This is a genomic window from Paenibacillus macerans (assembly GCF_900454495.1).
In the GTDB taxonomy this organism is placed as follows: Bacteria; Bacillota; Bacilli; order Paenibacillales; family Paenibacillaceae; genus Fontibacillus; species Fontibacillus macerans.
Genome location: NZ_UGSI01000001.1, coordinates 3,517,508 through 3,632,850, shown reverse-complemented (window position 1 = coordinate 3,632,850; position 115,343 = coordinate 3,517,508). Strand labels below are relative to the sequence as shown.

Annotated in this window: 90 protein-coding genes, 1 pseudogene and 3 riboswitches (2 of these 94 running past the window's edge); of the genes and pseudogenes, 75 read left to right on the top strand and 16 right to left on the bottom strand. The window is 56.0% G+C overall.

Annotated features, from left to right (window positions below; genetic code table 11):
• The 3 genes from DYE26_RS16375 to DYE26_RS16365 all read left to right on the top strand — a co-directional run.
• A protein-coding gene (locus DYE26_RS16375) for an Rrf2 family transcriptional regulator (protein WP_036625536.1) crosses the window boundary here: on the top strand, positions 1-204 show its end. It extends 210 nt beyond the left edge of the window; only the last 204 of its 414 coding nucleotides appear in the window; its start codon lies off the left edge, out of view; it ends in the stop codon at positions 202-204.
• A 91-nt stretch (positions 205-295) separates the two neighbouring features.
• Complete coding sequence (locus tag DYE26_RS16370; RefSeq protein ID WP_036625535.1) at positions 296-1,159, top strand: SDR family oxidoreductase; 864 nt, start codon at positions 296-298, stop codon at positions 1,157-1,159.
• A 206-nt stretch (positions 1,160-1,365) separates the two neighbouring features.
• Positions 1,366-1,575, top strand: a complete 210-nt coding sequence (locus DYE26_RS16365) for a hypothetical protein (protein ID WP_036625534.1) — start codon at positions 1,366-1,368, stop codon at positions 1,573-1,575.
• A gap of 125 nt (positions 1,576-1,700) precedes the next feature.
• Here DYE26_RS16365 and DYE26_RS16360 read toward each other — a convergent pair whose 3' ends face one another.
• The 5 genes from DYE26_RS16360 to DYE26_RS16345 form a co-directional block, all read right to left on the bottom strand.
• Entirely contained in the window at positions 1,701-2,723 is a 1,023-nt protein-coding gene (locus DYE26_RS16360; RefSeq protein WP_036625532.1) for a Gfo/Idh/MocA family protein, read from the bottom strand.
• Between the two features lie 19 nt (positions 2,724-2,742).
• Positions 2,743-3,798 (bottom strand): Gfo/Idh/MocA family protein, encoded by a 1,056-nt coding sequence (locus DYE26_RS16355; protein ID WP_036625530.1) that lies wholly within the window; start codon positions 3,796-3,798, stop codon positions 2,743-2,745.
• A 230-nt stretch (positions 3,799-4,028) separates the two neighbouring features.
• A complete protein-coding gene (locus DYE26_RS16350) occupies positions 4,029-4,877 on the bottom strand; it encodes a sugar phosphate isomerase/epimerase family protein (RefSeq protein ID WP_036625528.1) in 849 nt (282 codons plus the stop codon).
• A gap of 436 nt (positions 4,878-5,313) precedes the next feature.
• Positions 5,314-5,469, bottom strand: coding sequence for a hypothetical protein (locus tag DYE26_RS33480; protein ID WP_155619986.1), 156 nt, complete (start codon positions 5,467-5,469; stop codon positions 5,314-5,316).
• An 83-nt stretch (positions 5,470-5,552) separates the two neighbouring features.
• Positions 5,553-6,725: a Gfo/Idh/MocA family protein gene (locus tag DYE26_RS16345; RefSeq protein WP_036625526.1), complete on the bottom strand. Its 1,173-nt coding sequence runs from the start codon at positions 6,723-6,725 to the stop codon at positions 5,553-5,555.
• Between the two features lie 311 nt (positions 6,726-7,036).
• Between DYE26_RS16345 and DYE26_RS16340 the strand changes: the two genes are divergently transcribed.
• The 4 genes from DYE26_RS16340 (at position 7,037) to DYE26_RS16325 (ending at position 9,827) form a co-directional block, all read left to right on the top strand.
• The gene (locus DYE26_RS16340) at positions 7,037-7,864 is read left to right on the top strand and encodes an AraC family transcriptional regulator (protein ID WP_036625524.1); all 828 of its coding nucleotides are present in this window, start codon (positions 7,037-7,039) and stop codon (positions 7,862-7,864) included.
• Positions 7,865-8,002: 138 nt separating this feature from the next.
• Positions 8,003-8,878 carry an AraC family transcriptional regulator gene (locus DYE26_RS16335; RefSeq protein WP_036625521.1) on the top strand — a complete coding sequence of 292 codons (876 nt, stop codon included), beginning with the start codon at positions 8,003-8,005 and terminating at the stop codon, positions 8,876-8,878.
• A gap of 193 nt (positions 8,879-9,071) precedes the next feature.
• Positions 9,072-9,557, top strand: a complete 486-nt coding sequence (locus DYE26_RS16330) for a low molecular weight protein-tyrosine-phosphatase (protein WP_036625518.1) — start codon at positions 9,072-9,074, stop codon at positions 9,555-9,557.
• 81 nt (positions 9,558-9,638) lie between these two features.
• Complete coding sequence (locus tag DYE26_RS16325) at positions 9,639-9,827, top strand: hypothetical protein (RefSeq protein ID WP_036625515.1); 189 nt, start codon at positions 9,639-9,641, stop codon at positions 9,825-9,827.
• 507 nt (positions 9,828-10,334) lie between these two features.
• Here the strand turns inward: DYE26_RS16325 and DYE26_RS16320 are convergent.
• Positions 10,335-11,108 (bottom strand): Cof-type HAD-IIB family hydrolase, encoded by a 774-nt coding sequence (locus tag DYE26_RS16320; RefSeq protein WP_036625513.1) that lies wholly within the window; start codon positions 11,106-11,108, stop codon positions 10,335-10,337.
• A 287-nt stretch (positions 11,109-11,395) separates the two neighbouring features.
• Here DYE26_RS16320 and DYE26_RS16315 point away from each other — a divergent pair, with 287 nt between their 5' ends.
• The 25 genes from DYE26_RS16315 to DYE26_RS16190 all read left to right on the top strand — a co-directional run bounded on the left by DYE26_RS16315 (position 11,396) and on the right by DYE26_RS16190 (position 41,469).
• Positions 11,396-12,121 carry a FadR/GntR family transcriptional regulator gene (locus DYE26_RS16315; protein ID WP_036625510.1) on the top strand — a complete coding sequence of 242 codons (726 nt, stop codon included), beginning with the start codon at positions 11,396-11,398 and terminating at the stop codon, positions 12,119-12,121.
• A gap of 19 nt (positions 12,122-12,140) precedes the next feature.
• Entirely contained in the window at positions 12,141-13,328 is a 1,188-nt protein-coding gene (locus tag DYE26_RS16310) for a M20 metallopeptidase family protein (RefSeq protein WP_036625509.1), read from the top strand.
• A gap of 348 nt (positions 13,329-13,676) precedes the next feature.
• A complete protein-coding gene (locus DYE26_RS16305; RefSeq protein WP_036625507.1) occupies positions 13,677-15,254 on the top strand; it encodes an ABC transporter substrate-binding protein in 1,578 nt (525 codons plus the stop codon).
• 75 nt (positions 15,255-15,329) lie between these two features.
• Entirely contained in the window at positions 15,330-16,247 is a 918-nt protein-coding gene (locus DYE26_RS16300) for an ABC transporter permease (RefSeq protein ID WP_036625504.1), read from the top strand.
• Between the two features lie 134 nt (positions 16,248-16,381).
• On the top strand, positions 16,382-17,263 hold the full coding sequence (locus DYE26_RS16295; RefSeq protein WP_051985914.1) for an ABC transporter permease: 882 nt from the start codon (positions 16,382-16,384) through the stop codon (positions 17,261-17,263).
• 62 nt (positions 17,264-17,325) lie between these two features.
• On the top strand, positions 17,326-18,303 hold the full coding sequence (locus DYE26_RS16290; RefSeq protein WP_036625503.1) for an ABC transporter ATP-binding protein: 978 nt from the start codon (positions 17,326-17,328) through the stop codon (positions 18,301-18,303).
• Complete coding sequence (locus tag DYE26_RS16285; RefSeq protein ID WP_230877065.1) at positions 18,303-19,478, top strand: ABC transporter ATP-binding protein; 1,176 nt, start codon at positions 18,303-18,305, stop codon at positions 19,476-19,478. The genes DYE26_RS16290 and DYE26_RS16285 overlap by 1 nt, the downstream gene beginning before the upstream one ends.
• Positions 19,479-19,926: 448 nt before the next feature.
• Positions 19,927-22,053, top strand: coding sequence for a S9 family peptidase (locus tag DYE26_RS16280; RefSeq protein ID WP_036625501.1), 2,127 nt, complete (start codon positions 19,927-19,929; stop codon positions 22,051-22,053).
• 16 nt (positions 22,054-22,069) lie between these two features.
• Positions 22,070-22,528 carry a hypothetical protein gene (locus DYE26_RS16275; protein WP_036625499.1) on the top strand — a complete coding sequence of 153 codons (459 nt, stop codon included), beginning with the start codon at positions 22,070-22,072 and terminating at the stop codon, positions 22,526-22,528.
• Between the two features lie 221 nt (positions 22,529-22,749).
• Complete coding sequence (locus tag DYE26_RS16270) at positions 22,750-23,502, top strand: GntR family transcriptional regulator (RefSeq protein WP_036625497.1); 753 nt, start codon at positions 22,750-22,752, stop codon at positions 23,500-23,502.
• Positions 23,503-23,728: 226 nt separating this feature from the next.
• On the top strand, positions 23,729-24,520 hold the full coding sequence (locus DYE26_RS16265; protein WP_036625495.1) for an SDR family oxidoreductase: 792 nt from the start codon (positions 23,729-23,731) through the stop codon (positions 24,518-24,520).
• A 32-nt stretch (positions 24,521-24,552) separates the two neighbouring features.
• Positions 24,553-24,972, top strand: a complete 420-nt coding sequence (locus DYE26_RS16260; RefSeq protein ID WP_036625494.1) for a PTS sugar transporter subunit IIA — start codon at positions 24,553-24,555, stop codon at positions 24,970-24,972.
• Positions 24,966-25,460: a PTS sugar transporter subunit IIB gene (locus tag DYE26_RS16255; RefSeq protein ID WP_036625492.1), complete on the top strand. Its 495-nt coding sequence runs from the start codon at positions 24,966-24,968 to the stop codon at positions 25,458-25,460. Before DYE26_RS16260 ends, DYE26_RS16255 begins: the two co-directional genes overlap by 7 nt.
• A gap of 3 nt (positions 25,461-25,463) precedes the next feature.
• A complete protein-coding gene (locus tag DYE26_RS16250) occupies positions 25,464-26,213 on the top strand; it encodes a PTS mannose/fructose/sorbose/N-acetylgalactosamine transporter subunit IIC (RefSeq protein ID WP_196427494.1) in 750 nt (249 codons plus the stop codon).
• Between the two features lie 5 nt (positions 26,214-26,218).
• Positions 26,219-27,070: a PTS system mannose/fructose/sorbose family transporter subunit IID gene (locus tag DYE26_RS16245; RefSeq protein ID WP_036625490.1), complete on the top strand. Its 852-nt coding sequence runs from the start codon at positions 26,219-26,221 to the stop codon at positions 27,068-27,070.
• Positions 27,071-27,109: 39 nt separating this feature from the next.
• A complete protein-coding gene (locus tag DYE26_RS16240; RefSeq protein WP_036625487.1) occupies positions 27,110-28,291 on the top strand; it encodes a mannitol dehydrogenase family protein in 1,182 nt (393 codons plus the stop codon).
• Between the two features lie 6 nt (positions 28,292-28,297).
• Positions 28,298-28,942 carry a dihydroxyacetone kinase subunit DhaL gene (gene dhaL, locus DYE26_RS16235; RefSeq protein ID WP_036625484.1) on the top strand — a complete coding sequence of 215 codons (645 nt, stop codon included), beginning with the start codon at positions 28,298-28,300 and terminating at the stop codon, positions 28,940-28,942.
• Between the two features lie 13 nt (positions 28,943-28,955).
• Entirely contained in the window at positions 28,956-29,954 is a 999-nt protein-coding gene (locus DYE26_RS16230; protein WP_036625482.1) for a dihydroxyacetone kinase subunit DhaK, read from the top strand.
• A gap of 283 nt (positions 29,955-30,237) precedes the next feature.
• The gene (hxlA, locus tag DYE26_RS16225) at positions 30,238-30,873 is read left to right on the top strand and encodes a 3-hexulose-6-phosphate synthase (RefSeq protein ID WP_036625480.1); all 636 of its coding nucleotides are present in this window, start codon (positions 30,238-30,240) and stop codon (positions 30,871-30,873) included.
• Positions 30,874-30,963: 90 nt separating this feature from the next.
• Positions 30,964-31,527, top strand: coding sequence for a 6-phospho-3-hexuloisomerase (hxlB, locus tag DYE26_RS16220; RefSeq protein ID WP_036625479.1), 564 nt, complete (start codon positions 30,964-30,966; stop codon positions 31,525-31,527).
• A 962-nt stretch (positions 31,528-32,489) separates the two neighbouring features.
• Complete coding sequence (locus DYE26_RS16210) at positions 32,490-33,626, top strand: glycosyltransferase family 2 protein (RefSeq protein WP_240534177.1); 1,137 nt, start codon at positions 32,490-32,492, stop codon at positions 33,624-33,626.
• A 4-nt stretch (positions 33,627-33,630) separates the two neighbouring features.
• Entirely contained in the window at positions 33,631-34,875 is a 1,245-nt protein-coding gene (locus DYE26_RS16205; protein WP_036625471.1) for an MATE family efflux transporter, read from the top strand.
• Complete coding sequence (locus tag DYE26_RS16200; protein WP_036625469.1) at positions 34,856-36,082, top strand: glycosyltransferase family 4 protein; 1,227 nt, start codon at positions 34,856-34,858, stop codon at positions 36,080-36,082. The genes DYE26_RS16205 and DYE26_RS16200 overlap by 20 nt, the downstream gene beginning before the upstream one ends.
• Positions 36,048-36,935, top strand: a complete 888-nt coding sequence (locus DYE26_RS16195) for a glycosyltransferase family A protein (RefSeq protein ID WP_036625467.1) — start codon at positions 36,048-36,050, stop codon at positions 36,933-36,935. Before DYE26_RS16200 ends, DYE26_RS16195 begins: the two co-directional genes overlap by 35 nt.
• Positions 36,936-36,960: 25 nt before the next feature.
• The gene (locus tag DYE26_RS16190) at positions 36,961-41,469 is read left to right on the top strand and encodes a hypothetical protein (RefSeq protein WP_051985673.1); all 4,509 of its coding nucleotides are present in this window, start codon (positions 36,961-36,963) and stop codon (positions 41,467-41,469) included.
• 4 nt (positions 41,470-41,473) lie between these two features.
• Here DYE26_RS16190 and DYE26_RS16185 read toward each other — a convergent pair whose 3' ends face one another.
• Positions 41,474-42,166 (bottom strand): response regulator transcription factor, encoded by a 693-nt coding sequence (locus DYE26_RS16185; protein WP_036625466.1) that lies wholly within the window; start codon positions 42,164-42,166, stop codon positions 41,474-41,476.
• A 126-nt stretch (positions 42,167-42,292) separates the two neighbouring features.
• On the opposite strand from DYE26_RS16185, the gene DYE26_RS16180 reads away from it, so the two are divergent.
• On the top strand, positions 42,293-43,681 hold the full coding sequence (locus tag DYE26_RS16180; protein ID WP_082207914.1) for a sugar phosphate nucleotidyltransferase: 1,389 nt from the start codon (positions 42,293-42,295) through the stop codon (positions 43,679-43,681).
• A 33-nt stretch (positions 43,682-43,714) separates the two neighbouring features.
• Entirely contained in the window at positions 43,715-44,782 is a 1,068-nt protein-coding gene (locus DYE26_RS16175) for a PAS domain-containing sensor histidine kinase (RefSeq protein WP_164815253.1), read from the top strand.
• A gap of 7 nt (positions 44,783-44,789) precedes the next feature.
• Here the strand turns inward: DYE26_RS16175 and DYE26_RS33165 are convergent, their stop codons facing one another.
• Positions 44,790-45,158, bottom strand: coding sequence for a hypothetical protein (locus DYE26_RS33165; protein ID WP_124331821.1), 369 nt, complete (start codon positions 45,156-45,158; stop codon positions 44,790-44,792).
• Between the two features lie 13 nt (positions 45,159-45,171).
• Positions 45,172-45,252, bottom strand: a riboswitch (cyclic di-GMP riboswitch).
• 217 nt (positions 45,253-45,469) lie between these two features.
• Between DYE26_RS33165 and DYE26_RS16170 the strand changes: the two genes are divergently transcribed.
• From DYE26_RS16170 to DYE26_RS16155, 4 genes are all read left to right on the top strand, one after another.
• Positions 45,470-46,246 carry an ABC transporter permease gene (locus tag DYE26_RS16170; RefSeq protein WP_036625461.1) on the top strand — a complete coding sequence of 259 codons (777 nt, stop codon included), beginning with the start codon at positions 45,470-45,472 and terminating at the stop codon, positions 46,244-46,246.
• Between the two features lie 203 nt (positions 46,247-46,449).
• Positions 46,450-47,241, top strand: a complete 792-nt coding sequence (locus DYE26_RS16165) for an ABC transporter permease (RefSeq protein ID WP_036628694.1) — start codon at positions 46,450-46,452, stop codon at positions 47,239-47,241.
• Between the two features lie 146 nt (positions 47,242-47,387).
• Positions 47,388-48,545 (top strand): ABC transporter ATP-binding protein, encoded by a 1,158-nt coding sequence (locus DYE26_RS16160; RefSeq protein WP_036625459.1) that lies wholly within the window; start codon positions 47,388-47,390, stop codon positions 48,543-48,545.
• A gap of 759 nt (positions 48,546-49,304) precedes the next feature.
• Positions 49,305-49,730, top strand: a complete 426-nt coding sequence (locus tag DYE26_RS16155; RefSeq protein WP_218032595.1) for a VOC family protein — start codon at positions 49,305-49,307, stop codon at positions 49,728-49,730.
• Between the two features lie 34 nt (positions 49,731-49,764).
• On the opposite strand, the gene DYE26_RS16150 is transcribed toward DYE26_RS16155, so the two are convergent.
• Positions 49,765-55,242 carry a S8 family serine peptidase gene (locus DYE26_RS16150; RefSeq protein WP_036625457.1) on the bottom strand — a complete coding sequence of 1,826 codons (5,478 nt, stop codon included), beginning with the start codon at positions 55,240-55,242 and terminating at the stop codon, positions 49,765-49,767.
• Positions 55,243-55,851: 609 nt separating this feature from the next.
• Positions 55,852-55,957: riboswitch (glycine riboswitch) on the top strand.
• Between the two features lie 299 nt (positions 55,958-56,256).
• On the opposite strand from DYE26_RS16150, the gene sdaAB reads away from it, so the two are divergent.
• The 5 genes from sdaAB to DYE26_RS16125 all read left to right on the top strand — a co-directional run bounded on the left by sdaAB (position 56,257) and on the right by DYE26_RS16125 (position 61,618).
• Positions 56,257-56,922, top strand: a complete 666-nt coding sequence (sdaAB, locus tag DYE26_RS16145) for an L-serine ammonia-lyase, iron-sulfur-dependent subunit beta (RefSeq protein ID WP_036628692.1) — start codon at positions 56,257-56,259, stop codon at positions 56,920-56,922.
• 34 nt (positions 56,923-56,956) lie between these two features.
• A complete protein-coding gene (gene sdaAA, locus DYE26_RS16140; protein ID WP_036625452.1) occupies positions 56,957-57,838 on the top strand; it encodes an L-serine ammonia-lyase, iron-sulfur-dependent, subunit alpha in 882 nt (293 codons plus the stop codon).
• 509 nt (positions 57,839-58,347) lie between these two features.
• Entirely contained in the window at positions 58,348-58,944 is a 597-nt protein-coding gene (locus tag DYE26_RS16135; RefSeq protein ID WP_172531702.1) for a TetR/AcrR family transcriptional regulator, read from the top strand.
• Positions 58,945-58,988: 44 nt separating this feature from the next.
• Complete coding sequence (locus DYE26_RS16130; protein ID WP_082207912.1) at positions 58,989-60,359, top strand: HlyD family secretion protein; 1,371 nt, start codon at positions 58,989-58,991, stop codon at positions 60,357-60,359.
• Positions 60,356-61,618 carry an ABC transporter permease gene (locus DYE26_RS16125; protein WP_124331818.1) on the top strand — a complete coding sequence of 421 codons (1,263 nt, stop codon included), beginning with the start codon at positions 60,356-60,358 and terminating at the stop codon, positions 61,616-61,618. The genes DYE26_RS16130 and DYE26_RS16125 overlap by 4 nt, the downstream gene beginning before the upstream one ends.
• A gap of 788 nt (positions 61,619-62,406) precedes the next feature.
• On the opposite strand, the gene DYE26_RS16120 is transcribed toward DYE26_RS16125, so the two are convergent.
• Positions 62,407-63,321 carry a transposase gene (locus DYE26_RS16120; protein WP_051985670.1) on the bottom strand — a complete coding sequence of 305 codons (915 nt, stop codon included), beginning with the start codon at positions 63,319-63,321 and terminating at the stop codon, positions 62,407-62,409.
• A gap of 450 nt (positions 63,322-63,771) precedes the next feature.
• Between DYE26_RS16120 and DYE26_RS16115 the strand changes: the two genes are divergently transcribed.
• The 4 genes from DYE26_RS16115 (at position 63,772) to DYE26_RS16100 (ending at position 68,885) form a co-directional block, all read left to right on the top strand.
• Entirely contained in the window at positions 63,772-64,461 is a 690-nt protein-coding gene (locus tag DYE26_RS16115; protein ID WP_036625450.1) for a response regulator transcription factor, read from the top strand.
• Positions 64,458-65,552, top strand: coding sequence for a sensor histidine kinase (locus tag DYE26_RS16110; protein WP_082207911.1), 1,095 nt, complete (start codon positions 64,458-64,460; stop codon positions 65,550-65,552). Before DYE26_RS16115 ends, DYE26_RS16110 begins: the two co-directional genes overlap by 4 nt.
• A gap of 109 nt (positions 65,553-65,661) precedes the next feature.
• Positions 65,662-66,366, top strand: a complete 705-nt coding sequence (locus DYE26_RS16105; RefSeq protein ID WP_036625448.1) for an ABC transporter ATP-binding protein — start codon at positions 65,662-65,664, stop codon at positions 66,364-66,366.
• A complete protein-coding gene (locus DYE26_RS16100; RefSeq protein ID WP_036625445.1) occupies positions 66,363-68,885 on the top strand; it encodes an ABC transporter permease in 2,523 nt (840 codons plus the stop codon). The genes DYE26_RS16105 and DYE26_RS16100 overlap by 4 nt, the downstream gene beginning before the upstream one ends.
• Before the next feature lie 139 nt (positions 68,886-69,024).
• Here DYE26_RS16100 and DYE26_RS16095 read toward each other — a convergent pair whose 3' ends face one another.
• The gene (locus DYE26_RS16095; RefSeq protein WP_036625443.1) at positions 69,025-70,422 is read right to left on the bottom strand and encodes an MFS transporter; all 1,398 of its coding nucleotides are present in this window, start codon (positions 70,420-70,422) and stop codon (positions 69,025-69,027) included.
• Positions 70,423-70,593: 171 nt separating this feature from the next.
• Here DYE26_RS16095 and DYE26_RS16090 point away from each other — a divergent pair, with 171 nt between their 5' ends.
• On the top strand, positions 70,594-70,941 hold the full coding sequence (locus DYE26_RS16090) for an ArsR/SmtB family transcription factor (protein ID WP_036625441.1): 348 nt from the start codon (positions 70,594-70,596) through the stop codon (positions 70,939-70,941).
• 39 nt (positions 70,942-70,980) lie between these two features.
• Positions 70,981-71,745, top strand: coding sequence for an SDR family NAD(P)-dependent oxidoreductase (locus tag DYE26_RS16085; protein WP_036625440.1), 765 nt, complete (start codon positions 70,981-70,983; stop codon positions 71,743-71,745).
• A 149-nt stretch (positions 71,746-71,894) separates the two neighbouring features.
• Here the strand turns inward: DYE26_RS16085 and DYE26_RS16080 are convergent.
• Positions 71,895-73,084 (bottom strand): annotated as a pseudogene (locus tag DYE26_RS16080) (IS3 family transposase).
• Positions 73,085-73,579: 495 nt separating this feature from the next.
• Between DYE26_RS16080 and DYE26_RS16070 the strand changes: the two are divergent.
• From DYE26_RS16070 to DYE26_RS16040, 7 genes are all read left to right on the top strand, one after another.
• A complete protein-coding gene (locus DYE26_RS16070; RefSeq protein ID WP_082208097.1) occupies positions 73,580-74,344 on the top strand; it encodes a methionine ABC transporter ATP-binding protein in 765 nt (254 codons plus the stop codon).
• Positions 74,337-75,017, top strand: a complete 681-nt coding sequence (locus DYE26_RS16065) for a methionine ABC transporter permease (RefSeq protein ID WP_036625436.1) — start codon at positions 74,337-74,339, stop codon at positions 75,015-75,017. Before DYE26_RS16070 ends, DYE26_RS16065 begins: the two co-directional genes overlap by 8 nt.
• A 113-nt stretch (positions 75,018-75,130) precedes the next feature.
• On the top strand, positions 75,131-75,997 hold the full coding sequence (locus tag DYE26_RS16060) for a MetQ/NlpA family ABC transporter substrate-binding protein (protein WP_036628681.1): 867 nt from the start codon (positions 75,131-75,133) through the stop codon (positions 75,995-75,997).
• 492 nt (positions 75,998-76,489) lie between these two features.
• Positions 76,490-76,659, top strand: a riboswitch (FMN riboswitch).
• Positions 76,660-76,786: 127 nt separating this feature from the next.
• On the top strand, positions 76,787-77,905 hold the full coding sequence (locus tag DYE26_RS16055) for a DMT family transporter (RefSeq protein ID WP_082207910.1): 1,119 nt from the start codon (positions 76,787-76,789) through the stop codon (positions 77,903-77,905).
• Positions 77,906-78,127: 222 nt separating this feature from the next.
• Complete coding sequence (locus DYE26_RS16050) at positions 78,128-78,310, top strand: hypothetical protein (protein ID WP_051985668.1); 183 nt, start codon at positions 78,128-78,130, stop codon at positions 78,308-78,310.
• A 434-nt stretch (positions 78,311-78,744) separates the two neighbouring features.
• The gene (locus DYE26_RS16045; RefSeq protein ID WP_155619973.1) at positions 78,745-79,290 is read left to right on the top strand and encodes a sigma-70 family RNA polymerase sigma factor; all 546 of its coding nucleotides are present in this window, start codon (positions 78,745-78,747) and stop codon (positions 79,288-79,290) included.
• Positions 79,277-80,758, top strand: coding sequence for a DUF4179 domain-containing protein (locus tag DYE26_RS16040; protein ID WP_036625432.1), 1,482 nt, complete (start codon positions 79,277-79,279; stop codon positions 80,756-80,758). Before DYE26_RS16045 ends, DYE26_RS16040 begins: the two co-directional genes overlap by 14 nt.
• Positions 80,759-81,235: 477 nt before the next feature.
• Here DYE26_RS16040 and DYE26_RS16035 read toward each other — a convergent pair whose 3' ends face one another.
• Positions 81,236-83,371, bottom strand: a complete 2,136-nt coding sequence (locus DYE26_RS16035) for a glycoside hydrolase family 52 protein (protein WP_036625430.1) — start codon at positions 83,369-83,371, stop codon at positions 81,236-81,238.
• A 144-nt stretch (positions 83,372-83,515) separates the two neighbouring features.
• Between DYE26_RS16035 and DYE26_RS16030 the strand changes: the two genes are divergently transcribed.
• The 9 genes from DYE26_RS16030 (at position 83,516) to DYE26_RS15990 (ending at position 99,495) form a co-directional block, all read left to right on the top strand.
• Positions 83,516-84,517 carry an AraC family transcriptional regulator gene (locus DYE26_RS16030; RefSeq protein WP_036625429.1) on the top strand — a complete coding sequence of 334 codons (1,002 nt, stop codon included), beginning with the start codon at positions 83,516-83,518 and terminating at the stop codon, positions 84,515-84,517.
• A 56-nt stretch (positions 84,518-84,573) separates the two neighbouring features.
• Entirely contained in the window at positions 84,574-86,109 is a 1,536-nt protein-coding gene (locus DYE26_RS16025) for a glycoside hydrolase family 43 protein (protein ID WP_082208096.1), read from the top strand.
• A gap of 28 nt (positions 86,110-86,137) precedes the next feature.
• Complete coding sequence (locus DYE26_RS16020) at positions 86,138-86,932, top strand: response regulator transcription factor (protein WP_227872731.1); 795 nt, start codon at positions 86,138-86,140, stop codon at positions 86,930-86,932.
• Between the two features lie 2 nt (positions 86,933-86,934).
• On the top strand, positions 86,935-88,740 hold the full coding sequence (locus DYE26_RS16015; RefSeq protein ID WP_036625425.1) for a sensor histidine kinase: 1,806 nt from the start codon (positions 86,935-86,937) through the stop codon (positions 88,738-88,740).
• A 207-nt stretch (positions 88,741-88,947) separates the two neighbouring features.
• Positions 88,948-90,288: an ABC transporter substrate-binding protein gene (locus DYE26_RS16010; protein WP_082207906.1), complete on the top strand. Its 1,341-nt coding sequence runs from the start codon at positions 88,948-88,950 to the stop codon at positions 90,286-90,288.
• A gap of 61 nt (positions 90,289-90,349) precedes the next feature.
• A complete protein-coding gene (locus tag DYE26_RS16005) occupies positions 90,350-91,234 on the top strand; it encodes a carbohydrate ABC transporter permease (protein WP_036625423.1) in 885 nt (294 codons plus the stop codon).
• 17 nt (positions 91,235-91,251) lie between these two features.
• Positions 91,252-92,094, top strand: coding sequence for a carbohydrate ABC transporter permease (locus DYE26_RS16000; protein ID WP_036625421.1), 843 nt, complete (start codon positions 91,252-91,254; stop codon positions 92,092-92,094).
• Between the two features lie 587 nt (positions 92,095-92,681).
• A complete protein-coding gene (locus DYE26_RS15995; RefSeq protein ID WP_051985666.1) occupies positions 92,682-93,596 on the top strand; it encodes a transposase in 915 nt (304 codons plus the stop codon).
• 556 nt (positions 93,597-94,152) lie between these two features.
• A complete protein-coding gene (locus DYE26_RS15990) occupies positions 94,153-99,495 on the top strand; it encodes a choice-of-anchor I family protein (protein WP_240534175.1) in 5,343 nt (1,780 codons plus the stop codon).
• A 240-nt stretch (positions 99,496-99,735) separates the two neighbouring features.
• Here the strand turns inward: DYE26_RS15990 and DYE26_RS15985 are convergent, their stop codons facing one another.
• Entirely contained in the window at positions 99,736-101,382 is a 1,647-nt protein-coding gene (locus DYE26_RS15985; protein WP_230877275.1) for a glycoside hydrolase family 9 protein, read from the bottom strand.
• Between the two features lie 246 nt (positions 101,383-101,628).
• On the opposite strand from DYE26_RS15985, the gene DYE26_RS15980 reads away from it, so the two are divergent.
• The 7 genes from DYE26_RS15980 to DYE26_RS15950 all read left to right on the top strand — a co-directional run bounded on the left by DYE26_RS15980 (position 101,629) and on the right by DYE26_RS15950 (position 109,201).
• Positions 101,629-103,146 carry a spore germination protein gene (locus tag DYE26_RS15980; protein ID WP_051985665.1) on the top strand — a complete coding sequence of 506 codons (1,518 nt, stop codon included), beginning with the start codon at positions 101,629-101,631 and terminating at the stop codon, positions 103,144-103,146.
• 7 nt (positions 103,147-103,153) lie between these two features.
• Entirely contained in the window at positions 103,154-104,365 is a 1,212-nt protein-coding gene (locus DYE26_RS15975) for a Ger(x)C family spore germination protein (RefSeq protein ID WP_036625419.1), read from the top strand.
• Positions 104,349-105,452 carry a GerAB/ArcD/ProY family transporter gene (locus DYE26_RS15970; protein WP_036625417.1) on the top strand — a complete coding sequence of 368 codons (1,104 nt, stop codon included), beginning with the start codon at positions 104,349-104,351 and terminating at the stop codon, positions 105,450-105,452. Before DYE26_RS15975 ends, DYE26_RS15970 begins: the two co-directional genes overlap by 17 nt.
• Positions 105,453-105,560: 108 nt before the next feature.
• Positions 105,561-106,349: an amino acid ABC transporter substrate-binding protein gene (locus DYE26_RS15965; RefSeq protein WP_036625415.1), complete on the top strand. Its 789-nt coding sequence runs from the start codon at positions 105,561-105,563 to the stop codon at positions 106,347-106,349.
• A 217-nt stretch (positions 106,350-106,566) separates the two neighbouring features.
• Positions 106,567-107,226 (top strand): amino acid ABC transporter permease, encoded by a 660-nt coding sequence (locus DYE26_RS15960; RefSeq protein WP_036625413.1) that lies wholly within the window; start codon positions 106,567-106,569, stop codon positions 107,224-107,226.
• An 18-nt stretch (positions 107,227-107,244) separates the two neighbouring features.
• Positions 107,245-107,988, top strand: a complete 744-nt coding sequence (locus tag DYE26_RS15955; RefSeq protein ID WP_036625410.1) for an amino acid ABC transporter ATP-binding protein — start codon at positions 107,245-107,247, stop codon at positions 107,986-107,988.
• Positions 107,989-108,043: 55 nt separating this feature from the next.
• The gene (locus DYE26_RS15950; protein WP_036625407.1) at positions 108,044-109,201 is read left to right on the top strand and encodes an SGNH/GDSL hydrolase family protein; all 1,158 of its coding nucleotides are present in this window, start codon (positions 108,044-108,046) and stop codon (positions 109,199-109,201) included.
• A gap of 449 nt (positions 109,202-109,650) precedes the next feature.
• On the opposite strand, the gene DYE26_RS15945 is transcribed toward DYE26_RS15950, so the two are convergent.
• Together DYE26_RS15945 and DYE26_RS15940 are read right to left on the bottom strand one after the other, a co-directional pair.
• On the bottom strand, positions 109,651-111,282 hold the full coding sequence (locus DYE26_RS15945) for a response regulator transcription factor (protein WP_036625405.1): 1,632 nt from the start codon (positions 111,280-111,282) through the stop codon (positions 109,651-109,653).
• A 64-nt stretch (positions 111,283-111,346) separates the two neighbouring features.
• Positions 111,347-113,152, bottom strand: coding sequence for a cache domain-containing sensor histidine kinase (locus DYE26_RS15940; protein ID WP_036625401.1), 1,806 nt, complete (start codon positions 113,150-113,152; stop codon positions 111,347-111,349).
• Positions 113,153-113,286: 134 nt separating this feature from the next.
• Here DYE26_RS15940 and DYE26_RS15935 point away from each other — a divergent pair, with 134 nt between their 5' ends.
• The 3 genes in view from DYE26_RS15935 to DYE26_RS15925 are tightly spaced (at most 58 nt apart) and all read left to right on the top strand, a layout consistent with a single transcriptional unit that may run on beyond the window.
• Complete coding sequence (locus DYE26_RS15935; protein WP_036625398.1) at positions 113,287-114,168, top strand: carbohydrate ABC transporter permease; 882 nt, start codon at positions 113,287-113,289, stop codon at positions 114,166-114,168.
• On the top strand, positions 114,168-114,998 hold the full coding sequence (locus tag DYE26_RS15930; protein ID WP_036625396.1) for a carbohydrate ABC transporter permease: 831 nt from the start codon (positions 114,168-114,170) through the stop codon (positions 114,996-114,998). The genes DYE26_RS15935 and DYE26_RS15930 overlap by 1 nt, the downstream gene beginning before the upstream one ends.
• A 58-nt stretch (positions 114,999-115,056) precedes the next feature.
• Positions 115,057-115,343: the start of an ABC transporter substrate-binding protein gene (locus DYE26_RS15925; RefSeq protein WP_036625394.1), read on the top strand. It continues 1,024 nt past the right edge of the window; 287 of the gene's 1,311 nt are visible here — the first part of the coding sequence; its start codon is at positions 115,057-115,059; its stop codon lies off the right edge, out of view.

Genomic DNA, 115,343 nt, shown 5'->3' with positions numbered 1-115,343 from the left:
ATCACGCTCCTGGATGTATATCGGGCCGTGAATGTGGCGGAGGAGAACCAGTTGTTCCGCATTCATGAAAATTCCAATATTGCTTGTCTCGTGGGACGGAATATCGAAAACGTCCTGCAAGCGGAATTGAAGGACGCCCAATTGGCGATGGAATATAGGCTGGCGCAAACGACGCTGGGCCAGATTATCGAAAAGTTTCAATAAAAGCTCACATAAGAGCTTTTATTTATACATTCGTTGTAACCGAATGTGTTATAACGAAATGAACTACACCAATTTAATGGAGGAAAAGCCGATGAAAATTTTAGTGACTGGCGCAACGGGAAAACTGGGAACGAAAGTGGTTGAGACGCTGCTTAAGTCCGTACCGGCCAGCGATCTGGCGGTCAGCGTGCGCAACCCGGAGAAAGCGGAAGGGCTTAAGGCGCGGGGCGTAGAGGTGCGGCAGGGCGATTTTGACCGTCCGGAAACGTTGGAAGCGGCCTTTAAAGGCGTTGAACGTTTACTGCTCATTTCTGCGGATGGCGACAATGAAACAAGAATCCGGCAGCACCAAACTGCCGTAACGGCCGCCGAGCGCGCCGGGGTCAAATTTATTGCTTATACGAGCATCGCCAATGCCCAAGCAAGCAAAAACATGCTGGCTCCAACGCATAAGGCAACCGAAGAAGCAATTTTGAAAACGGGAATTCCTTATTCTTTCCTGCGCAACAACTGGTACCTGGAAAATGAAACTTCGACCATTCAGGCTGTTTTGTCCGGGGCCCCTTGGGTGACTTCGGCAGGAAACGGCAAGGTAGGCTGGGCGCTTCAACAAGAATACGCGGAAGCGGCGGCGGCGGTATTGACGGGAGACGGTCACGAAAATACGATCTACGAGCTCTCCGGCAAGCTGTTGACCCAGGAAGAACTGGCTTCCGCGCTAGGCGCTGTGTTGGGTAAGGATGTGCAAGTGCAGCAAGTGGACGACGCCGCTTACGCGGACATCATGAAAGCCGCCGGCGTGCCCGACTTCGTAATCCCGATGCTGGTAGGGATTCAACAAGGCATTCGCGAAGGCACTTTGGAAGTTGAAAGCAACGATTTCGAAAAAGTGCTCGGCCGCCCGCTAAAGCCTATTCAAGAAGCCCTTGGCCAACTGGTGAAGGGAATCTCCTAACCCGGCGCAAGCAAAATGCTAAAGCCGACCTCTCCGAATAAACGAGAGGCCGGTTTTTGGCGTCTCTGGAAAAAAGAAATAAAGCCGTTTTGTACCTGGCATTACCGCATTGGGAGCTTTATGATGAGAAAGGGCGACAAAGCGGAATGCCAAACCGGAGCATTGGTGCAGGCCGCCCGGAGTCATAAAGAATGGAGATGAAATGAATGAACATCAACAACCTGGATATTGCCAAACAACATATCCGTGATCTTCAGATGGAGATGGAGAGGTGCAGGTTAGCTGAGCAGATGCGGCGGCTAGCCAAAGAGCAGGCCAAAGAGCGGGCCAAGTCGATGCGGAATGAGGTTCCGCGCGAAAAGAAACGCGGGTCCCTACTCACGCCGATCCTGATGAAGATGAGAAGACTGCTGTAATTGGATGGTCATATGCAGCGCTTCTCACCTCATTCCAGGACGGCGTTTTTTATTTGTTCCGCAAATAATCCATCGCTGCCGGAGTGCCCGGCATTCCGGCGGCAAGCCCTTTCATCCGCTCCCGCTTATCTCGAACGGCGCGTTTGCGATGAACGATACAGCTCCGAGATCATCCGCAGCGTTTTAATCCCTTCCGTTCCATCAATCCCAAATTTGCGTCCTTCCCGGACATGATCGTAAAAATCGGAAATCAGCAGCTCATGGCTGCCGCCCCAATACGCCTTCCCTGGAACGATACTCGCGTTTTGGCCCGAAGCAGGCTCATCCAGGCGGGTTTCCGCGCCGTTTTGCCTCAAATAAAGGCGGTTATCCCGCTGGTGGAGCGCTCCTGTTTCAAAGACGAGCTCCAGTTCAACAGGGGAATTGGCGACGAAAGCATTGGTTGCGTAAAAAATAGCCCAAGCCCCGTTTTTGAAGGCGATGCCGGCATGCGCGGTGTCTTCCACCTCGATCGCATCGGCGAGGGCGTCCGTCGTGACGCTGCCCTGGACGGAGGCGATGGCGCCGCCGAACCACTGCAGCAAATCAAGCGTGTGGATGGCCTGATTGATCAGCACGCCGCCGCCTTCGGTTTCCCAGCGTCCCCGCCATGGGCTGCCGGCATAATAATCGCGGCCCCGGTTCCAGGTGACGATTCCCTTCATGCCGAGCAGCTTGCCCAATGCGCCGGAATCGATCACCTCCCGGATTTTTTGCGATGCCGCATTATACCGGTTTTGAAACACGATGCCAAGTTGAGCGGGCGCTTCCTGCGCAGTCTTGAGCAGCCGCTCCGCCGCCTGCAAGTTATGGGCCAGCGGTTTTTCGCACAGCACATGTTTGCCTGCTTGAAGCAGAGCTTCCGCCATTTCCGCATGCAAATGGTGGGGCGTACATAAGTGAACGACCTGAATGTCGTCACGTTCCAGAATGGCGCGATAATCCGCTGCCGCTTCACAGCCGTATTCGGCCGCGGCTTGCTCCGCTTTGCTCCTGTCGGTGTCGACGACCAGCTTCAAGCTGGCGGTTTTCATTCGGCTAACAGCCCCGGCATGTACCGGAAAAATCGTTCCGCAGCCGACGATCGCCGCCCCTGTTTGTTCCCGCATCGCTAATCCCTTCCGTTCCTTAAGAAATTCGCAACGCTTGCTGCTGCGCTTTCAGGCATAATTCTGCGGCCTTAAAGGCATGCTCTTGGGTCATGGCATTTTCCGTCCGGTGGATGCAGTCGAAAATCAGCTCGCCGAAATACGGGTAGCCGACCTGCCCGCGAACGTTAAAATAATGCTCCCCGCTCCGGTTGACGAGATAAACGTGATCGCCGCCGGCGTCCCGGGCGATATCGGTGTATTTTCGCAGCTCGATGTACCCTTCGGTGCCCAAAATAAACGTCCGCCCGTCGCCCCAGGTGCCGAGCCCGTCCGGCGTAAACCAGTCGACGCGAAAATACTGCGTGGCCCCGTTATCCCCGACTAGGGTGGCGTCCCCGTAATCCTCCAGCTCGGGGTATTCCGGGTGATGGTAATTGGCGACTTTGCTGTGCAGCACCTGCGCATCCTGGCAGCCGGTGTAGTACAGAAACTGCTCGATTTGATGGCTGCCGATGTCGCAGAGAATGCCGCCGTATTTTTCTTTCCGGAAAAACCACTCCGGACGCGAGGCGGCGTTCAGGCGATGGGGACCGAAGCCCGTTATCTGAATCACCCGGCCGATCGCTCCATCCCGGACCAATTGGCCGGCGTACACGGCGGATTCGACGTGAAGGCGCTCGCTGTAATAGACGGCGTATTTTTTGCCCGTCTCGCGCGTCTTTTGTCTGGCGGCTTCCAGTTGGTCCAGGCTCGTAAACGGCGTTTTGTCGGTAAAATAGTCTTTGCCCGCATCCATCACCCGCAGGCCGAGCGGACCGCGTTCCGATGGGACGGCCGCGGCCGCGACCAGCTTGACCTCGGGATCGGCAAGCACCTGCTCGAGGCTGTCGGCCGCAGCGGCCTGGGGAAACTGCGCGGAGAACGCCTTCACCTTGGCCGGGTCGGGATCATAGACCCATTTCAGGGTGGCCCCGGCTTCGACCAGCCCGCCGGACATGCCGTAGATGTGGCCATGGTCGAGGGCGACGGCCGCGAACACGAACTCGCCCGGCCCCACAACGGGGTTTGGCCGTCCTTTCGGCGCGTAATTCATGCCGTCGCTCGTCTGAAAAGACTCGGGCTGGAGAGAGGACGAGGGCGAGGAGTCGCCGCCATTTTGCTGGTCTGGGACGTGCGCCTTCATTGGACTCGTCGGATTCGATGGATTTGATGGACTCGATGGGTTTGATGGATTCGACGGATTTGATGGATTCGACGGACTCGACGGACTCGACGGGCTCGACGGAGTCGTCGGGTTCTTTTCGAAGGGTTCGTTCATCGGTTTTACATCCTTTCGCGCATAAATTCGGCAAACGCTTTGAGCAGCGTTTTGGAATCGTACTGGCCGCTGAAATCCTCGATGCCGAGGCAGCCGTCATAACCTGCGGATTTCAGGTCATAGAGAAGTGTGCGGAAATCGACGATCCCGCTTGCCAGCGGGGCCCACTCGGAACGCCAGCCGGCCGTCCCGTCCGCGCGTGCGCCGTCCTGCGTCCAAACGGCATTTTTCACGTGCACATGCGCTAAATAAGGACCGAGCAGCTCCAGCCCCATTTTGAACCGTTCATACCCTTCATGCACCATGTTGCCGGGATCAAACAGCACGCCGATATATTCCGGATCACAGTGACTGACCAGCCGGTGGGCGAGCCCGGCGCTTGGCGCGATCGTATTGTGATGCGTTTCCACAACGCCTTTGACCCCGTACTGCTTCGCCATCCGCTCGGCTTCCTTTAAATAGCGGACGGTGGCCTCGTACAGTTCAGGATAGGGTGTAGACCCGTCGTAGCCGGCCGCTCCGACGCGGATCATCTTCGCCCCGAGCAGACGGGCGGCCCGAAAGGCCCGATCCGTCTCCTCCAGGTTCAAGGAATTTAAGTACGGCGTTACGCTAACGACCTCCAGGCCCTGCGCCTCCGTAATCTCCTTGAACCGCAGCATTTCTGTATCCGAAAGTCCTGGGTCAATCGAGCACAGGTTGTTGCGCCAAAACGACGGCGCTTCATCCTTGGCTTCGGCGGGCACCCCCTTGAAGCGCCACTCGACGCCATCCAGCCCGGCTTCCCGCGCCGTCAGAACCAGCTCCTCCGGCGTCAAATCCGGCGTGGCCACCGTAAACACGGACAATTTCATCTTACATCGCTCCTCCTTTGGTGTAATCCTTAGGTATAAGCTTGTCGGCATACATAAAACAGGTCGGTCGGACTAGCACGGCGGCTTTCTTAGATAGGGGGGGGCTGATATGAAAATGGGGTGCATTGGTTACTGTGGCAGGGAAAGGTGGTAGGGAAAAGTAGTATCGGGAAGTAGTAGGGAAAGGTAGCAGGGAAAAGTAGCAGGGAAAGGTACTAGGGGAATAGTTGGGGAAAAATAGCGGCATTTTATGGCCTTATTTTGCAGCGTCATGAGCTTTGTACTCAGATAGCGGCAAATTTTGTCTCTATTTTTAGAGCAACCCCGGCTGAACGGGCATTTTTCCACTCAGTCCCTTAAATAGCGACATAATTTTCCCTTATTTTCCTGAATAGGTAGAGGACAAAATAAATAACGACATTTTTTACCGCTATTTTTACGTCCAACCGCCTAACCGTTCATCCACCCGTCCGTCCAACCGCCCGTCCGTCCAACCGCCCGTCCAACCGCCTAACCGTCCATCCACCCGTCCATCCACCCGTTCACCTACCCGCCCAATCGCCCGATCCCCCAGATCACCAGCACCCACCAACCTCTACCAACTCCATCAACCTCCACTAACTCCATCTGCCTCTACAAACCCCATCAGCCTCGCCCAACCAGTTGGCCTCTCCGTTAGTGAGTACCCGACACGTCCAGCACTCTGCCGCCGCCTGCGCCCCCGCTGCCCTTGCGGTACACCGAGGTTTTGATTTTTTCCTGCAGCTTTTCGTAGAATAAATCTTCATCGAGCGGCAGCTGCACCCAATCCTCCGTCCAGGCGGACAGGTGCATGGCGTTGGAAATCGTCAGGCCGAGGATGCCTTCTTCCCCCGGAGCCAAGAGCGGTTCGCCGTGCAGCACCGCGTTGGTGAAATTTTGCAGGATGCCTTTGTGCTGGGGACCTATGCCGCCTTCCACGGGGATTTCGCATTTCCAGCATTCCGGCTGCCCGAATCCGCCGGTATATTCGGCGTTGAACTTCGGCTCCGGCACGCGCAGGCGCCAAAACGTCAGCTTGCCGTCCTCGACGACGATCTTCCCATTGTCCCCCGCCAGCTCGAACCGGTTCGTCCCCGGCGTTTCGCCGGTGGTCGTGACGAACAGGCCGGTTGCGCCGTTTTCGTATTCCACATAGGCGGTGACGTCATCCTCGACCTCGATGCTGCGGTGCTTCCCGAAATGGCAAAAAGCCCGCACCCGCTTCGGCATCATTCCGGTCGTCCACTGCCACAGGTCAAGCTGGTGCGGGTCCTGGTTCAGCAGCACGCCGCCGCCTTCCCCGGCCCAGGTCGCCCGCCAGCCGCCGGAATCATAGTAGCTTTGCGACCGATACCAGTTCGTGATGATCCAGTTCGTCCTGCGGATCGTTCCGAGCTCCCCGGACAGTACTAGATCGCGCAGCTTCGCATACAGCGGGTTCGTCCGCTGATTGTACATGATCCCGAACCGCTTGCCGGATTTCGCGGCGGCTTCGTTCATTTCGCGGACCGCTTTGGTGTACACGCCGGCCGGCTTTTCCACGAGCACATGGTAACCGCTCTCAAAAGCCTGCACCGCCAGCGTCGGGTGATCGTAATGCGGCGTTGCGATCAACACGGCGTCCATAACCCGCGCAGCGAAAAAGGCTTCCGCCTGGTCAAAAGCGCGCACCGCACTCGGCAATCGCTCCTTTGCCCAGTTCAGCCTTTCCGGGTTCCAATCGCATACGGCCGTCAGCTCCGCCCCCTTAATGTCGCCTATCAAAGAGAGCGCGTGCGACGTCCCCATATTTCCGATACCGATGATGCCAAACCGTACTTTGTCCATGATGCTCCCTGCCTTTCTCGAATTTTTGGGTGGAGGGATGTTCCGTTCGGTAACGGCGAATCTCCTTAAGCTCCCCTCTCCGCTACCGTTTTTAAACCGCCGAGTATGTATCTCATGCCCCCTTAGCTTAGCTTGAATTCCAAACGATGAGAATGGCAAAGATTAAGGGTATTTTGCACAAAATTAAGGTGTATTTGGTAAAAACGCGATGCTACAATAAGAACATCAAACAACCAATGAAAGTGCTTGCAAAATTAATCCGTAAATTGCCGGACCCACGATCAAAGGAAACGAGGGAGACGATAATTCCTATGAAAGAAGCCGAGCAACTGGCCGGGCGGCTGCCCGAAAGCCTGACCGTAACGGTAACGCATGTCCAGCTTAAAAGCGGGTTCCCCGGCTGGAACCGGGCGGAGCAAGCCCCGAGCTTCAACCGGCTGTATTTTATCGCCCAAGGCGAGGGTGCGGTGGTCATCAACGGAACCACGTATTATCCGCGGCCGAACCAACTGATGATCATGCCGGCGGGATCGAGCCAAACGACCTTCACCGCACCGGACAATCCGTATACCCGGTATTTTTGCCATTTCGACGCGCAGGTGGGGGAGTGGCCGCTGTTTCACGCGGGGAGCAAGCTGTACATCAGCGATGTCCGCGACCCGGAATTTGTCCGTACGACGTTTGAGACGATGATCGGTCTGTTCCAGGCGGGCGGGCCGTTTGCGGGCTTAAGGCTCCAGGCCGGACTGCTCAATTTGTTGGCCTGCTGCCTGGAGGAAGGGGGATACCGGGACTTTTTGAAGGATTATATGCAGTTTACGGAGCGGAACAAGCTGGCGGGCGTGCTGAAGTATATTCAGGAGCACCTGCACGAGCCGATAGAGATCGAAGCGCTGGCCGATATCGCCCACCTGCATCCGAATTATTTTATCCCGTATTTTAAAAAAATTATGGGCGTCACCCCGATGCACTACGTGCAGCGCAAGCGAATGGAAGAAGCCAAGCGGCTGCTGACGTATACCGACGAGAGCATCGCCGAAATCGCCGAACGGCTCGGCATGCAGCTCTCTCATTTCTCCCGCCAATTTAAGGCGCATACGGGGATTTCCCCGACCGCTTACCGGGCTTGCACGCGGTAAAACCCGCTGCTGCTCCAAACGCCCGCTGCTCCAACCGGCTGCAGCACAAGATGAACACCCCCGTTATTTTCGGGCACGAAAAGTCGGATCGGGCCAGCTTGATCCTGTTATCCTGTGAATGTGAAGGAGGTACAGACGATGGATTCGCTTAAAAACTTAAACGCCGCTTTAAACTATATCGAGCAGCATCTGGCGGATGAAATCGATTATAAGGAAGCGGCCAGGCTCGCCGTTTGTTCGGAATATCACTTCAAGCGGATGTTTTCTTTTCTGGCCGGCGTGACGTTGTCCGAATACATTCGCCGCAGGCGGCTGACGCTGGCCGCGTTCGAGCTGCAGCATCAAGATGTCCGGATTATCGACGTAGCGGTAAAATACGGATACGGCTCGGCGGACGCTTTCGCCCGGGCGTTTCAAGTCATGCACGGCATCATGCCGTCCGAAGCGAGAAATCCAGGCCAACCGTTAAAAGCTTATCCGCGTATGACCTTCCAATTTACCGTTCAAGGAGGAAGCGAAATGAACTATCGTATTGTGGAAAAAGAGGCTTTTCGGATTGTGGGGTTATCCAAACGAGTGCCGATCCAATTTCACGGTGTCAATCCGCAGATCGCGGAAATGTGGCAGAGCTTGGACGAGGAGACCATTCGGCTCCTGAAAGGGCTGTCCAATGTGGAGCCGGCCGGGATGATCAGCGCGTCGGCGAATTTTTCGGAGGGCCGGATGAAGGAGCAAGGGGAACTCGATCACTATATCGGCGTCGCCACTACGCGGGACTGTCCCGCTCATCTGGCATCGCTTGAAGTCGCTGCTTCGACATGGGCGGTGTTCACAGCGGTGGGGCCGTTCCCCGAGACACTGCAAAACGTTTGGGGACGAATATACGCCGAGTGGTTCCCGTCCGTAAATTACGAGCTGGCCGAAGGGCCGGAAATTCTCTGGAACGAAAGCCCAGACGTCACCTCGCCGACGTACAAAAGCGAAATCTGGATTCCGGTCGTGCGGAAAGAGTAGCGTTTGTCCCGGGGACGGCGGATTTGCCCAACCGGGGGCAGCCCAGCGTCGTCTTCATAGAGGCCCTGCCCGGGAGGATACTCCCGGGCAGGGCCTTTTGCTGCCGTTTAGAGTGGCCCCCAACCGTAAAAATCACCGGCAGGTTGTTCTGACGGAAATCCTATAGTAATATCTGACCAGGGGGGAAAGCGTAATGAAGGACAAGCAACAACCGATCGGCGTTTTGTTTGTGTGCCTCGGAAACATCTGCCGTTCGCCGATGGCCGAAGCCGTGTTCCGGCATCTGGTGGCCGAAGCGGATTTAAGCGGCCGGTTTCGCATCGATTCGGCGGGAACGGGCAACTGGCATACCGGCAATCCGCCGCATCACGGCACACGCCGGATTTTGGACCAGTACGGAATATCGTACGAAGGGCTGCGGGCCAGACAGGTCGCGCCTGCGGATTTCTCGGATTTCGACTATATCATCGCCATGGACAACCAAAACGAGCGGGATTTGAGAGCGCTGGCGCGCCAGACGGATGCCCAAATATGGAAGCTGCTCGACCTTGTTCCCGACTCGAAAATCAAGGAAGTGCCCGACCCGTATTATACGGGCAATTTCGAGGAGGTTTACGAGATGGTGCAGCAGGGCTGCCGGGCTTTGCTGGAACGGATCCGGCGGGAGGCCTTGGCGTAGGCTGAACCGGCAAGGTGCCGCACGTTAAAATGTGCGGCATTTTTGGCTGCGCCTTTCCCATAGGCGTTCAGGCGTCCCAAAATGCCGCACAAAAAGTATGCCGAGGACAAACGGCGGCTGGTCATGTCCTTAGCGGCCGGGGCCGAGACGCCCAATGACAGCGAGATGTCCCCGCTCATTGAGCGGGAAGGCGAGTTTGTCAAGGTGACCCATCGCGATTTTGCCGACGGACCGCCGCTTTACCTCCATTTGCGGCCCCGGAGAATCTGACCGGGGAAATATCGGATGCTCTTCCGCTATGACGCTGCTTGTTTCCGGCGATCCGGAATTCTTGCGGTTCCCCGGCGGCAGATAGGGAAAAACGCCCGACGGCGTGCCTTTGAAAAAGCTCAGGGGCACCGTCGGGCGTTTTATTGCGCTCAATCTAATAATCGTTGCTTGACAGCCGACTACTTGGACAACCAAGGCAGCCAGCCTCCCAAATAGCGGAACTTTATGCTCTTATTATCCGGAACCAGCCAGGCTCATCCCCCATTAGCGGCACTTTTTGTCCCTATTTTTCTATGAAGGGTCCAGAACGCGGGCATTTCCTTGTGATCCGAGAAAATAGCGACATAAATGGCCTCTATTTCTCTCAAATGAACGGATAGCGCCGGAATAACGACATTTTATGTCCTTATGTTTTTACAGGAGTTTCTCAGATAGGTCTGGCGGACCTTTTCCTTGGATGTTTAGCGTTGTACCGCTCGCCTGGGCCATCGGTTCAAGCGCATAAATCTACAGCAATCCCGCATATTTTAAGCCGTTGGCGATCCCGTCATTGTCCACGTCGGTGGTGGTGTAATCCGCGCAAGCTTTGAGCTGCTCGTGACCGTTCCCCATGGCTATGCCCAGCCCGGCGAGAGTCAGCATTTCCCTGTCGTTAAGCCCGTCGCCGAAGGCTACGACTTCTTTGGGGCTTACCTCCAAGTGCTGGAGCAAGTCCTGAATGCCCCGCGCTTTGGAGCCACCCACAGGCATGACATCCATGGCGTGCCTATGCCAGCGGACAAACCGCAAATGAGGGATATCGCTCGTATATAGATGCTCCTCCTCTGCCGTGCAGTGCAAAAAAGCCTGGTATACGTCGGAATGCCGCCAGAAGTCCGGATCGTAACCCGGGAGCTCTACCTTTAAGGAAGAGACCGACTGCAGCAAAGCAGGATGCTGTTTGGCGTTGGAGAAGTAAGCTTCTTTGCCTTGATAAACCAGGTAGTGATTATGTTTTCCCGCCCGCTCGACCAGCGGTTCAAGGTGCTCCTTGGGAATCGTATACTCTACGACCGGGCATCCCTTGTATACGACGTAGGCGCCGTTCAGGCAGACAAACGAATCTATGCCCAGCCGTCCGGCAATTTTCGTAATGAAATAAGGCGCCCTTCCCGTGGCGATGACCGTCTCAATCCCCTTGCGCTTTAGCTCAAGCACAGCCTGCAGGGCGGATTCCGGAATTTCTTTCTGTTCGTTTACCAATGTTCCGTCAATGTCAAAAAATACGATTTTGTAGCTCATGTTGCCTCCTCTTAATCTCATATTAAAAAACGAACATTTCACTATTACCTCTACTATAAAGTATGAAAAGCATTTCAGGTCAAGCCAAATTCACCGGAAAACGGCCGTCCCCGCACATTTACTCCGATACCAAGGGATTCCTAAGATAGTGTAGAAATTATAAAACAAGGGATTCGAATCTAATTCACCCAAAATGTTGAAAATAAAATTTTAGATTGCATATCAGTTTACTTGGTATTATAGTAATGGTATAAGATCTAGACCATTAATAGATCGGAGTGTTAAATATGTCGATTCAATTTCCCCTGCCCTTTGAGAAGGTATCGACCAAAAAGGTCAGCGAATTCATCAAGGAGCAGCTGGAGGAAGCGATCATCCTGAAAGAATTTATGAGCGAGGATCAGCTTCCGTCCGAAAGGGAGCTTGCGGAGATTTTTAATGCCAGCCGCATTACGGTGCGCGAGGCGCTTGCCGCGTTGGAGGCCAAGGGCCTCATTGAGAAGCGGGTCGGGGCCAAGGGGGGAACGTTTATCCTGCCGGCGACGGCCTACGCCCATAAGCGAACCCGGGAGGAGATCAGGCGGGATTGGAATCAGATGCAAAAGGTGTTCGAATACCGGTCGATTGTGGAGCCGGAGAGCGCTTTTCTTGCCGCTGAGCGGATCACCGCAGGCGAGCTGAAGCTCCTCCAAAGCTATCTGGAACAGAGCTTGGAACCGGACTGTACGCGGGAATGGTTCCGGGCGCTGGACGTCAAATTTCATCTGACCATCGCCAAGGCTTCGGGCAACCCCTACTGCGAGGCGGCGGTCCGAAAGATTCGGACTAGGATTAATCCCGCGCTCGATCTGATGCCTTACGACGAAAATGTGCGTTCGGCTAACTGCGGGGAGCACAAGGAGATTCTCGCAGCGCTCGAGGCCCGCGACAAACACCAATCGCGCGCCGTGATGAAACGACATATCAGCTTTGCCGCAGAGGCCATTTACGCCCGCGTGGTGGCCGGGGACTAGGAAGGAGACCGTGGAGTTAATGGAAATTAAAGAGCTTTTGCAACGGACAAAACCGCTTCAAGAGCAGCTGACCGCCTGGCGCAGGGATTTTCACCGCCACCCGGAAACGGGGTACGAGGAGTTCCGCACATCGGCGATTGTTGCCGGGCATCTGGAAAAGCTGGACCTGGAAGTGACCCGGAATGTGGGCGGGACCGGCGTCGTAGGGCTGCTGCGGGGCGAAAAGCCGGGACCGACGATCGGCCTGCGGGCGGACATGGACGCGCTCCCGATCCAGGATCAGAAGACGGCGGATTACAGCTCGCAGGTGGCGGGAAAAGCGCATTTATGCGGACATGACGCGCACACGGCGATTTTGATGGGCGCGGCCCAGCTCCTGACCGGGCTTGGAAAGCCGAAAGCGGGGAACATCAAATTTATTTTCCAGCCGGCGGAAGAAGGTTTGGCGGGCGCGCGGGCGATGATCGAAGACGGGGTGCTGGACAATCCCAAGGTCGATGCCATCGCGGGGCTGCATATGTTCCCCGACTTGGACACGGGGACGCTTGGCGTAAGCAAAGGGGTCGCTTTTGCATCGGCCGATGCTTTTACCGTCAAGGTACTGGGGAAAGGCGGCCATGCGGCCCGGCCGCATGAAGGGATCGACGCCATCGCGGTGTCCGCGCAAGTAATCAGCGCGCTGCAAAACATCTCCAGCCGCATGGTCGACCCCCTGGAGCCGGTGGTTGTAACCATCGGCAAAATTTCCGGAGGTTACATGGGAACGGCTATCGCGCCCGAGGTGGAGATGACGGGCACGATCCGCACGTTGTCCCGGGAGCTGCGGGAACGGATGCCGGGCCTGGTCGAGCAGGTGGTCAGCGGCGTATGCGCTTCGTTTGGCGCCGGATACGAATTGAAGTTCGGTCCGGGTTATCCGCTTGTCATCAACGATCCGGACATGGTCGATCTGATGACCGCAACCAGTGAGCAAGTTTACGGCTCCAAGGTGTGGAACTACATTAAACCGTCCACGGGCGGGGAGGATTTCGCTTTTTATTGCGAGCATATTCCGGGGGTGTTTTTCCGGCTGGGGTCGGGAAACGGCGAGGAGCGGACGAGGTACCCGCTGCACCATCCGATGTTCGACCTGGACGAAACGGCTTTGCCTTATGGAGTAAGCATGCTGTCGGCGATTGCGCTGAATTTTTTGAATAGAGAACTGTAAAAATGTGAGTTCAAAAAGTCAGGTTTTCAGCACCGAGAAAGCTGGATGAAGCTAGGGACGAAAGGAGCGGAGCGTACGTTTTGGGTACGTGAGCACCTGAAATGTTTCCGCAGGAAACATACTTCGGAAGCATATGCTTAGGCCCGGCTGAATTTAAGATTCGATGTCGGGTCTACTTCATGACCTGCTTCGTGATAAGAAAAACTTTATCGAAGTACATTCAAGGAAGCCAGACCGCGTTTAGCGGTAGTTTTTCTTGCGATATAAAGAAGCTGTGCTTAAGACGCCTATTCTTCCTTATATCTTCAAAAGATGACTTTTGAACTACCTCTAAAAGGAGTGGAACAGATGAGAAAGCATAAATGGACAAACGCTTTATTAACGCTGCTGATCGCGATGGTGGTGCTCACGGCTTGCGGCGGCGGCAATGGCGGGGGAAGCGCGGCGGCGCCCGATGCGGCGAAGGATGGCGGCGCGGCGGCGGAGACCGGCGGCAAAACGCTGACGATTGCGAACGCCACCGACATTGAGAGCTTCGACCCGCACAACAACAACAATACGGCCAGCGAAGCGGTGCTGGTCAACGTCTTTGACTACCTGCTGAAAAATGACGGCGGAGCGGACAAAGTTCCCGGGCTCGCCACCTCGTGGGAGCAGGTGGACGACACGACCTGGCGGTTTAAGCTGCGCGAAGGCGTGACGTTCCATAACGGCGACCCGTTCACCGCCGAAGACGTGAAGTTTACGATTGAGCGGGTAGCCAAAGACAGCACCTTGAAGCAGCACTCTTACTTTAAAAATATCGCGGAAGTGAAGGTCGTGGACGAGCATACGGCGGACATCGTGACCAACGGACCGGACCCGCTGCTGCTGAACCGGCTGTCGAAGATGGGCGCGGGAATTTTGCCGGCCAAATATATTCAGGAGAACGGCATGGAGGCTTTTCTGAAGCAGCCGGTAGGCACAGGGCCGTACAAATTCAGCAAATGGCTGAAGGATGACCGCGTGGAACTGATCAAAAACGACAGCTACTTCGGCGGCCAGCCGAAATGGGACAGCGTTGTGTTCCGCGTCATTCCGGAAGCCTCGACCCGCGTATCCGAGCTGCTGGCCGGCGGCGTGGATATCATCTCAGGGGTTCCGTCGACGGACATCTCGCGAATCGAGAGCGCGGACGGCAAAAAAATCGTCAAAACGCCGACCCAGCGCGTGCTGCAGTTGATTTTGCGCCATACCGCAGGCACCGCGACCGCCGATCCGAAGGTGAGGGAAGCGATCGATCTGGCGATCGACAAGCAGGGCATTGTGGACAGCATCGCCGGGGGCGCGGGCATTGTGACCCGGACTTCCGTAACGCCGGGGAACTTCGGCGCCGACCCTTCGCTGTACAAACAGACGCTGTACGATCAGGAAAAAGCCAAGCAGCTGCTGAAAGAAGCCGGTTACCCGGACGGCGGCCCGGAGCTAACGCTTTCCGTATCGTCGCAATATAAGGAACAGGCCGAAGTGGTGGCCGCCATGCTGGATCAGACCGGTTTCAAAATCAACCTGGATGTGCTGGAGCCGAGCGCGTTCAGCGAACGTTACAGTTCCAAATCGTTTAAGGAAATTTTTATGATCGGGATCGGCAACTCGCTGTTCGACGCCTCCAACAACTACACCCGCTACCTGCTTGAGGAAGCGAAAGGCGAGACGGATTACAACAATCCGGAGGTGGAGAAGCTGCTGCAATCAGCGCTGGTCAACATGGAGCCGGCGGCTCGGGAGAAAGAGTACCGGCAGGTGCAGCAAATCTTGGCCGAAGAACGTCCGGCGGTGTATTTGTATCAAATGGAAGGGGTATACGGTACGGATGCCCGCGTAAACTTCCAGCCGCGCAGCGACGAACTGTTCTACGCCGAGGAAATCGCGCCGGCGGCCGAGTAATCTCGTTTGCGGAAGGTCTGCGGGCAGCCTGGGCCTGCCTGGTCCGTTCGCGATGGTGATGGAGGTGAATACCGCATGGGAAAATATATCGTCAAATCGCTGCTGCAGGTGATTCCCGTCCTGCTGATCGTCTCCCTGATCGTTTTTATTCTGGTCAGGGTGACCGGCGACCCCGTCGCGCTTATGCTCCCGGAAACGGCCACCGAGGAGGACCGCGCGGTGCTGGCGCAGGCGCTGGGGCTGGACCAGCCTTTATATACGCAATACGTGAAATTTCTGGGGAGCGCGCTCAAGGGAGATTTCGGCAGCTCGTTCCGCTATGGCGAGCCGGCGCTGCCGCTCGTGCTGGAACGGCTGCCGGCCAGCTTTGAGCTGGCGGCCGCGGCCATGCTGTTCGCGGTGCTGATGGCCGTGCCGCTGGGCGTAGCTTCGGCCGTTAAGCGCAATACGTTTCTGGATCTGGTGATTTCGGGCCTGTCGGTGATCGGCAAGGCGATGCCGAACTTCTGGATGGGCATCATGCTGATTTTGCTGTTTTCCGTCATGCTGGGCGTGCTCCCGGTGTCCGGCCGGGGCGGATTCGCTCATCTGGTGCTGCCGGCGTTCACGCTTGGCGTAGGGCTGGCGGCGCAAATGACCCGGCTGATCCGTTCCAGCATGCTGGATATCCTCAATCAGGACTATATCCGCACCGCCCGCGGCAAAGGGATCGTCGAATTGCTCGTCATCGGCAAGCACGCCTTCCGCAACGGGCTGATCCCGGTGGTTACCATTATGGGCCTGCAGTTTACGAGCCTGATCGGCGGCACGCTGATCACCGAAACCGTGTTTGCGTGGCCGGGCCTGGGCCAGCTGCTGGTTGTGGCCGTCAACACGCATGATATGGCGATCGTGCAGGCTTCCGTTTTCGTGATCGCCGTTATCGTGGTGGTCACCAACATTTTGACGGACGCGGCGTACCGGCTGCTTGATCCGCGAATCAAATACAACTAGGGGAGGCGAGGACTGTGGCGGCGATAAATGAAAGTTCTTTGTCGGCGGAGGGGCCGGGAGGACCGGCTCAAGGTCAGGGCCAGGGCGGGCCGCTGCAACCTGGTCCTTTACAGGAAGGCCCGGAGGTTGCGGGGTTGGACCCGGAGCGCAAACGGGCCGGTTTCCGGTTTTTTTTGAAGCGGCTGCTCCGCAGCAAAACCGGAACAGTCGGCGCCGTGCTGGTGCTGATCGTGTGCCTGACGGCGCTGCTTGCGCCCCTGCTGGCCGGCCATGACCCGGCCGCGGTCGATCCGCTGAACCGGCTGAAGCCCCCGATGTGGCTGGAAGGCGGAACAAAAGAACACTGGCTGGGCACCGACAACCTGGGCCGGGACATGTGGAGCCGGATCGTCTACGGTTCGCGGGTTTCGCTGATCGTCGGGATCGGCGCGGTGCTGGTGTCGGGGGCGATCGGCGCGGTGCTTGGCCTGGTCTCGGGCTTTTACGGCAAATGGATCGACGCCGTCATTATGCGGGTGGCCGACGGATTTATGGCGATTCCGACGATTCTGTTTATGCTGGTGGTGATGGCGGTGGTCGGGCCGGGCCTGACGACGCTTATTTTTGTGATCGGCGTGACGAATTGGGTGTCTTATACCAGGGTGGTGCGCGGGGAAGTCCTGAGCATCAAGGAGCGCGATTTTGTCAAAGCGGCCAAAGCGGTCGGAGCGAAAAACGGGCGGATCATTCTGAAGCATATTTTGCCGAATATCCTATCCTCGTTTATCGTGATCTCCGGCATGAATGTGGCCACAACGATTATTATGGAAGCTTCGCTAAGCTTTTTGGGGCTGGGCATCAAACCACCGGACGTATCCTGGGGCGGGATGCTCAGCGACGGCAGACAATATGTGGCGACAAGCTGGTGGGTGGCGACGTTCCCGGGACTGGCGATTACGGTGACCGTGCTGGGCGTTATTTTTCTCGGAGACTGGCTGCGCGATGTGCTGGACCCCCGCATGAAAACCAAAGCCTAAAGAGGTAGTTCAAAAAGTCATTTTTTGAACACATACTTAAAGGAAAGGGGGCGCGAAAGCCTATGACAGCGGAATTGCTGGAGGTTCGCAATCTGAAAACTTCTTTCAAGACGGAGGAGGGGACGGTTCCTTCCGTGCGCGGCGTCAGCTTTACCGTGAAAAGGGGCGAAACCTTGGCGATCGTCGGGGAGTCCGGGTCGGGCAAAAGCGTCACGTCTCTGTCGATCATGGGGCTGGTCGGCGCGCCGGGCAAAGTGACGGACGGCGAAATCCGCTTCGAGGGCCGGAACTTGCTGGAGTTGTCCAAAAAAGAGCTGCGCACCCTTCGTGGCAATGAAATTTCGATGATTTACCAGGAGCCGATGAGCTCGCTGAATCCCGTGTTTACGGTCGGCAATCAGGTCCGCGAGGCGATCCTTCAGCATTTGAAGGTGAGCAAGGCGGAGGCGGCGCGTTTAAGCGTCGCGATGCTGGAGCGGGTAGGCATCGCGGATGCGGCCAAAGCGGCGCGGAGCTTCCCGCACCAGCTGTCGGGAGGCATGCGTCAGCGGGTGATGATCGCCATGGCGCTCGCCTGCCGGCCGAAGCTGCTGATCGCCGACGAGCCGACGACCGCGCTGGACGTGACGATCCAGGCGCAAATTTTGCGGCTGATCGCCGAGCTGAGCCGGGAGGAGAACACCGGCGTCATCCTGATTACGCACGATTTGGGCGTGGTGGCGGAGATGGCCGACCGGGTGGCCGTGATGTACGCCGGCGAAATCGTCGAGGAAGCGGACGTGTTCGACCTGTTTGCCAAACCGGGGCATCCGTATACGATCGGCCTCTTGGGCTCGCTGCCCCGGTTGGACGAGCAAAGGGACAAGCTTGATTCGATTCCGGGCACCGTGCCGGATATGCTCCACATGCCGGGCGGCTGTCCGTTTCGGCCGCGCTGCCCGTACGCGCAGGAAGCATGCGCGAAGGAATATCCCGAGCTGCGCGTCAAGGAAGCGGGCCATAAAGTCAGATGCCTGCGGATGGAGGAGGTGGCGCCATAATGACCGGAGCGAACAGAGAAGCGGGCGGACCTGCGGCGGAAACGGCGTTTGGTGCGTCCGGGATGGGAAGCCGGCAGGCCGCGGTCGAACCGGTGGAAACGGTCGAACCAGTGGAAACGGGGCCGGGGCTGTCCGGGGCGAAGAACGGAACGGCCGTAAACTCGCCGGCGGGAGCGGAGCGCCGGTCCGAGGAAAACGAACAGCCGCTCCTTGAAGTGAGCGGGCTGAAGAAGTATTATCCCCAGAACAAAGGCTGGTTCTCCAGGAAAAGCGGCGTCGTCAAAGCCGTCGACGGCGTGAGCTTTCGGGTAATGCCGGGCGAAACGCTGGGGATCGTCGGGGAGTCGGGCTGCGGCAAGTCGACGACCGGGCAGTTGATTACCCGGCTGCAAGCGCCGACGGAAGGCCGGATCGTCTTTCAGGGGCGGGACTTGGATGAGCTGTCGGAGGAAGAAATCCGCAAAGTGCGGAGGGATTTGCAGTTTGTGTTCCAGGATCCCTTTTCGTCGCTGAACCCGCGCATGAAGGTGTTCGACATCGTTGCCGAACCGCTTCAGGTGCATGGTTTAGCCAAAGGCCGGGCGCTGAAGGACGAGGTTTACCGGCTGCTGGAGACTGTCGGCCTGGGACCGCATCTGGCCGACCGCCATCCGCATGAATTCAGCGGCGGACAGCGTCAGCGGATCGGGATCGCCCGCGCCTTGGCGATGAAGCCGAAGCTGATCGTCTGCGATGAGCCGGTGTCGGCGCTGGATGTGTCGATCCAGGCGCAGATTCTCAATCTGCTGAAAGAACTGCAGCGGCAGTTTCAATTGACTTATATTTTTATCGCCCATGGCCTGCCGACGGTCAAGCATATCAGCGATCGCATCGCGGTCATGTACCTGGGCAGAATCGTCGAGCTGGCCGGGCGCGACGAATTGTTCGCCGAGCCGCGGCATCCATATACGGAAGCGCTGCTCGCGGCGGTGCCCGTGCCCGATCCGACGCAGCGCCGGGAGCGGATTTTGCTGTCCGGGGAGATCCCGGGTCCGGCGAATCCGCCTTCGGGCTGTGTTTTCCATCCGCGCTGCCCTTATGCGCAGGATCTATGCCGGACACAGGTACCGCCGCTGGCGGAGCATGACGATGGGCATTTTGCGGCCTGCCATTTTCCGTTATCCGGTTTGAACTGAGCGCTCAAAAAGTCGGATTTTCAGCACGGAAGCGAATGCTTCCGATGTGCAACGGCGTATATTTCCAGGAAGCCAGATCTCGATTAGTGGTGGTTCTTCCTGTGGTAATTATAAAATTTGGGAGTAGGGAGAAGGGCAGGCGGTTGCGTATTTGTGGAGACGGGGGGAGACTGCGGAGGAAATAGCGGTAAAAAAGGTTCTTATTATCGGCAAAAAGGGAGGTTAGCTGAAATAGAGGAATTTTTTACCGCTATTTCGGAAAAACGAGGGTGAAAAGCTGCTTTTTCCAAGCCTGTTCTCCAAATAGAGCCTAAAAGTACCGCTATTTTGCGTAAGAGAGGGACAATCTCAAAATAGTGACATAAATTACCGTTATTTCCGGCAATAGAGACAATAGCAATCTCCCTTTCCCCTTCCCTCCCACGCCTATAGTAAGGGAGCGATTGGAATGAATAAACGGCCGATTATGCCGGACGATTTATACGGATACCAGTGGGTCAGCCAGCCGTCGGTCAACCCGCGCGGCCTGGTGGCTTACGTGAATCAGACGGTGGACCGGGAAAAAAACGACTATATAACGCATATCCGCGCCGTCTCTCTGGACGGAAGCGGCGACCGGCGCTTGACCGGGGGAGACAAGGACTCCGCGCCGTCGTGGTCGCCGGACGGCTCGCGGCTGGCTTTTCTGCGCCCGGCCGAAGGCGGTAAGCAGCTGTATACCGTCCCGGCGGAGGGAGAGGCGGCGGAGCCGGACCAGGTTCAGTCCCGTCTGGCCGTGAAGCACACGGCGCTTACGCGGGGAGTGAACGCCTTTGTCTGGTCGCCGGACGGGCGGTATATCGCCTTGATGAGCCGGGCCGGCGCGGATGTGGAACCACAGTTGCAGGATAAGCCACAAGTTCAGGATAAGCTACAGGTCCAGGATAAGCCGCAGATACAGGATAAGCCACAGTTGCAGGAGCGACACCAGTCACAGTCTGCACACCCGGAACAGCCCGCCTTGCGGGGCCGCGTTTTTGAGCGCACCACTCCTAAGACGGAAGGCTCTGGCTGGTGGGACGGATTGTACAGCCAGTTGTTTGTGCTGGAGCTGGAAACCGGCCGGATCACGCAGCTGACCTCCGGTCCCTGGGACGTTTCCGCTCCGGTCTGGTCGCCGGACGGCGAAGCTTTGTCGTTCGTTTCGAAACGGGTGGAGGATGAGCTGCTGGACGCGGATTTGCTGCATTTTGCCGATGTGTACACCGTGAAGCTTAGCGGCGGTCAGCCGATAGGCAAGCCGGTAAAAATCACGGCGTCCGATCTGCTGATCAGCCAGTTTGCCTATGCGCCGGACGGGCGGCGGCTGACGCTGATCGCCAGCGACCGCGTGTACGGCAGCGGCAGCCATAATCGGCTGTATACGGTGCCTGCCGCGGGAGGCACGCCGGAGCTGCTTGCCCCGGGGCTGGACATGCAGCTCGGCAACGCCGCGCTCGGCGATATGAAATCGGCGGGGGCCAGCCCGTCCCCGTTATATGATCCGCACCATCCGCAGCTCGGCGTGTACGTACTTGGCACCGATCACGGCAACGTTAACGTGTACCGGATCGATGGAACGGGCGCTTGCGAGGCGGTGACGGGGGGCGGCGAAAAAGATGTCTACCAATATACGTTGTCCCCGGACGGCCGCTATATGGTGACTGCCGCGTTGACGGCCGAGCGGCCGGGCGAACTGTACCGGGTCGACGTCCGCACAGGAGAAGAACTGCGGCTTACGCGGCGCAACGATGAGTTTCTGGCCGAGCTTGAGGTGCGCATCCCGGAACGGATCGCATTCAAGGCTTCGGACGGGCCGGGCATCCACGGCTGGCTGCTGAAGCCCGCCGGGCTGCCCCAAGGCGCGAAAGTTCCGCTGATTTTGCAGATTCACGGGGGACCGCACGCGATGTACACCGGCGTGTTCAGCCATGAAATGCAAACCCTGGCCGCGCTAGGGTATGCCGTACTGTGGGTCAATCCGCGCGGAAGCATGGGATACGGGCAGGATTTTGCCAAGGCGTGCCGCGGCGATTTCGGCGGCGGAGACTGCCGGGATTTGCTGGAGGCCGTTGATTACGCGCTGGCCGCATTCGATTTTATCGACGAGACGCGGCTGGGGATTGGCGGCGGCAGCTACGGCGGCGTCATGACCAACTGGATCGTCGCCCACACGAACCGCTTCCGGGCCGCCGTGACGCATCGCAGCATTTCCAATTGGCTGTCCATGTACGGGACGAGCGACATCGGCATCTCGTACGTCGAAGGCGTGATCGGCGGCAATCCGCAAGAGCACGCGGAGCTGCTCTGGTCCAAATCGCCGCTGGCCCATGCGCACCGGATCGAAACGCCGCTGCTGATTTTGCACGGCGAAAATGATTACCGCACGCCGATCTCGCAAGCCGAGGAGCTGTACACCGCTTTGAAGCGGTATGGAAAAACGACGAAACTTATCCGTTATCCCGGCTCCAACCATACGCTGCTGAAAAGCGGCAAGCCATCGCTGCGCGTCGACAGCTTCGAGCAGGTGAACGCGTGGTTCGGGCAATATTTGTGAAAGGATGTGCTCCGGCATGAGCCATGTGCAGCTTTCCATTCCGGTGGCGATGCTGGTGGAAAACGCGTTGACCAGCGGCGAGCCGAAGGAAGCGATCATTTCGTGTTTGCGGAGCGGGGACTTTTCCCCTCTGCTGGAGAAGGTCAAGGAACCGGAGATGGATTTCGCGGACAGGCTGCGGACGGCGGAGGAAATCGGCGATAATTGGGAAGAGGCCCTTCGAAACGGCTATGAATTCAAGTTTTTGCATATCAACGGACTGAAAAGACTGCTTGCCTTCCGCTTCGGCAAGGAGGCGGACCGTGACTACACGCAGGAAAATTTGTCGCTGCGGCGACTTCGCCTGACACCGGAGGAGATAGAAATCCTCCGTACCCTGATCGGCCGGCAGTGGCGGGTGTTTGCGGAAGAAGCAAGCGAAGGGAACGGAACCGAACCACAGGTTGTCGTCGGCATCGAGTTAAAGTACCGGTAAACCAAGAGCGCCATCGTGTGCTGTAAAAATACATTTCAAGCTCAAGCCCACGGTCGGGTTCAACTGACCGGGGGCTTAATATTTCAGCGCGGGCGGAGGGTTCACGGTTACCAGAGCCCCTATGGAAATCATCGGAAATAAACCGTTTGTACATCAAATCACAACTGCTGTATAATAGAGGTACGGACAACGTGACATCATTAATTATATAGGAGGAAAAAATGGGTAATTCAGCGTCTTTTGAACTGGAAAAAAACAGTCCAATTCCTTTATATTTTCAACTTAAAGAGGACATGATTAAAAAAATCAACAATGAAGAATACAAAGTGAACGAAAGTTTGCCTTCCGAAACCCAGTTGATGACGATGTACGGCGTCAGCAGAACGACGGTCCGACAGGCGATCGATCTGCTCGTCAACGAAGGTTACTTGGAGAAGCGGAGGGGAGTAGGCACTTTTGTGGCCAAGCCGAACCTGAATCAATGGGATTTGGCCGAATTGCGAAGCTTTAACGAAATCGCCGGCCTGCAAGGTTTGGCGGCCAGAACCGAGCTGCTAAGCATGCAGCGGGTCAAAGCCAACGAGACGATAAAGAGCGTTTTCGGCGAGGGGCATAGCTCGTACTATAAGCTGGAAAGGCTCCGGTTTATTGAAAATGAGCCATCCGTACTGGTAACGACGTATGTGCCGGTGGATGTAGCGCCCGATTTGGAACGGTTTAACTTCTCGGAGGTTTCTTTGTTTGCCACGTTAAGAGAGCATTACGGCCTCAAAATCAATTACGCGAACAAGACGTTCCGCGCGATCAACGCCAGCCCCGAGGACGCCGCGATTTTGAAGGTGGAGCCGAACTTTGCAATCCAGTTGGTGGAGACGGTCACTTATGATGACAAAGACAGACCGTTCGAATATTCCGTGTCCAGGGACAGAGGCGATCTCAACCGGTTCCGGGTGCTGCTGAGATACAAGGATTAGACATTTTCCCACACTTATCCAATAAGTATGATGGACAGGATAAACCTGCCGCTTTGAATATTTCCGCCAACCGCGGGAATGAACGGATGCGGCCGGTTTATTTTTTTGTACCGTTTTTCCAATGAAAGCGCTTGACAAAAAGGAGAGATAGTGTCATTATAACGATAAGACATAATGACGTCATGATGTCTTGAGGGGAAGTAGAAAAAGAAAGGCGGGAGCAGCTATGAAGGACGATTGGTTGAATCTGCAGGGAAAGGTCATCGTGGTCACGGGGGGAAGTTCGGGCATCGGCGCAAAAATCGTGCAAAGCCTTGACGAACATGGTGCGCAGGTCGTTATCGCGGATGTTTCAGGGAGCGCTCAAGGAAACGCGGATTTTATACAGTGCGATATCACCAATAAACGCCAGGTGGAAGAGATGATCGGCAAAGTTGTGGCCAAATATTCGCGGATTGACGGCCTGGTTAACAACGCCGGAGTCAATCGGCCCAAATTGCTGGTGGATTATTACCACGATGACGAGAATCATGAATTCAACGAGCAAGATTTTGAGTTTATGTTTAACGTCAACGTGAAAGGGGCGTTCTTTTGCACTCAGGCGGCCGCAAGAGTGATGATCAAGCAAAATTACGGCGTGGTGGTCAATATCAGCTCTGAAGCCGGCATGGAAGGCTCGACAGGGCAAAGCATCTATTCCGCCACTAAGGGTGCGCTGAATTCTTTTACCTTATCGTGGGCAAAAGAGCTTGGCCGCTTCAACATCCGGGTGGTCGGTATCGCTCCCGGGATCAACGAACCTACACCGATGGGCAATCCCGAACATGTCAAAGCGCTGGCCTATACCCGTGGAATGGAAGCCGGCAGCGTATCCACCGATTATATGAAAATCATCCCTTTGGGCAGACCGGGGAGGCTGGAGGAAATCGCCGATCTGGTAACGTACCTGTTGTCCGGCCGCTCCTCCTACATTTCAGGCACCATCGTGAATATTACCGGCGGTAAATCGCGGGGTTAATGAAACATCAAGGAACTTGGAGGGGGCTAACCGTGAATACCAAGCCGTGGATTATCATCATCACCCATGGGACCTTCGGCGAAGAACTGAAACGAAGCGCGGAAATGATCATCGGAAAAATGGAGGATGTGTACTGCTACTCCTTAATGGAAGGCATGGAATCCAAAACGCTGATTGAAACGATCCGGAACGCGCTGGCCGTGGCACCGCCGAATTCCATTTTTCTTACCGACCTGTACGGGGGAACTCCGTCGAATATCGGCGCTTATTTTGCCAAGAAGGATGGATACTCCGTAATTTGCGGAGTCAATCTGCCGATGCTGATCGAGGCGGAAACGCGCAGGTCCTTGGGAGAATGGGAAGGAGTCGAGGACAAAATTATCGCGTTCGGAGCCGAGGGCATCCGCAATATCACCAAAATCATTAAAGAAAGGAATGGACCGGCATGTTAAACGGAATCAAACTGGTGCGCGTTGATTTCAGACTGATTCATGGCCAAGTTGTGACCAAATGGAGCAACACGATTACGGCCAAAACGATCATCGTCGTCAACGACGAGTTGTCCGAAGACGAATTTATGGCCGACATTTATGTCATGGCGGCTCCGCCCGGCATCAAGGTGGAAGTGCTCTCCATCGCTGCTTTCACTGAGCAGGCGAAGACCGGCCAATATGATAAAGGCAGCATTCTCGTGCTGTTTAAAAATATCGAAGATGTGCGCCGGACTGCGGAGCAGGGGATCTCTTTCAAAGAGGTGCAGATCGGAGGGCTCGGCGCGGCCGGCAGCAAAACTTCCGTGGTCAAAGGCATTTCCATCGACCGGGAAGACGCGGACAATTTGCTTTATTTGAAGGACCGGGGCACGGAGGTTTCATTCCAGGTCACCCCGGAGGAAACCAAACTTCCGCTGGATAAAGCGCTGAAAAAATTGGGGGTATAGACGATGGCAATGTTGGCAGTAAGTATTTTTGCGGGAATATGGTATTGGATCTGTAAAACCGATGTCGGTTACGCGATTACCCACGCGATTCGCCAGCCACTGTTCGCCGCGCTTCCCATCGGTCTGATGATGGGCGATGTACAACAAGCGATGATTATCGGAGCAGCCGTGCAAATTTTGTATATCGGTCTGGTGGCGGCGGGCTCCAATCTTCCGGCCGACGATTGCCTGGCGGGACTCATTGCCATACCGATCGCGATTCAGTCGCATCTTACCCCGGCGCTGGCGATTGCCATTGCCGTTCCGGTCGGTGTCATGGGCGTGTTCGTCGATCAGCTGCGCAAAACGATCAATGTCATGTTCGTCCATATGGCCGACCGCTATGCCGAAGAAGGCAACACCCGAAAAATCATGCTGGCTTCCGTTGTTTATCCTACCGCTTTGAGCTTTTTCTTCCGTTTTCCGATTCCTTTTTTCGCGATCCTGTACGGCGCTGATGCCGTTAATTCCTTCATGAACAGCGTTCCGCAGTGGCTGGTTCACGGCTTTAGCGTGGCCGGCGGTCTGCTGCCCGCTCTCGGATTCGCTTTAACGATGTTCGTGATCGGCAAAAAAGAGCTGTTTCCCTGGTTTATCATCGGCTATTTCCTGATTCAGTTCAGCGGGATCCCGATTATTGGGGCGGCGATCTTCGGCCTGTGCGCGGTGCTCTTGATCACTTATTACAACAATAAGAAGAACATGGAGGCGTGAGGAAAATGACGGAAACGCAAAATGTAGCGGAAACCGGCCAGGAAACCGGCAAATTGATCACCGAAAAAGATGTGCGCCGAAACTGGCTGACCTATTACATGGTGGCGGAGATGGGCATTTCTTACGAACGGTTGCAGGCGCTGGGATTTACGACGGCCATGATCCCGATTCTAAAGAAGCTGTACTCGGATCCTGAGGATCTGAAGGAAGCGTTGAAGCGGCATCTCGTCTTCTATAATACGGAAGCGGTATTCGGCTCGCCGGTCAACGGCATCGTGATCGCGATGGAAGAGCAGAAGGCCAAAGGGGAACCGATCACCGACAAATCGATCACCGGTATGAAGACAGGACTGATGGGACCGCTTGCGGGGATCGGCGACTCCATCGATTGGGCCACGCTGAAGCCGATTATTTTCGCGCTTGCGGCGACGCTGTCCGCGACCGGGAGCATCATCGGCCCGTTTGTCCTGCTGCTGCTGCCGCTGATTCAAATCCTGGTTGGCCTGAGATTGTCCGTATACGGGTACCGGGCCGGCAAGGCTTCGATCCGGGAACTCTTGCACTCCGGGCGGATCAAGGAGCTGATCGCGGGCGCGAGCACGCTCGGGCTGTTCATGATGGGGGCGCTCTCGTCCACCTACGTTAAGCTCAGCACCCCGCTGCAGTTCAATTTCGGCAGCGGCAACGAGCCGTTCGTGCTGCAGAAGATTCTCGACGGGATCGTGCCCGGTCTGCTGCCGCTTTTGGCCGTGCTGGGGTTGTACTGGTGGTTGAACAAGAAAAATCAAAATTTTACGGTCATCATGCTTGTCATTATTGCGATTAGTATCATCGGCGCCATCACGGGTATTTTTTAAGATTATAAAATTCATGGCCAAACAAAAGAGGTGCTTGTTTTGAAAGCGGTACACTTTGGAGCCGGGAGCATTGGCAGAGGTTTTATCGGCGATTTGCTGCATGCGTCGGGATACGAAATCACGTTTGTCGATGTCGATCCCGCGATCATCGCGCAGATCAACCGGGACAAAGCTTACGATTTGTATGTGATTGAACAGAACTATGCAAGGAAGACGATTGACCACGTGTGCGCCGTCTCTTCGGTCACCCAGGAGCAAGAGGCCGTGGCGGCGTTGGCGGATGCGGATATCATTACGACCTCGGTATGGGCCGACAACCTGCCGCGGATAGCGCCCGTTCTCCTGAAGGGGCTGCGGGCCCGGCGGGAGGCGGGCAAAAGCAAGGTGAATATACTCGCCTGTGAAAACGCGATGTTCAACTCCGATATTTTGCGCAGCAGCCTGCTCTCCATCGAAGGCGGGCTGTCAGCGGAAGAATTGGCGGAAACCGCCGCTTTTCCGAATACGGCCGTTGACCGGCTCGTGCTTGAGGATGAGCGGGAAGGCAGAAAGGTCATTAACATCGGCCAAGACTTCGAGCTGGTCATCGAGCAGAACAAGCTGGCCGAACCCGGCAGCATCCCGATCCAAAATGCCGTGTATACGGACAATCTGCTGAAATTTCTGGAGCGGAAACTGTATATCATTAATTGCGGGCATGCCTGGGCCGGCTACATCGGCCATATTTACGGCTACGAGATCATTCAGGACGTGTTCCAAAATGACGCCCTGCTGCGGCAGATCCTGGAGGCGATGATGGAGTCGGCGGGGCTGCTGGAGCGCAAATACGGGTTCGCGATCCGGGAGCTGGCCGAATATGTCGATTTTGCCGTCGCTCGTTTCCGGACGCCGGGCATCGTCGATACGATCGGTCGGGTCTGCCGCTCGCCGATCCGCAAGCTGCAGCCGGATGATCGGCTGGTCGGGCCCTGCCTCGGCTGCGAGGCTTACGGGCTGAAGAACGACCGCTTGCTGCAGGGCATCGCCGCCGCTTTTCTGTTCAGGAATGCGGGGGATGCCCAAAGCGAGGAAGTGCGGCTGTATATCGCGGAGCAAGGTATCGGCGCGGCGATAACGCACTATACCGGGATTGCGGAAACAACCCGTTTACACCAGGCCATTTTGCACCATTACGAAGAGCTGTCCCGCATCAAGGTGCAGCGCTGGGAAGAGAAGGGATGAACGAGTATGAAATTTACGAACCGGGCGGGTTTCGCCGTTGTATCCGCGGTCATTGAAGCGGTCTGCGCCAACCGGGATTATTTGAGCCGGGTCGATGCCGCAGTGGGAGACGGCGACCATGGCATCAACATGAGCAAAGGCTTCTCCATCGCCGGCGAGGAGCTTAGCAAGCAGCCTGACACCGATATGAGCACAGGTTTTCTTACAATCAGCACCGTGTTGGTCGGTAAAATCGGCGGCTCAATGGGCCCATTGTACGGCGGCTTCTTCCGCGGCCTGGCTATGGCATCCAAAAACGAGCCGATCATTGACGCGGCGGTCATGGGGAACATGCTGCGGAAGGCTTACGACCGGATCGCCCTGTTGACGGATGCCGCGGTCGGGGACAAAACGCTGATCGATGTGCTGGACCCGGCAGTACGGGCTTATGAGGAAGCCGAGGCCGGCGGCGATCTGGAGGCTTGTCTGGGCCGGATGCTGGAAGCCGCGCGGAACGGGCTCGAAGCGACGAAGGGGATGGCGGCCAAACTCGGCCGCGGCAGCCGCCTGGGAGACCGCGCGATCGGACATCAGGACGCGGGCGCGACTTCCTGCTATATCATTCTGGAGGCCTTGGCCGAAGCTTCTCTGCGGCTGGCCAAAACCGGTTAAGGAGGGCGTAAGAATGCAGCGTTTTGTAAACCATCCCGATCTGATCGTGGACGATATGCTGAAAGGTTATGTCAAAGCCCACGGTGATACGGTTAAACTTTCGGACCGCAATGACCGGGTGGTGAAGAGGATACAAGCCCCGGTGGAGGGCAAGGTAGGCATTGTCACCGGCGGCGGCAGCGGCCATGAGCCGGCTTTTCTCGGTTATGTCGGCGAAGGGCTGGCCGATGCGGCCGCGATCGGCGAAGTTTTCGCTTCTCCGCCGGCCCAATCGTTCTTTGACGCCATCGTCGAAGCCGATTCCGGCCAAGGGGTGGCCTGCCTGTTCGGCAATTACGCGGGCGACAACATGAACGTCAAAATGGCGGTGCAGCTTGCGGAAGACGAAGGGATTACCGTGAAGTATGTGACCGCCACGGACGATATAGCTTCATCACCGCCGGAAACCCGGGAGAAGCGGCATGGCATTGCCGGCGGCCTGTTCATGTGGAAGGCCGGGGGCGCGCGGGCGGCGATGGGCGGCTCGTTGGATGAAGTTGTAGCCGCTGCGCAAAAAGCCGCCGACAACACGCGCAGCATCTGCGTCGGACTTGGCTCCTGCACGATTCCGGCGGCCGGCTCTCCCAATTTCACCATTGAGGAAGGCAAAATGGAGTTCGGGATCGGCCATCACGGCGAGCCGGGGATCCGGGTGCAGCCGCTGGGGACGGCGGACGAAATCGCCGCAGAAATGACCGGCGCCATCCTGCGGGACTTTGCTTTCGAGGGGTCGGAGAACCTGGCCGTCCTACTGTCCGGTTTGGGCGCGACCCCGCTGATGGAACTGTATGTGCTTTACGACAAAGTGGCAGAGCTCCTGACGGGACAAGGACACCGGATCGACCGCACGTTTATCGGCAATTACGTCACGTCCCTGGATATGAACGGCGCGTCGCTCACGATTGTGCGCCTGGACGAGGAATTGAAGGTGCTCCTGGATTATCCGGGTCAATGCCCTGCCGTCAAATACTAATAGTGCGAGTTGAAATAGTGTAATTTAAATAGTGTAGTTCAAAAAGTCGGGTTTTCAGGACCGAAGCGTATGCTTCCGAAGTGCGTTTTTTCAAAACGCTTTAGGTTGGATGAAGCTAGGGACTGAGTAGCGGAGCTGAACGTTTTCGGAGAAAACGGTTTCGGAAGCATATGCTTGGCCCGGCTGAATTCAAGATTCGACGTCGAATCCACTTCATGAGCTGCTTCGTCATGGAAAGATGACTTTTTGAACAACCTCTAAAAATTGGAGAGGAGACAGGAAGATGAAACTGCAGCTGGCATTGGATGAATTGAAACTGGAGGAAGCGCTGGAATTTGCCGAAAGGGTAAAGGACTACGTAGATATTATCGAAATCGGTACCCCGTTCGTCATCGCCGAAGGCATGAACGCGGTCAGAACGTTTAAGGAGCGTTTTCCGGACAAAGAAATTTTATCCGACGAAAAAATTATGGATGGCGGCTTTTTTGAATCGAAACTGGCTTTCGATGCCGGGGCCGAATATGTAACGGCGCTTGGGGTTACCGATGCGCTGACGATCCAAGCCTGTCTGAGGGCGGCGGACGAGTTCGGCAAGCAACTGGTGGTCGACATGATTTGCGTGGACAATCTGCCGGACAAAATCAACGAGCTCGAAGGCTTAGGCGTTCATGTGCTGGCTGTCCATACGGGGGCTGATCAACAGGCGGCCGGCAGACGGCCGATCGATGATCTGAAGGTGATGAAGGCCCATGCCAAATCGGCCAAAATCGCCGTCGCTGGCGGCATCAACAGCAGCACAATCGACAAATATGTCGCGCTCGAACCCGACATCATCATCGTGGGAACGGGGATCACCCATGCGGCCGACCCGGTCAAGGAAGCGCGGCTGATTAAAGAAGCAATGGCGCGAAGAGTGTGAAAATGCTTGTGAGGATAGTGAGTTGAATTGTAAGTAAGTAAGTTTGATGAAGATGGGGAATACAGTGAAAACGTAGGGAGAGATGCGGTAATGAAACCATGCGGTAATTTGCTGGCGATATTGGAAGAGCTTGCGGAGGACGCAAAGCAGGTTGACGGTGGGGAGGTCGAAGCGGTTAAGGACCTGATTGCCAAGGCCAAGCGCGTGTTCGTGGCGGGGGCGGGCCGTTCCGGCTTCGCCGCCAGGGGATTCGCCAACCGCCTGATGCATTTGGGGTTTAGCGCTTATTTTGTCGGGGAACCGACGACACCGTCGATTCAGCCGGGCGATCTGCTGATCATCGGCTCCGGCTCCGGCGAAACGGCCAGCCTGAAGGCAATGGCGCAAAAGGCACTCGATCAGGGGGCAACACTGGCTACCTTGACGATTTTTCCGGCGAATACGATCGGTTCTCTGGCTTCGGCCTGCATCAAAATTCCCGGCGTTACCTCCAAGGTGAACCAGGAAGCAGGCAAAGCGGCGTCGATCCAGACCAAAGGCTCCTCCTTCGAGCAGCTAAGCTGGCTAATCTATGACAGCATCATCATCGACTTGAAGCAGGAGACTGGACAAACCGACGAAGACATGTTCGCACGCCACGCCAATCTCGAGTAAAGCAGGTCTCGGGCGGCGGGTCCTTGGACAGTTGAATATTACGCAATAAAAGCCCTTAAATCACCCTCGGGGAGATTTAAGGGCTTTTTGCGGGTGCGGAGGGGAACCCACGGCCTGCGTTTTTGTAAAGTTCCTGGAAATAACGGTGAAAAATGGACCTATTTCCTCCCAAAAAGGGTATACAGCAGAAATAAAGGAATTTTTGATCGCTATTTTAGATAGATGGCGTCAAACAGACGCTTTTTTCCAGCTTAATCCCCAAATAACGACGAAAATTTCCGCTATTTTACCCCAGGAGGGGGGGATCTCAAAATAAGTACACAAATTGTCTCTATTTCCAGTAGAGATTTGTTTTGCCCATCAAAGGGACCGCCGGAGGAATTCGTTCCAGCGGTCCTTCTTACAGATGACATTGCCATTGGATATATCCAATATAATGGAAATTGAATGGAAAATACAGCCGTTTGATTGGATATTTCCAATAGATAGGCTCGGCAGGGCGGAAAACGGGAGATTTGGGCGTAATCTATTGGATTTTTTCCAATCAAACTACCTGTTCCCCTCCTAAACTCAAGTAATCTTTCTTGATTACCGCTCCGGGCTGCGTTAAGTGATACGCTCCAGCTCGTGGATGCCTCGCGGCGCGTCAAGTAATTCTCCCAAGGTTTACGACCGATTTATTTCATCCTGTAAAAAAGCGGGGCTTTTGCCCCAAATCGCCCCGATGACTCTTCATCGCAAGATACGAACATCGGCCTGGTGGCTCCAGGATGGGGCAGTCCTCGTTTACGGCGCCGATAGTTCAACAATTTTCCGCCAGGGTTCGCAAGTTATTTTATCAAATAAGCTCATAAATTGTTAAAAAAGCGCAAATAAACTTCATAATTCCTTTATATTTTGACGCAAATCTTCTTAAAATTCATTTCGCACAATGGAAACGAAAGGTAATGGAGGTTTTCATTGTGAGAGATAGAGATGTCGTAATATTCACGGACCGCGAGAGAAACATTTCCTATACGGAAATTAACCGGTTCTATGCGGTTAAATATTTTGCGGAACCGCGCGCGGATATTCTGCTTCAGCCCGTGCTTTGCTGCATTGTCGATTATGCGGATCCCGAGCGGGCTATTGCCGCCTCCAACACCATCCGCGCATCGCTGCCGGAGGTTGCTTTGCTTCTCATCACAGATATGGGAGCCGCGTTAAGCGATAATGATCTCATCCGTATTCGCGGGGTGGGAAGAATCAGTCTGATCCACTGGAAAGAGAATTACCGTAGCAAACTGCTGCTGGAAATTCAGCGGCAGCTGCATCCGGAATTTCTCTCGGAAGGCCCGCATACCGCTTTTATCCTCTCCGTTTACAATGAAGAACAGCGTTTCAGGCATGTGCGCCGCTTTTGCGAACGCCTGCAGGCCTATATTCAGGCCCATCTCATCGAGGGCTCCATTTATTTGATCGACGACGGCAGCGAGGACCGGACGCTGGAACTGCTTGAAGGGATCGAGCGGGAGACGAATCTGGCGGCAGGCCGGATCAACGATAACGATAACGATAACGTCATTCCGCTGGTAAGCGCCAGAAAACTGGGGAGGAATACCCGTAAAGCCGGCACCTATCTTGAAGGGATGCGCACCATCGAAGCCGATTATTTTGTGTTTGTGGACGCCGACGATTCCTTTTTTATCGAGGACATTGCCCGGATGATCAATATCGTCAAAATGGGCTACTATGACATCATCATCGGCACGAAGGACGACTCCGCGGAGAACCGGTCGCGGTTGAGGTTTTGGATCAGCAAGTGCAAACGGATCGTGTCCAAGCCCTTTTTGCCGGCGGGAGTCATCGACTCGCAGACCGGTCTGAAGGTGATGAGCGCTGTCGCCGTGCGGCGGATATTTCCCCATTTAAAAGAAGAGCTGGGCTTGGCCGTTGATCTGGAAATGATGTTCATCGCCAAGAAGCTGAAGCTGCGGGTGCTGCAGCTGCCCGTCGAATGTATTGACCGCGACGGCTCGCACATCGAGGTGTGGCGGGATTCCGTCCGGTTTATGCGTTCGCTGGTGGATATTTGGCGCCTTGATCGGCGGATTAGGTAGCCCTATGCTGCGGAGATGGCGTGCGCTCGTTTTTCCGTTGTTTAATGTGCTGCTGAATGCGTTCAATTTCTTCTTCCATATGGCCGCAAGCTGGTATTTGACCGAGGATCAGTACGGGCAGGCCAACGCGCTGCTGGCTTTGTTCGCCCTGCTGTCCGTACTCGGCTTATCCGTCCAGCTGCTAGCGGCCAAGCTTGTTTCGCAAAACAAAGCCGGCGGCGGGTTCCCGGGGGGAGCGCTTGTTCCGGCGTTGGCCGCTGCCGCTGTTTTTGCCGCGCTGGGCGGCGCCCATCCGCTGCTTGTCCGCTTGCTCAACGTGGACGGCGGAGCGCTGATCCTGTTGTACGCAGTGGTGTCCATGCATATTCTGGTCAGCCTGTTCAGAGGGAGCATGCAAGGGCGCGAGCGGATGCTGGCGCTGAACGTCAATTTTTACCTCGAGGTTGGCGGCAAGCTGGCCGTCATCTTCGTTTGCGTTCCGTTGGGGCTGGAAGTTTGGAGCTTGATGCTGGCGCTGGCCGCGGGCATGATTTTAGCGCTTGCGCACGGTTGGCTTACGGAACGAAAAAGCGCCGGACCCGCATCCCCCGCGGACGGTTCGCTTCGCGGCAAACCGCTGAAGAGTCTGGGCCGGGATTGGATGGACACGCTGCTCATGAATCTGTTCATATTGTTTTTCACGTCGATTGATATGCTCGCCGTACAGCGTTATTTGCCGGCAGATGCCGGCGTATATGCAATCGCGCTCAAGTACAGCCAGCTCGTTTATTTTGTGGCGTTTAGCGTGATCACGGCATTTGTGCCCAAACTTGGGGCGAAGGCGGGGGACAGGGCCGCGCTGAGGAAGCAGGTTTTACTGTTCGGGGGATTTATGCTGGGCTGCGCGGGGTTTGTTTATGCCGGTTCCGCCTGGCTGTTTCCGTTGTCACTCCCGCTGCTGTTCGGTCCCGGCTATCAGGCGGCGGAGCGGTATCTTCCGCTTGGAGGCGCGGTGTACTGGCTGCTTGCGGCCGTGCTGTTTTTCGCGCATCTGCATGTGCTGACCGGACGCAGACGTTTTATGCTGTGGCTGGCGGCCGGGGCGGCGGCGCTGTTGCTAAGTTTCGGCCTCCGGCACCGCACGCCGGAAGAGTTGCAGCTGGCGCAGCTTGCCGTATATGGAGGGATTGCGGCCGGTTTTGCCGCCGATGCCGCGCTGGGCTTTAGACGGATCAAAGGGAGGGCTATGTATGAGAAATATCCGCAGTAATCCCGGGGAAACGGTCATTTTGCTGCTGTCGTGGCGGGATATTTTCTCTCCGAAAAGCGGCGGGGCGGAGATATTCACGCATGAAATGCTAAAGCGCTCGGCGAATCCGCGCTTGCGGTTTATTCACTTTTCGCCGCGTTTTCCCGGCGCCAAAACGCGGGAGGAAGCGGATGGAGTAACTTACCTGAGAGCCGGCAACACGTTTAGTGTGATCGTGCATGCCATGCTGTACTATTGGCGTCACCGCAAAGCCATCGATTATGTGGTCAACCAATGCAATACCCACCAGTTTTTCACCCGGTTGTGGGTGCCGCCGTCCAAGCGTATCTTTTTTATCCACCAATTGACGAGGGAAATCTGGTTTCATAACCTGGGCCCGCTGCCGGGCGCCGTCGGTTATGTGCTGGAACCGCTGCTGCTTCGCTTGGCCAGGAAGGACCGGGCGCTGACGGTTTCCCCCTCGACCCGCAGCGATTTGGTGAAGCTGGGTTTTCAGGCCGGCCGGATCCAGATCGTTCCCGAAGGGATCGAATTCGAGCATTGGCCCGAGCAGCGCTTTCTGCCCAAGCAGCGGCGGCCTACATTTCTGTACGTAGGGAGGTTCGTCAAATATAAAGGCATCGATCTGGCGATTCAGGCCTTCGGAGAGTTCAAGCAAAAGTACCCCGACGCGGTGCTGTGGATCGCCGGAAAAACCGACAAGGCCTATGTGCAAAAGCAGCTGCGGCCGCTGCTGGAACGGTACGGCTTACGGAGCGCGGAGCCGGACGACCGTAAGGAAACCGCGCTGGAGGCGGACATTTTCTTTCACGGCTTTGTCACGCAGGAGAAGAAGCTGGAGCTGATGAGCCGCTGCCATGCGCTTGTTTTTCCTTCGCGGCGGGAGGGCTGGGGGCTGACCGTGACGGAAGCCGCGGCGGTCGGTACGCCAAGCATCGTCAGCAACACGGCGGGACTGATTGACGCGACCGATTTCGGTAAATGCGGCTATTTGACGATCCATGGAGACGTGCACGGTTTGGCGGCGCAAATGCAAAGGGTCGTCGAAAACCCCGGCGAGTATGAAGCGATCCGGCGGCGGGCGCATCAATTTTCGCGCCAATTTCATTTCGACAATACCGGAGCCGTGTTCGGCCGCTGGATGGACAGCTTGACGAAAGGAGAACAGCATCATGAAGAAAGCGGGGATCGTGTTTACGACGTATAATAACGCCTCCAGTGTGGAGGCGTGTCTGGACAGCTGTATGCGCCAAAACTACCCCGGCCTGGAGATTTTTATCGCCGATGACGGCTCCACGGACGATACGGTTGCGGTCATCCGCAGCAAGGCGTCCGCCGCTCCCTATCCCGTTACGCTGCTGGAACTGCCGCACGGCGAACGCGGCGTGGCCCGGGTCAAGGCGGTAGAAGCGGCGCGCCAGGCGGGCGCCGATTATTTGCTTGTGATCGATTCCGACATGATTTTGGACGATCATTTGCTGCGCGGCGGGATCGATTACTTCGAGGCTCATCCGGAGGTGGGCGCGCTTGTGGTGCCTGAACAGGCGTTTACGCATGCCGGCAATTTTTTTTCCAAAGTCAAAGTATTTGAACGGAATGTCCTCAACAACGCCGGGGAGGAGTTGGGGAAAAGGTCGATCGAGGCGGCGCGCTTCTGGAGAATGGAAGCTTATGTCGGTACCGGGGGCTTCAAGTCGCAGCAGATTTCGTTTGAAGAGATTCAGCCCACCCTCCGCTATCTCGAACAGGGCGGGATTGTCCGGCGCGCGACGTTCGGCAAAATCTATCACGATGAGAAAAAAGTGCTGCTGCGCGAATTGCTCAGCAAAAAAGCTTACTATTTTTCGGTGATGGACCGTACGTTGACTTCGGAGCGGGGAGGCTTCCGCAAAGCGCTGGAGCGCTGGTATTTCTTCCGTCCGGTGCTGTACCGCCCGGCCAACCTGCGGAAATATGCCAAGCATCCGGTATTGACCGCCGCCATGCTGTATATGTATGTATGCCTAAGTTTTATCGGCATCGCAGCTTTGTTGAAATCACGGTTGTTGGGGGGCAAATAGTCGCCGCGGGTAGAGGAGGACGCTAGTGAAGCGGTGGATTTACATATATCGCTACGATTTGATCGCCGCCGGAGCGATTCTATTGATTGTTTTATTGTTTCTGGCGCCCATTTACGGCCGGGGGCAAATCGTGTTCAGCGATTTGGCTTTTGGCGGCCGTTCGGACCGCTACATGGAGGAAATTGTCGGCGTCTGGAATGAGCGCTGGTCTACGTCGACCCTGCTCAACGCGCCGAGGCTGCTGTATATTTTACCGTTTTATGGATTGTCTCTTGTTTTTGGAGGAAGCGGCGCCGTCCTGCTCAAGTCGTTTGTCACCTGTCTGCTGCTGGTGTCGGCGCTGTCGATGTATCTGTTTACGAAACGGCTGGCCGTAGTGTATTATTCCGATTCCGGCGACTTTACGCTCATCCGCATGATGGCTCTGCTTCCGGGGGCGTTGTTTTACGCGCTTAACCCATGGGTTGTGTTTCGCATTCAGCACATTTATTTATTGTGCGGGTACAGCTTGTTCCCGCTTGTGCTGATGCTGTTCTTCAGCGCGTTTGATCCGAAATTTCAGCGCCGGCGGATCGAAAATTACGATGTTCGCAGGCTGTACCGCCGCAACGTGGTTGACTTGTTTCTGCTCGCCATCGTTTTTACCATTAGTGCGGCGGCGATCCACTACTTTTTTTACGGTCTGATCTATTTGGGGATGTTTGCGGTGTTACTGGCGATCAAGCAGGGCTGGGTTTACCGCCGGAGCGGCTGGTCCGTACTTAAGAAGCTGTACCGGAACTTTCTGCTCAAAGGAGTCATTTTCGGCCTCTTCTTCGGCCTGCTCAGCTTCTATTGGCTGTCCCTGTATTTCGGCAGCATTTTGATGGATGCCCAGGTGTCCCAGAACAACATCAACGTGGTCGACACCTTGTCCCTCTTCAGCAGGAACAGCAGCCTGGTCAATGTGCTGTACTTCATCAGCTACTGGTGGCCGATGTTTCCGCTGGAGCGCTTGCCGCTCTCCTTCTACGTTGGCGGCGGCGTGCTCTTGGCGCTGATCGCATTAAGCATGCTGACAGCATCGCGCCGGTTTTCCATCATTTTGATGTTTACGCTGTTGACGTTTGCGTTTGCGCTCGTGGCGACGGGGGTTAAAATCCCGCTGTTGGCCAAAGCGTTTGTCCTGCTGGTGACCAAGACGCCGATCGTCGGCACGATGTTCCGCGACCCGAACAAAATCGTCGGGCTTCTTGCCGTCAACTTCAGCGTGCTTTTGTCCTTTGGCGTCATCCGGGCGTTGGCGTGGCTGAAGCCGCCGGGCTGCTCCCGCGTTGTGAAAGCAGCGGCGGTGCTGGCCGTGCTGGGCTGTTTATGGATTTATGTCAATCCGCTGCGCGAAGAGTTTATTAAGGGCTACTACATGCCGGTGCAAATTCCCGCGGAGTATGGCGAACTGGCCGCCAAGCTGACCGATGCCAAGCAGACCAATCCTAAGCAGACCGATCCCAAGCAGACCGATGCCAAGCAGCTCGGGAGCAAGGTGCTTTATTTCCCTATCGCCGACAATATGATTCAGAGCTATAACGGTGTGGCCACACCGGTGTGGAATCAAGGAAATACGTTTATGGAAAAAGCGACCGGCGACTTCCAGGTGTATTCTTCGCCCAAGAACACGTTGTTTCACCATGAGGGGAACGCGCCGAGCATTACGTACTATTTTAATTTTCTTCAATATTTGCTGGATAACGGGCTTAGCGGCAAGCTGGGCAAGCTGTTTGCGCCTTTTGGGATCGACCAGCTTGTCTACCATCAGGAATACGCCGGGCAGGAAGAACGGCAGGCGTTTAACCAAGAGCTGCTGAAAATGCAGGCAGGTTTGGACAATACGTACAATAACCGGTACTTCTCATTGTATCGGCTGGAAAACGCGCTGCCCTACATGTATGTCGTCCCGCGTAAGGTGGTGACGCCTTACGGTTTCAGCCGCATGGAAAGCTACAGCCATCAACCCGGTTTTGACTTCTCCAATTTCGCGGTGCTGTTTACCGGCTTAACCCCCTCGCTGCCGATCTTGCCGGCCGTGAACCAAGGGGATTATCTGGAGGCGGCTTCGTTTGACGATCTGCTGTTGTCCCAGCTTCCCGCCGAGTATTACCTGCGCCCGTTCGATGCCATCGAAGACGGGAACGCTTATCTGAAATGGTCGAAAACGCTGGTTTCCAACAATGATTGGCTGTGGTATTTGGCCTCGCAAAATATCGGCAATTATCCCTTTGACATGGACCTGAACGCCGGTACCGCCGTTACCTTTGCCACCAGCAAGCTGGATGTCGCACCTTATATGATGGACCGGGTCAAAGGGAAAACGGTGCTTGATCTTAACGGCATGCTGAGCGAGAACCGATTTTTTACCGCCGATAACCCGGACCTGTTCAAAATCGAGGCGGCCTCCTCAAGTTCGGCGGAGCGGTTGCCCAAACTGTACGGAGAGATTATGAAGGGAGAGCCGAAGAACATCTGGCAGGTGGCCAAATCGGGTTTGCTGGAGGCGAAGGAAAACAACCCTTATCAATTTTCCATTACGGCTTCGGGCAAGGGGACAAACCAATTGCATTTCAAGGTCCGTTTTTATGATGAAAATAAAAATGAGCTCGGCATCCACTATGTCGTCGCTCCCACGACAGAAAGCGACTTTGACGGGGCCCGCTTTTACGGGGAGTTTATCACGCCGCCCGGCACCACGCGGATGCGGATCGATCTTTTGACCCGGCAGCGGCCGGAGCAAAATACGTATTGGCGGATTCATGCGATTGAGCTGGCCGATCTCGGGGCGTATAAGAAACCGAACACTTTTGTCATGCATAAAACGATGGACAAGCAGCAGCTAGCGCGGATCTACGCGCGGGTGCTGGTCAACAAAGCGGGGGGGAGCATTCGTGTCGCGCTGCCGGACGGGACGGTCGATGTGCCGACCAAAGACGGCAGCATCAATCAGTTTCAATGGGTGGACTTGGGACAGCAACTGCTGCCGCAAGGGGAGGTGAATGTTTCGGTTACCAATGTTCAGGGATTTAATGCCGTCAATATGCTGGCGATCGTTCCTGACGAGAAGCGGGAGGACCTGGCGCTTCCCGTGGAGCGGGCGATCAAGCGGGCCAAGCTGTTTTTGGCGCTGGAGGCGGAACAGGATTTTGCCGGATCGGGGAACGTGCAGAGCGAGCGGACTTACCCGAAATTGAGCATGGGCCGCGGGATCAGCTACCAGGACGGGGAGCTGCGCAGAACCGTGGAAATTTTGCGGGACGGCGATTATTCAGCGGCGCTGCTGGCCAATTTGCCGTCCGGCCACCGCGGCAAGCTGACGGTAACCTTGACCAATCAGGCGTCCGGGGAAGTGATTAAACGCACCGTACAAGCGGCGGGGTCAAGTATACTTCGGACAGAGGATACGGTGATCGAAACCGACCGTTTGCGGGAGACTTTCACCAAAAAGCTGCTTCGTCTGCCCGCAGTTTTGGCGGATTACCGGCGCCATGAAATCCGGAATTTGCATTTGGCTAAAGGAACTTACACGCTGTCGATCGTTTTCGACAGTTCGGTTCCGTCGCTGAGCTCGCCGGCGGATTTTCAGGCGCCGGAGCAAGCATCCGTCCAAGCGGCAGCCGCTGCGGCGGATGCGCCGTCCAATGCTCCGTCCGATGCACCGGCGAATGCGGAAGAAGCGTGCGTCCGTCTCCCGCTGGGCCGCTCGGAGCTGAAAACAGTGGCGGACCAGCTGGAAATCCGCTATTCTCCCAGCGCTTCCTGCGCCTGGTATACCTATGAATCCGGCTTGATGTCCGCAGAAGCGAATGGGGAGTACCTGGTAAGCTTTGACGCTGTATCGGAGAATGCTCCCGGCCGGCATTTGAAAGTGGTGTTTTTTAACGATCAAGATGAAGTGATTGCCACTTCCTACGTCGATGAGATCGAAGAGAGCTACAAAAACAAGTGGAACCATTATGAGCAGATCTTTACCGCGCCCGAAGGGGCGGCGGGGATGCGGATTCAAGTGCTGGCGAAGGGGGATCGCCGGGAAAAAGGATTTTTCCGGATGAAAAATTATTCGGTCATTCCGTACAAAGACATGATTTTGCTCGATCAATTTATCCTTTTTGAAGGGGACGGCAGCGCTCCCTTTTTCACCTCTCCGCCGCATCCGCCCGAGGTGACGGTTCAGCGCATAGATGCGATGAGCCGCAGGTTCACGCTCCACAATCCGCAGCATGAGCAGGTGCTGATCAATGAGAGTGAATCGCCCCATCCGCTGTGGGAGCTTGAACTAGACGGAGAGAAGCAACGGGCGCGCATCGCCGTTAACGGGGTAACGACCGGGTTCATCACGAGCGGAAGCGGAAGCGGCAGGATCGTTGTGATTCTCCGCCGCTTCTATCAGATTGGAATCGTTTTGCTGGTGCTAAGCCTGTCGGTTGGTGCGGTATGTATTTTTGCGTTGGGCCGGCTGTTCTTCCATGAGAATTATCAACAAGGCCAAAGGCGGTTTTTTTCGTAAAACCTTATAAGGCGTACTTGTACCCGGCTCCCCATACAGTCAGAATGTGACGGGGATTTTTCGGGTCGGGTTCGATTTTTTTGCGCAAGCTGGAAATATGCACATCGATGGTGCGGTCCAAGTAGGCGCGATCGCTGCCCTTAATCCGGTCGAGCAGTTCGTTGCGGGTGAAGACCTTGCCGGGGGAACTGGCCAACTGCTTCATAATTTCAAATTCAATATTCGTCACTTCGATCTCTTCGCCGTTTACAAATAAGCAGCGTCTGTACTCGTTTACGGCGATTTCGCCCTTTTTGGCCGTAACGGGCGAGGCGCCCGGCGATTCGCGGGCGGCCTGCGATCTTCTGAGCAGCGCTTTGATTCTGGCGTCCAGCTCCTTCAGGCTGAACGGCTTGCACAGAAAGTCGTCCGCCCCGTTTTCGAGCGCGTGAATCCGTTCATCAAGCAGGGTGTTGGCCGAAATCATCAGAATCGGTGCGGAAGTATGGGCGTGAAGCGCCCGGACCAGCTCGTTGCCGTCCATCCCGGGCAGCATCAAGTCGATGATGATCACATCGGGCTCATCTTGCTTCAGCATTTGCATCGCTTCCCGGGAATGATAGAAGCTATTCACCTGATACCCGTTCTCTTCAAGGAAGAGAGCGATCATGTCGGTTAGATTTTTCTCATCATCAACAAGTAGTACTTTGGTACTCATTCATAAGTCACCCTCCTATTCTATGAAATAATAAAGGAAAAATTAATATTTGCAATATACAAAATTACAAAAATGATTAATATTTGAAATAATGTGACAATCATCAATTTAAAGGTGGGAGAAAAAATGCGTCTAATTTTATTGTCAGGCGGTGCGGGGAAACGGCTATGGCCTTTGTCGAACACGAACCGCCCGAAGCAGTTTTTGCCCGTGCTGCGGCATGAGGGGAAAGCGGAAAGCATGCTGCAGCGGGTTTGCCGCCAGCTTTCCGGCGCGGGGCTAGGGGAGGCGTTGTTGTTCTCGGCCGGCCTCGGACAAAGGGAGCTGATTCAAGGGCAGGTCGGCGATCTGGCGCCGATTCTCGAGGAACCAGAGCGCAGGGATACCTTTCCGGCCATTAGTCTGGCCTCCGCCTACTTGCACAGCAAGGAAGGCTGCGGTCCTGACGAAACCGTAGGGGTTATGCCGGTCGATGGCTATGCGGAGGATTCCTTTTTTCAAGCCTTGGGCAAACTGCCCGGCGTGTTGGCGGACGCTGGCGCCGATCTGGCGCTTTTGGGCGTGGCTCCCGACGCGCCTGCGGATAAATTCGGTTATATTGTGACGCAGCAGCCGGCCGAAGCGGACGGAAGCTTGCGGGTGCGAGCGTTTGTGGAAAAGCCTTCCGCGGCTAGGGCCCAAACGTTGATTGACGAGGGCGCCTTATGGAACTGCGGAGTGTTCGTGTTTCGGCTTGGATTTCTGCTTGATGCGCTTAAGCAAAGGGGCCTGCCGGCGGATTACGATGAGCTGCTCGGCATGTATAAGCTGCTTCCGCGCCAAAGCTTCGACATCGAGGTGGTGGAACGAACGAAGCGCATTGTAGCCGTTCCTTATCAAGGCCGCTGGAAGGATATCGGCACATGGAATTCGCTTTCGGAAGAAATGGAGCAGCAGGTCAGCGGGAGCGGTTATGTCTGTCCGGATTCATCCGGCTCCCGGATTGTCAATGAGCTGGATATCCCCGTGGGCGTATGGAGAGTGCCCAACATTGTCGTGGCCGCGGGACCGGACGGTATTCTGGTCACCGACCGGGAAGCGTCGGCCGGCATTAAAGATATGGTGGCTCAAGTCGAAATCACCCCCCGTTTTAAAGAAACCGGGTGGGGCCGGAAGACGGTGTTGACCGCAAGACGCGCGGGCGAAACGGAATCGTTGACCAACCGGGCCGTGATTTCCGCAGGCCGTTTTATCGGTTATCATGAACATGGGCGGCGCAAAGAAATCTGGATCGTGATTGCCGGCGCGGGCGAAGCGTGCATTGACGGCCAAACGTTTCCCGTAGAGGCGGGAAGCGTTGTTGTCGTTGAGCCCGGCATGAAACATGCGCTGTTGGCGTACAGCGATCTGGAGTTGATCGAACTGCAAATCGGCCGAAAAATCGAAGACAGCGACATGATCCGTTATGCCGATCCTTGGATGGCGAAGGAGGGAAAGGGGGAAGAGCAAAACCATGAGGTGCCGGCCAGGCGGTAAAACCGGACAAGCGGTTGGCGAATGAGAGAAAACATGGCTGAGGAACAACAGGACATCGATACGTACTACTTGGAATCATTTCAGGAAGGTATCCTTAAATGCGACACTAGGGGGACGATCGTGTTTATGAACCGCAGGCTCAAAGATTTGTTCGGCTTGGAAGAGATGACGGGGCAGGATATTACGGCTTTTACCAAAGCTATGGATGCGAACATTCAGCAGGAGGACCATAAGCTGACCAAGACCATACAAGCGTTTCGAAAAGGAGAGGTGAACGGAAATCAGGGGAAGTTCCCATATGCCCAAGGACCTAGGCGTTTGTTCTCGTTTTATGTAAGCCCGGTATTGGATACCGCGCAAACGGCGTGTTACGGGTATTTATTGGTATTTCGGGAATGCGGCGAAGAAGAGGCGGCCGATCCGCAGAGACGCGAAATGATCAGCGTGGTCTCCCACGAATTAAGGACACCTCTGACGACGCTGCTGGGCTATGTGGAAATGTTGATGCAGTACGATATTTCCGCGGAGAACAGGCGGCGTTACATGGAAATCATTTTTGCGGAAGGAAACCGGTTGTCCCATCTGCTTGAGGATGTTTTGGACAGTGAGCGGCTGGAATCGGGAGGGTATAACTATCATAAAACTTATGTACCGCTGATTGAACTCATTCACGAAGTGACCGAACGGTGGAATTTGAAATCATCGCATCTTATCGAGGTGGATTCCGAGGTTGAAGACGCTTTCATCTACGCGGACCGGTTTAGAATGTCTCAAGTTTTTGACAATTTAATCAGCAATGCGATTAAATATTCTCCCGGCAAACCATTAGTACTCATCCGAATCGCGGAAGAAGCAGACTATTATATCATCGAGGTTACGGATTACGGAATAGGAATTCCCGCGGAGATGCATGCGCGGCTGTTCGATAAATTTTATCGAGCCGGCAATTCGGGTTCCCGTCAAATTAAGGGCAGCGGCGTGGGCCTTTATATCGTCAAAAAAATTGCAACAGACCACGGGGGGACGATTACGTTAACCTCGGAAGTAGGGCAAGGAAGTACATTCTGCTTGCGTATGCCAAAACCCGTTCATTTGGATTAAGCGTTTCCTATTTTATAGCACAAAAACCCAAAACGGCGCTTGACCAAACGATCATGAGAAACTCCTGCGAAAAGCGCAAAACATAAGGGCAAAAAATGCCGCTATTCCGGCGATATCCGTCAATTTGAGAGAAATAGAGACGATTTATGCCGCTATTGTCTTCAGTCGCAAGGAAACGCCCGCGTTCTGGGCCCTTCACAAGCGAATAAGGAACAAAGATGCCGCTAATGGGGATGAACATGCCCGGCTCCGGATAATAAGCACATAAATTACCGCTATTTTGAAGACCGGCGTTTGGTGCGCTCCAGCAGCCGACTGTCGAATACCTGTTTTCTAGGTTGAGCCTACTTAAATTAATATACATATAAAAAAACAAAAAAAGCCTTCTGTTCGGTAGCTGGCTGCCATCCTTGCGGGAAGGCCCTTTAGCTTTGCGTCGCTGCCTTTCGACAGGTTTGCCGTTTATCGTAGCCGCTTTTTTCACAAAAAACATCGTATCACGATTCCATAAAACATGCAATCCATTTCCTGGTAATCCGGGTGCGCAAAATTTCTCTTGCCACTCTTGGAATATTAAGGTATGATAATACCCTTCTTGCAAAATCGCCTTGACTGAAGTGGACGGGTCTGCCCGTCTATGAGGGGGGACCCCCCCTCTAAATAAGCTTATCGGAGGTGTTTAACCGGATGCTTTATTTCACGCTGGCTTCCAAAGCCTATGCCCGCAATTTGCAGTACCGCGGAGCCCATATGGTGCACAACCTCGCGAGCGCGATGTTCGGATTTATGTATGCGTGCATCTGGATCGGGTTGGGGAAGGACCACCCGCTGGGAGAGTACGGAACGCAGGGAATGGTGAATTATATCGCCTTCACCCAGGCGTGTCTCTGGATCACCAGCTTCATCACGAACGGGCTCGGCATCCCCCAATCCGTCAGGACCGGGCAAATCGCGCTTGATCTGATGCGTCCCGTCCATCTGTTCAGCCATACGATGGCCAGGGAATGGGGACAGATCGCCTACCAGTTCATTTTCAAATCCATCCCGATTTATCTCCTGTATTTCTTCATTTTTTCATTGCAAATTCCAAATCAATGGACCGCCGTGTTGTACACCGTGTTAGGGTTGCTCGGGGCCTCCTATCTGTCGATCTGCATCAATTATTTGATCGGCGTAAGCGCCTTGTGGACGATGGAATCGTCCTGGCTCTATTGGGCCAATAGCGCGCTGATCAATTTGCTTGCCGGATTTTTCATCCCGTTGGAATGGCTGCCCGGACCGCTGGAAAACCTCGCCTGGCTATCGCCTTACCCTTACCTGCTCTATGTTCCCACAACGATTTATCTTGGAAACGGAAGCGGCTCCGCCTTATGGGGAACGCTGCTTTGGTGCGTCCTGATGACTGCTTGCTGCTTGCTGGCAACCCGGCTGCTGCGGCGGAAAGTGGAGGTGCAGGGCGGATGAACGAGAGGAAGGGGCCTGGCGCTGAGAACGGGCAAAAGCCTGGGAGAGGGCGGAAGCCAAAGAACGGGCGGAAGTCTAAGAGCGGGCAGAAGCCTATGAGCGGCATAGACGGCACGCACGAAATGTACGATGACATTAGCGGCAGCGGCGGACGATTTTCGAAGGTCACTGCCGGCCCGGCCCGGTCCGCTGGCGCGAAGCCGATGTCTTGGCTGAACCTGTACCGGCTGCTGATCCGTACGAGCATAAAAAGCCGGATGCAGTACAAATTCAATTTTGTGCTGGGTACGGTGCTGGCCGCGTTGATCCAGATTTCCGAATTTCTGATGATCGCGATCGTTCTGGACAAGTTCGGCGTAATACAGGGCTGGTCGGTTTACGAGATCGGGTATTTGTTTGCGGTGATGACGTTGTCCAGGACGCTGTACCGCACGTTTGCCGAGGAGGTGCACCATCTGGAAAAATACCTGGTCGGCGGAGAGCTCGACCAGCTATTGACGCGGCCGATGCCGGTGCTGCTCGCTTTAATGCCGCAGAACTTCCGGCTGATGCCCGGCGAACTGCTGCAGGGCGGTTTCATCCTGTGCTGGTCGCTCGGCGCGATGACGCATAGCGGACAAGTCGGCTGGATTGCAGTACCGTTTACGCTATTCATTATCGTTACCGGCGCGGTCATTTTGTTTTCTATCGGACTTGCTACGGCTACGCTCGGTTTCTGGACGACCCGCATCAGCGAACTGCAAAACTTCACCGAGGATGCCGCTCAAACGGCGGCGCGATACCCGCTCACCCTGTATCCGAAGTGGATGTCCTCGCTATTTTTGTTCGTGATCCCGGTCGGCTTTGTGAATTATGTACCTTCGCTCTATATTTTACGGGGCGAATGGGGGCCGTGGATCCTTGCGGCGACGGCGGGGGCGGCGGCGGTATGCTTAGCCGCAAGCCTGCGGTTCTGGCTGTTCGGCATCACGAAATATCAAAGCACAGGAAGCTAAGCGCACAGGGAGAGTAAGAACGGAAGGCCGTAAGTACAAGGAAGCTAGTGCGTACGAGTAAGTGAAGGCATGCTGTGTATAAGTCAGTGAAGGCATGCTGCGTAAGGGTAAGCGAAGGCATACAGGACGAAAAGGAGGAGCGGCTTATGATCGAAGCCAGCCATTTATATAAGGAGTTCAAAACACCCGTCGTGCGGGAGGGAAAGCTGTCCGGCCTGCGTACGCTGTTTTCGCGGGAATACCGGCTGAAAGAGGCGGTCCGGGGCATCAGCTTCAACATCGAGCGCGGGGAGTTTGTCGGTTATATCGGTCCCAACGGCGCAGGTAAGTCGACGACGATCAAGATGCTCACCGGCATTTTGCATCCGACCTCAGGCACGGTTATGATCGGCGGCCTCAATCCCCATCGCGACCGGCGGCGGGCCGTTCGCAGGTTGGGTGTCGTGTTCGGACAACGCAGCCAGCTGTGGTGGGATTTGCCCGTGAAGGATTCCTACGACATCCTAGCGGAAATGTACGGCGTAAGCCCGGCGGAAAAACGGGAGCGCCTGGACCGGTTTGCCGAGCTGCTGGACCTGCACGAATTTTGGATGACGCCGGTGCGCAAGCTGTCGCTGGGCCAGCGGATGCGGGCGGACATTGCGGCCGCCATGCTGCACGATCCGGATTTGCTGTTCCTCGACGAACCGACGATCGGCCTTGACGTGCACGCCAAACGCAACATCCGCCAGTTTTTGCAAACCTTGAACAAGGAATTCGGGAAAACGATCCTGCTTACCACGCACGACATGGACGATATCGAGCAGCTCTGCAGCCGCGTGATGGTGATTAATCACGGGCAGCTCGCCTATGACGGGACGATCCGCGCGCTGCGGGACATGATCGGCTTGCCGACGGTCATCCGCGTAAAGTTCCGGGGCGTGTTTCGGATGCCGGAGGGATGGAGAGAGGCGCGACATGTTGCCTCGAACCCGGGGGAAGGGATCAAGGCGCGGCATGTTGCCGGGAACCAGGAGGAAGGGTTCGAGGTACGGCATGTTGCAGGTTCCCCGGATGGCGCTGCCTCGGCCGGATTCGTTCGGGCGACGGCGGGTCCGCAGGCCGTTCGGGCCACGTTCGCCCCGTCCGGCCTGCCGTTTCGCGTCACAGGCATAGAGGAGAACACGGTCGTCATCGAAGCCGACCGGCGCGAGATCGGGACCATGGAGATCATCCGGGAGCTTGGCGGCTGGGGAGAAATCGACGACGTCGACATGGAGGAGCCCGATTTCGAGGAGGTTATCCGCAGCTTTTCGGCGTCGTAGGTATCGCTGAGCTGCTGCTGGCAGTGGCAAAACGAGCTAAAAGGGCTAATAAGGTCCGCTGTATCCGTTGCATGCTACAGATTACACTAGTGTTTGCTCCGATACTTTTCAGATTTCCCGCAATTGCTAAGTTTTCGAGCCGATATTACACCTGCTGAGAATCTAACGGTTGTTGCAGCTGCTATTTTACGAAAAAAGATCTTTTTAAAGGCCTAAAGCCGAGATCAGTGCTTGACAAAATAAGCGTCTTGGTATCCCTGCATGCTGCTTTGCACGATTATTCCTTTTGTTCAGGGGGGAGAGGGTGAGGGCTAATCTCGGTCCTTTCATTTTCCCGGTGTCTTGCCCTATTCCTCCCTTCAGGTCTGCTTCACTTCTCCAACCTCCTTCTCACAAGCCTGTCTAACGATCTGGAACTAATGATCTCGAACTAATGATCTCGAACATGTCCGCTGCTCCCAAACCTATTTTCCTCTCCTAAATTCTCTTCCTCTCTGCTTCCGGATCAAATGGGATAATCGTGCAAAGCGTCCGGACAGCGGATGTTGATCTGCTCTAATCTGAGTCAAATAGCCGGGTTTTAGCTAAATAAGCGCTAAGGCAACCGTTAGAATAGATCTTCCGGCTGGGGAGTTGGATAGATACGGCGAATCTCCCATAAACTATGTTCGATCAGAGGAAAAATTAATGAAGAAGCAGGCTATGAGTTACGAAGTGATAGTTACGAAGTGGTAGTTACAAAGTGATAGGAGTGAAATTGTGAAGAAAATAGGGCATGTTACGTTGCTGGTGAAAAATTACGATGAAGCGATTGAGTTCTACACGAAGAAGGCGGGTTTCGTCCTGCTGACGGATAACGCGTTCGGAGGCGGGATGCGTTGGGTGACCGTCGCCCCGGCTCAAGATGCCGGAACGGCGATCGTTTTTGTCGAGGCCGACACGGCGGACAAAGCGGATAGGGTCGGCAGCCAGGCGGCCGGTCACGTTTTTCTGACCGTTCAGACTGAGGATTGCTATCGCGATTACGAGCATATGAAGGCAAACGGGTCAAATTTTTCGGTGAGCCAAAGGAAGTGCCGTGGGGGATCGAGGTCGTGTTCGAGGATCTTTACGGAAATCGCTTGGACCTGGTCCAGCATAACGGAATGTAGAAATGCAGCAAAATGCAAGGCGGCCTTGGCTTAAATCGCTCGAGCCAAGGCCGCCCTTTTTTTTCTGCTTATTTGATTTTGATCGTGTGAACGGCGGTGCCGGTAGCTCCGTCATTATCGGTGACCGTCAGCGTCACGGTGTAGGTTCCGGCGCGGTCAAAGCGATGCTTTACTTTCGCGCCGGACGCGCTGCCGCCGTCGCCGAACTGCCAGCTGTAGCTGACGATGCGGCCGTCCTCGTCCGAGGAACGTCTGCCGTCGAATTCAACCTGCTTTCTCTTCTGCGCGCTATTAGCGGCCTTGATCACGGCTTTGGGAGCCAAATTGTCGTCCGGGGGATTTTGCCCGGGGTCATCCGGGTCTTCCCCGGGATTTTCCCCGGGGTCCTCGCCCGGATCTTCACCCGGCGGGTTGCCGCCCGGCGCGGCGACGAACAATCGGCCCGGGGCCTGGAAGTCGCCGGCGTTCCCGGCTTCGTCCCGCACGCTGACGACGATCACTCCGCCGTCAAGCACAAGCGATGCCGGCGTGACATAAACGCCCTCATAATGCCCCGGGAAGGTTTCTTCCAGGGCGATTCCGTTGCCGCCGCTTCCCGCCAGCGCCACCGGCAGCTCGATGCGGAACGAGGCATCAAGTCCCGGAACGCTGTCAAAAGCTACGGTAAGCGGTTCACCGGCGGTCAAATGCACGTCTTCGGCCGGGGAGAGGCCCGTGATTTCGGGCAGCTCGAGATCGACATAAACGGCGCGGGTGACCGTCGTTTCGTTGCCGGCCCGGTCGGTGGCCGTGACCGTAACGATATTTTCGCCGGCATTTATCAAAATGCGGTGGGCGAAGGAGCCTGCGTCTCCGGCGGCAACCTCAGCGCCGTTAACGGTCAGCTTGCTCAGATAATCGTCTAGGGCGGTACCGGCCACATTCAGCACTTCCGAATTGGTGCGGAATCCGTCCCGCGGCGATACGACGTCGAGCTGCGGTGCGTCGCTGTCAAGCGTCACCGTCCGCGGGAGCGAACGGTCGGTCGTTTTGCCGTTCACCACGACCTCCGCGCTCAGCTCGTTCGCGCCGGGATGCAGCTTGGTATTCAAGCTGAACCGCCCGTTCTCCACAGTCGCCGTACCGGCCGGTTCCGTGCCGTTGTACAGCTTAATCGTCGCTTCATTGGCCGGCGACGTTCCCGTTACGGCAATCGTCGGCTGGTTCGTAAAGGAGCCGGCCGCCGGCGAGGTAATCACCGGCGCGTTCACCGGGTAGCGGACAATGGCGCGGATCATAAAGTTGCCGTCCTCTTCCTTCGTCTGGCTCCAGACGCCGCTGACCCGCTGCCAACTGCGGCCGGCGTGCGGACCGTTCTCATCTGCCGCGAGGCCCGGCGCGCTGGTGCCCGCCAACGTTTGGATATAGACGATGTAGAAGTCGCCTTCGACCGTCACCGGCTCCGGCAATTCCAGCGTCGTCCACCGGTCGTTGCGCAGCGCCGTGCCGTCAAACGGTCCTGCCAGCTGGCGGCCCGGCGAGCCGTCCGGTCCGGAGGCGTCGAATACCGCATACTGGAACGCCGTTCCGCCCGGTACGGGCCATTCCTCGTTCCAGAACCGGATGGAGGCGCCGGTCACTTGCGCAGCGCCGGATTCCGGCGTCATCCGCACCGCCCAGGCGTTGCCTGCGGAGTTAAAGGACCAGGCGTTTTCCGCCGTGCCGTCGTCGTAGCCGATTTCGCCCGGGAAGCCGATGAACGGCTTGAGCGCGAGCGATCCGTCGGCGCTGCCGTCCGGCGGCACGGTTATGGTGATTGTGCCGCTGTAATAGTCGCGCGCCGACACCGACAGCGTGTACGTTCCTTCCAGCACTTCCAGCGAGAAGCCGCCGTCCTCACCGGTGCGCAGCGGGGCGATGGCCGCGTCCTCAAGCACGATTACGGTAGCGTCCGCGATCGGCTCGCCGCTGCGTTCGTCGCTAATCGTGCCGGCGATTTGCCCTTTCGGGATCGCCTGCAAATTGAAGTTAGCCTTCGCGTTCTTCTGATCTTCAATCGAGACCGGCAGTGTTTGTGGATAATAGCCGTAGGCTTCCGCCTTGAGCGTATAGTTGCCGGCCACATGGGTCAGGCTGTATTTTCCGGTCGCGGGGTCCGTTTTCACGGAACGTCCCGTTTCCACCACCGTCACGGTTGCGCTGGCCGGCAGGCTGCTGACGCCGACTTCACCGCTCCCCTGCGCTTTGCCGACAGCGGCATTATATTCGCTTTTGGTGGTGCGGATCAGCTTGTAGGCGGGACCGGGTTTGTCGGCCTTGGATTTTTGCGGGGTGATCTCGTCAACCACGTCTTGGGCAGCCTTCGTTGCCGGCGTATTTACGCTGAGCACCTGAACGTTGTCGATATACCAGCCCGCCTTGGCAACACTGTTATCCGTCTTCAGCCGGAAGCGGATTTTCGCCGCTCCGCCGGCATACTCGTCCAGGCTGTAGTATACGGGGCTCCACTGCTTGCCGTTCGTGCTGTGCGAAAATCTGCCCAGCTGGGCCCAGGTCGCACCGCCGTCGGAGCTAGCTTCCACGTATCCGAAATCATAGTTGCTTTCGATTTCAAACCAGTGGTCGAAGGCCAGCGTGGCATTGTCCACCCCGCTCAGATCGATGGCCGGAGACACGAGCGAGTAATCCGCTCCATTCGCGTAGGTATCGTCGAGATCCGTGCCCCACACGTTCGGGGGAGATACGGCGCTGCTCGGGCCGGGGGCGGACGGTGTGCCGCGTTCCCATTCGTCCTGCGTGCCGCTATGGGTCCAGCCGCCGTCGTCGGCGCCGTCAAAATCGTCGCTGAACAGGCTGACCGGACGTTCGATCGTCAGGGCGATTTCATTTGATTTTTCGCTTTCGTTGCCGCTGTAATCGATTGCGGCGACGGCGTAGTAATACGTGGCGCCGGTCGCGGTGGAAGCGTCTGTATAAGCCGTTTCCGCCGTCGTGGCGATCGCTTCGTAGCCCGTTCCCGAAGTTACGGAGCGATATACGGTGTATTCCTTCACGTCTTCATCGGCCGGGGCGGACCAGGAAAGCTCCGCGCTGCCGACGAAATTGACGGAACCGCTAAGCCCGCCGGGAGCCGCCGGAGCCACGTCGTCCGGAGCTTGCAGAGACAGGTCGTCAAGATACCAGCCGGCTTTTTGCACCGAACCGTCGGACGTTAAATTGAATTGCAGATAAACCTGCTGGCCGGCATAGGGGCGAAGGTCGATATACTGCGTCTTCCAGCCGCCGCTCGTTCCCGTAAATTCGGCCGCCGGCGCGAAAGCGTAATCGCTCTCCTCGGAAGCGATATACACCGTGCCGTAATCCCGGTTGTTTTCAAGATCGTACCAATGTTTAAAAGAAAGCAGCGCCCCTTCCGGGCTTCCGGTCAGATCGATCGGGGGCGCCAGCAGGTAGGAGTTGGCGTTCGCGGAATAGGTGCCGCTCAGGTTCGTGGCGTACACTTTTTCCCCCGAATAGGCGCTGCCCGGGCCGCTGACCGGCGCTCCCCAGGCCCATGTGTTTCCCGTTCCGCCGGAGGCGTACCCGATCACACCGGTCTCAAAATCCTGCTCGTATCCGGGCTGAATCCCGGCCGACACGGTCACGGAATACGGGGCGGTATCAAAGCCGTTGCCCCCGTAATCGCTGACCCTGATGTAATATTCGAGCCCCGCGGTTCCGACCAAGAAGGACGGGACGGTGGCTTCATAGACGCCGTCCTGGCTCGTCCCCGACACGCGCTTCGCAGGCAGGTATAAATAATGCTCGGTTCCCGCCTCCCGGGCGTAAAATTCAACCGAAGTCACGGCGACATTATCGGCCGCATGGGCGGTTAACGTTACGTCGAAACCTTCATATATTAAAGAAGGGGGAGTATGCTCCAGCACCGGTTCTACGAAATCGTCGCCGGCGGTGACGACCCGGCCGGACACCGTTCCGACCCCTTCGAGCACGGAACCGACAGCGTCCAGCGCGTTGACGATGCCATGGCCGTATCCGTTGTTCGGCGTGTTCGGGAACTGGCTGTCCGTGCGCGGCGTCGCCGTGCTGGTGAGGACTTCTTCGAGCTGGTCGACCGTCAGCGAATGGTTGGCCTGCAGCAGCAGCGCGGCGATCGCGGTCGTATGCGGGCCGGCCATCGAGGTGCCGTTCCAGCCGCCTTCATAACCGCCTCCGGGTACGGAGGAGCGGATGTTGACGCCCGGCGCGGATACCTCCGGCTTGATCTCGCCGTAAGGCGAGGGGCCAAGCAGGGAGAAATCGGCCAGGTTGCGGTTGATGTCCGTCGCCCCTGTGGCGAATGCCTCCGGATAGTTGGCCGGATTGGCGACGGAACCGGGCCCTCCGGGATTGTCTTCATCTACGTTCCCGGCTGAAAATTCAGGGAAGATCTGGGCGTCCCGCCAGGCCTGTACGACCGGACGGTACCATTCATCCAGCCCAGAGCCGCCGCCCCACGAGTTGTTGACAACGTCGGGAGCGAGCTCGGGATGGAGGTTGCCTTCCGCGTCTACCGGAGCGAGCAGCCATTGCCCGCCGTCCAGGATGATGGCGTCGGTGGTCGACGGGTTAAAAATGCGCACCGCGATCCATTTTGCCCCGGGCGCTACGCCGATCTGGTTCGAGCCGTCCGGCTCCGATCCGACCATCGTGCCCATCGTGTGGGTGCCGTGCCCGTTGGTATCCGCCGGCAGCGAGGCGTGACTGTGCGGATCGTACCAGTTCAGCTCGGGATCGACGATGTTTCCGGACGCGTCGAACCCGCGCCATTTAGCGCGCAAAGCCGGATGGGTGTATTCCACGCCGGTGTCGAGATTGGCGACGACGATTCCCGATCCGTCAATGCCTTGGGCCCAAACCTCAGGGGCGTTGACCTGGGCGATGTTCCATTCGACGCTGCTCGGCTTGACGGCCGCCCCTCCGGCATTATCGGCCGCGGCATCCTTGACGGATGTCCCTTGACCGGCCGCCGCCTCCTGCTTGTCGATTTCCACCTTATCCAGAAACCGTTCTTCGTTGGGGAGAATCTTTTCTACTTCCGGAAACAGGGCGATTTGATCAAGCACCTCTTTTGTGCTTGTCACCGCCATGGCGTTTACGATAAAGTAGCTTTTATAATCCTTAACTTCTCCGGACTTTTGCTCCTGCCTCAAATAGTTATCCAGGCTGAACTGGGTGCGTGAAGCCGTTTCGCGCAGTGCGCTGATGACGGAAGTCCGGGCCGACATTTTGGCGGCCGAAGGCGTCGCTTTTTCGATTGCGGCTTTGTGCAGGGCCAGCTTGGAAACGGAGGCCGTATCGGTCTGTTCTTTTAATTTGACGAGATAAGTCACGTAATCGTCCTGCTTGAACTGCGTCGTCAGTTTGGCATCGATCTTGGCTTCAGCGATGTGCGGCGAGTTGGATTTTAAACTGGTTTTGGCCGCCGCGCCGTTGTTTTCGGCATAGGTCGCAGGAACAAAAGTAAGCACAAGGAGGATCGACATACCGAGTGAGAAATTTTTACGGAATCTTTTGAATCGGATCAACTTCTTCACTCCCTCTTCTAGGTTAATGGTTCCTTCGGAACATCCTCTTGTGGCAGCACGGAGAATTGCCGGCTGTCAGTTAAAACCGGAGACGACCTGAGAGACTTGCGAAAAAAGACATGACATTTATCGTAATTCCAAGCATCACCTCCTTTCATGGGAGAAAAATTAACACTAGTTGCCGTTGAGTTGAAAAAGCGAGCCGCTTCGGGCAGCGGGGAGCAAACGCTTGGCGGCCGGGCCCGGTTTATACGGCAAGCCGATTAGGACATAACCAAAACGTGAAGCGGAAAACAGTGAGGTATCGGCGATAAATTCAAGCTTTCGTTGAACTGCCGATGGGGTTGAGGCCGGTTGAATTATAAATTCGATATGAAAAGTAGGTTATTTTCAATAAAAAATAAAAATAGGTAAATACTGGATTGTTTTGAAATAGTATATCTATGAAAATGAAAATGCACAAGTAGAATTTTATGAAAATATACATATACTCATAGAAAAATAGGAATATTTTACTATATTATTTGGCATCTAGTTGAATTTGTATGTTAGCTATATTGACATATGGTGCTTTTCGTTTTACATTAATTACAAAATGATATCGCGCGAATGAGGGTCATGGGAGAGTCCGCTTTGGAGGCGGCACCGAAGGAGCAAATAGCCGGCCATGCGGGGCGGCTTTGAATCTCTCAGGTACAAGGACCATGGCCTGACGCGACTCTGGAGAGAGCGAAAGCCACCCAAGGGGTACGTGGTTCCGGCCAACGGAAGCATCAAACTCTCAGGTAACGGGGACAGAGAAAAGGCTGCAAGCCTTTTTTCTGTCCTTTTTGGCGCTTGGAGGGCATCGGGTATTTTTCCTACATAGGCATCGAATCTTGAATTCAGCCTGGCCCAAGCCTTCGCTTCGCTGCTGAAAACCGACCTTTTTGAACACGCACTAATAGGGAAAGCTGAAAGTAAGATTTTTGCGAAATGGTGAAAACAAAGATATGGGGAACGGGGAAGATGACCATGCGGTTTAAAAATGTATTTTCGATAATTGGTCCGGCGATGATCGGACCGTCCAGCTCCCATACCGCGGGGGCGGTACGGATCGGGCGTTTTGCGCGGCAGCTGTTGGGGGAGTCGCCCGCCGAAGCGCATATCTGCTTCTACGGATCGTTTGCGGAAACGTATCAGGGGCATGGCACGGATCTGGCCGTCGCCGGCGGGATATTGGATTATCGCACGGATGACGAGCGCATCCGGGAGTCGCTGCAAATCGCGGAAGAAACGGGGATAAAGCTTGACTTTACGACCGGCGTTCAGCCGGGGGCCCATCCCAATACGGTAAAAATCGCACTGGCCGGCGAAAACCGCAAGGTCGAGGTGACGGGCGCGTCGATCGGCGGCGGGAACATTGCGATCCAGGGCATCAACGGGTTTGAGGTCAAGTGTTCGGGCGAGCTGCCGACGCTTGTGATCGAGCATGCCGACCGCCAGGGCATGTTGGCCGGCATCACGGCGCTGTTCAGCCGGGCGGACGTGAACATCGGCTATATCATAACCGACCGGAAGGGCAGGACCGAAGAAGCCTTGACCGTCGTCGAGGCGGATGGGGCGATTCCGGACGCGCTCATCGAAGCGGTCGAAAAGCTTCCGCACGTGAGCCGGACGGCTTACATCGATTTAACGTAAAGCGTTTGACATCAAAGTGAAGGGGTAGATAAACATGCGTTTTCGGAATTTGCGGGAGCTCGTCGCTTTGTGCGATAAGGAGGTCCTGACGATTTCGCAGGTGATGCTGCAGGATCAGGCGGCGGAAAGCGGCCAGAGCGAAGCGGAAATCATGGCGGCGATGGCCGAGTATTATCAAATTATGAAGGAAGCGGTACGCCGAGGATTGACGGAGGAAATTACCTCGACGAGCGGGCTGACGGGCGGCGATGCCAAAAGGGTGAACGAATACCGCGGCAGCGGGGAGCCCGCCGCGGGGGACATCGCCTGTCAGGCCATGGCTTACGCTTTGGCGGTCTCCGAGGTCAACGCCTCGATGGGGCGGATCGTGGCCACCCCGACGGCCGGATCCTGCGGCATCATCCCGGGGGTGTTCGTCAGTGCGCAGGAACGTTTTGGCTGGGAGGATGAGCATCTGGTGCGAGGTTTGTTCTGCGCCGGGGCGATCGGGTACGTCATCGCCAACAACTCGTTTATCTCCGGCGCGGAAGGCGGATGCCAGGCGGAAATCGGCTCGGCGATCGGCATGGCGGCGGGCGCGATGGTCGAGCTGCGCGGGGGAACGCCGGAGCAGGCGGTGCACGCCGTCGGTCTGGCGCTGAAAAATACGCTGGGCCTGATCTGCGATCCGGTCGGCGGCCTGGTTGAAATCCCCTGCATCGTCCGCAACGGCTTCGGGGCGGTCAATGCGCTGGCGGCCGCGGATATGGCGCTTGCCGGCGTGCGCAGCGCGATTCCGTCCGACGAAGTCATCGACGTCATGCTGGAGGTCGGCTCCGCGATGCCCAGCCGGCATCGGGAAACGGCCCAGGGCGGCCTGGCCCAAACGCCGACCGGCCGCAAAATCATGAAAGAGCTGCGAAACCGGAAAAAATGAGCAGGCAGAGTCCCGCCCTTTGTACGATAGGGCCGGGACTTTTTTGGTTGAGATGTTCGTTACGGGAAGACTAGCCTTTGAGGCGCTTTCGCAGCTAAACGTATGACAAAAACCAGGCGCCGCCAGGGGCCTGGTTTTTGTCAAGTTGAATAACGTTATTCAGTCTCTTTATTGTCCGGCAGCGTGATGTTCACCGGCAGAGTCGGCGCTAACAGCCGGCTACAGCCAACAATTGATCTTCAAGCCTTCAAAATAGCGGCACATTAAGAATATTCCCTATCTCTCGCAAAAAAGTAGTAACACGATAAAATCACCAAATATTAATCAATAAAAAGCGAAAACGAGTAATAAAAAAATCGCGCAACACGGAACGGGAAAATTTTTTAAAGGTTTTTTGCAAAAAATACCTTGCCATTCGTCTGTGGAAGGAGTAAAGTAAAAATCGACCAATTGACTATATTCTTATTTTGGTCAATCAGTCATTTTCGCGAAAGGAGGCGCTATGGGGATTGGCTCAAATCAACCGTCGGGAAATGGTGATTGAAGCCGCCGTGAAATGTTTTTCGCTGTTTGGCTATAAGGCGACGACGATGGATCAAGTGGCCAAAATCGCCAATGTAGCCAAGGGGACTATATATACATTTTTCTCCAACAAAGAAGAGCTGTTCGATGAAATTCTCCGTTCCATCATTGCGGAGATGAAGCGGCTCACGGCGCAAAAGGTGGATGAGAATAAGCCTTTTTTCGAGAATCTCTTTCAAAGCATGGATGCCTTGCTGGAGTTCAGAAGCGAGCATGAGCTGCTGGCCAAATTGTTTCAGGAGGTGCGTAATTTCGGCACCCAGCAGGCGCGGGAAGGTTTGGAAAAAATCGAAAGCGCCATTCTGGATTATTTGGAGCGGCAAATTACGCTGGCTGGACAGCGCGGTGAAATTCATGCTTTTGATCCGAAAGTGATCTCTTTCGTCATGCTGAAGCTGTACATAGCGTTAACGTTGGATTGGAACAAAAACCACGAGCCGCTGGAGAAGGAGCGAATCAAGGAATCCATGCGGATTTTTCTGGCGGGAGGCCTGTCGGCCGAGCGGCCGCGCATGAACCATTAACAGTTCAAACTTAAGTGAGATGATATTTGGAGGAGTAGAGGAAGATGGAAAAGTTAAGAGCACTGATACCCAGGTTGTTGATTTATGTTGCGATCGTTCTGCTCATTGCGGGCGGAATCTGGATCCTGAACTCGAACCAGATTACCTCAGGCAGCGAAAAAGAGAATCGCCCGACGGCGTTTATCGAGGCTGATCAATCGAGCGCGAGCTTTAAAGTCGGGGGACGGATCGTCGAGCTGTTGGCGGAGGAAGGCGATGAGGTGAAAAAGGGGGATATCCTGGCCCAGATCGAAAGCGATGAGGTCAAAGCCAAGGTATCCCAGGCCCAGGCGGCGGTGGCCGTGACCGAAGGCCAGATCGGGCAAGCGGCAGCTTCCGTAAATGCGGCGAAATCGAAAAAAGCGGAGGGTGAAAGTGCCGTTTTCCTGACGGCGGAAACGATCGACAAACAGATCGCGCAGGCGCAGGCGGTGGTTCAGGCGGCCCAGGCCAAGGTTAATGGGCTCAAAGCGGGAGCGCGCCCGCAGGAGCTGAAGCAGGCGAAAGTCCAAATGGAAGCGGCCAAAAAAGCTTACGACATCGCCAAGGACAATTTGCAGCGGACCACAGGCTTGTTTGCCGAAGGGATAGTCAGCCAAGCCGATTTTGACAAAGTGAACTTGTCCTATACGCAGGCAGAAGCGTCTTACAACGCCGCGGTCGAGCAATACAACATGGCGAAAGAAGGCGCCCGGCAGGAGGAGATCGATGCTGCCGAAGCCCAGCTTGAGCAGGCGAAAGCGGCTTTGGCGCTGGCCGAGGCCAACAAGGCGCAAATTGAAATCAAGCGCCAGGATGTGGACGCGGCCGTGGCGATGATCGAGCAGGCCGAGGCGGCCCAGCGGACGGCCGAGTCCGGCAAGAAGCAAGCCGCCGCAGCGCTGAAGGAGGCCCAAACCTATCTGGGCTACACCAAGCTGATCGCTCCCGTAGACGGGGTAATCGTGTCCCAATCGGCGGAGCTCGGCGAAATCGTAGGTTCCGGGTTCCCCGTATTTACGATTCAGCAGACCGAAGCGGTCAAGACGGCGAAATTTTATTTGCCCGAAACCGAGATGGCCGGCCTGAAAAAAGGCGATATCGTAAACGTGAAACTCGTTGCCGACGGCAGCATGCAGAAGGCCAAGGTCGTTACGATAGCGCAGGCGGCGACGTTCGCTTCGCAAAAAGCGACGCAGAATACCGGGGACCTGGACATCCGCTCCTTCGGCATTAAAGTTCAGTTCATCGATTTGCCGGACACCGCCGCGACCGGGATGACCGTGGAATGGTACGGCAAGGACGGCGGAACCTCCGGGGGGCAGGCGGGAACTGAGGAATCGCCGGGCAAAGCGGACAAAGCGGACAAAGCGGACAAAGCGGGTGAAGCCCAGTGAACGATAGGCTTACGATAGGCTCTATGCTGGCGGAAGAGTGGAAAAATATTTTCAAGGACCGGGTGATCTTCGTCATCCTGCTGATCGGGCCGATTTTTTATACGTTTTTTTTCGCCTCCCTTTACAGTCATCGGGCGGTTTTGGAAATTCCCACGCTCATTTACGATGAAGATCAGAGCCAGTTAAGCCAACAAATCATCCAGGCGCTGGATGCGCATCAGTCGATCAAAGTCGTCGGGGAAGTCCATTCGAGCCGGGAACTACGGCAAGCGATCGATAACGGCGAAGCCAGAGCCGGGGTGATCATCCCGGCCGATCTGGAAGCCAAGCTGAAGCGGGGAACGCCGACGCCGATCGTCGCCGCGGTGGACGGCACCAACCTGATGATCACGAACGCCGTCGTCAAGGGCGCCAACGAAGTGGTCACGACGTACAGCTACGGAACGACGACCAAAAGGCTGCAGCAGCAAGGAATGAAGGATGAACAGGTGAGCGCGACCTTATCGATCATCCCGTTTACCTCGCGTACACTTTATAACCCGACCTATGATTACGTGGATTTCCTCGTCACCGGGATGGCTGGAACGACGCTGCAGCAGGTCATGTTTATGGCCGTCGGGATGGCGGTCGCCCGGGAAAAGGAAGAGCGGACCTGGAGCCGCTTCGCCGTGTGGAAGAGAAGCCCGTGGAAAATCATGTTCGTCAAAATGTTTCCGTATTGGCTTATCGGTATTTTGAACGTCTTCGTCGTCATGGCGATTCTCACCTCCGTGTATGAGCTGTCGTTCCGCGGGTCGGCGTGGTCGATTTTGCTGATCGCCGTAGTCTTCTCTTTTGCCGTGGCGTCCGTCGGTTATTTGCTCAGCCTGATTGCTCCCAACAAAATCACGGCGTTGCAAATTTCCATGCTGGTCGCGCTTCCTTCTTTTTCGCTGTCGGGACATTCCTGGCCGATGGAGGCGATGCCCAAATTTCTGCAGGTGATCGCCCACGGCCTGCCGCTGACCTATTTTCTCGAGGCGGTGCGCGCGGTGATGCTGAAGGGGCTGACGACCGCCCAAGTTTTGAAGGATTGCATAGCGACCGGTTTGATCGGTTTGATCACATTGCTGGCATCGCTGCTTTATTCCCGATTTGTATCGTTCAGACATACTGCGGATCACGATGCGGACCAGGTGCTGGCGCCGCCGGCTCCGGCGTTCGCGGAATCCTCGCAGCCCCCGGTAATGGCGGCCCAAACGACGACAACGCCAATGTAGGATGTACGATGCACTAATTTTTCCAAAAGGAATATGTATGGAGCAGTCGAGATGGGAGGAAATCGATACAAATACGGCCGGCCATGACGGCAAGGATTTCCTCGACGTCAGCACGCGATCACCGAAATGCAGGTCGAGCAACTGCTTGTCGAACATCGCTCGTGGTGCCGGGAGTGACCGTGGCCGCTAACCTAACAGTACAATTCTAGTCTAGTTCTAAAAGTTCCGCTATTTTGCGCGTTTCAACCGGTATCGCCAAATTAGCGGAACTTTTTGTGTCTATTTTGGGGGAGAGGCGATTTGGGAGTTGGGCGAAACGTTTGGTAAAGCGAGAGTGACGAGCTTCTACGATCAGACAGAAGTGGTGTTTCATTGTTATAGGCCATCAGCCCGACCTAAATCAACTGCCAAACGAATTAAAGTATTCTTTTCTTGGGGTGGGAGGCAGATCAACACTTACTGTCCCGGGCGCTTTGCACGATTATCCCCTTTGATCAGGTAGCAGAGAAACAGGCAAGCTCGGGAGAAGAAATTATTTGGTGGAGAAGCAGATAGGTTTGAGATAATTTAGACGGGCTTAGGAAAAGGAACCAGGTTTAGGGGAGGTGAAACAGACCGGACGGGAGATCAAGACAGGGGTTAAGGACAAGACGCGCGGGAAACGAAAAGACCGTGATTTTGCTGTAGCCTGAACCCTTCCATCTGGAGCAACGCTCGCACTCTTCATGCTAACCCACATCAATCAAATTGATCCGCATTAAGCTAACCCTTCCGTTCCAGCGTCCCGATCAGGCCTCAGCCGCAAGGGGCTGGTTCGGTTGGCGCGCGATCAGCTTACGGTAAGGGATCGCCGGAATCGCCACACACATCTGCAGCAACTTCTGCCGCATCGTTTCTTCCGCTCCGTGCAGTCCTCCGGGCAGGCGCAGTCGGCGGCGTCCGGTGTATTCGTTCAGGTACGCCTGCAGATGCTTCAGTCCCAAGGCTCCATACGTACTCTTCAGCGATTCCCACGCCTCTCTCACCACTCTCCGCAAAGGCGCACACAGCCGAAAGGCCTGAGGGAACAATTGTACCACCGATGTACAGACATCCACATGCCCGCTAATAAACGCGGTTAGATCGTGACGGTTTGCCCTCTTTTCGCCTCCCCGCTTATTTGGCACCAGGCGGATTTTGACCTGCTCCGGCTCGCCCGACTCCGTGACCGTGCAGCCGGCCACGACCGCCGAGGCGTACGGATGCGAAAGCTGACACTGGGACGGATTACGCCCATACTGATCGCTGTTTACCTTCACGTCTCCAGAGAGCAGCTCCCGGGCATCGAACTCCCCTACGGAATGACGTATTTTGTGCAGCATTGACCAGGCGGTCTTGTAGGTGACCCGGATCACCTGGCGCAGCCGCAGCGCCGAGATGCCGCCCTCAAGCAGGAACAACTCCAGCGCCTGGAACCACTTCACCAGGGGCAGATGCGTTCCTTCAAAAATCGTGCCGACCAAAGGCGATGTTTGATGCTTGCACTTTCCGCACTCGAACAAAGGGATATGCCGGGAAGTCAGACGGCTGCACCGGGTGTGAGCGCAGCGCGGGCAGACGAAGCCGCTGGGCCACTTCATCGCGATCAGCGCTTCCATGCAGTCCTGCTCGCTGTTAAAACGGCTGCTGAATAGCTGAAGTTCCGTTCCCGTATTGACTTCCATATCCGCTCGTCCCCCCGAATCAAGAATATACGAACATAGGTTCCATTTATTTCATTATAGCAAACGTACGTTCTCTTATCAAGCCAAAAATCTCACCTGAACCGCCTCATTTTTTCTTCATCTTTTTTGTTTTGTTCTTCTCTCTTTTTTGGAACCCTGCTCTAGCCCCCCCTGCTCCCTGCTCCCTGCTCCTGAACGAAGGGGATAATCGTGCAAAGGCAGCAGCAGGCAGGGACACCAAGACACGAACCCTTTAGATAGCCCCTCACCTGGTGTCGATTTGTGACACTGTTCGAAACGGCTACTGTGCAAAAGATGCACGCTCACTAGCACCGCGACCGCTGCGCTTAGTTTTCTGTAACCAATCTATCACCTTTGTAATTGTACCATTGTGTATAATTGATTCCAGTCTAAGCATGACGGCGGAAGGAAGGGGAGCATACATATACCATGACGACCATTCTGATCGTGGAAGACGATATGAGCTTGAACAAGGGGATTGCGTTAACGCTGGCCCAGGACGGGATTTCGATCGAACAGGCCTATGATTTGGCCGGCGCGGAGCGGCGGCTTGCCGCAGGGGGCGTCGATTTGATCGTGCTCGACGTGAATTTGCCGGACGGGAGCGGGCTTGATTTTTGCGAAAAAGTAAGGGCGGGGTCGCGCGTGCCGGTTATTTTTTTGACCGCCAACGATATGGAGTCGGACATCGTCATGGGCTTTGAGCTCGGCGGGGACGATTACATCACCAAGCCGTTCAGCCTGATGGTGCTGCGCTCCCGGGTGATGGCGGTGCTGCGCCGCTGCGATTTCGGACAGGAGGACAAGGCGGCGATTCCGCCGTTTCTGTTCGACTTCGGGAGAATGGATTACCGCAAGCAGGGGCAAAGCATCAGCCTCAGCATTACGGAGCAGAAGCTGCTGAAAACGCTGGTGGCCAACCGGGGGCAAATCTTGACGCGGGAGCAGCTGATGGACGCCGTGTGGTTGCGGGAGGCCGAATTTGTGGACGAGAACGCCCTGACGGTGACGATTAAAAGATTGCGCGCCAAAATCGAAGACGACCCGTCCGCGCCGAAGTACATCAAAACCGTATACGGTCTCGGATACATGTGGGCCGACGCGGGGGTGCGGCGATGAGCGGCGGCGGAATTGGCAGAGCAACCGGCCAAGGTCGATCCAGCGCGCAAGCCGGCTCCCGAGGCCGGAACGCCCTTGCTTTTGCCCCGGTCTATGCGGCGTACGGGACATTGTTCGGCCTGCTGGTGCTGGGCTACCCGGTTGCGGCCCGGTATTTGGCCGGCGAGGTGTTCGGCCCGCCGCTCTGGTTGCCCGTTTCCTTTGCCGCAGCGATGTTCCTGGCCGCCATCTCCTTCGCCCTGGTCCTGAGGGCCAGAGCGGCGGCCGCGATCCAAGCGGCCTTCGACATTGTGGACGCGGCGATCGGCGGCCGGCAGCGGCTCACCGGCTACGCGGAAACGAATCTTTCCGCGTTGGAAAACAAAGTGTTCCGCTATGTCGAGCTGACCCGGGCGCGCGAGCGGCAAATCGAAACGGAACGGAGCAAGATCAAAACGCTGATCTCCGACATTTCGCACCAGACGAAAACGCCGCTCTCAAGCATCATGCTGTACAGCGAACTGCTGGAAGAAGTCCCGGCTCTGCCCGAGGCTGCCCGCCAGTATGCGGCTCAGATCAAGCTCCAAGCGGCGAAGCTGGACTGGCTGATCGGCTCGCTGGTCAAAATGTCCCGGCTGGAGGCAGGCATGATCTCGCTGCAGACCGCCGTGTCCCCGGTGATCGCCACGATCACGCAAGCCGTATCGCATGTGTATGCGGCGGCGGAGCGCAAAGGCACACGGATCGCGATTGACTGCGATCCGGCGGCCGCGGCGAAGCACGATCCGAAATGGACCGCGGAGGCGCTCTTCAACCTGCTGGAGAATGCGGTCAAATACAGCGAGCCCGGAAGCGGCGTGCGTATTTCGGTTCAGGCGGGCGAAATGTTCACCCGCATCGATGTCGCCGACCAGGGGATCGGCATCGCGGAGAGCGAATGGAACGATATTTTTAAACGCTTTTACCGCAGCAAGCAAGCGGCGGGGCACGAAGGCGTCGGAATCGGCCTGTATCTGGCCAGGGAGATCGTTACCGCCCAGGGCGGGTACGTCAAGGTGTCGTCCAAGCTCCGCGAGGGAGCGGTGTTCTCTGTTTTTTTGCCCGCGATTTAGGGAATTCTGTCGATATTGTTATTTTTCAGACACCCGGGAGTCAGATTGATCTGCTACATTTAATCCTGTACGTGCGTACAGGTTTTTTTATTGGGGGGAGGAAAAGGACATGCCGATTCTGCAAATCGAGGGGCTTAAGAAATATTACGGTCAAGGAAGCACCGCCGTAAAGGCGCTGGACGGAATCGACCTGAGCGTGGAAAAAGGCGAATTTGTCGCGATCGTCGGCACGAGCGGCAGCGGCAAAAGCACGCTGCTTCATATGCTGGGCGGGCTGGATCGGGCGACGGAGGGAAAGGTGTACGTTGACGGAAACGATATTTTTGCGATGGATGACGAGAAGCTGACAATCTTCCGGCGGCGTTCGGTCGGCTTCGTGTTTCAGAGCTACAATCTGATCCCGATCCTGAATGCTTACGAAAATATCGTGCTGCCGATCGAACTGGACGGAGCCCGCGTGGACAAGGAATACGTGGACCAGGTTATCGGCGCGCTTGGGCTTGGCGATAAGGTGCACAATCTGCCGGCGAATTTGTCCGGCGGGCAGCAGCAGCGGGTGGCGATTGCCAGGGCGCTGGCGAGCAAGCCTGCGATCATACTCGCGGACGAGCCGACCGGAAACCTGGACAGCAAAACAAGCCAGGAAGTGATGATCCTGCTGAAGCAGATGAGCGAGCGGTTCAATCAGACGATCGTGATGATTACCCATAATGAAGAGATCGCGCTCACCGCCGACAGGATCGTGCGGATCGAAGATGGCCGCATCGCCGGCCGTTTCGGCCGCGCCGAAGGGCAGGAGGCGGGTTCGAGATGATGGCGGCGAACAACCGTAAGGCGGTTGCCCGCATCGCCGGGCGAAGCCTGAAGGCCAACCGGCCGCGCAATCTGATCATCATCAGCGCCATCGTGCTGACGACGCTGCTGCTCACCTCCGTGTTTACGATGGCCTTCAGCATCAACGAATCGATGCAGCTGACGAAAATGAAAACGTCCGGCGGCGATTTTCACGGCAGCTTCAAATATTTGAAGCCGGGGGAGGCGGACCGGCTCCTGCAGCACCCGGCGATTAAGGAGTACGGCAAATCCGTGCTGGTCGGGTTCGCGACGGACGACGCGTTGCGCGGCACCGCGCTGGAAATCGACCAAATCGACGAAAATGAGGCCAAGCACAGCTTCATTCAATTTACGCAGGGCGGTCTGCCGCAGGAGGAGAACGGGATCGCGATGAGCACTTGGGTGCTCGATTTACTCGGTGTTCCTCACGAACTGGGCGCCAAGGTAAAGCTCGATTTGGATATCGACGGTCAGGCGGTCTCCAAAGAGTTTGTGCTGTCGGGGTATTATCCGGCGGACCGCAACTTGTCGATGTCGGGGCTGGCTTTTGTATCGGAGGCGTTTGTGCAGCGGAATATTTCACAGATCGACCCCGAACGGTCGCGGCTCAGCGGCAGTTATGTCAATACGATCCGGCTGGACGTCATGTTCGGCAATTCCTGGGACATCGAGAAGAAGCTGCAAAAGGTGCTGTCCGACACCGGGCTGGATGTTCCTTACGGCGTCAACTGGGCCTACACCAGCGTAGCTCTGAATGAAGACCCGATGAATGTGATTCCGCTCGTCATCCTGATCTTGATTATTATGCTGAGCGGATATTTGCTGATCTACAATATTTTTCATATCTCCGTCGTGCGGGACATTAAATTTTACGGGCTCCTGAAAACGATCGGGACCACCCCGCGGCAGCTCAGAAGGGTCATTTCCATTCAAGCGAACCGGTTGTATTTGGCGGGGCTTCCGGTCGGGCTGGCTTTGGGCTACGGAGCCGGCGTGTGGCTGCTGCCGCTGTTGCTGCGCTTGTCCGATGGAATGGAGACCGTAAATTCGGCCAACCCGCTGATTTTTCTCGGAGCCGCCATTTTTGCTTATTTGACGGTCCGGATCGCCGCCAGCAAGCCGGGCCGGACGGCAGCGCGGGTTCCGCCGGTCGAGGCGGTGAAATATTCCGGGATCGGCGGCCATGGCGCGGGCCGGAAAACCAAACGCTCGCTGCATGGAGCCAAGCTGTTCAGGATGTCGTTTGCGAATCTGTTCCGCTACAAAAAGAAGCTGTTGCTCATGCTGGCCTCCTTGTCGTTAAGCATTATTTTGTTCAGCGTGATTTATACGGTCATCTCTTCGTTTAGCGTTAACAAGTATTTGAACACTTTTATTTCCGGAGACTTTGTCGTTAAAGAGGATGCCGGGGGCCTGGGTGGCGTGCCCCAGCCGGATACCGCCGTGCTTACGGAAGAGGTTTGCCGGGAGCTAAGCGGGATCGACGGCGTCACTGGCTTGGATAAAGTGTACTATAGTGCTGATGTGCTTAAAATGAGCGAGCCGATCCGGCGGACGCTGGAACCGCTGGCGGCGGCGGAAGACCCCAGGCAGCCCGCGTTCGCCATGCTTCTGAAGAACGGAGCCGTCCCGCTGCAGCTTCATGGCCTTGACCGCGGATGGTACGGTGTGCTCGACAAAAGCGAGATCGCCGCCGGTGCGTTTGACCCCGTCAAGTTCGATTCCGGGAATTATGTTCTCGTTACGGAAGCGGAGCTGGGCCCGGATCAATATACGAGCTATTATCGGCCTGGCGACCGGATTAAGCCGGACGGCATGAAGAAGAGTTATGAGATTATGGCGGTATTGAAATCGGATGCGCTGTATGCGGCGGGGACGCAGTTTTACATGACCGGAGGCTTTAAAGTGTTCTGGCCGGCGGACGAGTTCGTCAAGTCGGCGAAGGACCCGGTCATTTTGTCCGCGACCTTGCATGCCGATCCGGCCAAGCTTGGTGAAGCGGAGGCGGCGGTAAAATCCATCGCGGCGTCCAGTCCCAGCCTGTTCGTAAAATCCCGGGGGGATTACAAACAGGAGATGCAAGGCTTTATCCGCATCTTCCAAACGATCGGTTACGGTCTGAGCTTTGTGATCGCCCTGATCGGCATATTGAACTATATCAATACGGTGATCACCGGCATGATTTCCCGCCGTAATGAATTCGCCATTTTGGAGAGTGTCGGCATGACCCGAAAACAACTGAAGAAAATGCTTGTGTTTGAAGGGCTCTACAGCGTTTTATTGACGAGCCTGATTGTGGGTACGGCGGGGATGGGATTGACGTATGCGGTAGCCAAAGGAGTTGCGGACAACATCGCATTTGCGGAATTCCGGTTGAACCCGCTGCCGATAGCCGCCGCGGTGCCGCTGCTCATCGCGATCGCTTTGATCGTTACGCTGGCCGCCTACCGCCGGATGTCCAGGGCAACGATTGTGGAAAGGCTGCGGGAAGCGGAGTAAAATCGTGCAATAAAATGCACCCCTAGAGTTCATCGGATAAACGGGCCGGGCGTTTTTCCGATGTTTGCTCTATGGGGTGCATTTATTTGGGAAGGAATGCCGTAAGGCGGCTCCTTATTTATAGCTCAAGAGAAAGAGATCAAGCTTCAAGGGATTCGCGTTTTCTTGACCCCGCCGCGGAAGCGCTGCGGAGATAAACAAACGATGAGCCGAGGGCGAGCAGCGCCATGACCATCAGCCCCCAAAAAATGTTGGCATAGGCGGCGGTAAGCGGCAGGCCGTGCTGCCACTCGATGGCGCTGGAGGCCAAGGCGATGCTGAAGGCCCCGCTGAAAAACTGCAGCAGCTGGAACAGCCCCATGCCCGAACCGATTTGGGACGCGGGCAGGATGCGGGAGATCTCGTTGGACACGCTGCTGGAAATAATGGTGAATCCTAGGCTCGTGAGCAAATAAATGAACAGGATGGCGAGCCAGGATTGCCCGCTGAACAGCGCGAACAGGATCATGGCGCTTAGCATCAGCAGCGGCACAAACCGCAAAATTGCGCCGTTGCCGTGCTGGTCGATAACGGAGCCGACCTTGCGCGAGACGACCATGGCCAGCATCGAGCCGGGAAAAATGATGAGGCCGGCATGGCTGGCGCTAAGATGAAAATGGTGCACCAGGATTTGCGGCAGCAGAAACAGTGTGGCGAAGCTGCACAAGTACGAGGCGATCCCCACGGCCGACAAAGTCAGATAAGCGCCGTTGCCGAACAGGGCGGGCGATACGAACGGCTCCCGCGCGCTGCGGACGCGCCAGACGAACAAGGCGAGCGCAAGTACGCCGAAGACCAAAGCGACCCAGGCGTGTTGGGTCAAAAACAGCAGCAGCCCGGTCGTGCCGATGGCGATAAATACGGCGCCGGGGGTATCGAAGGTGCCGCGCGCCGTTTTCTCCTTCGGTATGTAGAGGAGAAAAAACGGTACCAGCACCAGGGTCAGCGCGGTTACGACAAACAGGTATCTCCAGCCCCAGTATTCCACGATCGCGCCCCCGGCGACGGGACCAAGCCCGAGTCCCAGCGAAACGGCCGACATAATCAGCGCCATCGCTTTGCCGCGGCGCTGAATCGGCACGTACCGGGTGAGCAGCACCAGCGACAGCGACACGATCGCCCCGGCGCCGGAAGCCTGGATCACGCGTACGGCGAGCAAAAACCAGAAGCTGGTGCTGAACAGTCCGGCTACGGCGGCAAGCCCCAGCGTCAGCAGCCCGACCGCCAGCAGCCTCCGGATGGGCAGAAAGTCTGCGAGCCGGCTAAACGTAATGGATGAAATGGCAAACATAATCGAATAGCCGGTGACAATCAAGGAGGAAACGGAAGCCGTGAGGCCAAACGTTTCGGTTACGTCGGGCAGCGCCAGGTTAAACATGGCCGTATTCATGATGACCAGGACGACGGCGAGTCCGAGCAAAAGTGTCAGCAGCCCTTCCTTCTTTATAGAGGTTTCGGAGGAAGGGAGCGCGGGAATTTCGGTTGATACAACATTCATGCAGCATTTCACCCACTCTTTATTTGTTTTATTGTTCGATTGTAATCGAACGATTGAAATATAGCATGCCATCGTTTAAAATGCAATTAGGGAATCGAAAAAAAGATAAAATTTCTTTTACGCGATTTTTAATCGATGGCAGATCAATATATGTACAAAGGGGTTTTTTCGATGAAAGTGCTGTATCATCCGGACCGGGAAGAAATCCAGTTGTCTTCCATACTGTATGCCCTTAGCGATCCCGTACGGTTAAGCGTCGTGGCCGAAATCCGCAAAAAGGGCGAGCAGCCGTGCAACTGCTTCGACGTGCCGGTCGCCAAATCGACATTGTCCCATCATGCCCGCACGCTGCGCGAGGCGGGGGTTGTGTTTACGCGCATCCAGGGAACCCAGCGCTTTCTGTCGCTGCGGGAGGAGGATCTGGAGTACCGCTTTCCCGGACTGCTCGATTCGGTACTGAAGGCTTACGAAAGCTCAAATGGTAGAATTGGCATAGAGCTGTCCGAAGCGGACCGCTAAATTAGCTGAAATCGCAAGGGGCGAAAGGATAACATGGGTATGCTAAAAATCGATCTGACGGGAAAAATTGCTTTGATCACTGGAGCAACGGGGCAACTGGGACGGGTGATGGCCCGGACGCTGGCCGGGTGCGGGGCCAAGGTGGCCATTCATTACATGAATAACGAAGCCAAAGCGCAGGAACTGCTTGACGAAATAACGGCGGCGGGCGGATCGGCGATGATTGTGCAGGGCGATGTCACGAAGGAAGCGTCCACGGTGCATATGAAAAAAGAAATCCGGGAGAACCTGGGCGATCCGGATATCGTCGCCGCCAACGCCGTCGTGCAATACGACTGGATGTCCGTGCTGGAGCAGCCTGCATCGGACTACGTCAGCCAGTTCGAATCGTGTGTGCTGCAGAGCGTATTTCTCGCCAAAGCGTTTATTCCGGCAATGATGGAGAAAAAATACGGACGTTTTATCGGGATCAACACCGAATGCGCGATGCAGAATTTCCCGAATCAATCGGCCTACACGGCCGGCAAAAGAGGGATGGACGGCGTATACCGCGTACTGGCCAAAGAGGTCGGCGAGCATCAGATCACCGTCAACCAGGTGGCCCCGGGCTGGACGATCAGCGAGCGGGAACGAAACTTAGAGGAACGGAACGATTCGGCTTACATCGCCGGCGTTCCGTTGAAGCGGCGGGGCGAGGACCAGGATATCGCCAACGCCGTGGCGTTCCTCGCATCCGATTTGGCCGGCTTTATTACGGGCGCGTACATTCCGGTCAGCGGCGGCAATGTGATGCCGGCGATTTGACCGGCTGCGTCCCCGCTTTTATCTCCACGCCACACCACACCAAACCTCTGCCGGAAATAGAGGTATTTTATGCCGTTATTTTGTGAGTTCTCCCCTTTCTACGCAAAATAGCGGCATTTTGGACCTCTGTCAAGAAAGTGGACACCCTTTTAAGCAACTTTTCTCTTATTAAATTGCGCAGCAAAGCGAACCGGTGACAAATAGCCGAGTGAACCATGGATCCGTTTTCGGTTGTAGAAGAATTCAATGTAACGGTAGATCTCGTCATAGGCTTGCTGCTTGGTCTTAAATCGCTTGCAGTAAATCAACTCCTTCTTGAGGATGCTGTGAAAGGATTCAATACAAGCATTGTCGTAGCAGTTGCCTTTGCGGCTCATGCTGGCTGTCATTTTGTAAATTTTGAGTTGTTCTCTGTACTTGTGGGACGCATATTGGCTCCCTCGATCCGAATGATGAATGAGCCCTTTTTTAGGCCTTTTGGCCACATAGGCATCCTTCAGAGCGTCCAGAACAAGATCGGTTGTCATTCGGTCATTCAAACGCCAGCCCACGATCTCACGGGTGCATAGGTCCATAACGCTGGCAAGGTACAGCCGACCTTCTCTACAAGGAATGTACGTAATGTCGGTAACCCAAACCTTATTGGGTTTGTTCACTTGAAACTGCTGGTTAAGGATATTGGGAGCAATCGGTAAGTCATGGTTAGAATCGGTAGTTTGCACTTTGTATTTACGTGCGACACAGGCGCGAAAGCCGAGCTCCCGCATGTATAAACCAATCGTCCTCTCCGTTACGTTCTCGCCTTCCTGATTCAGCAAGTACGTGATTTTAGGGGCCCCGTAACGCTGCTCGGAATCGTTGAAGTGATAAGTAATCCTTTTCAGCAGGTGTAACTTACGCAATGCTCGCTCACTCGGCTTTTTGTTTCGCCATTTGTAGTAGCCGCTCCGGGAAACTCTAAAAACCTGGCACATCTTCTCCAAAGAAAACTCGGAGCGGTGATCTTCAATAAACTGAAACCTTACTTCTTTGGTTTGCTGAAGATGTGCACTGCTTTTTTTACGATGGCCAGTTCCTCTTCCACATCGGCGATACGCTGCTGGCTTTCGCGGAGTTCACGCTCTTTGTCTTTCAAGAGTTGTTCGAGTTCCCGAACGCGTTCGACGTTTGTGATGGGTTCGTTCTTAAACTCACGGTATTTCGCCTTCCAGGAATGCAATGTCTTTGCTGGGATATCTAGCTCCAAGGCTACGTCCTCCACCGACTTTGTCTGTTCTTGGAGATATTTTACCGTTTGTCTCTTAAATTCTTCGTTATATCGTTTCCGTTGTTCACCCATGTGAACACCTCCTCAGATAGTTCCATTATCTTTTTCTCTTAACGAGGTGTCCACTTTTTATTCTAGCTCTATTTTTGCCGTTATTTGGGGACTAGCTTGGAAAAAGCACATGTTTGTCCCCCGTTTTTCTGAAATAGCGGTAAAAAAGTCCTCTATTTTCGTTGCACACCTTTTTTGGGGAACATAAGGACCTTTTTTACCGCTATTTTCATGAACTCCACAAAAACGCAGGCCGCGTGTCCTCCTTACACCCTTTAATTGCACTGACAGTCCTTTAATCGCTCCGGCAGTCCTTTAACGTGCCCCCATGTTTTAAGCTCGCCCATTAGAGGTCTTGAGGAGCGGATTCTTCTCGAGTTCATTCTTGTAATAGATAATATAAAATGGTGACACAGATAAAAACATAGTCTATAATCAGATGGTGAATAACTTATATAACAGTAGTTTTAAATAACTAGTACAGTAGTTTTGGCGCAAAGAAAGGGGGAGGGGCTTATCATCACCCTGGAGCATGTGAGCAAAACATACCGCTTGCCGGACGGTCAGTTGGAAGCGGTGCAGGATGTGTCCCTTGCCGTCGAGAAAGGGACGATTCACGGCATTATCGGAGCGAGCGGGGCCGGCAAATCGACGCTGCTGCGGATGATGAACGCTTTGGAGCTGCCCGACCGCGGGAGAATTACCGTCATGGGGCGGGAACTGACAGTTCTCCCGGAGGCTGCGCTGCGGAAGGTGCGCCGGTCGATCGGGATGATTTTCCAGCAGTTTCATCTGCTGAATAACCGGACGGTCAGCGGCAACATATCGGTGCCGCTTGAATTGGCCGGGACCCCAAGACGCGAGCGCGCCGAGCGCGTGGATGAGTGTCTGCGGTTCGTTGGCCTGCCGGACAAGGCGAAGCAGTATCCGTCGGCCTTAAGCGGCGGGCAAAAACAGCGGGTGGCGATCGCCCGGGCCCTGGCGAACCGGCCGGACGTGCTGCTCTGCGATGAGCCGACCTCGTCGCTCGACCCGCGGACGACGGCGGAAATTTTGGAGGTGCTGAGGCATATCCGCGACACCCTTGGAGTAACGATCGTGATCGTGACCCACGAAATGGAGGTCGTGAAAAGCCTCTGCGACACCGTGTCCGTCATGGAGAACGGAAGGCTGACGGATACGTTCCCTCTGGGGCAGCGCCGGGGTGCGGCGGATAAGTCTGCACTTGCGATGTCCTACCGGGAGCAGCTGCTCGCAGGAACGGAGGGGCGCCATGTTTGATTTTGCCGCCATGTGGCACGATGTGCTGCAATACCGCGCTCAGATCGGGGAAGCGATCGGCGAAACGTTTATGATGGTCGGTATCTCGCTGGCCGCGGCTATCCTGCTTGGGTTTCCGCTCGGCACGCTGATGTTTCTGACCAGCAAAGGGCAGCTGTACGAACATCGCGGCTGGTCGGCCGTTCTGAACAGCGCTGTGAACATTGTACGCTCCTTTCCGTTTTTGCTGCTGGTCGTGTTCATGATTCCGCTCACCCGCTTGATTGTGGGCACCGCGATTGGAACACTGGCCGCTTCCGTGCCGCTGGCGATCGTGGCGGTGGCGATTTATTCGCGGTTCGTGGAGCAGTCGCTGCTGGAGGTGCCGCGCGGCGTGATGGAGGCGGCCCGGGCCATGGGGGCCTCGAAGCTGGCTATCATTTTCAAATTTTTACTGGTGGAAGCCCGTTCCGGTCTGGTGCTTGGACTGACCTCCTCGACGATCAGCTTTATTTCCTACTCCACGGTCATGGGGGTGGTCGGCGGCGGCGGGGTCGGCGATTTTGCCATCCGCTACGGCTACCAGCGCTTCGAAACGGAGCTGATGGTTGCCGTCATCGTGCTGATGATTATTTTGGTGCAGGGCATTCAGTTTGCCGGAAATGCGATTTCCCGGCGTTTGGACAAGCGTTAAGTTTTTTTGCGGGGAAGCCCGGATTCACTGGCAGCATTAAGCAGGCAGCGGGTAAAAAGAGCAAGGAAGAGAATTAGGATGAGGGTTGAAAGGGGAGTTTTTTCATGAAAATGATGAAATGGATGATGAGCCTGGCGCTGCTGGCGCTTGTGCTGACTGCGTGCGGGAGCGGCGGCGGACAAAACGGGGCGGCGAAAGGCGCCGGAAATGAAGCGGGTACGAACGGAGCGTCTCCGGCGGCAGCGCCCGCAGAAACAACAACGACGACTTTGAAGGTAGCCACCTTGATTCCGCCGATGACGGAAATTCTTGAACTGATCAAGCCGCAGCTTAAAGAGGAGGGCATCGACCTGGAACTGGTCGTATTGTCCGACAATGTGCAGCCAAACGATGCTTTGGCCAACAAGGAAGTCGATGCGAATTTTTTCCAGCACGTTCCTTACATGGAGCAGTACAATGAAAGCAAAAACGCCCATCTAGCGGCGGTTCAGCCGGTATATCACGCGGTGTACGGCGCATATTCCAAAAAGTACAAATCGATGGAGGAACTGCCGGACGGGGCGACGATCGCCATCGCCAACGATCCTTCCAACATCGCTAGGTCGCTGATGATGCTGGATAAGGCGGGGGTCATCAAGCTGAAGGAAGGCGCGGGGCTGGAAGCCACCCAGGCGGACATCGTGGAAAACAGCCATAATTACAAATTCGAAGAAGTCGATTTGCTGATGCTGGCCCGGATGCTCGATGACGCCGACCTGGTGCTGATGACGCCGGCGTATGCCAGCCCGCTCGGACTGACGCCGAAGAAGGACGCGCTGCTGACGGAAACCGTCGATTCCGCGTTTGCCATTACGCTTGTCGCCCGCGAGGACAACAAGGATTCGGAGCCGGTCCAAAAGCTGGCCAAAGCGATTTCCAGCCCGGAAGTGAAACAGTTCCTGGAACAAAAATACGACGAGATCGCGCTGCCGGCGTTCTAAAAACGGGACCTGACATCCAAAGGGACTTGGCATCCAAAGGGACCTGGCATCAAAGGGGACCTAGCCAGCCTAGCCTCAGGCGTGCTGTGTTGCACTGCATGACAGAGGTCGAGCACAGAGGCTGGCGCATCGGCGGGCTGCCGGCGGCAAGCGGCATAAGCCAAACTTCCCTCTTCATAAGATAGTGATAGCGAATTGTTTGAGAAGGGGGGAAGACGATGCAGATCCATGTTGTTCAGCGGAATCAGACCATATACAGCATCGCCGATACCAGCTTCCCGCAAAACTGGCTGCTTATCGAAAACAACTTCGACGTGGCGAAGCGGGTGTAATTCAGGTAATTAACGTTGGGCGGGTAATGCCAATGTCGGGAGGTCTTGAATTTTCAAGAATTTTCAAATATAATTTTCATGTGATTTTTGCTACAGTGATATTGGGGTGGATGCGTTATGCTGAAACCAACCCAACATTTTTAAAAAAATTTAAATGAATATGGATCTTCGGGGTAAGGTGAAATTCCTGACCGGCGGTGAGGTTCCTCTGTTCCATGGGAAGAGAGGGGCTTAAGCCCGCGACTCGTTTACCGCGTGTTGTCCGCGGTTGGCGACTGACTTGGTGCGATTCCAAGGCCGACGGTATAGTCCGGATGGGAGAAGATCAAACAAGCAAGTTTGAACGGAGCTTTTTTTGCTTCGGCCAGGCTTATTTGGTCGCCCCCGCAACCCCTTTTGTAGGAAGGATTGCGGGGGTTTTCTACGTAGACCCCATATTCAAGAAGGGGACATCATTATGAAAAATGCAAGCGCAAGCAGCAGAGTAAACGGAGTAGGAGCGGGAACCGGCAAGACCGGTTTGCAGGCCGGACGCAGCGCCGGCACGCTGGCGGGAGGGGCCGCAGCGCCAGGCGGCGCGTCAGGGAAAGCGGCAGCCTTGGCCGGGAGCGCGGCCGCGAAAGGTACGGCGAAAACCGGGTTTTGGCTCGTTGTTTTGGGAGCCGCCCTTTGGGGCGTCGACCCGCTGTTTCGGGTCATTTTGCTGAAGTCGCTGACGTCGGCGCAAATCGTTCTGATTGAACACATCATCATCGCTTTGGTGGCCGTTCCGGTGTTATGGAAAAACCGCTCCGAACTGAAAGGGCTGGGCTGGCGCCACGCCGGCGCGCTGCTCTTCATTTCCTGGGGCGGGTCGGCGATCGCCACCATCCTGTTCACGATGGCGCTCTCCAGCGGCGATTTGAACGCCGTGCTGCTGCTGCAAAAAATGCAGCCGCTGTTCGCCATCCTGCTCGCCGGCCTGCTATTGAAGGAGAAGCTGCCGCGCCACTTTTTCGGATTGCTGACGGTCGCTTTGGCCGGAACGTACCTGCTTACTTTCGGATTTACGGTTCCGATCGGGCACTGGAGCGATTTCGTGCAAATCGGCAGCCTGCTTTCGCTGGGAGCGGCCGCGCTTTGGGGCGGTTCCACCGTGATGGGGCGGCTGATGGTCGGGAAGATGAAGTATGAGACGGTGACGTCGCTGCGGTTTATTTTGGCGCTGCCGCTGCTGCTGGCTATCGCCTGGAACGAAGGGGCGGGCTGGAACCTGCCGGCCGGAGGCTGGCAAATCGCCGCCGTTTCGCTGAATATGCTTGGACAAGCGCTGCTGCCGGGTCTCCTGAGCCTGCTCGTCTACTACAAAGGACTGACGACCACGAAGGCGTCGGTAGCCACGCTGGCCGAGCTGAGCTTCCCGATGGTCGGGGTGCTCGTCAACTGGGTGGCGTTCCAGCAGATGATTACGGCGGCCCAAGTGTGCGGCTTCGTGCTGATCTGGGCGGCGCTGTTCATCATCTCACGCCAGGGCGGCTCGCCCGCCGCGGAGACGAAAGCGGGCAACGCGGGCAAAGTGGGTAAAGCTGGCGCTTAACAGGGAAGATCGTTTAACCTGTGTGTTAACTAACTTTGATTTTGGCGACCTCCGTTGCGGAGGTCTTTTTTGTTTCTGCTCCCAGTTTCGCAAGCTTGATTGGATATTTCCAATAGAATCAGCTAAAATTCGCGAAAGGAGCCCATCCGCGGCAAAGCCATTGGATATTTCCAATGAGATATTGTCATTTCGAGACGTACCATCTTTATAGGAGATGATCTGGTGGCTACGGATTATTGGATCATCGATTGGATGACCGGAATGGCTGGCAATCCATCGGGGGATATTGCAAGATCCCTGCTTTTTTTGACTTACGGAACGATGCCCGAGGGAACTCCCAAAATCGTATCCATCATCGTAAATTTCCTAAGGCAGCGAATCAGCGAAGCCGAAAAGGATATTTAAAGCGCTACTTAAAGCATTCGAATGTGAGCTATCATGAAATCGACGGATGGACCTTGCCGGTCGCCGCCGCCAGACTCGCGGATTCGATTCCCCCGGAAGAGAAGAACCGGCTGTTGTCGGAGATTCGAGCCCGATTGAGGGCGCTATGAAGAACAGAAGTCTATTTTTTCCTACAGAGAGGCAGCCAAAACTGATGCCGAATTTCTGGCCAAGTTATCCGGTCAGCTTGGTTATCGGTTCAATACAAACATCCCGTTTTAAAAGAAAGATCGCCGGTTACCCTGCTTTCTTGGTCAGGATAACGCGGCGATCTTTTTTCATGCCCATAAAAAAATAAAACGCTTGGAGGTTAACTTTCCGTCTATAAAGTGAGAGTTCAAGACAGATCAGCAGCATTCAACTGAAGAAAGAAGCTTATGAACAGGGAGGGCATCATGAAAGAGGAAAAGCTGGCCGTGGCTGTTTGCACGGGAGATGAAGAAGCCTTCTTCAACTTCGTGTCCAGGCACAAGCGAAAGCTCTACGGTGTTGCATACAGCTATATGCACAACGAGGCCGACGCGCTGGATATGCTGCAGGAAGCAGCATATAGGGGGTGGTCGAAATGCCACACATTAAAAGATCCCGGCGCAATGCTGCCTTGGTTGATCCGAATCGTCATCCATTGCTGCATAGAAGAACTAAGACGGCAAAAACGCCGGAAAAAGATCATTTTGGAGCGCTCCGTTACATACACCCCCGAGATGATAAGTGTTGCAAAGCTCGACATGGAAAAGGCGCTAAGCCGCCTAAAGCCCAAGTACAGAAATGCAATTATACTCAGGTACTACAATGATATGACCGTTCCGGAGATCGCCCAAATACTCGGGAAGGCGGAGGGGACCATCAAGACGTGGCTGCACCAGGGACTCAAGCAATTGCGCGGCAAAATAAATTACGGAGACGAACATGGAGGTGAACTTCAACATGGCCAATCATGAGGACTGGATAATGGAAAAAAGCTGGCAGGAAGTACGTCAGGCTGCCGGAAGAGTAACGGACGAGAAGTTAGACGAGGCGCTGCGGCAGGGCATAGAGCGGGCTGCTCGTGAACGGATGCGTCCGTTGTCCCGATTGCGGACGATGAAGCGGCTTCGCGTTGCCGCTGCGGTCCTGTCTATCTTGTTGGTCATCGGAGCCGGCGCAGTAGGCAGCTATAAGCTAAACCGGATATACCGGGTCCCAGCGGCAGAAAAGGCACCGATCAATGCGCGGATTCCCTCCTATGTGGAGAACATTTTCGATGCGAACAGCCAATTGGATAATCCTTCACTTCTCAACATGCTCAAACAAGCTGCCGATCACGGTCTGTATCATGAGCTGAATCAATCTATCGTCGCTAAAGGTTATAAAATGACGGTTGATGGAATCGTGGCGGACAGCAGGCGAATCATTATGTTTTATACCACAGAGAACCAGAATGAGGATCTTCCATTACGCCTGAGCTATAACCAGCCTCCGCAGTTGCTGGATCGTCAGGGCCGGCCGCTGAATGGTTCGTTCACTTGGGACACCTACGCCCAGTTGCCTAAAAATCAGCCGCTGACCAAGGGGGTTATGGTATTTGATTTTGAAACGGCCGGACAAATTCCGGAAAGCTTCCAGATCAAAACGACCTGGTCTCAGTTTCAACGGCAAGGCAGCAATGAACGCCAAAGCAGCAATGTTAGTGTAGAGAGAACAGAAAACCTGGTCGTACCCGTTACGATTCAAAATGGCGCTCACGCCGCGGATATTGAGGAGCGGCCGATCCACGTGGAGATAACGCAGAGCGGACAGCAGATCACCTTTACCAAACTGATTCAGAGCCCCCTGAGGACGGACCTTGTTTTCGATTTCAAGAGCAGCACCGGCCAAAAGCTGGAAAAGATCGAAGCCGTGCTGGAGCTTGCCTCACTGAAAAAGCAGGCAAAGGAGCGCATGGATTTTGATACAACATTAAGGTATGATCGAACCCTGCTGACGCCTGAAGGGGGAACGATTTACCTGACCAGCAGCTTCTACTCGGAGCATAGGGAATTATGGCTAAAATTTTATTATGCGAGCTTCCAGCCCGATCACGAAGTGCAGATTACCGTTGATCCCGAGGAAGGCAAGCTGGTTCACTCTCCCGATTCCCAGATCTCACTGGAGCGGATTCCGGAGGAAAGTACGGACGAGGAATTGCGTTTGCGTCTGCAATACGGGCCCCAAAAAGAGGTTAAAGGAGGGTATTTCGAACTGAAGGATACGTTTGCGGATGCCGACGGCGAGCGTCATCCCTTCACTCAGCAATATGATGCCGGGGAAGGAACATTTCTCTCCATTCCGAACTACCGGCAATATCCCGGCCCCTTCAGCTTCGATATTATAAGATATTGGGGTAACGTTCTGGAATTAAATGAAGTGGATGAACAGCGCATTCGTTAGGCTGCATGTACAGATTTCATCATAAAAAACGCGATATAGTACGGGGCTGCCCAAAAGGTCATATACATGACCTTAGGGACAACCCCGTTTTTTTGAGAAACCCTTGCTTTAGGTGCGGGGAGGCGAGGATAGGGGCCAGCCATTGCCTCTGTTGCCGGAATAGCGGTAATTTATGGCGTTATTTTTAAAAAGTTCCGCTTCTGCATGAAATAGCGGAACTTTTGGGCCTTATCTGGGTAACAAGCATGGGAAAAGCCCCTCTTTGTCCACTTATTCCCAAATTAGCGGTAAAAAACTCCTCTATTTTAGTCAATTTACCTTTTTTGCTGAAAATAGGGACATTATTTACCGCTATTCCCCTGGCCACCTACAAAAACGCAGGCAGTGCGCCTTCTCCACATCCCAAGCAAAGGATCTCCGGAGGGGAGGCCTCCGGCCGGCGGTTTACCTCACTGCGCGGCACCCCGCAGATTTGTTCTATTTCTCGTCCAGCCACAAAATGGCGGTTACGCCGCGCGGGTAGTAGCGGCTGCCGCAAATGACGCCGGCCATCATCTGGTCGCTCCAGCTCCAGTAGGCGTTCTGCTCGGAGGTGAGCCAGGCGGCGTGCGCCGCGTCGGCGGCCCGGCCCTGCTCATCCCACGGCAGGCCAAGAATGCGGCGGGCGATGAACTGGCACAGGTAGATTTTGCTGAGCCAGGAATTGTTGCTCGTCGAGGACAGCTTCCAGCCGCCGTCTTCGAACAGGCAGACGCCGGGCTTCAGCACCGCGCGCAAATGCTCCGCCAGCGCCGCGATGTACTCGCCGAACCGGCCGCCTCTGTCCAGCGCCTCCCCGCATCCCGTATACAGCGGGAAAATCAAGCCTTCGATCGCCGGAATGATTTTCGAGTCGTTGTTCTCCTGAATCACGGCGGGAATGTAGCCGCCCGGCTGCATGTGAGCCACGATCGTCCGCGCGCACAGCTCGGCCTGCCGGCCGGCCAGCGCCGCCTGCTCTTCGCGGCCGTTATCCCGCAGCAGCTTCTCCATCGCCACGTAGGCGGCCCAGCTTTTGCCGGCCAAATAAATGTTGTTGCGCGCCTGACCGAGCGACACGTCCAGGCTGTCGTACGTGGTAATCTCCGCGCCGCCCATCGTCCGCGAGCTGTCCAGGCCCATGATGCCGGTCCGCTTGGCCGGGTCCGGTTGGTCGCGGTTTACCATGCTATCCAGACATTGCTCAAGCACGCCGAGGTTGCGGCTCAGCCACTCGTTGTCCCCCGTCTGACTCACATAAACGGAAGCGCACAGCACCCAGTTGACAAGCTGCTCATGCGTCATGTGCGAGAAGCAGTCGTCGATCGCATGCAGCTCATAAGCGGAGTAGCCGGGCCGGGAGAACGAATTGGCCACGCCCATATCATGCGTGAAGCTGATGCCCCCGGGATACACGGTATCATCGCCCGGAAGGCGGACCGTATCCTCGTAGCTGTAGCGGCGGGTGAACAGGTCGAGCTCGTTTTTGACCGTCCACGGGTTCATTTTCAGCTCAAAAAACAGCTGGTCAACCGTCAGATCAAACGTGTTCATCATCCGGTATTCGCCTTCGTTGACGATCCAAAGCGGCCGTCCCTCGTGGTCAAGCAGCTCGCTGGACCCGTAGTAGCTGCGAATGGCGTGCGCCAGCATAAACCGCTGATCCTCGTTCAGATGCGGAGCGTTCACCAGTTCTTCGGCTTGGCGCGCGGCTGCGAGCTTGCGGTCGAACTGCTCCAGCGCGTAAGCGGCCACTTCCTCGATATTGCCGAAAAACCGTGTGTAATAGTAGGACGTGTCCATCCCGGTAGTAACGTAACCGCCGCGGTAGAAGCAAAGCGCAAAGCGGTAAGTGGCTTTTTCGCCGGCCGGGGTATCCATCAACAGCGCGCCCACCGGACCGAGCCCGAACCGCAGGTTTTCCGGCACCTTCGGCTGCAGAATCGCTTCCATCGTGAAAAATCCGGCGCTCGCCACCCGCGGATCGTTTGAGGCAATCGCCGTGTTCCGGCCTTGGCCGACGCCGCAAATCCGCCCTTCGGTCGTGTCTTCCAGGCGGCGGACCGAAGTGTACGGGTCGGTGTTCTGGAAGCCGAAAAACGCTTTGCGCGCCGACTTGCCGCGGGTGTTGTCGACCGTAATTTCCGCCAGCACCGCTGGGCAAAGGGCGAAGCGGAGCTCCTCCTCCGCGGCGGCTGCCGGATCGGGCACCGGCCCGAACGGGGAGTACAGGCGGAACGTCAGATCGCCGGCCTGCCACTCGTCGGTCGCCACGCCAAACTTGCGGGTGATCTCCCCGCGCGCAAACGCAGCGATGATACCGCTGTCATTTTTTTGCACGGAATGCTGAAGTTCACCCTCATCTCCGCTATCCTCCGTCGTGTAACGGTCGCGTTCGTCCTGGCCTTCCCCGAAAAACGGCAAGGCCCGGTAGCGGTTCTGGCCGTCTTCCTGCAATCCGATGTATATATTCTGGTTGGGCGGGCTGCCAAGCTCCAGATCAAACCCGCCGCTTTTGCCGGGATACCCGAGCGTGAAGCTGGCGAAAGCGCCGACCGGCGAGTGATGCGCGTTGAAAAAAATATTTTTACCCAACTTGATTACCTCCTGTTATTTCGGTAAATGGTATGTTAGTTTGATTATATCAAGGGGTATTGGAGCCTCCTATGTCCAAACCGCCAATCAATTTACCCAAATCAATCAGAAAAAAGAAATTGACGGTAAAAGGAGAGTCGGTGTATGAATATGTCCGGAGAGCATCAGGTGGCCGAGTTTATGCTGCCCGATATGGATTCGACGTTCCGTTTGTTTGCCGCGCATATGCGGACGGTAACGAACGAATGGTCCTACCCGCGGCACAGCCATCCGCTGTTTGAAGTAAATTTGCTGCTGGAGGGGCGCCAGGAAATGATCGTGGGCGGCCAGCGCTACGTGCAGCAGCCGGGAGACTTGATGCTGCTGCGGCCCGAGGATGTGCACGAGAGCCGGGCGGCGGGGACGGGAAGAATGACGTACTACTGCCTGCATTTCAACGTGGACGACCCCGCCTTGCGGGAGGTGCTGTGCCGGGGCGAAGAGGTGCTGTACGCGGCGGCCAGCCCGTTGGCGAGGCAAATCCGCCCCAGCCTGGACAAGCTGATCGCGCTTACCTCGGGCGGCGCGGGCGTGAAGCTGGCCGACAAGATGCGAACCTTGGCGGCGCTGTTCGAGCTGTTCGCCGGCCTCAGCGACAGCTTGGCGGAAAGCGGCGGCGCCGGCGCTTCCGGCAGCCGCGTGCACCGCATCGCCGCGGAGATCGCCGCGGGCCTTACGCGCTGCGTTGAGGCGCCGGACGCCTGGAGCCGTCCGGCCGGGCTTGAGACGGCGGGCGGTGGCGGACACGGCGCAGGCGGCGGAAACGTGAGCGGCGATGGTGAAGGCGGCAGCGACAGCGGCGGCCGCGCGGGCGCAGTCGAGGACGCGGACGGAGCGCGGGACACCGTGGCGGCCGTGACCGCCGGCCTCGGGTACAGCGCCTCCTCCTGCAACCGCATCTTCCGCAGCGTGTACGGCATGTCTCCGCGGCAGTACCTGTCGGCGCTGAAGCTGAAAAAAGCCAAGCTGCTGCTGATGGAGCCGGAGCTGTCGGTGGAAGACGTCTCGCGGCGGCTCGGCTACAAGGACATCGCCCATTTCAGCCGGCAGTTCAAGCGCTGGACCGGCGAACCGCCCGGCAAATTCCGCGGGCGATATCATATTTGAGGGCGCCGGACGCGCGGCCGGCTTACGGAACCCAAAAATTGATCGAATGGAAAGGAATGAATTGTATGGCCCCTTACCGCAATCCCGTGATTCCGGGATTTTATCCCGACCCCAGCGTTTGCCGGGCGGGAGAAGATTATTATCTGGTAACGAGTTCTTTTGAATATTTTCCGGGGGTGCCGATCTTCCACAGCCGCGACCTCGTTCACTGGCGGCAGCTGGGTTATGTGCTGAACCGCCCGAGCCAGCTGCGGCTCGACAAAGCGAGAAGCTCGGGAGGCATCTACGCTCCCACGATCCGTTACCATCAGGGAAAGTTTTACGTGACGACAACGAACGTGACCGGAGGCGGGCATTTGTTGGTGCATAGCGGCGATCCGGCGGGGGAATGGTCCGACCCGGTATGGATCGATCAGCCGGGCATCGATCCGGATTTGTTTTTTGACGAGGACGGGACGGTGTATTTCTCGACCGCTTCGGGCCAGGCCGAAACCGGCATATACCAAAGCGTAATCGACCTTAAGACGGGAAAAAGATTAACCGAGCCGCAAATCATCTGGGACGGCAGCGGCGGCAAACATCCGGAGGCTCCGCATCTGTATAAAATCGGCGGGACCTATTATCTGATACTGGCCGAGGGCGGCACCGAATACGGTCACATGGTGACGATCGCCAGAGGCGACAGTCCGTCCGGTCCGTTTACCGGCTGCCCCGGCAATCCGATCCTGTCGCACCGCAGCAAGGCGAGTCCGATTCAGGCCACCGGGCACGCCGATTTGGTGCAGGCTCATGACGGCAGCTGGTGGGCCGTTTGTCTGGGGATTCGTCCGGTCGGTTATCCGAACCGGCACCATTTGGGACGGGAAACGTTCCTTGCCCCGGTGAAATGGAACGAGCAAGGCTGGCCGGAGATCGGGGAAGGCGGGATGATCGCGGAAAAAGTGGAAGCGGATACACTGCCGCTGCATCCGTGGAGCGAACAAACAAATCACCGCGACGATTTTACGGCAGCGGCCCCGGAATTGGCCTGGAATTTCCTGCGGAATCCCCGTCCGGGCAGCTGGTCGCTCGAAGAACGTCCCGGCTGGTTGACCCTGCACGGTTCGCAGGTGACTTTGGACGATGAGGATGCGCCGGCGTTCCTGGGCAGACGGCAGCAGCATTTTGCCTGCCGGGCCGAGACGCTGCTGGAGTTTCCGCCCGCTCACGAAGGGGATGAGGCCGGGTTGACCGTGCTGATGAACCACCGCTTCCACTATGAAATCGCGCTGACGCGGACGGGCGGGGAACGCATCCTTATTTTCCGCCGGCGGCTGGGCTCTTTGCGGAAAGTGGAGCACAGCGTCCCATGGGCGGGGGAGCGGGTGATTCTTGGCGTTCGGGCCGATGCGGAAAATTACGTCTTTACATACCGCCATCCGGAACGGGGGGAAGAACGAACGATTCTGGGCAGGGGGGAGTGCAGCATGCTGGCGACCGAGGTGGCCGGCGGGTTCACCGGGGTATTCTTCGGGCTGTACGCGGTCAGCGGCACCTCCGCTCCCGCAGCCCCGGCCCGCTTTGACTGGTTTGATTACATCCCGCTGGACTAGCGCAAAGGAGATGACCGAAGTGATCACGATGGTTATTGCCGACGATGAGCATATTACCCGCCTCGGCTTGCAATCGCTGGAGTGGGAGTCCGAAGGATTCAGGCTTACCGGCCTTGCTTCCTCCGGCCCTGAAGCACTCGATATGGTGCGTTCGCTGGCGCCCGATTTGCTGCTGACGGATATCCGGATGCCGGGTATGGACGGATTGTCCTTGATGAAGACACTGAACCAGGAAAGCCGCCCGGTCAAGGTCGTGTTCATTACGGCCTATCATCAGCTCGATTACGCCTTGTCGGCGATCGAACTGGGGGCGGTCGGCTTCGTGCTGAAACCGACCGATCCGGATGAGATCATGGCGGCTTGCAGGAAGGCCAAGCTGCAAATCGAAGCGGAGCGCGAGCAGGCGGCCGCCGAGCGCGATATGCGCCAGCAATTGAAGGAATATTCGCTCACCCTGCAGGGGAAGGTGCTGCCGGCCGCGGAAAACCATAATGCGGTCGTCGCACGGATGACGGATTACTTGGAGGCCCATTTCATGGAGGAGGTGACGATCGCCAAAATTTCCGAGGCGCTCCATTTTCATCCCGATTATTTGAGCCGATTGTTCAAAAAAGAGACGGGGGAGACCTTCAGCGATACGCTGACGCGGATCCGGCTGCAGAAGGCGATGGAATATTTGGCCGATCCGGACGTGAAAGTTTACGAGGCCGCTGCCAAGGTCGGCATCCGGGACGCCCGTTATTTTGGGCAGCTCTTTAAAAAGCGCTATGGACTTACGCCGCAGGAATTCCGCAGCAAACAGCTGGCCGGCGGGGAGAAATGAACATGGTCTTCGGTAAACTCGGGCGCAGGCTGATTCAGCGGGTCCATGATTTTAAAATCCGCAGCAAGCTGCTGGCGTCGTTTTTGCTGCTCATCTTGGTGCCGATCGCCCTGATCGGCACGTTGACTTATCAGAAGTCAAGATCGCTGATTCAGGAAAAAACGAACGATTATACGCTCGACTTGCTCAGCGAGGTCAGCAAAAATATCGAACTCCATCTGGTGGACATCGACCGGCTGTATCACACCGTTTTTACGAACGTGGATGTGCGGAACGCCTTGCGGGAAGCGAACAAAGGCTTCGACAGCCAGGTGGAATACGTGGCCGCGGCCAAGCGGATCAACCATTTTTTGGACAGCGTGATCATCGACCGGGACGAGGTGCAGTCAATTCAACTGTATTCTTTAAAGCCCTACCTGTTCCAATCCTCGGATCCGCCGTTGACCGAATTAAGCCGGGAAGAGTGGCGGAGCCTGCAAAAAAACGAAGGCAATCTGATTTGGATGGACCCCGAACCTTTGGTGCCCGCCGTCACGGCGGGCAGTTCCGTTTATGACATGGACAACCTGAAGAAATCGGGGTATTTTGTGCTGCATCTCCGCGAAAAGGCGCTTTATTCCATCTACGGCTCGATCCAGCTCGGCAAACAAGGGGAACTTTACATCATCAATCAGGGCGGGGTCATCATTTCCCATGGCGACAAGGAGCTGATCAATACGCGGCCTTCCGCAGCCTATATCGGCCAGGTACTGAGCGGCGGCAAACAGGGGAGCTTCAAGACGGCCCTGAACAACCAAAACGCTGTCGTCAATTACCGGATGATCGGGGAAACGGGGTGGCGGATCGTCAGCGTCATTCCCGCGACCGAATACGAAAACTTATCGATCCTCCTCAAAAACTGGATGCTTGTTCTTTTCGCTATTTTTATCACGGTGGCCGTAATTTTGTCCTATATCGTTTCCAACAGCATTTCCAAACCGATCCGCCAGCTTTCCGCCGTCATGAAAAACGTGGAAGGAGCTCGTTTGGACGCCCGCTTCGTGTACAACTCGCGCAACGAAATCGGACTGCTCAGCCGCAACTTCAACCGGATGGTCGACCGGATCAATCATCTGGTCAACAAGGTGTATCAGGAGGAGCTGCTCAAGCAGCAGTCTCAGCTAAAGTATCTGATGTTCCAGATCAACCCGCATTTCCTGTTCAACACGCTGGAGACGATCAACTGGCTGGCCCGCATTCAAGGAGCCCCCGAGGTCGGCAAGCTGTCCAAGGCGCTGGGCGATTTGATGCGGGAGGGGATCAAAGGGAAGGATTTTATTCCTTTGGTAAGCGAAATCGGCAATGTCGAGAAATACGTGTATATCCAAAAGCACCGTTTCGGCGACAAATTCGAAGTCGACACCGATATCGATCCGAATGCGTTGTCCCTGTCGGTCCCGCGGTTTATCTTGCAGCCGCTGGTCGAAAATGCGATCGTTCACGGGCTGGAGCTGGCGATGGACAAAGGGTTCATCGAGATAAGAGGGTACTTTGAACAGGGCCGGCTGCTGCTGACGGTGAGCGACAACGGCGGGGGGATGGAGCCCGCCAAGCTGGAGGAAATCAGGTCCGTACTGGACGGCGGTCCGGCGGATACGGCGGGCATCGGGTTGCTGAATGTTCATCAGCGGATTCAACTGCACTATGGAAAAGAATACGGGCTGCGGGTCGACAGCAGCTGCGGCGAAGGAACGGAAATTACGATCACGCTGCCCGGCATACCGGGCATGACAGGCCGGAATGAGCAGGAATCCAGCCCGGCTCCTTGAAAGAAGTCGGCGGCGGGGCAGGATAAGGGGCCGGTTCGGCATCAGGCAGCGGGCGGAATTGGGCAGCCGGCCCGAAATAGACGGTCCGTAATCCGGCAACGGGTCGGAATTTTCCACATCGAAGTCGGCGCCGCCTCGTTTTGGTTTTTTCCCCCGAACTTTATGATGAAAGAGTAACAGCGCGAGACAAAGGGAGGGTTCGATGGGATGAGTAGAAAAAGAATGAAAACCGCAAGCCTTGCGGCGTTTCTGACGCTAGTCGTCAGCTTAACCGCCTGCGGCGGCGGAAACGGCAAAGCTGCGGACAATACGAGCGGCGGCCCGTCCGCGGAAGGCGAGGGCAAAACCCGGATGGTGATGTACGACTGGCAGACGAGCGATACGGCCATGACCCGAATCGGCGAGGATTTGGCCAAGGAATTTAATGCGCTGCCCGATTCCGCCGCGCAAATTGAAATTCAGCATGTTCCCGGCGATCCGTATTATCCGAAAATCAATGCCGGACTTGCCGCCAACAACGGGCCGGATGTGTTTTCGCTGCATGCGGCCGGCAAAATGAAAACGTACGTGGATGCAGGACGGCTGTTGCCGCTGGACGATGCTTTCGCGGCCGACCCGGAATGGAAAGAGCGCTTTACATCCGGCGCGTTTAATCTGCTCTCGTTCGACGGCAAAACTTACGGCATACCCACGTCATTTTCGGCGGCGGTGCTGTTTTACAACAAAGATATTTTCGACAAATACGGTCTGAAGGCGCCCGCCACTTACAAGGAGCTGAAACAGGTGATTCAGGTGCTGACGGACAACAAAGTCACGCCGTTTGCTTTCGGTGCCAAGGAAGCGTGGACGAGCGCGTTGTTCAGCGAATTGGTCGCCAACCGGATCGGCGGAGACGAACCGTTTAACAAGATCATGAACGGCGGCGGCACCTGGGAAGACCTGTCCTACATCAAAACCGGGCGTATCATGCAGGAACTGGCCAAGCTCGGTGCTTTTCCCGAAGGCTTCCTCGGCATCGACAACAACGGCATGGTCAATCTGTTCAAAAATGGCGGGGCGGGGATGATGGTCACCGGCAGTTGGGCGATCAACCAGCTTACGGCGGACGATTCCAAAGTGAAAAGTGCCGTGGATATCGCCAAATTCCCGACGTTTGAAGGAGGAAAAGGCGACCTGGACACGTGGCTGGGCCAGCCGTCGTTTAACCTGGTGATCAACGCGAAAGCGAAAGATCCGGACGCGGCCATCCGCTTCCTGAAAACCTGGTCGGAGGACAAATACCAGAAGCGGATCGTCGAGGAAGGCGGGGATATCCCGGCCACCAACGTGCAGCTTGATCCGGAGAAAGTGCCGGAGCTGTCCCGGAAATTAAGCGATCAAATGTCGACGATGAAAGGCATGTTTATTTTCTATGATCAGGGTCTCGGCGCCCAAATCGGGGATGAATACAACAATACGATTCAGGCGATTTTGGCGGGGCAGTCGCCGGAAGAGGCGTTTAAGGAATTGCAGGCATACACCGAGCGTTATCGCGCCGAAAACAAGTAATGATAAGCGGAGCGGGTTTACTTTTAGGGAATCCGCTCCCTTTCGGATAGGGTGGTCAATGATGGAAAAAGTGCTGCGAAACAGAATGTCCATTCTGCTCTTCATTCTCCCGGCTCTGCTGATTTATACCGCCGTCGTTTTTGTTCCGATCGTTTCCTCGGTGTACTTCAGCTTTTTCAGATGGGACGTTATCAGTCCGATGAAATTTATCGGCCTGGATAACTATACGCGGATGTTTACGCAAGACAACGTGTTTGGCGTCGGCGTCCGCAACATGCTGCTGCTGCTCGCGGTCAGCTTGGTGCTGCAGCTCGGTTTGGGGTTCGTTTTGGCCGTTTTTTTGAGCGGCAGGCTGCGGGGCAAGGAATGGTTTAAAAACGTCTTTTTCACCCCGGCGGTCATTTCCAGCGTTGCGGTCGGGATGATGTGGACCTTTATTTACGATCCGTCCATGGGGATTATCAATGCGCTGCTGCAGGCGGCGGGTCTGGAAGCGTGGGCCCGGCCGTGGCTGTCGGAGCCGAAAACGGCGATGTGGGCGATCGCGATCGTTACGTCCTGGCAGTTCGTCGGGTATACGATGATTTTGTTTATCGCGGCGATTCAGAACATTTCCGCCGACATTTTCGAGGCGGCGCGGATCGACGGGGCTACGGGCTGGAAGGTAGTCAAACACATCACGCTGCCGCTGGTCAAGCCGATTACGAAGGTGAACACGATTTTGATTTCGATCGGGTCGCTGAAGTTTTTCGATTTGATTTTTGTGATGACGGGCGGCGGTCCGGCCAACCGCACGCAGGTGCTTGCTTCCTATCTTTATTACCGGTCGTTCGACCAGTCGGAGTACGGTTACGGCGATGCGATGGCCGTCGTTTTGCTGGTCATGTGCCTGGTGGTTACCGTCATCATCAACAAGCTGTTCCGCATGACGGATCAGGAAAACTGAAAGGGGATGGCGTTCCCATGATGCTAAACGACATCGGCCGGCACCCTCTGAAAATGGTGCTGATCTACATTTTTCTTGGCATAGGAAGTTTGTTTTACCTTTATCCCCTGCTGTGGCTGGTTTTGAATTCTTTAAAACATACGCCGCAAATCTATGAAAATCCGTGGGGCTTTCCGGAGCAGTTCATCTGGAGCAACTACTCGGACGCCTGGACGACCGGGGGAACGGGAAAATATTTGTTCAACTCCGTGGTCATTACGGCCGTTACTTTGCTGATCGTGGTCGTGGTTAGCTCCATGGCGGCGTATGCGCTGGCCAAATTGCGCTGGAAAGCCTCGAAACTTACGTTAGGGTATTTTTTGATCGGGATGATGGTGCCGATTCACGCCACCCTGATTCCGCTATTCGTCTATTTCTCCAAAATCGGGATGATCAATTCGCAAGCCGGCCTGATCATTATTTACGCCGCGTTTGCGCTGCCCGCCGCGATTTTGATTTTATGCGGCTTCCTTGGAGCGATTCCGAACGAGCTGATGGAAGCCGCCGTGATCGACGGATGCTCCGTTTACGGGATGTTTTGGCGGATCATTTTGCCGGTGGCCAAATCGGCGCTGATGACGATCGTCATCTTCAGCTTCGTCAGCATCTGGAATGAGCTGCTCGTGGCGCTCGTTTTTATATCGGACCCGTTGAAAATGACGCTGCCGGTCGGCCTGTCCAACTTCAAGGACCAGTATACGACCGATTATGCCCCGATGTTTGCGGCGATTCTGATGGCGACGATCCCGACGATTACCGTCTGCGCCATTTTCAGCAAGCGGATTATGTCCGGAATGGCGGAAGGCGCGATCAAGGGGTAGCCGGAAGTGCGCTGTTTGCGGACGTGGGGAAAAAGTTATACCGCTAAAACTGCCGCCGATTGGGGCAGTCGATATGCCACCGCATTTTGGCGAACATCGCTTGCACTTTTTCTGCATTTCACGAACGCCTTCGGGCGTTTTTTGTCCGTTTATTGCTGAATTTACGACTCAACTTTCGCAGTAAAAAAATCGGCAGACAAGCCTTGATTGTAGCTGGGCAAAGCAGCAATCCATTGCCGGAATTGACGCTGAATCAAAGGCGGACACTTTTGCACCGTAGTCGTTTCGAGCTGTGTCACAAATCGACGCCAGGTGAAGGGGCTAAAGGGACTGTCTAAAGGGTTCGTGTCTTGGTGTTCCTGCCTGTTGCCTGCTGCCTGCCTTTGCACGATTATTCCTTTCGTTCAGGGAGCAGGGGGGCTAGAGCAAAGGGGGCAAAAAAAGAGGGAAGAAAAAAACAAAAAAGATGAGGAAAAAATGAGGCGGTTCAGGTGAGATTTTCGGCTTGATAAGGGAACGTGCGTTTGCTATAATGAAATAAATGGAACCTATGTTCGTATATTCTTGATTCGGGGGGACGAGCGGATATGGAAGTCAATACGGGAACGGAACTTCAGCCATTCAGCAGCCGTTTTAACAGCGAGCAGGACTGCATGGAGGCGCTGATCGCGATGAAGTGGCCAAACGGCTTCGTCTGCCCGCGTTGCGCTCACACCCGGTGCAGCTATCTGACCTCCCGGCATATCCCTTTGTTCGAGTGCGGAAAGTGCAAGCATCAAACATCGCCTTTGGTCGGCACGATTTTTGAAGGAACGCATCTGCCCTTGCTCAAGTGGTTCGAGGCCCTGGATTTATTCCTGCTGGAGGGCGGCATCTCGGCGCTGCGGCTGAGCAAGGTGATCCGGGTCGCCTACAAAACCGCCTGGTCGATGCTGCACAAAATACGTCATGCCGTGGGGGAGTTCGATGCCCGGGAGCTGCTCTCCGGAGACGTGAAGGTGAACAGCGATCAGTATGGGCGTAATCCGTCCCGGTGTCAGGTTTCGCATCCGTACGCCTCGGCGGTCGTAGCCGGCTGCACGGTCAAGGATTCGGGCGAGCCGGAGCGGGTCAAAATCCGCCTGGTGCCGCATAAGCGGGGAGGCGAAAAAAGGGCAAACCGTCACGATCTAAACACGTTTATCAATGGGCATGTGGATGTCTGTACATCGGAGGTGCAGTTGTTCCCTCAGGCCTTTCGGCTGTATGCGCCCTTGCGGAAAGTGGTGAGAGAGGCGTGGGAATCGCTGAAGAGTACGTATGGAGCCTTGGGGCTGAAGCATCTGCAGGCGTACCTAAACGAATACACCGGACGCCGCCGGTTGCGCCTGCAAGGAGGACGGCCCGGAGCGGAAGAAACGATGCGGCAGCAGTTACTGCAAATGTGTGTGGCGATTCGGGCGATCCCTTACCGCCGGCTAATCGCGCGCCAACCGAATCAGCCCCTTGCGGCTGCGGCCTGATCGGGACGCTGGAAACGATGGGGGGAGTTTGATGCAGAACAACTTAATGGGTAGGGGTTAGCATGAACAGTGCGAGCGTTGCTGCAGATGGAAGGGTTCAGGATACAGCATAATCACGGTCATTTCGTTTCCCTCGCGTCTTGTCCTTGATCTTCTCTTGTCCGGTCTGTTTCACCTCCTCGAAACCTGATTTCTTCTCCTATGGCCTATGCCCGTCTAAATTATCTCGAACCTATCTGCTTCTCCACCAAATTTTCTTCTCCCGAGCTTGTCTGTTTCTCTGATGCATGATCATCTCTCAGCTACCTGATCAAACGGGATAATCGTGCAAAGCCTCCGGACAGGTAGTGTTGATCTGCCGCTCCTTCCCCCACTTCCCTATCCTCAAGCATTCAACGCAGGGGCCAAGCTGATGTTTGTTCTGCGAAAGTTGAGTTATGAATCTATATCTATTAACAATTATTTTACAAAAATTCAGAAAAAAAGCGTTCTCCGATAACAATTCCCCGCTAAACTTCTATGAAAATATGATAGATGAAGTTAGGGAGGAATCGGTTTGACGAAAAGAGGTTCAAAAGCGGTTTCAACACTTTTGGCTGCGGCGTTACTCGTCAGCTTGGCAGGTCCGGGCGAATGGGCGGCCGCTGCGGAAAGCTCTGCCGCGGAAAACTCTCAGGTGACGCAGTCGGCCCACGGCTCGGAGGGAGCAGGAGGGGATGGGGCGGGTGCAAACGCCCCCCAAGCGGAGGATAGCGCCGCCGAAACAAACGCCGTCCAACCTGAAGCTGCCCCCGCCGGTACGGATGCGGCCGGGACCGGCGGCACCGCCGGCCAGGCCCTGCTTGCTGCGGATGACGGGCTCGGTATTGCCGCGCAAAATTTGCCGCAAGCCGTTGTCGGCTCGCCATATTCGGCGACGATCGCCGTTTACGGCGGTGAGCCGCCTTATGGCTTTGCGGCGGAAGGGCTTCCGAACGGGCTCGTTTTGGATGCTCAAAACGGGAAGATAACGGGAACCCCTGCTGCCGGCACGGAAGGCACCCATGAAATTAAAGTAACCTTGACGGACAGCGCGGCCGAACCTAGCCGGGCAGAAGCGGTTCTGCAGTTGACGGTTGCCGCCGGCCAGAAGCAGGCCCCCCTGGAGGACACGCTGCAGATCCGAAAAATCGCTTCTTATTCCGTGGGGGCTGCAAACGAGGACGGCGGTGTCGCCGAAATCGTCAAATACAACAAGGACAACGGAAAGTTTTATCTGGTAAACGGGTCGTCCGAACCGCCGAGCATCGATATCGTTCCGCTGGCGGAAGGCGGCACGCTGACAAGGGAGAAAACGGTCGATGTCAAAAGCCTCGTTGAGAAGAACGGTTTTACATTCGGCGATTTGACGAGCCTTGACATTAACACGGCCACGAAAAAGATCGCCGCCGCCGTGCAGGAAGCCGATGCGGCCAAAAGCGGCAAAATCCTCGTGCTCGATTATGACGGGAATTTGCTGGATGAATACGAAGCCGGCGTTCAGCCCGACATGGTCAAGTATACCTCGGACGGCCGGTACATTTTGACGGCGGACGAGGGCGAGCCGCGCGAAGCCGGGATCGACCCCGAAGGCAGCGTTACGATCGTCGATACGGCGCAGGGGCAAATCCGCCGCGTGAAGTTCGACGATCCGTCCGTGATCGATGATCTGGTGCATATCCGGGGCAAGGCCGACGCCGATGGCATGATTGCCGGCAGCGGCGCCAAGGAAGACGCCGTCTTCGACCTGGAGCCCGAATATATCGCGCTCTCCGGCGACGAGACTACGGCATACGTATCCTTGCAGGAGAACAACGCGATTGCCGCGATCGATATCGGCAAAGCGGAGGTTCTTTACGTTCGCGGGCTTGGGTTTAAGGATTTGAGCGACCCGAACAACGCTTTGGACCTGATTGAAGACCAAATCATCAATCTGGAAAACGTGCCGTTCAAAGGGATGTACATGCCGGACGGCATCGATGCCTACACGGTAGGCGGAAAAACATATTTGTTCACGGCCAACGAAGGCGACGGAACCGAATGGCCGGGGCGCACCAACGTAACTAAAATCAAAAAGCTGAAGGGGCTGGATCCGGACTCGCAAGCGGGACGCTTTTTACAAGAAAACGGTTCGCGTTACGGCGAGGTGGAAACGGCCAGCGATATGGGCCCGGACGGGGTCTATCTATATGGAGCACGCTCGTTTTCGGTGTGGGATGCCGACACCATGCAGCAGGTATACGATAGCGGGAACGATTTTGAACGGGTGACGGCCGAGCGGCTGCCGGACTATTTTAACTCCAACCACAGCAAAGCGAATTTCGATAAACGGAGTCCGAAAAAAGGCCCCGAGCCCGAATACGTTACCGTCGGCCAAGTCGGGAGCAAAGCATTTGCTTTTACCGGGCTTGAGCGAATCGGCGGGGTGATGGTTTACGACGTGACCGATCCGGAAAAACCGGTCTTCGCCAACTACACGAATACGCGCGACTTTAACGCGGGGCTGAATACGGATACCGGGCCGGAGGGGCTGGAGTTTGTGCCGGCTGTTGAAAGCCCGACGGGGCTGCCATTGCTGCTGGTCGCCAACGAAGTAAGCGGCACGGTAGCGGCTTTGGAGCTGCAGGTGACGAAGGTGAGCCTGGATAAAACCTCGCTGACACTCACCGCAGGCGGCGCGGCGGAAAAATTGACGGCAACGGTGACGCCGGCCGGCGGTTCGGCAGGCAGCGGGGGAAAGGTCGTTTGGTCGACTTCCGATTCATCCGTCGCTGCCGTTGACGCGGACGGAACCGTTACGCCGGCGGCAGCCGGGCAGGCCGTAATTACCGCGTTAAGCGAAGACGGCTCCGGCGTGGCCGAAGCTCAGGTGACGGTACGGCCCGCGCAGGATGGCGGGGACACCTGGAAGCTGACGGTGATGCACACGAATGACACGCATGCGCATTTGGACGATGTGGCCAGACGCGCCACGCTGGTGAAGCAAATCCGCGCCGAGGGCGGCGACAGCTTGCTGCTGGACGCCGGGGATGTTTTTTCCGGGGATTTGTATTTCACCAAATGGCAGGGCCTAAGTGATCTTGAATTTATGAATTACATGGGATATGACGCCATGACTTTCGGCAACCATGAGTTCGATAAAGGTACGAGGGTGCTGGCCGATTTCATCAAAAAAGCCCGGTTTCCGCTGGTCAGCTCCAATATCGCTTTCAGTAAGGACAGCAACATCGCGCCGCTCCTGAAATCGCCGGCCAACATTGACGTCAGCGCGCCGAAAACGACGGAGCACGCGGGCGTTTATCCTTATGTCGTTCTTGAAGTAGGGGGCCACAAGGTCGGGGTGTTCGGCCTGACGACGGAAGATACGGCTTATACGTCCAGCCCGGGCAAGGACGTGACGTTCAACGAAGCGGTTCAAGCCGCTGAAGCGACCGTCGCCGCCATGCAGCGGGACGGACTGAATATCATCATCGGCCTCTCGCATCTCGGGTACGCACGGGATCAGAAGCTGGCCGCCGAAGTTGAAGGCATCGATTTGATCGTTGGCGGTCATACGCATACGAAGCTGGACGCGCCGGAAATTGTCACCGACAGCGTCCATCAAACGCCGACCGTCATCGTTCAGGCAAACGAATGGGGCAAGTACCTCGGCCGGTCAGACCTGGTGTTCGATGAGCAAGGCCGGGTTTTGACGGGTCCCGGACAAACGTCGGGCAGCCTGGTTCCGGTGAACGGCCAGGTTGCCGAAGACGCCGCAGCGAAGGCGATGCTTGATCCTCTCAAGGCGGAGCTCGAAGAATTGAAGAAGCAGGTGATCGGAACGGCGGCGGTCGTTCTTGACGGTGAACGTGCCAATGTGCGTTCTAAGGAAACGAACCTGGGCAATCTGATCGCCGACGGCATGCTGGCCAAAGCGCAGCAGCTCAAAGGAACGCAAATCGCCATTATGAACGGCGGCGGAATACGCGCCTCCATCGACCAAGGCGAGATCACGATGGGCGAACTGCGGACGGTGATGCCGTTCGGCAATACGCTGTACGTGCTGGACGTCACCGGGAAGCAGTTGAAGGATGGATTGGAAAACGGAATCAGCGGAGCCAAGTTGACCGACCTTCCGGGAAAATTCCCGCAAATCGCCGGCATGAAGTTTAAGTGGGATCCCGCCCAGCCGGCAGGAAGCCGTGTTTTTGACGTACAAATCAAGCAAGGCGGCGCTTATGTTCCGTTAAATCTGTCTTCCACTTACCGGCTTGCGACCAACAGCTTCGTGGCGAACGGCGGGGACGGCTACAGCTCCTTCGCCGAAGCGATCGCCGCCGGGGCTTACCACGAGGATCTGGGGTATCCCGATTACGAGATTTTTATCGAGAATATCGGGCGGCTGGGTGGTACGGTCTCTCCGGTCGTGGATGGCCGGATCGTCGAGCGGGCGAAGCCAAGCGGCGGCAGCGGCGGTAACGGCGGCGGCAGTGGTGGTAGCGGCGGCAGTGGCGGCAGTGGCGGGAAGGGTTCGTCAGGATCCGGAGGGGCGCCCACCCCGGGAACGGCTACTCCGTCCGGGGAATCCGCCTCCGGAAATGCGGCGTATGAGCTTGTGGGCGATATGCTGCAGGTTGAAGTTGTCCGCAGCGCCGACGGCCAGACGGTGAATCAGGTCTCCGTCAAGCCTGAGGTGTTGAAGAACGTACTAGCGGCAGCCGCCTCAAGCAGCCGGGGCGAACTGGTGGTGAAGCTGACGGACCTCGAGGGGGGAACCGTGATTTCCCTGCCTGCGGATACGCTCCTTTCGGTTAATAAAGACGGGGCTGTAAACGGGAATGTAACGCTGGCCATTCGTACCGCGCTGGCAAGCTATAGAATCCCGCTTCAGGCGATCATTTCGGGTAGTTCCGGTTTCATCGGCACCGGCGCATCAAGTTCATCCGGGGCGGGTGCATCCATACGAATTTCCATTTTATCGGCCAAAACGTCCGAACAGGCGGAGATCGCCAAGGCCGCCGCGAATCAGGGAGTAACCCTTACGGGCTCTGCGACAATCGGGTTCAAAGTGCTGCTTCTTACTGCGGACGGTCAGGAGCGGGAAATCACGGATTTCGGGAACACGTACCTCAGCCGAACGATCTCGCTGCCGGGCGGAGTCGATAGTGGTTTGGTAGCAGCGGTTATGTACAATGAAGCGGCCGGAAAACTGGTTTTCGTTCCCGCAGTCAAGGTTATGGCGGATGGCAAACCTGCTTTAGAGCTGAAGCGTCCGGGCAATAGCTTGTATACACTGGTCAGCGGCAGAAAACGGCAGTTTACCGACGTAAACGGGCATTGGGCGGAGCAAGCCATCGGCAAGCTGGCCTCCAAGCTGCTTGTGGAAGGCGTGAGCGAAACCCGCTTCGAGCCCGGACGGGAAATGACGAGAGCGGAATTTACGGCGCTGCTGGTTCGCGGGCTGGGGTTGACTCCGGCGCAAGAGGCGAACGTATTCAGCGATGTAGGGGCGGGAAATAGTCTCGCCGCTGAAATCGCGGCCGCGGTCGAATTCGGTCTCGTTACTCCGGATGCAACCGGCGCGTTTAAACCGAATGAACGCATTACCCGGGCGGAGATGGCCGTAATGGTTGCGAAAGCGATGCGGCTGGTTAAGAACGGAAATGAGGGTACAGATGGCGGGGGTTCTGCCGGAACAAGCACCGATACCGCTTTGCTGGCCCGTTTCACGGACCGTCCGGCGATCCCGGATTGGGCCGCGGCAGACGTGGCCCGGCTGGTTGAGCAAGGGATCATGCAGGGCGATAATCGCGGAACTTTTGCCCCGAACGGACATACCACCCGGGCTCAGGCGGCCCTCCTGCTGATGCGGATGCTGCAGGCGCTGCAGTTTATCGATTAATATATTAAGAGCGAATAATATATAAAGAGCAAAATGTAAAAGGGATGCGGCATTCGTTTGCCGCATCCCTTTTTGTCGCCTTAGGTGTGTCTTAAGTTCGCTTTAAGTTCGCTTTAAATGCGCCTTAAGTGCGCTTTTAGGTGTCTGTTATGTGCTTATTTATGCTCCCGCCCCTCCCGTGATTGGAAAAATCCAATAGAATGGAATTCGACTGGCAAGCTCCTACTTGCTCGCCCCCAGCTACTTCACAAAATGGGACACCACAAACACCGCCGGGGAGTTCCAGTAGATCGTCACTTCATTGCCGGCGTAGCTAAGCGCGTCGTCGATGAAGCAGGCGGCCGGCGGTTTGCCCTGCAGATGCTCCTGCATGCAGTCGTCGTTCAGCCCGCGGTTGGGGCCGCCGGCCACTAAGCCGGGCACCGGATCTTCCACGCCGTCGCCGACGGAAGGGCGGTGGTGCGGATGCCGGACCGCCCGGTCGCCAAAGCCGGTGACGTAGCTGTAGTCCAGCACGTTGCGGCCGAGCAAATAGTGCACATGCTCCAGCGCCAGTGCCTGATAGCGGGCTTCGCCGCTAACCCTTGCGGCGATCAGCAGCAGCATCGCCCGGTTCAGGAGCACCATGTTGCTGCCCCAAATATAGTCCTCAGGCCGCAGCGAGGTCAGATAGCCGTCCTCGGCGCAGCGCCGGGCCAGTCTTTCCGCCTCTTCAAGCAAACCTGCCTCCAGCGAGGCCCGGAGCGCGGCGTCAGCCATCGCTTTTTCCCCGAACAAGTAGGCGATCGTCCCGTAGCCGCCCATATCGGCCCAGCCCAGCTCGTATTTCGGAAAAGATTCCGCCGCCAGCTTCCGGAACGCCTCGTGATAGGCCGCTTTCCCCGTCGTCCGGAACAATTCGCCGGCGGCCCAGTACCGCTCGTCAAGGTCGACCGGGTCCCCGTATTCGCCCGTGGCGATGTCGGGCGGATTTTTGAAGCCGGGGTTTTCCGGCGACGCGGGATGCCGCTTAAGCCACTCCCACGCACGTTCCGCCGCAGCCAGGCAGCGGTCCGCGAACGCCTCGTCGAACGTCCGGTACACCCGCGCCGCCAGCGCCATGACCCCGGCGAAGCAGCCGGTCGCCGTAGCGGAGACGGGCATAAAATACAGCTCCGCCCGGTCGTCCTCGGGCATTACGTCCAGCGCCGGAAATTGCTTTGTCGTGAGCTTGTGAAACGCTCCGCCCGTGTGCTCGTCCTGCATTTTCAGCAGCCACTCGAGCTCGTAGCGGCATTCGCGCAGGACATCCGGCGTCACGCCGTCCGTCTCCGGCAGCGGAACCGGCTTTTGGAACGCCTGCGGCGCCAATTCGTAAGCCAGCAGCAGATCGGCTGCCGCCTTGGCTCCCGGTCCGGTGTATTTGCCATAATCACCGGCATCATGCCAGCCGCCGGAGCTGTCCCGCCTCCGGTCCGGCTCGCCGTAAACGATGCCCTCCGCCGTATGGCAGGCGGCGTGCGTCCACGGGCCGGCATACGGCTCCTCCAGTCCAGTGCCGCAGCGGAAGTAATAAAAAGCTTTGAGCAGACCGTATTGGAGTTCTGTATACGGGTTGCTGCTAATCTTAAACGAAGCGGATTTTTCCCCATTCAGTCTGACAAAGTAGCTGCCTTCCTCCGAACAAGCGGTAAAATCGCCCCGGCTGACGGCGATTCCCGATGCTTCATCATCCAGCGGCGGTTCGGTTTCCCCTCGGTAAACGGCTTCCCCGTCCGATTCCCGGACGACCTCAAACACTCCACCCTGGCCTGCATGGATGAAGGTCTTGCGGGCGTCCGGCGGATAGCCGAGCTGATTCACCGTAATACCCCGCGGCGCCATGCCGTGCCCAGCAGGTTCATTCATCAACATCCCCTCCTTAGAAAGGTAGTTCAAAAAGCCATCTTTTGAACACGAAGCAGATCACGAAGCAGATCACGAAGCAGATCATGCAGCGGAAGCGGCGTTGAAATCGTAATCGCTTTCATGCATCTATCTTCATATTTGCATGCCGCGTGAATCTTGGCAAGGCGCAAAAAAGCGGCAATCATGAATATTTTGCAAAATTTGGAATGAAACTAACCGGGATAACGTTTGCGGGAGGTGCCGGGGATGAGCAATGACACACCGATATTAAAAAAGCTGGCCCATAACGAACAGCAGCTTCGCCAGTCGTTTGACCGCTGCTCCGACATTGTGTTCCGTCCGGTTTCCGTACATGGTGCGGAAGTCATCTTATTAATCTATACGGAAGGAATGACCGATACCCAACTGCTGGATCAGATCCTGCTTCGCCTTTGGCTGAGCGAGGGGGAAGCGGAGCGGCTCCCCAAGCCGGAACAATTCGGCAGGTTTGTTGAGGACGCGCTGGCGGCGGCTGCCCAGGTGAAAAAGACTTCCCAATACGCTTCCCTGATCGAAGGGGTATTGGAGGGGCAGACGGCGATTTTGTTCGAAGGGCAAAGCTATGCGCTGCTTGCCGATTTAACCAAAATGGAGCAGCGGGGCATCGAGGAGCCCCCTTCCGAAAAGGTGGTGCGCGGACCGCGGGACGCTTTTACGGAAACGATCAGCGTCAACACGTCCCTGCTGCGCCGAAGAATCCACAGCCCCAGCCTTAAGATGGAGTCGATGTCGATCGGCCAACTGACGGGGACCGAAGTGAAGCTGGTTTATATGGAGAACGTTGCCAAGCCGTCGCTGGTCGAAGAGGTCCGGAAACGTCTGGGCAAAATCCGCATCGATGCGTTAAACGGCTCCGGGATTTTGGAGGAATTGATCGAAGAGCAGCCCTACTCCCCGTTTCCGGAAATTCAAAATACGGAACGGCCCGATGTGGCCGCAGGGTCGCTGCTGGAGGGCAAAGTCGTTATTTTGATGGATAACAGCCCGTTCGCCCTGATTTGTCCGATGACCTATTGGTCCGGTTTGCAGTCGCCCGAAGATTATCACGAACGTTTTATCTACACCACCTTTGTCCGCTGGGTCCGTTATATTTTTGTCCATACTTCCTTGCTGCTGCCTTCCCTTTACGTCGCGCTGACGACGTTTCATCCGCAAGTGCTGCCGACATCCCTGCTGGTCAGCGTGGCGTCGGCCCGGGAGGGCGTTCCGTTTCCGGCGGTGTTCGAGGCGCTCTTGATGGAGTTCCTTTTCGAAGGGCTCAGGGAAGCGGGGATCCGTCTTCCGAACCAAATCGGATCGGCGGTAAGTATTGCCGGAACCCTGGTTATCGGTCAAGCGGCCGTGGAAGCCGGAATCATCTCGGCGCCGATGGTCATTATCGTGGCTACCACGGGGATCGCTTCCTTTGCGTTTCCCCGTTACAATCTGGGAACCGCCTACCGGATGCTGCGCTTCCCGTTGTTGATCGTTTCCGGCATGTTCGGTTTTTACGGGATCGTGTTGTTTATTACCGCATTGACGATTCATTTGGTATGTCTTAAGTCCTTTGGCGTTCCGTACATGACCCCGCTTGGTCCCAGCACGGTTTCCCGGGAAAGCGCCGACGATGTGCTGGTGCGGGGACCGACCTGGAACATGCCCAAAACGCAGCGGCATTCCCTAACGAGAGCGAGCGCGGACCCTATGCCGGGCGCAAACGATGCGGGCAAGAAAAACAAGGAGTGAGACCATCATGCGTTTGAAGCTGGGGACGGCTTTTTTGGCTTGTGTGCTGCTGACGACCGGCTGCTGGGACCGGCAGGAAATGAATGACCGGGCGATCATTTTGGGCTGGGGGATGGACCTGAACGGGGACGGCCGGTACGTTGCCACGGCCAACATCGTCGTTCCCGGGGGTACAAAGTCGGGAGGGACCGAGGGCGGGAAAAACCAATATCTCATCGAGACCGCCTATGGCGCGAGCGACGGCGATGCCGGTCAAAATATGCAAAAAAAGCTGCCCCGCGTCATCTTTGCTAGCCACCGGAGGAACGTGTTTATCGGCGAGGCGCTGGCCAGGCACGGGATCGCGGATGTGCTTGACGAATATGCCCGCAATCCGCTGGTCAGGCTGCGGACGAATATTTTTGTCGTCAAGGGAGGAACGGCGCAGGAAGCTATGAGCCTGGGCAGCCGGCTGGAAAAGAATCCGACGATCAGCGTGCAAAAAATACAGGAGGTGATGGGTGCCCCGGTGAGCCGTTCTTTGCTCGATTTTTTCATCATGGCGAATGGGGCGTCGGGAGGCAGCGTGATACCGATCGTGGAGATCGTCTCTCCCGGGCAAACGGCAAAGAAAGGCGAAGATACGGACAATGCGGCAGGTTCGGAATTGGCGCTGACAGGCTCGGCGGTATTCGACCGCAACCTCAAATTGAAAGGTTATTTGGGGTTTGACAATTTTTGGGTTCGTTTATGGATCGCGCAAAAACTTGACCATCGCGTGTTTACGATCCGTATGGGGAAGGAGCGCGAGACGGTAACGATTCCTGCGATGAGGTTCAAAAGCCGGATTGTGCCGAAGATCAACGGTGAAGAAGTCAGCTTTACAGTTTGGCTTAGCGGGGAAGGCGAAATCAACGAAAACAACGCAAACCTGGATCTGTCCAAGCCGGACAACGTCAAAAAAGTAGAGGACGAACTGAACCGCCGGTTGACGGAAAAGGTGGAGCAGACGGTGGCCCTGGTGCAGAAGCAATATAAGGCGGATATTTTCGAACTGGGAGAGACGCTGCATCGCAAGCACCCCTATGTTTGGAAAAGGATGAAAAAGGATTGGGACAGGCGGTTCGTAAACGCGGACATTGAATTTCGGGTTCACATGAAAATATCTGGCACGGGGCTTACGGGAAAATCCCTGGTTCCCGGCGTGGAGGACAAGGATAACGGTGCGAATCAGCAATAGACAGCTCTTTTGGCTTGTATGGACGTTTGAAATGGGGATCAACCTGTTGATTTCTTTGAACTTCTCCATTACCGACGCAAAGCAGGATGTCTGGATTTCCTTGATCATCGCCTGGTTGGCCGCCATGCTGATCGCGTATCTGGTGTTTAAAGTCAGCCGGTTATATCCCGGCCAAACTTTGCTTGAGTTCAGCATTTCGATCTTGGGCAAATGGCCGGGCAAGCTCGTTGGTCTCCTGTACTTGCTTCAATGGTATTGGGTGATGGGGATCATTTTGCGCGAACAGTTTAGCTTTATCCGGCTAAGTATGCTGCAGAAAACGCCGGACCTGGTCATAGCGGTCAGTTTTTTGGCGATCGCCGTTTATGCGGTCCGCCAAGGCGGAATAGTCGGCCTCGGCCGTTTCAGCGAGCTTTGGGGGCCTGTGCTGCTGTTTGTTCTGCTTCTAACCTTCGCCCTGTCGATGCGCAATTTGAACTTGGGCGCCTTGCTTCCGGTTTATGCCGATACGGAGGCGTTTGCCATTCTGAAGGGCAGTCTGACGCCGATGTCCCTGCTCGGCGAAATCGCGTTTATCGCGATGCTGGTTGCTTTCCTGGAAAAACCGGATCGGTCCGCCCTGCGCAACGTATGGCTGGGGGTAACGGTAGCTTCGCTGATCCTGGCGATCGGCGCGGTATGGGTGATTATGACCTTTGGTCCGGAATTGTCTTCCAAAATCCAGTTTCCGTTTTTCGAAATGGTCAAGCTGGTTTATTTAATGGAATTCATTCAGAATATGGATATTTTTTTGGTGGCGATCTGGTTGATCAGCGTGTTTATCAAGCTGACCGTTTATTTGTTTATCGCCAGCTACGGAACGGCCCAATGGATCGGCAGACCGGCCGGCTGGAAAAACTGCATATGGTTCGTGGCCACGGTTACGCTGGCCGTATGTATGGCGGTCGTTCGCTTAAACCCCTCATCCAGGATGCTGCTGACTGAGGTATGGATCAATTATGTGCTGCCGCTGCATTTTTTTGCGATCCCCTTACTGCTGCTTCTTGTAGGTACGTTCAGAAAGAATAGAAAAAAAGGTGAATCATGACCCAAACCCTCGACTCTTCTATATTAGTATGTTATCATGAGAATCTGATAACGTATTAACGAACTAAAGCGTTCGGCGGAGTTGCTAAATTATTGGGGGAGAGTCACTATGAAACTGAAAAATATCGCTTTAATAGGTTTGGTCCTGACGGTTATGCTGACGGCGCTGGCCGGCTGCTCCGGTTCCGGTTCGGGTTCCGTAAAGGGAGGCAATACGCTGATCATCGGGATTGACGATAAATTCGCGCCGATGGGCTTCCGCGACGAAAAGAACGAAATCGTCGGCTTCGATATCGATTACGCCAAAGCGGCTGCGGAGAAGATGGGCATGGAGGCCACCTTCCAGCCGATCGATTGGTCGTCCAAGGAGTCGGAGCTAAACAGCGGCCGGATCGATCTGATCTGGAACGGCTACACCATCACCGAGGAACGGAAGGGAAAAGTGCTGTTCACGAAGCCCTATCTGAAAAACAGCCAGGTGATCGTCACGCTGGCGGATTCGCCGATTTCTTCGATCAGGGACCTGGCCGGCAAAGCCGTCGGGCTCCAATCGCTGTCTTCCGCGGCGGATGCGTTGAACGCCGATCCGATCAAGTCCGAGATCAAGACGGTTACGGAATTTCCGGACAACGTGCTGGCGCTCAGCGATTTGAAGACAAAGCGGCTCGACGCGGTCGTCATCGATGAAGTCGTGGCGAGATATTACATGTCCAAAGAAGAAGGTACCTTTAAAATTCTCGGCGAGTCGCTCGCTCCGGAGGAATACGGAATCGGCGTGAAAAAGGGCAACGAAGAGCTGCTGAACAAGCTGCAGAAAGCTTTGGACGAACTGAACCAGGACGGGACGGCCGCTCGGATTTCGGAAAAATGGTTCGGCGAAGACAAGGTGCTGAAGTAAGGAGCCTGGTGCGAAGAACACGGGGAAACCCGGAAGCTGAAAACGCGCAGGGGCGAGGACAAAACCGGATTGAACGCGATCCGGTTTTTCTGGTTCTTTCGGCGAGTAAGCCGGGCTTAGCATGCGGCCGACCGCCGTCATGCAGCGAAACACTGCGCGCTGGGAGCTGCGCGCCGGACCGCGCTTCCGTTGATTCCGTCAATGAAGGGGATGCGAGATGAGTTTGAGTTATTTTTTCGATATTTTGGGACCGATGCTGGAAGGTATGCGGATGACGCTGCTGCTGTTTGCGCTGGCGATCGTGACGTCGATTCCGCTTGGCTTCGCGTTTACGTTTATGGCGAGAAGCCGGGTGAAGCCGGTCGCCTGGTTCGCGAACGCCTACATTTATGTGATGCGCGGAACGCCGCTGCTATTGCAGATGCTGTTTATCTGCTTTGGGCTGCCCGTCATTCCGGGCATCGGCGAATATTTAGTGATGGACCGCTTCGCGGCGGCCTGTTTGGCGTTCACTTTGAATTACGCAGCGTATTTTGCCGAGATTTTTCGCGGGGGGTTGCTGGCGATCGACAAAGGCCAATACGAAGCGGCCAAAGTGCTTGGCTTAAACCGCTGGCAAACGACGTCCAGGATCATTTTGCCGCAAATGGTGCGCATCGCCCTGCCGGCCGTTTCGAACGAGTCGATTACGCTGGTGAAGGATACGGCCCTGCTGTACGCCGTGGCGGTTCCGGAACTGCTGCATTTTGCCCAAACGGCGGTGAACCGGGATTTTACGATTATGCCGTTCGTGCTCGCCGGGATCATTTATTTGCTGCTGACATTGGTGCTGACGCTGCTGTTTAAAGCGCTGGAACGGAAGTTCAAATTCGAATAAAGGGTTGAATAAACGGGTATGAAAATCGTGGAAGTAACGAAATTGCAAAAATCGTTCGGTTCGCTGCCGGTGCTGAAGAACGTTTCCTTTACCGTGGATACGAGCGAGGTGGTGGCCGTCATCGGGCCGTCCGGCTCCGGCAAAAGCACGATGCTGCGCAGCCTGGCCCACTTGGAGGAGGCGGACGGCGGGAGCATCCGGATCGGCGACGACTATTTGGTCGAGGACGGCCGGTATGCCGGGAACGCGCAAATCAAAAAGATTACGGCGCGCATGGGCATGGTATTCCAGCATTTCAACCTGTTCCCGCATCTGACGGTGCGCGGCAACCTGGAGCTGGCGCCGAAGCTGGTAAAGCGGGTGCCGGCCGAGGACATCCGCCGCAGGGCGTCCGAATTGCTGGAGAAGGTTGGCTTGCTGGATAAGGCGGACGCTTACCCGGCGAATTTGTCCGGCGGCCAGAAGCAGCGGGTGGCGATCGCCCGGGCGCTGATGATGAACCCGGAGCTTTTGCTGTTTGACGAGCCGACCTCGGCGCTCGATCCGGAACTGACCGGCGAAGTGCTGCAGGTGATGAAGCAACTGGCCGAGGAGCGGATGACGATGATCGTGGTGACGCATGAAATGGGGTTTGCCCGGGAGGTGGCGGACCGCGTGATGTTTATGGCCGACGGGGAGTTCATCGAATCGGGGGCGCCGGAGCAGCTGTTCGGCCAGCCGCGGCATGAACGGACGCGAGCATTTTTGCAGCGGGTGTTGTAGAATCATAAATGTTCGCGTGTTTGCGAAATGCTGCAAGAGGATAGAGGTGCTCGTCATGACAAAAGAGTATGCGCCAGCCACCGTAGTTTCTACGGCGGCCAACTATATTATGGACCGCGAAGAACGGTTCACGCATACGTACCGGACTTATTTTAAACTAAGGGAGAACGGCCCGCTTCAGCTCCGGTTTTGGCACAGCAATGCCGTGGACTCCACCTGGGATACCGGAACGGTGGCCAAGGGCAGCCAGCTTGGCGGAGCGTGGCGGATCGAGGCCGCCTATGTGGCCGACGGCGGCAAGGAGCCGGACGGCGCGGTGGCGCCGGGCTCGCAGGTCCCGGTCACGTTTGACGGGGAAAACGGGAAGGCGGTGGAACCGGGAGAGACGTTTTGGAGCGATCCCGTACATATCGAGCTGCCGGAAGGACATTATTTGGCGTTCACCTGGACGATTACGGCGCCGGCGGCGGGCAAAACGTTCCCGTACAACGTCGAACAGATGCTGGTGTCGGCCTACGATGCCCCCGGCCGTCATGCGGACGAGGAATCGGCGGAGCCGTTTGCGCTGTCCGAGAAATTGCTGGTGGCGCCCGCTTTTATCGGTTATGCCAAGGCGGTGGAGCGGCAGTTGACGTTTTTCGGCGACTCCATCACCCAAGGGGTCAGAACGGCGCTGGACGGCTACGAATATTGGGTGGCGCGGATCGCCGAAGGACTGGGGGCGCGGTACGGGGTATGGAATCTCGGCTCCGGGTGGGCGAGAGCGTACGACGCCGCGGCGGATGGCGCCTGGCTGGGCAAGGTGAAGCACGGGCAGGGGGAGCATCCCGGTTCGCAGGTGATCCTGGCGCTGGGCGTCAACGACATCGACATCGGCGCCCGGACGGCCGAACAGCTGCTTGGCGACCTGGAAACGATCATATCCCTGTTGAAAAAAAACGATCCCGCCACAGAAATCATTCTGTTCACCGTACCGCCGTTTAATTTCAGCGGATCGCGCGAGCAGGTGTGGCGGAGCGTCAACGCCGCGATTCGGGCCGCCTCTATTCCGGGGGTGGACCGGGTGTTCGATATGGCGGCGCTGCTGTCCCAGGCGGCTCCGCAGGAACATCGGCTCAGACCGGAATTTATGAGCCCCGGCGACGATCCGCACCCCAACGGGTTTGCCGGCAAAGTGGTGGCGGAGGCTTTTTTGAAGTGGTACGTGGGATAAACAAATAGAAACCGTCCGCTTATCGGACGGTTTCTATTTGTCGTTTAAACCGGAGGACCTTTCGCGGATTTACCGGTAAATAAGGCTTGGGCCTGGATATCGGCGCATGACAAAACCGGCGCAATGACAATACCGGTGCAGTGACAATACCGGCCCATGACCATACTAGCCCATGACATTACTAGCGCATGACAGCCGGCGACTGGAACGGCGAACCGTCGGCTGAGCCCTCAAAATAGCGGCACTTTAGGTACTTATTATCCAGAGGCTTGCATGTTTCTCCCCATTAGCGGCATTTTTTGTCCCTATTTTCCTATGAAGGTTCCAGGATAGGGCATTTCCTTACGATCCTAGGATAATAGCGACATAAATCGCCTCTATTTCTCTCAAGTTGGCTGATATCGCCGAAATAACGACCTTTTTTGTCCCTATTGCTGCTTTTCAACTTTTTACTTCCCCCGGTATTCCCGGGGCGACTGACCCACCTGCTTCTTGAACACCTTGCTGAAATACTTCACGTCGTGGAATCCGACCATTTCGGCGATATCCTGCAGCTTCAGATGCGGGTTCAGCATAAGCAGCTTGGCCTTGTCGATCCGGTATTTGCCCAGGTAATCCGAGAAATTGATGCCATAGTCCTGCTTGAATTTCCGGGACACGTATTCGCGGCTTACGTAAAAACGGCTGGCGATGTCCTGCAGCGACAAATCGGACTGGTAGTTCTGCTCGATGTATTTGACGATGTCGGCGAACGTGCTTTTGTCGCGCGCCTGCTGCCGGGAGATGACGTCCGCCAGCCCGGTCATGACCTGCTCCGCCCAGTCGCTCCAGGCATAATGCGAGAAGGTGTAGCTGTCGGCCGAGGGGGGAGCATGTCCGGCATCGTCCCGCTCCAGCTCCGTCAACACACTATCGGTTTTATCGCCAAGCGTTTCCCGGATCAGTCCCGAGCGAAACGACAAAATATCGGACGTCCACGCGGCCAGCATTTCCGGCGTTACCGTTCCCAGCCGGCTGAGCTCGTCGATCCATTTGCGGCTTGCCGCGGCAATCTGGGCCGGGTCCGCGCTCCTGACCGCCAGCTTCCAGTCCTCCTGCACTTTGGCGAAGGTCAAGGAGAGGCTTCCGCCGGTCCCCGGCGCAGCGGCGGCGGAGCCGGCAAGGAGCGTATGGATATGCTTGTCCGGCTCCAGCAGGTTCCGGCGGCGGAGCGCCGCCAGCGCCTCGGCGTACTGCCGGGGGAGGCTTTGCGGGAGTTCCCCGGCGGCGGCGAGGCCAAAATGCAGCCGCCGCTGCAGCGTCGCATACAGCCCGTCGTTGATTTGCGCGATCAGCTCCGGCGCCCGTTCCGGCTCCGCCCAGAGCAGCAGCACGATCTCCGTCTGCGCGCCCCAATGCTTGAAAGCGACCCCGCTATGGTCCGGCAGCAGAAATTCGTTGCAGACATTGATCAGGGCGAAATGGAGCAGATCGCTGTTGCCCGCGAAGCGCTGCAGCAGGGAGGCGTCGCCGGGGTCGACCTGGGCCAGCATGAGCCTGATCGCGGCGACTTCCCCGGGGATTACGCCTTCCTGGCGCAACCTGCGCAGCGACGATTCGGCCGCGCCGGGTTCGTCGATCAGCGAGGAGAGCAGCTTTTCGCCGTAAATCGGTTTGATTTCGTTGAGCCGAATGCTGCGGTGCTGCTGATCCAGCCGTTCCTGCTCCTCGCGCCGGATCTGCTCCACCGCTTTGGCCACGGCGGCGTTGATCGCCTCGGGTTCGATCGGCTTGAGAATATAGTCGATCCCGCCGTGGCGCACGGTGCTGCGCACAAAATCAAAATCGTCATGGCCGCTGACGACGATGAACTTGATGTTCCCGGCATGCTCGCGAACCCATGCCATCAGGTCGAGGCCGTGGCCCGAAGTCATCATCATGTCCATAATGACCAGCGAAGGAGCCGATCTTTGAATCATTTCGATCGCTTCGTTTCCCCCGTCAGCTTCAGCGATTTCCCGGATGCCGTGCGCTTCCCAGTCGACAAGCAGCCGAACGGCCTTCCTTACGCGCGCTTCATCGTCAACAATCAATGCCTTCATCGGTTCACACTCCACTCTCTGGACTAACTCAAGCTTTTCTATAGTTCAAATTTAGTTCAACTATTTACTGCGGCTGAGCCGGCATGATTAGCGTAATCCGCACCCCGGCCGGTTCCAGATTGGTTACGGTCAACGCGGCTTCATCGCCGTACACGAGCCGCAGCCGGGTCAATACGTTCATCAGGCCGATGGACGATGAGCCCGGTTCCTTGCCCGGGTTGCCGGGACCGCTCTCCTGGGGAGCGTCGGATAGCTCGCGCAGCTTCCGCTGCAATCGCGCCAGCTTGTCCTCCGGGATGCTCGCTCCGTTGTTGTCCACCGTGATTTGGATGAGTCCGTCCGGCGTCCGCGCGGCGGCGAGCCGCACCCATCCGTCCGTGCCCGCGCGGTCGATGCCGTGCTTGAAGTAGTTTTCCATGATCGGCTGCAAAATGAGTTTGGGCATCGCCACCTGCAGCAGCGGCTCTGCGACCTCGCACCGGTAAGCAAAGCGGTTCTCGAACCGTTCTTTCTGCAGCTCCACATATGCCTTGACGTGTTCAAGCTCGTCCTTTAGCGTTACGATGCGGTCGCCCGAATGCATGCTGTAATGCATCATTTTGGCCAGGGACGAGATCAGGGTGTAGATTTGCGGCACCTTCAGCTCCAGCGCCAGCGTGCCGATAATCTGCAGCGTATTGTTGAGAAAATGCGGGTTGATTTGCGCTTGCAGGGCCCGCAGCTGGTTGTTTTTGCTGGACAATTCGAGCTTGTACTCCCGTAGAATCAAATTGTTGATCGTGTCCATCATCGTGCGGAACCGTTCGGTCAGCAGCCCGACTTCATCATTTCCGGCCGGCAGGACGTCGACGTTCAGATTGCCGGTCTTCACCTGGCTCATATAGTTGGACAGCCGTTTGATCGGCGCGGTGACGCGGATCGAGATCAGGATGGTCGCCGTCAGAATGACGAGCAGCGCCAGGCCGAACAGCATCAAATTGATCGTGACCGCCTGGTTGGCTTCGCGGAGCAGGTAGGATTTCGGAATCTCCTTGATCAAGGTCCAATGGGCCCCGTAATGATCGATTCGCTGATAAATAAACATGGAGCCGTTCTCTTCGAAGCTGCCCTGTTCTCCGGGCGATCCGGCAAGCTTTGCCGTATACCAGCTGTCGTACAGCGCGCGGCCGATTCGCTCGGGCTGATCCGCGTAGACGATCCGGCCGGCATCGTCTGTAATATACAGTTTTTCCTCGTTGCGGTCGTAAAGCTGCTCTACGATATCCTGCAGCGCGGTCAACTTCACGTCGATCGACAGATAGCCGAGCGGGGTGTCGGACGGAATCTGTTCGATGCGCCGGTGCAGGGAAAACACCTGCTCGTAGGTTGCTTGCTGAAAAGGGAGGGTCATGCCGTACAGATGGCTCATATGCGTGCCCTCGACCGCCAGTACTTCGCCCTGGGGAGGAACCGAGCCTTTGTAGGGCGCCGCTCCCTGCCAGCGTTTGGGGATATTTTGCGTAATCAGCGTCGCTTTGCTGTCTTTAACGCCAAACAGGTACACCTGAAAAATATCGGGCATGGACTTGTAAATGTAATTGAGCGAAGCGTAAATGTCGATATTGGCTGACATGTCGTCGTAACCGGCATTCAGCAACCGGTAGAACTCGGAATCGGAATAGACCGTGAGCGAAATGCGGTTGATTTCCCCCAGCAGGCTGTCGATATTGCGGTACCCTTGATACAGCAAATTCGTATTTTCCTCGACCGCCCGGGTTTTCAGGGACTCCGTCGTCAGCGAGTAGCTGATGAACATGACCGCGATGATGCAAAGGGCGATAGGAAGGATCATAAAGACTATCAATTTCGTCCGAATACTGGTCCATTTCATGTTGTGCACATCCGATCAATATTTTACACCTTAGTGATCACTTCCGTAGGTGTAATGAGCGTGAAATTAACTACATAATAACATTACAAGATATATTTCAACAAAGATAGACAAAAGAAAGGAGGGGGCGAGCGTTGCGGACAAAGAAATGGTCGCAATGGGGACAACAGACCTTTTTTGTCGGCCCGGCCTTCCTGTTTTTCACCGTGGTGATGATCATTCCGTTCGTGATGGGGATGTACTATTCCTTTACCGATTGGAACGGGGTGTCAGGGCAGGTCGCCTGGGTCGGATTCGATAATTTCGCGAAAATTTTCGCGAACGATCCCGATTTTTGGAAAGCGTTTTGGTTTACGGTGCGGTTTACCGTGCTTGGCGTCGTATTGGTGAACGGGGTAGGCTTTTTCCTCGCTTATTTCCTGACCAAGCCGTTAAGATCGCGGAATGTGCTCCGGACGGTATTTTTCATGCCTAACGTCATCGGGGGGCTGCTGCTCGGCTTTATTTGGCAGTTTATTTTCATTAAAGGGTTTGCGACGCTTGGAGACATGACGGGTTGGTCGTTCTTCGAGCTGCCTTGGCTGGGGGACTCGACGACCGGTTTTTGGGCCATCGTGATGGTGTTTGTCTGGCAATATTCCGGCTACCTGATGGTCGTATACATCGCTTCGCTCAGCAACGTATCCAAGGAGGTGCTGGAGGCGGCGGAAATCGACGGGGCCAACCGCTTTCAGGTGCTGCGCAGCATCATTGCGCCGCTGATCATGCCGGCGGTGACGGTGTGCCTGTTCCTGGCGATCTCCTGGTCGTTCAAAATGTTCGACCTCAACCTCTCGCTGACCAAGGGAGGACCGTTCAAATCGACGGAATCGGTAGCCCTGAACATTTACAACGAGGCGTTCCTGAACAACCGGTACGGCCTTGGGACAGCCAAAGCGCTGCTGTTCTTCCTAATCGTGGCGGTGATCTCCCTGATTCAAGTGCGGATCACGAAGAGCAAGGAGGTTGAAGCCTGATGGGAGCCAAAAAGCGCGCGGGAAACATCGTCACGGAAATCGTTATGATTGTGGTGGGCCTGATTTTTCTCGCACCGTTTTATTTTTTGTTCGTGAACTCGGTCAAGCCGTTTGGCGAGATTTTGAAAAATGCGGCCAGCTGGCCGTCGCAGTTTCATTGGGAAAACTATAGCAAAGCGTGGGAGCTGGCCCGATTTTCCGAGGCCTTCCGGAACTCCGTGATCATCACCGTGATCAGCGTCATTCTGATCACGCTGTTCAGCGCCATGGCGGCTTACCGGATGGTGCGCGCGGACACGAAGTTCAACCGGCTGCTGCTGCTGCTGTTCGTGGCGGCGATGGTCGTTCCGTTTCAGACGATCATGATTCCGGTGCTGAAAGTGGTCAACACGCTGGGAGTGAACAACAGCATCCTGGGGTTGCTGCTGACGAACCTGGGGTTAAGCCTTCCGCTGGCGGTATTCCTGTTTCACGGTTTCGTCAAATCGGTGCCGCTTGAGATCGAGGAAGCGGCTACCGTCGACGGCTGCAATCCGTTCACCGTATTTTTCCGGATCGTCCTGCCGCTGCTGAAGCCGATGATGATGACGATCATCGTGCTGAACGCGCTGGCGATTTGGAACGATTATTTGCTGCCGTCCCTGATTTTGCAAAAGCCCGAGCTGCGGACCATTCCGCTGGCGACCTATTCGTTCTTCGGGCAATACACGAAACAATGGGACATGGCGCTTCCGGCGCTGGCCATCGGCATCCTGCCGATCGTGGCATTTTATCTGCTGCTGCAGCGCTACATCGTTGAGGGAATCGCGGCAGGCTCGGTAAAAGGTTGATGCCGGGCCTGGCGTTCCAGGTATATAATTAATTTTATGCATAGGGGGAAAATGAGAAATGAAGAAAAAACGCTCGCTGATTATTTTATCCGTATTGCTTGTTATGAGCATGCTGCTCGCGGCTTGCGGCGGCTCCAAAGGCGGGAACGGCTCCAGTACCAGCAATGCGCAAAATGGAAGCGCTGCAGCAGGCGGCGAAGTGAAAACGGTTAAAATTTTTCAGTTCAAAACGGAAATCGTGGAAGGCCTAAACGAACTGAAGGTCGAATTCGAAAAAGAACATCCGAACATCAAGCTGGACATCCAAACCGTCGGCGGCGGCGCGGATTACGCGGCGGCCCTGAA

Coding starts and splice junctions, on each gene's coding strand:
- DYE26_RS16085 (WP_036625440.1), top strand. CDS start 70,981: ATGCTAAAAATCGATCTGACGGGAAAAATTGCTTTGATCACTGGAGCA.
- DYE26_RS16170 (WP_036625461.1), top strand. CDS start 45,470: ATGCTTTATTTCACGCTGGCTTCCAAAGCCTATGCCCGCAATTTGCAG.
- DYE26_RS16020 (WP_227872731.1), top strand. CDS start 86,138: ATGGTTATTGCCGACGATGAGCATATTACCCGCCTCGGCTTGCAATCG.
- DYE26_RS16280 (WP_036625501.1), top strand. CDS start 19,927: ATGAATAAACGGCCGATTATGCCGGACGATTTATACGGATACCAGTGG.
- DYE26_RS16230 (WP_036625482.1), top strand. CDS start 28,956: ATGCAGCGTTTTGTAAACCATCCCGATCTGATCGTGGACGATATGCTG.
- DYE26_RS15955 (WP_036625410.1), top strand. CDS start 107,245: ATGAAAATCGTGGAAGTAACGAAATTGCAAAAATCGTTCGGTTCGCTG.
- DYE26_RS16005 (WP_036625423.1), top strand. CDS start 90,350: ATGGAAAAAGTGCTGCGAAACAGAATGTCCATTCTGCTCTTCATTCTC.
- DYE26_RS16130 (WP_082207912.1), top strand. CDS start 58,989: ATGGAAAAGTTAAGAGCACTGATACCCAGGTTGTTGATTTATGTTGCG.
- DYE26_RS16105 (WP_036625448.1), top strand. CDS start 65,662: ATGCCGATTCTGCAAATCGAGGGGCTTAAGAAATATTACGGTCAAGGA.
- sdaAB (WP_036628692.1), top strand. CDS start 56,257: ATGCGGTTTAAAAATGTATTTTCGATAATTGGTCCGGCGATGATCGGA.
- DYE26_RS16115 (WP_036625450.1), top strand. CDS start 63,772: ATGACGACCATTCTGATCGTGGAAGACGATATGAGCTTGAACAAGGGG.
- sdaAA (WP_036625452.1), top strand. CDS start 56,957: ATGCGTTTTCGGAATTTGCGGGAGCTCGTCGCTTTGTGCGATAAGGAG.
- DYE26_RS16100 (WP_036625445.1), top strand. CDS start 66,363: ATGATGGCGGCGAACAACCGTAAGGCGGTTGCCCGCATCGCCGGGCGA.
- DYE26_RS16245 (WP_036625490.1), top strand. CDS start 26,219: ATGACGGAAACGCAAAATGTAGCGGAAACCGGCCAGGAAACCGGCAAA.
- dhaL (WP_036625484.1), top strand. CDS start 28,298: ATGAAATTTACGAACCGGGCGGGTTTCGCCGTTGTATCCGCGGTCATT.
- DYE26_RS16060 (WP_036628681.1), top strand. CDS start 75,131: ATGAAATGGATGATGAGCCTGGCGCTGCTGGCGCTTGTGCTGACTGCG.
- DYE26_RS16030 (WP_036625429.1), top strand. CDS start 83,516: ATGAATATGTCCGGAGAGCATCAGGTGGCCGAGTTTATGCTGCCCGAT.
- DYE26_RS16345 (WP_036625526.1), bottom strand. CDS start 6,725: ATGGACAAAGTACGGTTTGGCATCATCGGTATCGGAAATATGGGGACG.
- hxlA (WP_036625480.1), top strand. CDS start 30,238: ATGAAACTGCAGCTGGCATTGGATGAATTGAAACTGGAGGAAGCGCTG.
- DYE26_RS15930 (WP_036625396.1), top strand. CDS start 114,168: ATGGGAGCCAAAAAGCGCGCGGGAAACATCGTCACGGAAATCGTTATG.
- DYE26_RS16370 (WP_036625535.1), top strand. CDS start 296: ATGAAAATTTTAGTGACTGGCGCAACGGGAAAACTGGGAACGAAAGTG.
- DYE26_RS15995 (WP_051985666.1), top strand. CDS start 92,682: ATGGAAGTCAATACGGGAACGGAACTTCAGCCATTCAGCAGCCGTTTT.
- DYE26_RS16000 (WP_036625421.1), top strand. CDS start 91,252: ATGATGCTAAACGACATCGGCCGGCACCCTCTGAAAATGGTGCTGATC.
- DYE26_RS15980 (WP_051985665.1), top strand. CDS start 101,629: ATGAGCAATGACACACCGATATTAAAAAAGCTGGCCCATAACGAACAG.
- DYE26_RS16350 (WP_036625528.1), bottom strand. CDS start 4,877: ATGAAATTGTCCGTGTTTACGGTGGCCACGCCGGATTTGACGCCGGAG.
- DYE26_RS16110 (WP_082207911.1), top strand. CDS start 64,458: ATGAGCGGCGGCGGAATTGGCAGAGCAACCGGCCAAGGTCGATCCAGC.
- DYE26_RS16265 (WP_036625495.1), top strand. CDS start 23,729: ATGAAGGACGATTGGTTGAATCTGCAGGGAAAGGTCATCGTGGTCACG.
- DYE26_RS16180 (WP_082207914.1), top strand. CDS start 42,293: ATGCGTCTAATTTTATTGTCAGGCGGTGCGGGGAAACGGCTATGGCCT.
- DYE26_RS16310 (WP_036625509.1), top strand. CDS start 12,141: ATGGAAATTAAAGAGCTTTTGCAACGGACAAAACCGCTTCAAGAGCAG.
- DYE26_RS16255 (WP_036625492.1), top strand. CDS start 24,966: ATGTTAAACGGAATCAAACTGGTGCGCGTTGATTTCAGACTGATTCAT.
- DYE26_RS16055 (WP_082207910.1), top strand. CDS start 76,787: ATGAAAAATGCAAGCGCAAGCAGCAGAGTAAACGGAGTAGGAGCGGGA.
- DYE26_RS16365 (WP_036625534.1), top strand. CDS start 1,366: ATGAACATCAACAACCTGGATATTGCCAAACAACATATCCGTGATCTT.
- DYE26_RS16045 (WP_155619973.1), top strand. CDS start 78,745: ATGAAAGAGGAAAAGCTGGCCGTGGCTGTTTGCACGGGAGATGAAGAA.
- DYE26_RS16175 (WP_164815253.1), top strand. CDS start 43,715: ATGGCTGAGGAACAACAGGACATCGATACGTACTACTTGGAATCATTT.
- DYE26_RS16330 (WP_036625518.1), top strand. CDS start 9,072: ATGAAGGACAAGCAACAACCGATCGGCGTTTTGTTTGTGTGCCTCGGA.
- DYE26_RS16010 (WP_082207906.1), top strand. CDS start 88,948: ATGAGTAGAAAAAGAATGAAAACCGCAAGCCTTGCGGCGTTTCTGACG.
- DYE26_RS16250 (WP_196427494.1), top strand. CDS start 25,464: ATGGCAATGTTGGCAGTAAGTATTTTTGCGGGAATATGGTATTGGATC.
- DYE26_RS16040 (WP_036625432.1), top strand. CDS start 79,277: ATGGCCAATCATGAGGACTGGATAATGGAAAAAAGCTGGCAGGAAGTA.
- DYE26_RS16065 (WP_036625436.1), top strand. CDS start 74,337: ATGTTTGATTTTGCCGCCATGTGGCACGATGTGCTGCAATACCGCGCT.
- DYE26_RS15975 (WP_036625419.1), top strand. CDS start 103,154: ATGCGTTTGAAGCTGGGGACGGCTTTTTTGGCTTGTGTGCTGCTGACG.
- DYE26_RS16195 (WP_036625467.1), top strand. CDS start 36,048: ATGAAGAAAGCGGGGATCGTGTTTACGACGTATAATAACGCCTCCAGT.
- DYE26_RS15945 (WP_036625405.1), bottom strand. CDS start 111,282: ATGAAGGCATTGATTGTTGACGATGAAGCGCGCGTAAGGAAGGCCGTT.
- DYE26_RS15985 (WP_230877275.1), bottom strand. CDS start 101,382: ATGAATGAACCTGCTGGGCACGGCATGGCGCCGCGGGGTATTACGGTG.
- DYE26_RS16290 (WP_036625503.1), top strand. CDS start 17,326: ATGACAGCGGAATTGCTGGAGGTTCGCAATCTGAAAACTTCTTTCAAG.
- DYE26_RS16320 (WP_036625513.1), bottom strand. CDS start 11,108: ATGAGCTACAAAATCGTATTTTTTGACATTGACGGAACATTGGTAAAC.
- DYE26_RS16200 (WP_036625469.1), top strand. CDS start 34,856: ATGAGAAATATCCGCAGTAATCCCGGGGAAACGGTCATTTTGCTGCTG.
- DYE26_RS16300 (WP_036625504.1), top strand. CDS start 15,330: ATGGGAAAATATATCGTCAAATCGCTGCTGCAGGTGATTCCCGTCCTG.
- DYE26_RS16275 (WP_036625499.1), top strand. CDS start 22,070: ATGAGCCATGTGCAGCTTTCCATTCCGGTGGCGATGCTGGTGGAAAAC.
- DYE26_RS15965 (WP_036625415.1), top strand. CDS start 105,561: ATGAAACTGAAAAATATCGCTTTAATAGGTTTGGTCCTGACGGTTATG.
- DYE26_RS16165 (WP_036628694.1), top strand. CDS start 46,450: ATGTCTTGGCTGAACCTGTACCGGCTGCTGATCCGTACGAGCATAAAA.
- DYE26_RS16335 (WP_036625521.1), top strand. CDS start 8,003: ATGGATTCGCTTAAAAACTTAAACGCCGCTTTAAACTATATCGAGCAG.
- DYE26_RS16185 (WP_036625466.1), bottom strand. CDS start 42,166: ATGAGTACCAAAGTACTACTTGTTGATGATGAGAAAAATCTAACCGAC.
- DYE26_RS16120 (WP_051985670.1), bottom strand. CDS start 63,321: ATGGAAGTCAATACGGGAACGGAACTTCAGCTATTCAGCAGCCGTTTT.
- DYE26_RS16315 (WP_036625510.1), top strand. CDS start 11,396: ATGTCGATTCAATTTCCCCTGCCCTTTGAGAAGGTATCGACCAAAAAG.
- DYE26_RS16305 (WP_036625507.1), top strand. CDS start 13,677: ATGAGAAAGCATAAATGGACAAACGCTTTATTAACGCTGCTGATCGCG.
- DYE26_RS15950 (WP_036625407.1), top strand. CDS start 108,044: ATGACAAAAGAGTATGCGCCAGCCACCGTAGTTTCTACGGCGGCCAAC.
- DYE26_RS16095 (WP_036625443.1), bottom strand. CDS start 70,422: ATGAATGTTGTATCAACCGAAATTCCCGCGCTCCCTTCCTCCGAAACC.
- DYE26_RS16285 (WP_230877065.1), top strand. CDS start 18,303: ATGACCGGAGCGAACAGAGAAGCGGGCGGACCTGCGGCGGAAACGGCG.
- DYE26_RS16340 (WP_036625524.1), top strand. CDS start 7,037: ATGAAAGAAGCCGAGCAACTGGCCGGGCGGCTGCCCGAAAGCCTGACC.
- DYE26_RS16025 (WP_082208096.1), top strand. CDS start 84,574: ATGAATTGTATGGCCCCTTACCGCAATCCCGTGATTCCGGGATTTTAT.
- DYE26_RS15940 (WP_036625401.1), bottom strand. CDS start 113,152: ATGAAATGGACCAGTATTCGGACGAAATTGATAGTCTTTATGATCCTT.
- DYE26_RS15960 (WP_036625413.1), top strand. CDS start 106,567: ATGAGTTTGAGTTATTTTTTCGATATTTTGGGACCGATGCTGGAAGGT.
- hxlB (WP_036625479.1), top strand. CDS start 30,964: ATGAAACCATGCGGTAATTTGCTGGCGATATTGGAAGAGCTTGCGGAG.
- DYE26_RS16355 (WP_036625530.1), bottom strand. CDS start 3,798: ATGAATTACGCGCCGAAAGGACGGCCAAACCCCGTTGTGGGGCCGGGC.
- DYE26_RS16205 (WP_036625471.1), top strand. CDS start 33,631: ATGCTGCGGAGATGGCGTGCGCTCGTTTTTCCGTTGTTTAATGTGCTG.
- DYE26_RS16015 (WP_036625425.1), top strand. CDS start 86,935: ATGGTCTTCGGTAAACTCGGGCGCAGGCTGATTCAGCGGGTCCATGAT.
- DYE26_RS16090 (WP_036625441.1), top strand. CDS start 70,594: ATGAAAGTGCTGTATCATCCGGACCGGGAAGAAATCCAGTTGTCTTCC.
- DYE26_RS16270 (WP_036625497.1), top strand. CDS start 22,750: ATGGGTAATTCAGCGTCTTTTGAACTGGAAAAAAACAGTCCAATTCCT.
- DYE26_RS16325 (WP_036625515.1), top strand. CDS start 9,639: ATGCCGCACAAAAAGTATGCCGAGGACAAACGGCGGCTGGTCATGTCC.
- DYE26_RS16160 (WP_036625459.1), top strand. CDS start 47,388: ATGATCGAAGCCAGCCATTTATATAAGGAGTTCAAAACACCCGTCGTG.
- DYE26_RS16360 (WP_036625532.1), bottom strand. CDS start 2,723: ATGCGGGAACAAACAGGGGCGGCGATCGTCGGCTGCGGAACGATTTTT.